The sequence below is a fragment of the Corynebacterium riegelii genome (assembly GCF_016728505.1).
Taxonomy (GTDB): Bacteria; Actinomycetota; Actinomycetes; order Mycobacteriales; family Mycobacteriaceae; genus Corynebacterium; species Corynebacterium riegelii.
On record NZ_CP068159.1, the window covers coordinates 2,167,243 to 2,282,091 of the forward strand.

The window sequence follows — 114,849 nt, forward strand, 5'->3', positions numbered from 1 at the left end:
TGGCCGCAGCAAGCGCACACTGTCCTACGACCAGCCGGATTTTCAAGGTCTTGCACACAAACTCAAAAGCAATAAGCATTTGACCAGGCACAAGCTGTAGATGGACTACCTGTCGCAGCCATGTCCAACTGACAAGACAAAGTACCAGTACACCCAGTTTTGTAGTGGGCTCAATGATTTTCTCCGCGCCAATGATCTCGTCGAGGTCATCACCCATGAACCGGGCCAAGAGCTCTACGTGGATTGGGCCGGTGACAATGTAGCGGTGCTCGATCAAGCCAGTGGGGATATTGCATTCAAGGCATCACTGTTTGTCGCGGTAAGCCCGTACTCGAGAGGTACTGGATGAATTTCAGCCTCATGGGGTCAGTGCAATTCTATGAACGAAAACGCAAAGAAGGCAAAAACACAACGTCGCAGTCGTCGCCCTCGCACGCCGACGTCTTAACGTTCTCTTCGCAATGATGCGTAGCGGCGAACTCTACCGAGACATCTCCACAGTCCAGGAGACCGCAGCAGCCTAGAGTCCACAGAACCTCGTCTTAAGCCGATTGCGCAGGAAGCCCAGTCGGCTCCTCAGCGTGCCCAAAGACAACATCGCCGAAGAGAGGCAAAAGCCCTTCACACCCCAACAATCTCACCTACGGAGTCAACAACCTATTTAGGAACAATTCACCGACGTTCACTTCAATTGGAACTGCTGACAATTGGATTTTACAAACCCGCTTAAGGCTACAGTCACAAACCCACAAATTCATATATTTCTGCTCCTGAAAAATTAGCAAAGCCGACTCCAAGAGCTGACGCCATTGAAAATATTGCAACTACGAATGACCGATCCTGGTCATCACCCTTTTCGTACTGAAACTGCCAGGCCATTATTGTTGCAAAGGTCTGGGCGGTATGAATCAAACAAAAAACCGCAATCAGCGCAATTGAAAAAGCAATCATCGATTGCAAGAAAATGGCGCTGGCAATCAAGAGAAATCCTCCGCAAATCCCCAAGGAAACTGCCAAAATGAGAAGGACCAAATTTGAGATCCTGTTCCCATTCTTGAAACGGGAATTCTTCTGGATCGCATAATTGATTGCAATTTCTATAAACACGGAGCAAAATAGCAACCAACTAAGATTGTTGCCCTTAGAGGCAAGAATGTACGGAAATAGAGCAGAACCGGTTGCGATAATTCCGAATGATATGATGACTTTAAGACAAGAAATCCAAACGTCAGATCCCAGTGAAAGCCTAAGGACAAATGAATTTCGTCTCACGACCTCAACTTGTTGCTTTTCCTTCAACGCTTGGGTCGAGAGAATACAAATCAAGTATCCAATGCCTCCAAGCATCGACGAAAAAATTCGAATAGATATACCAAAGAACAATACGCACGATACGGTGGCAGTACCGAGTAGGACAACAGTTAACGTTGACGTTCGTAGCGCAACCTTATAACTGACTAGCTCTTCTTTTTGCAAGTAGCGTGGAGGAAGGGCGCCCCTCAAAGGCGAAACAAACCTTCCAAGCAGAAAGATTCCAACCAGGGTTCCCAACATTGGAATATGACCGGGGACTATTCCAAGCGCAATATATGAGATAAATTGCAAGATCTGAACACCACCGAGGACAGTAGTTTCCCCCACAACATCTCCGAGTCGCGCAAGCGGCAATGACAGTACCGTCCCAATCACAATGCCAATGCCTACCGCACGCAATGCACCTTGACTCTCAAGACCGGATTGAATGGTCAAGTAACCCACGGATGCGCCAAGAAATGAAGTCACATACGCGTCCACAAGAACATTTATTCTAATTGCAGCCTCAGGCGAAAACTTTCGTCTTATAAGCATTTCGTGATACCTCCAACTGAGATTTCCACAAATGCCAATTCAATATTCTTGTCACCAGAGTAGTTGCCAACGAATCTATCCACCGAATCACGTAGCCCCTCAGAGTTCCACGGAAGTGATCGCTCTCGCCAATAGGACGATGACTTAACTAGATTCTCCAATTCAATAGGACTATAGAATTGATTCAATGTTCTGCAAATATGCCGGGGTGAATCCATATTCCCGTACGCTTTCCAAAGAACCTCATTGAAGCGTCCTGGGTTTGGTTCCGCTTCTTTTATGGCCCTGTGTTGATGGGCTCGGTGAGATAATACTCGGTTTCTACTTCTTGTGGGGTGGCGTAGTCCAAGGCTTCGTGAAGGCGCTTGGTGTTCCACCAATGCACCCACCGCAAGGTGGCAAGCTCTACTTCGCCGACCGACGTCCACGGGCCGTGAGCATGGATAAGTTCAGCCTTGTAGAGACCGTTGACCGTCTCCGCCAGCGCGTTGTCATAGGAATCGCCAACGGTGCCGACACTCGGCCGGATTCCGGCTTCAGCTAAAAAAGCGGCGGAGTATTTCAACTACACGTACTGACTTCCCCGATCACTGTGGTGTACCAGCTGATCGCCATGGACACGATCAACTGATGATCGCCTCGATTGACCGACTGGCCCGCTCCCTGACTGATCTGCAGGGACTAATCGACCAGATCACTGAGAAGGGTGCGAGTGTGCACTTCATCAAAGAAGGACTGACCTTTGCGACGGGTCGGGAGAACTCCTGAGACAACCTCATGCTGAGCATCCTCGGCTCGTTCGCTCAGTTTGAGTGATCGATTATCCGGGAGCGGCAGGCTGAGGGCATAGCCCTGGCGAAAAAGGCCGGCAAATATCAGGGCCGCAAACGTGCCCTGACCACAGAAAAGGCCGAAGTAGCACGGCAGCGAGCAGCAGCAGGTGAGCCCAAGGTAGCTATCGCCACAGACCTCGGTATCCGCAGAGCCACCCTCTACCGCACGCTGGCTGACAGCTGACCGGCCCTGACATAGAGATAACTACTGGCACGTTGCGGTCCTAGGGCGATACTTTTCCAAGCGGGACTGTCATTTTCAGAAGTCCTCTGCACGGGAGACATGTTGACTGGGACTGATAGATGGATGCTTTCCCAATTGTGCCGCCAGCTATTATTCTTGCCAACTCTTCATCAGTTCCTTGAGTCCTGATGCTTCCCATCCGAGCTCAACCTCCCAAAATGCGTGTTCCCAAAATTCGGGAGGCAAATTTCGGTCGAACCACCTCAGGTAGTTCACTGCGCTATCTCGATTCAGGTAGGCTCGAACATCAACCGGCTCGTTGTCGTCTGGGCTAGGCCCCTCCTCCATGCTGTAACCAGGGCTGAAAGCAACAATGACCGGTTCTCCATGGACCGGGCGCCAACTAGAGTTCTTGCCACAATCCACGGCACATTCACTCCAGTAGACATGAAACATGGAGTCATTATGACGTTTCGCAATAGCTCTTGCGTCTTCAAGAGTAGGAACGATCGCCAAGACCCTTTGTCTAAGCTGCAAATCCTGCAGATAACAGACATAGATTCTCTGAGGAAAATGCTTCAGCTCGTATGAGGTTGCCACTCTTACTCCTATACTCGGCAGGCAAGTCTTGCGATGTCCGGATAGACCCTAGCGTAATATTCTTTTCCGCCGTAGTGCTACCAGACGTCATCGACCACCGAGTCCGCGAATAACCCACAACCCACAACCAGCTGGATCCAGGCTGCGGGCACGTGATGCCCATACCCGCAGCCATCCATCTCCCCCCCGTCACAGTTCCCGGCTCGGGGCCGGGTTCTCCGCCGCGCGGAAAACAACGCCCGGAATTCCTGCCTTTGCCTCACAGCTAATCTGTGCCACTCCAGGTTTAAGCCAAGACTGGAGCAGCAACACTGTTCGGCAACACCCCGCACCAAGCGCGCATCAGTCGAAAGACTCGATGCGCGCTTCTAATTCACTGCGCGCCACCCGCATGGTCAGCTCGGAAGAATACCCGCGACGCGCAAGAACCCCAACGACGCGCCGCAAAGCTTTGTCATACTCCGCCCTATCAGCCGGCGGCTCCTTGACCTCTCGCACCTTCTTCTGCGCCAAAGCGCGTGCCTGACGTTCCTCGTCCTCGGCACTGATCTGTTCCAATGCTTCTGCACGCACATGCGCCGCGACCCCCTTTTCACGCAGCTCCAAATCAAGGGCCCGGGAAGACTTTCCCCGCGTTGCCGCGCGCTGGCGTACCCACTCGGAGGCAAACCGTGCGTCGTCTAAAAGCAAGTTCTGCTCAAGCGAATCCAGCACCTCATCAACAAGCTCAGGCGCAAACTCCAGCTTGAGCAAACGTTCACGCAGCTCGTGGCGTGAACGCTGCCGCTGATCCAGCAGTCCGAGGGCACGCTTGCGGATCGGCGCAAGCGCGTCTTCTTTGCAAGTGTCAAAGAGCTGCCCGCCCTCAAAGTGCTCAAGGGCCTGCTGTAGTTTCGCTACCTTGCTGGCAACATCGCGCTCCTGGCTATGCGTCATCGTCCTCATCGTCGAAGTCAACGTTTGGCACCATGTCAATCGCGTCGTCCGTCAGCGCGTCATCTTCGTCCGTTTTGCCCGCGTACTTGCCAACGCCCAAGGCCTTGAAAATCTTGTCCTCAATCTCATCGGCCAAATCAGGATTGTCCTTGAGGAACTGGCGGACTTTCTCCTTACCCTGGCCCAGCTGCTCACCTTCGTAGGTGAACCAAGAGCCGGACTTCTTCACAATGCCGTTGTCCACGCCCATGTCAATGATGGAGCTTTCGCGCGAAATGCCCTCGCCGTACATGATGTCGAACTCCGCGATCTTAAACGGCGGGGACACCTTGTTCTTGACCACCTTGAGCTTGGTGCGGTTACCAATGGAATCCTGGCCGTCCTTCAGCGTCTGGATTCGGCGCACGTCACAGCGCACGGAGGCGTAGAACTTCAGTGCCTTACCGCCCGTGGTGGTCTCCGGGGAGCCAAACATCACGCCAATCTTTTCACGCAGCTGGTTGATAAAGATGGCGGTAGTGCCGGAATTGTACAGCGCACCGGTCATCTTGCGCAGTGCCTGAGACATCAGGCGGGCCTGCAAACCAACGTGACTGTCACCCATCTCGCCTTCAATTTCCGCCTTCGGCGTCAGCGCCGCCACGGAGTCAATCACGATGATGTCAATGGCACCGGAGCGCACCAGCATGTCTGCAATTTCCAAGGCCTGTTCACCGGTATCTGGCTGGGAGACCAACAGATTATCCGTATCCACGCCCAGCTTTGCCGCGTAGTCCGGGTCAAGCGCGTGCTCCGCATCGATGAACGCCGCGATACCGCCTGCCTTTTGGGCCTGTGCGATGGCGTGCAGTGCAACCGTCGTCTTACCGGAAGACTCCGGGCCGTAGATCTCTACTACGCGCCCGCGTGGCCAGCCGCCAATGCCCAGAGCAACGTCGATGGCAGTGTTGCCAGAGGAGATGGACTGAATCGGCGGGCGCTTTTCCTCGCCCAGGCGCATGATGGCGCCCTTGCCAAAGTCCTTCTCAATCATTGCCATTGCCGCATCAAGTGCGTTTTGGCGGTCATTGCCCGCAGCAGCGGTCTTCTTCTTTGCAGCCATGTTTTCTCCTTAGGATTTTTATTGCTTATAGGTATTAGACGTTGGCTACCGGTGGTTCGGTTCCCTCGCAGCCGAAATTCATCCTAAATTTCTTCAGCACACACAAAACACCTTACACGCAAGGGTGTTCGATTAGAAGTAGAGGCGCGAAATATTATTTCCCGGGCCGGTCTACTCCCAAGCGCCGTTCCGCTGGCACGTCAAAGGCATTGCACAGCCCCTCCCACACCTCGCGCGGATCGACACCACTTTCGATGAGCTCACTTGCCGTCATATCGCTAGAGGCAAGCACCTGGGAACGAATGATCCATTCCGCACGCTCCGGGCCAAACTCATCACGAACAAGCTGATGAAATTCCGTCAATCGCATACGGCCAACCTACCTAAGCACCCCTCAATACCACGCATTGAACAGCGTTCAGGTAGGTTTTTCACATGACCAACTCTGAATCACCCCAGGCGAATGCCGCCTCAACGTCCCGCAGCTCTACCGCAACTGCAACTGATATCGCCTACATCGCCGTCTTCGCCGCCATCATCATGGTGCTTGGCTTTGTTGCCATCCCCGCCGGAGTATTCGGTGTGCCGATTGTCCTGCAGAATGCCGCAGTGATCCTGGCCGCCCTAGTGCTGGGCAGCCGCCGCGGTTTCCTCACCACGTTGCTCTTCTTGGCTGTCGGTCTTGCATTTCCCGTTCTTGCAGGTGGCCGCACCACGATTGCCGCGCTCGGCGGCCCCACCGCGGGTTACCTTGTTGGGTATCTCATTGCAGCGCTTGTCGCTGGCGCCATTGCATACCGCGCACCGTTTTCCGCAAACCGCACCGTCACCACCGGCATCTTCATCGTGGCTGGCTACCTCGGCCTATTCATGCAGTACCTCTTTGGCGTGTTCGGCATGATGCTTCGCCTGGACTTGACCTTCGGTGCCGCATGGGCAGCACAGGTGCCATTCCTTTTGCCGGATGCAATTAAGGTGGCCGTCATGATTGCTATCGCCCTTGCTGTCCACACCGCGTTTCCGGACCTTCGCGGCAAGCTCGGCAAACGCTAATGCCCACCATCGAGTTCCGCGGCGCAGCAGTCACCTATGACGACAAGCAGATCCTTGCGCCGCTCACCCTCAGGCTGACCGAGCAACGCATCGGCATCATTGGTTCAAACGGGTCCGGCAAATCCACCGCTGTGCGCCTGATTAACGGCCTTATTGAGCCGACTGAGGGTGACGTGCTTGTCAACGGTTTGTCTACCGCGAAGGACTCAAAGACTATCCGCAAACAGGTCGGTTTTGTCTTCTCCGATGCGGAGAACCAGATTGTGATGCCGAGGGTTGCCGATGATGTCGCATTCTCTTTGCGCCGCTTCAAGCTGCCCCGCACCGAGGTCCAGTCACGCGTTGCCGCAGTACTTGAGCGCTTCGATCTGGCCAACCACGCCGAGCACTCCCCGCACACCCTCTCCGGTGGTGAGAAGCAGATGCTGGCACTCGCATCGGTCCTGGTCACTGAACCGGACACCATTATTTGCGACGAGCCCACGACACTTCTAGATCTTCGCAACCGACGCCGCATCATCCGCGAGCTCATGGCCCTCGAACAGCAGCTCATAGTGGTCACGCACGATCTGGACATGCTGCGGGATTTCGAGCGTGTCCTGGTGCTCAACGATTCGCAGCTGATTTTCGACGGCACCCCGAACGCCGCCATCACTTTCTACACCGACCTGATGGAAGCGAAGCCGTGATCAGAGAACTCCCCCTAGGCGTCTACGTCCCTGGCAACACGTGGCTGCACCGCACGAACCCCGCTTGGAAGTTCGTGGCGCTTGTGGCATTCATCATTGTCGCAACGTTTGCTCCAAACGCCCCGTGGCAATCCATGACCGCTCTGACCTTGGTGATGGCGCTGTACATGTGGGCTCGTATCCCGATTGAGGTTGCCTGGCGTCAGCTGGTGCCATTGCTGCCAGTGTTGATTTTCCTCGGCGCGTTCTTGGTCTGGCAAAACGGCGTGGAAGCCGCATTGACCAGCATGATCTCGCTTTTGGCAACGATCGCTGCGGCAAATCTTCTGACGCTGACCACCACGGTGGAGGCGCTACTCGATTCCCTAGATAAGGCAATGCAGCCACTTGCTCGATTCGGCGTGCCGGTGGATCTGATCAGTTTGACCATTGCTCTGACGATCCGCCTCATCCCCCTGATGCTACAAACGGCCAACGAGGTGCTCGACGCACGCAAAGCGCGTGGCGCCGGCTTCTCGGTGGCCGCCTTTGGAACCCCCCTGGTTATCCGCGCCGTGCGACGTGCTCGCATGATTGCGGAAGCACTTGTCGCGCGCGGCGCGGTGGATTAACCCCGCGAGACGAAACGCTACTCGCCGCGCAGTTCGCGCATACGCTGCGCAACTGCGTCATCAGAAACCTCGGCGCCAGCGTTGTTGCCCTGCTCAATCGCCGGCTTCGCGCCAGAGGTCAGCTCACCAGCCATCTCGGCGCGGATCTGCTCCAGGCGGCCGTGGCCAGCCATCTGGATACCGGCCTGCTCAACCTCAGCCATGCGGCCCTGAATCGAGTTCTGGGCCAGCTCAGCCTGGCCAAGCGCGTTGGCGTAGCGGCGCTCAATCTTGTCACGCACCTGATCCAGGTTGGGGCCCGACGCAGTAATCGCGTTCATGGACTGCATGGTCTCGGAGACCTTCTCCTGCATCTTGGCCTGCTCAAGCTGGCTCAGCAGCTTGGTGCGCTCATTGACCTGCTGCTGCAGCTGTGCCGCGTTGCGCTCAACTGCCTGCTTCGCAGAAGCCGCCTGCTGCAGCGCCTGGTCGTGCAGCTGCTTGGTGTCCTCAACGCCCTGCTCCGCGGTGACCAGCTGTGCCGCAAACGCCTCAGCAGCGTTCTCGTACTCCTGTGCCTTCTGCGCGTTGCCCTCGCCGCGGGCCTTGTCGGCCAGCTGCAGTGCCTGGCGGGTATTCGCCTGCAGCTTCTCCACGTCCTCCAGGCGGCGGTTAAGCTGCATCTCCAGCTGACGCTGGTTGCCAATCACGGCAGCTGCCTGCTGGGACAGTGCCTGGTGCTGGCGCTGGGCCTCATTAATTGCCTGCTCAATCTGGACCTTCGGGTCAGCGTTTTCCTCGATCTTGCTGTCGAAAAGCGCCATCAGGTAGTTCCAGAACTTCTTGAACGGGTTCGCCATTGGTTACATAAACCTTTCGTGGAAAATTACATTTCTGCGTCCCCACTTTAGACGCGATGGGCGCGCCCCGCTTGCGCTACTCCCCCTGATAACCCACAGCGAAGGGCTTAAGCCTCTGCTGCCGCAGGAGTTGTCGTACGCAGTTCCTCCGCCAAAGACGGCAGGGAGAGGTTTGCCACAGCCTCAAGCAACACCTCAGACACCGTAGTATCCAGCGCCTGGCAAATGGAAGAAAGCACCTCAGAGGACACTTCCTTGCGGCCGCGCTCAAGCTCCGAGAGATATCCCGGGCTCACCAGCGCTTGGGTAGCTAGCTCACGAAGTGACACGCCCTTGTCCGCGCGAAATGCACGCAGCGACATCCCCAGTGCTTCACGCAGCAGGGGTTCCTTCACCGGCGCGGTTGGGATAAGGGGCGCGGTGGTTAACGGTTGGTCTAGAAGCAGAGTCGTTGTTGCCATCATGAGTTCTAACGGATCAGCCCTTCAGTTTGTTCCCCAAGTGCGTGCAACACCCCAATTAGCGCTGCGTCCACGGCTGAATTCCTAATGTCATTGCGGGTTCCTGCAATCACACGCTGCGGCTCAGCCGTATCTGGAACCAGCGCGAATCGGGTCTGGCTCGGCGGCAACAAATCCGCAGCCAAGCTGGATGCAGTCCAGTTCGGCCCTGCAAGGCCAATCCAGACCTCGCCCACCGGGTGGCCGTCTTGGAGGTCAGGGCCTGCCACGCCAGTCAGCGCAACCGCCCAGTCAGAACCACATGCTTGCCTGCAACCACGAGCCATCTCTCGTGCCACAGCCGCAGAGACCACACCTTCGCGTTCTACAACCTCGGCTTCTACCCCAGCGAGTGCAATCTTTAAGTCCGTGGCGTAGGTGATCAGTCCGCCGCGCAGCACGTCCGATGCTCCCGGGATGGCTGCAACACGGGCGCTAGCCAAACCAGCAGTCAGTGACTCACAAAAGGAGATGGTTTGGGAATGTTTCCGCAGTGCGTCTACAAGCAAAGGCTCAAGCATTGGCTTTCTCCGCATCAATCAAATACTGGATACCGGTCACCACCGTCACGGCAGCGGCAATAATCATCACCACGAGTGTAGGAATATCCATCCACGTTGGCAGCGGGCACAGGTAGAGCGCAATACCCACGGTTTGCAGGACGGTCTTGAGCTTGCCGCCTTTCGACGCCGGGACGACGCGACCACGCCGCAACATCCACATGCGCCAGAACGTAATGCCCAGCTCACGCACCACAATGACCACGGTGATCCACACGGGCAAGGTGGATGCGATGTTGAGCGTGACCATGGCGGTGATCATCAGCGCTTTATCTGCAATCGGGTCAGCGATCTTGCCAAAATCCGTGATCAGACCGCGGGCGCGGGCAATATCGCCATCCAGCTTGTCTGTAATCATCAGCGCGACGAACAGGCCGAAGGCCCACCACCAGCGCTGATCAAGCACCAACCAGGCAAACACCGGGATAAACAGGATGCGCAGGCTGGTCAACATGTTTGGCAGATTCCAATTGGACTGCTTGGCCGTAGCGTTACTCACGCCATCCACCCTAGACTGCCATTCATGAGATATTTCGCTTGCACCTATACCTACGGCCCTGACGTCCAGCTTGTGGACGAGACGAGGCCCCACCACCGCGAGTTCATCGCAGGCCTGCTTGAGGCCGGTCACATCGTCGGCTCCGGGCCGTACCTTGAGGGCGGACAGGCCCTGATCATCATTCAGCTGCCGGATACCGCAGGGATTGCGGAGGCCGAAGCGTTGATGAATCAGGACCCGTATGTAGCCGCTGGTGCGCTGGCAAACCGGGACATCCGCGAGTGGAACCCGGTCGCAAATATCTTCACCTAACTCTTCTTGCCGCGGGCGACATGCAAGTGATCGGTATCGCGTGAACCGGTCGCTGTGTGGTCGCCCTTTCCGGAGGTCGCCGGATCATCAATCCACGCAATGTGGTGGCCGAACTTGTCCACTTTGCGACGGTTACCGTGGTCATCAAAGTCAACGTGGTACTTCTTGTCGTCCGGTTGACGGCGCCCAGCCTTGAGATCTGCACGGTCCTTGATTACGGACGCAATTGCAGTCACTACGAGTACTCCGACAATCACGCCGAGGGAGGTGACCGTCCCGATTTCCGGCACGCCCAAGCCCTCTCCGCCGTTGATGAAGGACAGGTTGTTCTCGTGCAGTGCGTGCAGCAGCAGCTTCACACCGATGAAGCCGAGCACGACTGCCAGGCCGTATGGCAGGTAGACGAGTTTGTCCAGCAGACCGTTCAGCAGGAAGTAGAGCTGACGCAGCCCAAGCAGCGCAAACGCGTTGGCGGTAAACACCAGGAACGCTTCCTGGGTGATGCCGTAGATGGCCGGGATGGAATCGAATGCGAACATCACGTCGATAAATCCAATGGACAGCAGCGCGACGAACAGCGGGGTTACAGCCCGCTTGCCAGCCTGTGTGCGTGACACCAGTCGGTCACCGTGGTACGAGCTGGTCACCGGGATGACCTTGCGCAGGGTCTTGACCACAAACATGTCGTTCGGGTCCGGATCCTCCTGGTCGGTCGCTTCGTCATACACCAGCTTGATCGCGGTGTAGATGAGGAAGGCGGCGAAGATGTAGAACACATCCGACCAGGCCTCAATGATCACGGCGCCAAGCAGGATGAACAACAGACGGAAGATCAGCGCCATCACAATGCCGATCAGCAGCACCTTCTGCTGATACGCACGAGGGATCTTAAACGCGCCCATGATCAGCGCGAACACAAACAGGTTGTCCACGGACAGCGAAAGCTCCGTGATGTAACCAGTGAAGAACTGAATGCCGTGTTCTGCGTCCCACAGCCACCACACAATGCCACCAAAAATGCAGGCCATGGTCATGTAGAACGCCGCCCACCCACCGGACTCCTTCATGGAGGGCTCGTGCGGGGTGCGCACGTGGGAAACGAAATCAAAAATGAAAAAACCCAGGATCACTGCAGAAGTGATCAGCCAGATGGACAAAGGCACATGCATAAGCTTTCCTCCGGTCAGAAGTTACGTTGAAATGACCGGAGGTCTCCCCCACCTCAATGTTGCGGGGCGGCCCAGACCGGGGCGCGAGATGCGCTGCCGTGCTGACGATCCGGGCACTTACGGGGTACTCCCCTCCAAGCGCGTCTCACTCTACACCACATGTATTCGGAAGCGCGGTGACACTAGCCTGTGGAACCCAGGTGGCCTAAATGGCGAACGGGTCCTCATTCGGGTCAAGGTGTAGACGCAGCTCGATCGCGTCCGCCACCTCGCGTGCGACTGCCTCGCCGCATTCATCCGCAACGAATGCCGCCGCCATGTCTGTACCGGCCGAGACTCCTGAGGATGTCCACCGGTCGCGATCATGTACCCAACGCGCAGAGCGGCGCCAATCGATGTCCTGGCCGAAGCTCGTTGCCCACGCAAACGCGCGCTTGTTACTCGTCGCCGCATACCCTTCCAGAAGCCCGGCCGCGGCGAGTAATGCCGAGCCGGTACACACAGACATCACGACACTGGTGTCGCTCGCCAGAGATTTGAGAGCGTTGAGGAAGGACTCGTCGTGCGCAAGTTTGCGGGTGCCCCGACCTCCTGGAACGAACAGGACATCACTGCTTTGCGGCGCATAATCGCCACTTACTTCAAATCGAACACCCTGAGACGAGCCCACAGGTCGCCCATCCGGAGAGAGCAACGTGACTTCCCACCCGTCGACCTTGGAGAAGACTTCCAGCGGCCCCGCTACGTCTAGAAGCTCGAAGTCCTCAAACAGGACGAAGACAATGTGCTTGGACAAGCGCGGCTTCACTACCTGCTGCATCTAGAACGCGCCGCCGGTCGGGTTGTACGTCGCCTGCACGGTGCGGGTGTCATCATCCGTATCGGAGTCACCGCTTGCTTGCGCCTCATCCTGCTCCAGACCTGCTTCCTTCGGCGCTTCGGCAGGATCGGCTCCCTTGATCATCCAGATGATCGTCTCAAGCTCCTCAGGCTTGACCAGCACCTCGCGAGCCTTCGAGCCTTCGGAGGGGCCGACAACGCCACGCGATTCCATGAGGTCCATCAGGCGACCCGCCTTGGCAAAGCCGATGCGCAGCTTGCGCTGCAGCATGGAGGTCGACCCCAGCTGGGAGGTAACCACAAGCTCGACCGCTTCGAGGAGGTCGTCGAGGTCTTTACCAATGTCATCATCAATAACCTTGGCTTCGGCCTGCTTGTCCTCGGTCACACCTTCGACGTACTCGGGCTCATCCTGGGACTTCGCGGCGTCTACAACCGCCTGGATTTCCTCATCCGTCACAAACGCACCCTGCAAACGCTGCGGCTTGCCAGCGCCCTGCGGAATGAACAGGCCATCGCCCATACCGATGAGCTTTTCTGCACCCGCCTGGTCCAGAATGACTCGCGAGTCCGTCAGCGAGGAGGTAGCAAACGCCAGACGCGACGGCACGTTGGTCTTAATCAGACCGGTCACCACATCTACCGACGGACGCTGCGTTGCCAACACCAGGTGGATACCTGCCGCGCGGGCCTTCTGGGTGATGCGCACGATGGAGTCTTCGATCTCTTTCGGTGCCGTCATCATCAGATCCGCCAGCTCATCCACCACACACACGATGAACGGGTATGGGCGCATCTCACGCTCAGAGCCCGGAGGTGCCGTGATCTCGCCGCTGCGAACCTTGCGGTTGTAGTCCTTGATGTGGCGCACGCGCGCGGACTTCATGTCCATGTAGCGCTGCTCCATCTCCTCAACCAGCCACTGCAGTGCGGCTGCCGCCTTCTTCGGCTGCGTGATAATCGGCGTGATCAGGTGCGGGATGCCCTCATATGGCGTCAGCTCCACCATCTTCGGATCCACCAGAATCAGGCGCACTTCCTCCGGGGTCGCGCGGGTAAGCAGCGACACCAGCATAGAGTTCACAAACGCCGACTTACCGGAACCAGTAGAGCCCGCGACCAGCAGGTGTGGCATCTTCTGCACGCTGGCGGAAACGAAGTCGCCTTCGATGTCCTTACCAAGGCCGATGAGCATCGGGTCCGGGTCAGCGGCCACCTTCGGCGCGTCCAGCACGTCACGCAGGCGCACCATCTCACGGTCCTGGTTAGGCACCTCAATGCCCACAGCGGACTTGCCCGGGATCGGAGTCAGCAAACGCACATTGTCCGTAGCCACGGCATACGCCAGGTTGGACTGCAGGTTGGTGATCTTGGAAACCTTGACACCTGGGCCCAGCTCAACCTCGTAGCGGGTCACTGTCGGGCCACGGCTAAACCCGGTCACAGTCGCGTCAACGTTGAATTCTTCAAACACGTCCGTGATGGCCTCGATCATGCGGTCGTTGGCCTCAGTGCGCGTCTTCGGAGCATTGCCGGGAACCAGCAAGCTTGTCGACGGCAACGTGTAGTCCCCCGCCGCCACCTTCCGCGCCTCCTGCTGCGCAGGGTTCACCGGCGTTGTTGGTGCCTGTTGCTTTGCAACCTCAGACTTCGGCGTGCTTGCCGGCACCGCGGCAGCATCGACGCCGCTTCGCGCAATGATGGCCTGGCGCATCGCCTCACGCGAAGTCCCAACAGCATCGGGTGCGGGGACTGCCGGCTGCGGTTGTGTGACCGGCTCACGATCCAGCACGCGTGTCTCTTCGACAGCCGGCGCGGGCTTGGCCGCAGGCTTTCGTTCCGGCTCCGGGGAATCAGCTACGTCTTCAGCAAAGTCGTAGACCGTATCCCCGTCTGCCGGGTAGTTATCCATCGGCGTGCGGGCTTGTGCAGGAGCAGGTGTCGGCGCAGGTGTCGGTGCCGGCGTCGGTACCGGCGTCTGACGCACCCGTGGACGACGCGACGAGCGTGGGCGCTCCACCACCGTCGTCTCCTCAGGCTCACGTGGGCGGCGCTCGCGTCCCTCGGCTATGTCCTCAAGGTCTCGGTCAACGTGACTGTAGCGGTCATCGCTGTCAGCGTCTGCGTCTTCATCCTCGAAGAACTCTTCCTCGCCTTTCTCACGCACCCTGGCAAAGAGCCCAACAAGGTAGTCATAGGTCTGACGGGTAGTAATGCCGGTTGTCTTGAGTGCGCCGTACACAATGAGCAGCGCCAGCAGGGGTACCGCAACAAACGGAGTAAAGGCTACAGACAGGACACCGCCGACAAGTGTGCCAATAGCACCGCCGGCAATCTTGCGTGTCTCCCAATCCGCTGGAGTACCCGCAAATACGTGAATCATGCCCAGCATGCCCACAGCGATGATGCTGATTCCCAGTGCCACGCGGCCACGCACAGCGTTTGCCGTACGCACGTTGAGCATCAGCGCAATCGCAATACCTACCAGGACAATCGGCAGGATCAGCGCACCGGCACCAATAACCCAATGGCAGGCCTGAGCGATCACACTACCGACGGGTCCAGCAATGTCCATCCATACGGACGCACCAATAATTGCGGAAAGTCCGATAAGAACAAGGCCCCATGCATCGGCGTGAACATTGATATCTTCACTGTCACGTTCCCTCATGGGATCTTCCGATTCCTCCTGGACTTCAACCTTTGCGCGGGATTTTCTCCTACGCGGTACATCTTCTTGCTCAGCATCATCAAACGAGGAGTCAAACGGATCAAAGTCCGTTTCCTCTTCATCGCGCCGACGGCGACGCCCGCCGCCAAGACCAGCGCCGAGACCTGCGCCAAGACCTGCGACAGCGGATCCCACCCAACGGGTCGCAGACCCCAGCGTGCTGCCAACAACCTTGGTTGCAGAACCGACGCGCTCATTGGCAGTGTCCGCGGCGACCATAGATGAGGTCGGCGGATGTGTCATGGACGCGGGCGCACCATAATCACGGTCACGTGAGGCTGCGTATCGGCTGCTCGAATACCCTCTTGACGCGGGGTGCGAGCGCGGCGAACGTGGTGCCGGGTTTTTGACAGACATGGGTGTAACTCTAATACCTCAAGTCACACACGTCACAGTTGCCACACCGGCACGGTATTTTAAATCTGTCGCTTCAGCCCCTTGAGCGCCGATGTGTTGCCGCTAAAACTCACATCAACCGCATCGCGACCGCTCACCCACAACAGCAGTTCGCCTGGCGCTCCACTAACTCGGAGCACGTTGTCCCCACGCTCAGCCACCCCAGCCTTGCCACCGGCAGTAATAGGCGGCAGATCCTGCGGGGTAAGCACCACAGGTACTTCGCTGCCACGCAACGTCAACGCGGCAAAACGTTTCACGTAACGCATCAAATCAGCATTGACAGCCTTGCTGAATTCGCGCGGCTGAACTACTCCCCTACCCCGGCGCACGTCTTCATGGTGGATGAAATGCTCCGCACCATTCATCTTCGCGTCTACAGGCGCAAGCAGCGCCGGCGGTCCGGCCGCCCATTCACGCACAACATCCCCGTACGGCCGCGCCTTCTGCTTCTTCGTCTCGCGCTCCAGCAGCGGCTTGGCTGCCGGGATCAAAATCCCCGGTGCGGCCCATGGCTTGCGCTCACGGATCAACAAATGCACGGCCAAATCTTGGGTGGTCCATCCGTCGTTGAGGGTTGGGGCGTCCGGGCCAACGTCCAGAAGCAAAAGCCCAAGACGCTCACGCTCTCTTTGTGCGAAAGTCATGCCCCTTAGCCTAGCCGCACAGATGGAGCCGTTAGAACGGCAGCGAAGATCCGCTACCGCTAGACAGCTGCCTGCTCATATCGTTGTAGCCGCGGATAACTGGGGCGAACTGCACCACAGTTGGATCCACAGTCACCTGGATACCGCCCGTGCCCCAGCCGAGGTCAGTAGCTGGCTTGCCGTCAACGTAGCAGCCGCTAATGCCGCCCTTGGCGTTCATCAAACACATGATGGTGTCCTTGTCATAGTGACCAATCACGCGGATGCCCTGCACGCTTGGGTTGCGGAAGTTCGGATCGCCCGGACGAATCACGTCGTAGTTCCTCCAAGCCGACGCGTAGCCAGGCTCAAATGGAACCTCGGTTCCCGGTGGCAGCGGGCGACCACCCGTCCAATCCACATCCTCGTCCGCGTGTGCCGCGGGCGCAAACATCATCGTGGCTACAGTCGCAGCAGCCGCCAACATTCCGGCAGTCTTCTTTGCGGTTCTCTTTGCAGTCCTCATGCCCCAAAGTGTTGCACGCCCCGTCCAGGCGTGTCTACCCCCTTAGACACACGTCACCCGCGCGGGACAGTTCCCGCGACGTGCTCGGCTGCCCGGTCCGCCCCAGTCAACAGATATGCAGGTCTAAATATGCAGGAGTAATGGTCAGAGCACTTTTTCAATAAGGGGCCCGTTAATGAAAATTGGCCGTGACCTGCGAACCTGCATATCTTCCCCTGCATATTTGTTCCAAGGACTGCCTCCAGGCCCGGCTTCAACGACGCACCCCCGGCCCGCGTGAAGAAGTTGGGTTTGACCCCGAAAACGTATCTACCCCCTAGACCACAACATTGTGCGGCCCTAGGGGGTAGTACGTGCGATGGCTAACGGTTAGAGCGACTCGCGGGACGCTTCCACGTCCTCATCATCAATCGGGCCCAGATCAGCGGCCATTGGGACGATGGTCGGCAAAATCACCGGCTCACGCTTGTACTTCTGGGAAATGGCGCGGCCCACCTTGCGGCGCAGCTGCTGCACCATACGCATCGCATCATTTTCACCCTGGGCAGCCAAATCATCCATCACGGCCTCGACGGCTTCGATGAGCTTCTTGTTGAACTCACGGTCATCATCAGACCAGCCAGTGGTGGACACAGTCGGCGACTGCAGGAGGCGACCCGTACGGTCATCAATCACACACGTAATAGACAACGCACCACCGGCGGCCAGCGAAGTACGATCCGCCAGCACGTCCAGGTCCACATCACCCATGGTCTCGCCATCAACGTAGAGCTGACCCACCTGGTACTGGCCAACAACCTTGATCTTGCCCTTGGTCATATCCACAACCACGCCGTTTTGCGCAAGCGCGGTGTTCTCCGGGCGCACGCCCGTAGAGATAGCAAGCTCCTTGTTGGCGCGCATGTGGCGCCACTCGCCGTGCACCGGCATCGCGCACGTCGGACGTGCAGCGTTGTACAGCGCAAGCAGCTCTCCTGCATAACCGTGGCCAGAGGCGTGGACGTGAGCCTCCGCGTTGGTGATCACGTTGGCACCAATCTGGGCGAGGTTGTTGATCACGGCGAAGACTGCTTCCTCGTTGCCCGGGATGAGCGAGGAGGAGAAGATGATCGTGTCACCGTCACGAATCGTGATCTGGCGGTGCTCGCGACGTGACATACGGCTCAGCGCCGCCATCGGCTCACCCTGCGTACCAGTGGTGATCAGCACCGTCTTGTGCGGTGCCATCTTCGCGGCCTCTTCGATCGGGATGATCGTGCCCTTCGGAGCCTTAAGCAGGCTCATCTTCTCCGCAATCTCCATGTTGCGCATCATGGAACGACCGTTGAACGCCACCTTGCGGTTGTTCGCCACAGCAGCGTTAATGGCCATCTGGACACGCGCCACGTTGGAGGCGAAAGACGAGATCACCACCCGCTGGCGAGCCTGGCTGACCAGGCGGGTCAACGTCTCCTCAATGCCAGCCTCCGAGGAAGAAATGCCCGGGATGGTGGCGTTGGTGGAGTCACACATGAACAGGTCAATGCCCTCATCGCCGTAGCGGGACAGCGCCGGGACATCCGTTGGCTTGCCGTCGTACGGCGTTTGGTCCAGCTTCACGTCACCAGTCATGACAACGTGGCCAGCGCCAGTCTTGATAGACACACCCAGGCACTCCGGAATGGAGTGGTTCACATGCCAGAAACGCACGCGGAACGGACCGACGTTAATGTCAGAGTCCTTGTTTACCTCGTGCAGCTTCGGACGCTGGCGGTGCTCCTGCGTCTTCGCGGCGATCAGCGCGTTGGTGAAGCGGGATGCGTAAATCGGGATATCGTGACGCAGCTTCAACAGCCACGGAATCGCACCGATGTGGTCCTCGTGGCCGTGGGTGACAATCAGCGCCTCGACCTTATCCAGCTTGTTTTCAATCGGACCGAAGTCAGGCAGCACCAAGTCCACGCCCGGCTCACCGGAGTTCGGGAACAACACACCACAGTCCACAATGAGCAGGCGGCCGTTGTACTCGAAGACGGTCATGTTTCGACCAACCTCAGAAATACCACCAAGCGCGTAGATACGCAGCGTGTTGTTCGCCGGCTTCGGCGGTGCCGGCAGGCGCTTGGTCAGGTCAGCACCCTGCATGGACTTCATTGGGTTACGACGTTCACCGCGACCCTCGCCACCGTGATTGCCACCACGGCCGCGACCACGACGGCGGCGACCATTGCCGCCGCCCTGGTTGTTGCCATTGTTTCCACCACGGCCGCCGCCGTTGGCATTGCCCTTCGCACCGCCCTTGGTGTTGTTATCTACACCAAAATCGCCGCCCTCTTGGGCGGCTGGGTTTTCAGGTGCCTGGAATACGGGCTGCTGGTCTGCAGCCTCCGGCGGCCCGGCTTTGCGCGTAACTTTGCGTGCGCGGTTACGGGGTTCATTCATATTTAGAGGACTCCAACTTTCTCCATGTCATGTCGGAGCGCCGCAACCTGTGCCTCGGTCGCCGGTGCGACTGGCAGGCGGGGATCTCCGACCTCAATGCCCTGCAAACGCAAGGCTGCTTTCGCGAATGTGACACCACCCATTACAGCCTGATGGTGTGCTAGCACGTTAATGATGTTGGCGTTAATCTCCCTCGAACGGGCGAGGTCGCCAGCCTCAAAACTTGTGAGCAATTCCCGCAGAGCACGCGGCGCCGCGTGCCCCACCACGGAGATAAAGCCAGTCGCACCCATTGCCAACCACGGCAGGTTCAGCGGGTCATCGCCCGAGTACCAAGCAAGGTCAGTGTTTTGGATCAGTGCCGACGCCTCCGCGAAGTTACCCTTCGCGTCCTTGACTGCCTGAACGGTATCCAGCTCGGCGAGGCGTGCGATCACGCTTCCGTCAATAGGAATGCCAGAACGGCCCGGAATGTCATACAGGCAGATCGGCAGATCCGTCGCACCTGCAACTGCCGCGAAGTGGGCGTAGACGCCCTCCTGCGAAGGCTTGGAGTAATACGGGGTAACTACCAAAAGGCCGTCAGCACCAGCATCTGCAGATGCTTTCGCCAGCTCAATCGTGGTAGCAGTGCTGTTCGTACCCGCGCCAGCGATCAGCTTGGCACGGTCGCCTACTTCCTCCTTGACTGCCTGAAGTAAAGCGACCTTTTCTTCAGTGGTGGTGGTTGGGGATTCGCCGGTGGTGCCGGCAAGGACGAGTGCGTCCAGCCCATTGTCCACAAGGTGGGCAGCCAACCTACGCCCGGCCGCGAGATCAAGTTTGCCGTTTGCATCAAACGGAGTGACCATCGCGACACAGGCGGTGCCGAACGTCTCAGCGCCGCGGTTAGCTATCAATGATGTGCCCATGGGCAAATAGACTACCCTGTTTCACCCCCAAGTTTGCACAAGAGCACACCAATAGCGGACAAAACCCTCCGCAACCCGTAGGTAAATTACACGTAAGGACTGGTTGCCATACGCGTGCCATCAGCCAATTCACTAATCAGAAAATCACTAAACAGCACAGGCGAGGCCTCCCGCAACAGCTCTAAACACGCAATAGCCAGGGTGCGAATCTCCACGTCAGCATGCTCGGAGGCGCGTGCTGCGATAAATTCGCGCCACGCCCGGAAGTTACCGGTCACCACAAAACGGGTCTCAGTTGCGTTGGGCAGGATTGCGCGCGCAGCCTGGCGCGCCTTCTTGGCCCGAAGCAGTGCATTCGGTTCGCTCGCCAGGTTTTCCTCTAGGGCGTGCAGCAATTCGTCGTGAACAAAACGCGCCTCATCTACTGCGGCGAGGAACATGCGGTGCAGCGACTCATCTTCTGCAATCACATCCGGCACAATGACTTCCCCATCACCGGAATGGACGAAGCGCTGCGATAACTGCGAGAAGGACAAGTGCCTGTGGCGCAAAAGCTCATTGCCAGCGGCACGCGAAAGCCCACGGATGTAGACGGTTGCAGTTGCATGCTCTAACAGCGCGTCATGGCCAACATCAATGATGTGGCGAAGATACGCATCATTTGCGCGGGTGTGCGGGTTGGGCTTATCCCAGGTTTCATAGCAAGCCCTACCAGCGAACTCCACAATGGCTTCCGCGTCCGTGGCCTCTGCATCTACCTCCCAGTCCACGCCGGTAGGCATGTGAAACGTCGAGGCTGCAATGAGCTGCACATCAAGGGTTGATTCCACGGCCATTGATTACAGCCCCAGGTAGGTGTCTAGGCCGATAGTCAGGCCAGGGTGATCTGCCACCTGACGCACACCCGTGAGCACACCCGGCACAAAGGACTCTCGGCCGTAGGAATCCTGACGGATGGTCAGGGATTGATCGGTGGTGCCAAAAATCACTTCTTCGTGCGCCACCATGCCGGTCATGCGCACGGCATGAACCTGCACACCATCCACGCTTGCTCCGCGTGCGCCCTCAAGCGACTGTTCCGTAGCGTCCGGCATGGGGGCCATTCCTGCTTCACGACGCGCACGTGCAATCCCCTGTGCCGTCTTAATCGCAGTGCCACTCGGCGCATCAAGCTTGTTCGGGTGGTGGTACTCCACAACCTCAGCGGACTCAAAGAACGGCGCAGCCTGCTTAGCAAAGGCCATGGTCAACACTGCAGAGATGGCAAAGTTCGGCGCGATTAACACACCTACGCCGTCTGCCTCTGCGCACCACTTGCGCACCTGCTCATAGCGGGCCTCATCAAAACCGGTAGTACCCACCACGCAGTGAATGCCATTGGAAATGCAGAACTCCAAGTTGTCCATCACGGCATTCGGAGTTGTGAAATCCACAATTACTTCTGCCCCAGCGTCAATGAGCTGTTCAAGGCTATCCCCCTGGCCAATTTCGGCGACCAGCTCTAGATCTTCGGCCGCGTTGACACCTGCGACAACTGCCGAACCCACGCGACCTTTCGCACCAAGAACTCCAACTTTCACCGTCACGTTGCCTCCGCTTCTATATGGTTGGGGGTATGAACAGAGCGTCGATAAGCATAATGCTCCTCCTTCCGCTGGCGTTGAGCGCCTGCACACAGCCGGAAGCGCCGGAGCCGACCCCGCAGGCTGTGACGCAGGAAAGCGTCGCAACTTCGCAAGCCACAACGGCGCAACCGACCACTTCGGTTGAAACGAAGGAAGCAACTACGGTCCAGCCCGCGGATAACGCCCAGGCGCAGACACTGTTTGCGCAGGACCGCGTAATGCTGCCTTCCCAGGGCAACCCGGAACTTGTGATTCAGGATGTGCGCGCCGGCACCCACACCGATGTGGACCGAGTGGTGTTTGAATACTCCGGAACCGGCCTGCCAGGCGTGATCGCGGCCTACAACTCGGATCCTCGCCAGCAGGCCTCCGGTTTGCCGATGGAGGTTCCCGGCAACGCGTTTCTGGAAATCATGATCCAGGGCACCCCTATGGCAATGATGAGCCCGCGTGAAGACCTTCTTGCGGGTGGACCAGTTGGCGTTGGCGCAGGACACGTGGTGGACGTCGTCCACGGCGGTGTCTTTGAGGCCGATACGCAGTACATCATCGGCCTTGACCAGCAGCTGCCGTTCCACGTGTACGTGCTGGAAAACCCGACGCGTGTTGTAGTGGATTTTCAGCGTTAATTCACAACACACGATCACAAATGAGTGATACAGTTCACACATGGGAACTGATAGCAACAACACTCACTTAACTGAAACTGACAAGCGCGAGCTGAAGCGCGCACCACTCGGCCCCGATTCCCTGCTGTGGAAGTGGGGCGCCGACAACCGCATTCAGCTGCTGCGCGGCTACACCGGTGTGCTGCAGAATATGCACCCCGCCATTGGCCAGTCGCTGCTTGATCACTCGAAGTTTTTCGAGGAGCCGTTCTCCCGCCTGGAGCGCTCAACTCCGCAGATTATCTACTCGATTTATGACGACGGCACGCGCGCCAAGCAGGTCCGTGATTATCACCACGGCATTAAGGGCACGCTGCGTGACGGTACCCGTTACCACTCCCTGAACCCGGACGTGTACTGGTGGGCGCACGCCACCTTTGTGTGGCGCGTGATCTGGGCCCAGGAGCTCTTCGGCACCCCGTTTACTCGCGAGGAGAAAGAGCAGATCATCCAGGAGGGCGTGACCTGGTGGGACATGTACGGCATGTCCGAGCGCCCGGTGATTGACAACCTCGACGGCTACATCGAGTACTTCAAGAAGATGGAAGACACCGTCTTGGAACGCAACGAGACCGTGGACTTCGCACTGCGCACCGCACGCGTAGAGCCGGTGACCCCGCCGGATGGCGTTTCCCAAGCTGTGTGGAATGTGATCTGGAAGCCGATCATGCGCTCGATGATTTGGATGACCTACGGCACCTTGAACGACAAGCAGCGTGAGATCCTGGATCTGGAGTGGACCGCGAAGGACCAGAAGCGTTTTGACCGCATTGCGAAGTTTGTCCGCAAGGTCTTTGACAAGCTGCCGGAAGACAAGCGCTACATGGAGCCTGGTCGCAGCATGATGATCAAGAACGGCATGATCGAAGGCGAGTACAAGGAGCCGAAGCTTGCGGCACCGTACAGCCACGGCGAGGAATCCGCTGATAACGCTGACGGTAAGGCCAAGGACGCTCGTTCTGGCGGTTGCCCGGTCTAAACCATTCGCTGCCATCCCGCCCCGGCACCACTAACACGAACTCACTGTGACAGCGCTGCCTGGGGCGTTTTGCTCCCCAGCCCAAGATTCAACACTCGAGAGAAAAACACCAATGCTTCCAAAACGCCTCCAAGAACGCCCGCTGCCGGAAGAGTTTGCCCGCAAGCTCTTGGTCCACTCCACCAATGCCAAATCCGGTTCTTTGGCTACCGGTGAGCTGCATGAGGTCTACTCCCCCTACTTCAGCGCCCCGCTTGGGCATGTTGGTGTCGGCTCCATCGCAGACGTGGAGAAGGCATTCGAACTTGCCCGCCACGCCCAAAAGCAGTGGCAGGAACGCCCGATTGCTGCGCGTGCTCGCGTGATCAAGCGCTTCCATGACTTGGTGAAAAAGCACAGCGACCTTTTGGCGGATATCGTCCAGCTTGAGACCGGCAAGGACCGCACCGCGGCGTATGACGAAGTGTTGGACGTGATGAATAACGCCCGCTACTACGCCAACAACGCGGAGAAGTTCCTAGCTACCTCCAGCAAGGCTGGCGCATTTCCAGTGATCACCAGCACCACGCAGCAGCGCGTACCCAAGGGCATCGTTGGCCAGATCAGCCCGTGGAACTACCCCCTGGCCCTTGGCGTCTCCGATGCGATTGCGGCGTTGATCGCTGGTAACGGCATCGTAGCCAAGCCGGACTGGCAAACCCCATTTTCCAACCTGATCGCGCTGCACCTGCTGCTCAACGCCGGTTTGCCGCACAACCTATTCCAGATTGTCACCGGCTCAGGCACTGTTGTTGGCCAAGCCATCGCGCAGCGTTGTGATTACCTCATGTTCACCGGCTCCACAGCAACCGGAAAGCTCCTGGGCAAGGTTGTTGGCGAGAGGCTCGTGGGCTACTCCGCTGAGTTGGGCGGCAAGAATCCGATGATCATCTCACCCGATGCGGATGTAGCCAAGCACGCCGACACGATTGCCACCGCGTGCTTTTCCAACTCCGGCCAGCTGTGCGTGTCCATCGAGCGTATCTACGCACACACCGAGATTTACGACGAATTTCTGCGCGCATTCAAAGCCGCCACCGAAAAACTCACACTAGGCACGGGATTGAACTGGAACTACAGCATGGGCTCGCTCATCAACCAGGATCAGCTCGACCGCGTCACGGCTTTTGTGGAGGACGCGGTGGCGAAGGGCGCAACCGTGGTCACGGGCGGCAAAGCCCGACCGGACGTGGGACCGTATCACTTCGAGCCGACCATCCTGACCGATCTTGGGCCAGACACAGACCTGGAAACCGAGGAAGTATTTGGTCCTGTGGTCTACGTGCAACGCGTAGACAGCCTTGAAGAGGCCGTGGAATTGGCAAATGACACCAACTACGGGCTCAACGCCTCAGTATTTGGTGCCACAGAAACCGCCGAGCGCTTGGCGTGGCAGATTGAGTCCGGCAGCGTGACTATTAATGACGGCTACACGGCCACCTGGGCCTCCATCTCCACCCCACTAGGCGGTGTGAAGGAGTCCGGCATGGCCCGGCGCCACGGGCCAGAGGGCATGACCAAGTACACCGAGGTCAAAAACATCGCCCAGCAGCGCATCATGCCAATGCGTGGCCCGAAGCAGCTGCCGCGTAAGTACTACGGGCAGCTAATGACCACGGCACTTGACCTGGGCAAGAAACTGAAGTTCCTGCCCTAGTCCTCGACCGGCACCAGGGAGATCTTGCCGCGATTATCAATATCGCGGATCTCAACCTCAACCTTGTCGCCGACGTTGATGACGTCTTCCACATTCTCCACGCGGGTGTTGCCACCCAAGTTGGAGATGTGGATCAGGCCATCGGTACCCGGCAGGATGGAAACGAACGCACCGAACGCCACGGTCTTGACCACGGTGCCCAGGTAGCGCTCGCCCACCTTCGGCATCTGCGGGTTCGCAATGGCGTTGATCTTCTCAATCGCCGCGTCCGCTGCAGCACCCTGGGCGGCGGAGACGTAGATCGTGCCGTCGTCCTCAATCGTGATGTCCGCGCCGGTCTCCTCCGTAATGGAGTTGATGGTCTTGCCCTTCGGGCCAATGACCTCACCGATCTTGGACACCGGCACCTTCACGGTGGTGATCTTCGGTGCCAGCTCATTCATCTCATCCGGCTGGTCAATGACCTCAGCCATGGTGTCCAGGATGGTCTCACGTGCCTCGCGTGCCTGGTTCAGAGCACTTGCCAACACGTCAGACGGGATGCCGTCCAGCTTGGTGTCCAGCTGCAGCGCAGTAATGAACTCGCGGGTACCGGCAACCTTAAAGTCCATGTCACCGAACGCGTCCTCTGCGCCGAGGATATCGGTCAGTGCCACGTACTCGGTCTTGCCGCCCACCTCACCAGAGACAAGACCCATGGCAATACCAGCAACCGGAGCAGCCAGCGGCACACCAGCGTTGTACAGCGACAACGTGGAGGCGCACACAGAGCCCATGGAGGTCGAACCGTTGGAACCAAGCGCCTCAGAGACCTGGCGGATGGTGTACGGGAACTCCTCACGCGACGGGATCACCGGCAGCAGAGCGCGCTCTGCAAGCGCACCGTGGCCAATCTCGCGGCGCTTCGGGGAACCCACACGTCCGGTCTCACCAGTGGAGTACGGCGGGAAGTTGTAGTGGTGGATGTAGCGCTTGGAGGTCTCCGGGGTCAAAGAGTCAATGTGCTGCTCCATCTTCAGCATGTCCAGGGTGGTCACGCCAAGGATCTGGGTCTCGCCACGCTCAAACAGTGCAGAGCCGTGCGCACGCGGGATGAGCTCCACCTCTACCTCGAGGTCGCGGATGTCGGTGACCCCGCGGCCGTCGATACGGAAGCCCTCCGAGAGGATCTTGTCACGCACAATCTGCTTTTGCAGCGCGTTGTATGCGGCGCGGATCTCCTTGGAGGCGGCAGCCATCTCGTCTTTTTCGTCATCGTCGATGTCGAGCTTGTCAAAGAGGTACTCCTCGACCTCTTCCATGAACGCGTTGGATTCTTCCTCGCGCTCCTGCTTGCCCGCAATCGTCATGATCTTGGACAGACGCTTAGCGGCCTTCTTCTCCACTGCCTCAAACACCTTGTCCGAGTACGGCGGGAAGAGCGGGAACTCCTTGGCGTCCTTCGCCGCTTCCTTTGCCAGCGCGGTCTGCGCCTCGCACAGCGTCTTAATGTACGGCTTTGCAGCCTCCAGGCCCTGGGCCACGGTCTCCTCGGTCGGAGCCGGGAAGCCGTCCTTGACCAGCTTGACCACGTTAGCGCCAGCGCCGGCCTCCACCATCATGATGGCAACGTCCTGCTCGGTCCTGCGGCCACGCTTCTTTTCCACAATGCGGCCGGCAACAACCATCTCGAACAGCGCACGCTCGTGCTGTGCGTGGTTCGGGAATGCCACCCACTGGCCCTCCGGGTGCTTGTCATCAGCAATCAGCGCCATGCGCACACCACCAACCGCACCGGAGACCGGCAGGCCAGACAGCTGCGTTGCCGCAGAAGAACCGTTGATGGCTACAACGTCGTAGTACTCCTCCGGGTCCATGGACAGCACCGTGACCACAACCTGCACCTCGTTGCGCAGGCCCTTGACAAAGGTCGGGCGAAGCGGGCGGTCAATCAAGCGGCAGGCCAGGATCGCCTCAGTAGAGGGGCGTCCTTCACGACGGAAAAAGGAACCCGGAATCTTGCCTGCTGCGTACATACGCTCTTCCACGTCCACGGTCAGCGGGAAGAAATCAAAGCCCTCGCGCGGCTGGTTGGATGCGGTGACCGTGGTCAGCATCATCGTGTCATCATCCAGGTACGTGGTCACAGACCCGTCTGCCTGGCGTGCCAGCTGGCCGGTTTCAAAACGGATGGTGCGGGAACCGAAGTCACCGTTATCAATGGTGGCTACGGCCTCAGTGATGCCGTAGTCCTCATCCACAAAAACATCGAAGGAGTTTTTGGGCTTAAACATGCGAAGTAATCCTCTTTTCTGGCGATCATCGGTGCCGCCCTGGGGGTTTTCTTACAACAACAGGCCATCGTAGCAGGTCGCGCAGAAAAAGTAGAGGTCGCAGGTACAGGAAACGCAAAAGCCGGCACCCCGTAACGGGATACCGGTTGAAGCTATAAGGCCGAGATTTTTCAGGCCACGAGCCGAATTAGCGACGCAGGCCCAGGCGAGCGATGAGGTCACGGTAACGCTCAACGTTGTTCTCGCGCAGGTACTTCAGCAGGCCACGGCGGCGACCAACCAGAAGCAGCAGGCCACGACGGGAGTGGTGGTCGTGCTTGTGGAACTTCAGGTGCTCGGTCAGGTTGTTAATACGCTCGGTCAGCAGCGCAACCTGTGCCTCCGGGGAGCCAGTGTCGGTCTCGTGCAGGCCGTACTCCTTGAGGATGTCAGCCTTCTTCTCAGTGGACAGTGCCATGAGTGTTCTCCTTGGGTTTTTCAGTTCGCGCTCGAAATAAAGTCTGTTGTTGCGCCGTGACTGCCGCGAACCACAGTCAAATGACGCTAGACCGAAAAGAGACTACACCACCGGCGTGGACTGTGCCAAAACGGAAAGCCTGTTCATGAACTGCTCTAGGAAAGCGGCGGTGTCTACGCGCACGGCAACGGCGGCGTGCTTGTCTGGGTCGTTCAGCCGCGTCTCGTCTCCAATCGTGCGCCCACGGGTGGGCTCCTGGGTGTCAACCTTCATGTTGATACCCAGGGTGTCCACCAACCCGGGGTTGATCGCCACGGCAACCGCCAACGGGTCGTGCAGCCCGCAGCCGCCTAAGTGCGGCGAGGTCGTCTTGTAGGCGTTGATGTAGTAGTTCGTAATGTCTGCCAAGAAGTTGCCACCGACCGTGCCCAGCTTCGACCACTCGGCGGTTTCCTTGGTGGTCAGCAGCGTCTGCAAGGTGACGTCCAGGCCGATCATGGTGACGTTTCGCAGCTGACGAAACACCTTGTCCGCAGCCTCAGGGTCTTGGTAGATGTTGGCCTCGGACCAACCGTTGACATTGCCCGGCACGGTCAAAGCGCCACCCATCATGACAATATTGGCGTTTTCGCGGAACACGTTTGAGGCGTCAAGCGCCGCCGCAATAGTCGTGGACGGACCAGTTGGCACGATGACCAGCTCTTCACCAAAGCGCTCCACAGACTCCACAAGGAAGTCCACCGCGGAGAGCTGCTCTGCCTCACGCTGCGCATCCGGGATCTCCACCTCACCGATGCCGTTTTTGCCGTGGATAAACGCGGAGATCTCCTGGACCTCAAAAGACGATTGCGCCGAAGCGTGGCCCGGGCCTGCGAACACCGGCACGTCCGTGCGTCCAAACAGCTCCAGGATCGCAAGCGTGTTGCGCACCGAGTCCTCCACAAGCACATTGCCGTACGTGCAGGTCACGCCGATAAGTTCCGCCTCCGGGGAGGCCAGCGCATAGGCCAGCGCCAACGCATCATCAATGCCGGTGTCTAGGTCCAGGATCAGCTTCATCGTCATGAAGCCACATGTTACGCGCCTAAAATCTCCCGCACACGCGTTACGTCACGGCTCATGTTCTCCAAAAGCTCATCAACTGAATCGAACTTCACCATGTCACGCACCTTGGCCACAAACTCCACGCGCGCCAGTCGCTCGTACAAATCGGCCTCGCGGTCCAGTACGTAGGACTCCACGCTGCGCCGCTCATCACCAAACGTCGGATTCGTCCCCACCGAAATCGCCGCCGGGTACGCCACGCCGGGTTCCATGTCGCCTTCCAGCTCACCGTTGTCTATCACGGTGAACCAGCCGGCATACACCCCGTCACCAGGCAAGGCTGCTGATTCCGGTACGTACTGGTTCGCCGTCGGGTATCCCAGCTCGCGCCCGCCGCGGCCTGCGCCGCGCTCCACGGGCGCAACCACCGCGAAGTCGCGGCCCATGTATTCGCGCGCATCGGCAATCTTGCCTTGCGCTAGCTGATTGCGGATGGCGGTTGAGCAGATGTGCCCCTCATCGTCGCCAAGCAACTGCACCACTGTGACCGCAACCCCGCACTCGTCGCAAAGCTGCAGCATCGTCTGTGCAGTACCCGCCGCATCCGCACCGAAGGTGAAGTTCTCCCCCACCAACACGTGGCGCGCGTGCAAGGCACCAACGAGCACCTCCTCCACGTACGCCTGCGGGCTTAAGCCTGCGACCTCCTTACGGAAATCAATTACCAGCAGGTAATCCACGCCAAGACCGGCAATCTGCTCCGCACGCTGCGCAAACGGCATCAGCTGCGGCGGCGCGCTCTCGGGTGCGAAGATGGTGCGTGGGTGCGGGTCAAACGTCATCACGACACTGGGCACGCCCAGTTCACGGGCTTGCTGCACCGCCTGCGAAATCAACAGTTGGTGGCCGCGGTGCACACCATCGAACACGCCGATGGTGACCACGGTGCCGCCGGAGGACCTAAACTCCGCCGGAATGTCACTGAGGCCGCGCAAAACTTTCACTCGCAACACACTACGGCATACTTTGAAAGCATGACTGATCCCCTCGCAGCTTCCGGACTTGTCATTGTGGATAAGCCCGCCGGTCTCACTAGTCACGATGTGGTTGCTCGCCTGCGGCGCATCTTCCAAACCAGGAAGGTCGGCCACGCGGGCACGCTCGACCCCATGGCCACCGGCGTGCTGGTGGCCGGCATTGAACGTGGCACGAAGCTGCTCACCCACCTGGTTGGCGCGGACAAGGTCTACGAGACCACGATCCGCCTTGGCGCATCTACCACCACTGATGATGCGGAAGGCGAGATCATTGCCACCGCCGATACCAGCCACATCACCGATGAGCAGATTGCCCAGGGTATTGCCGCACTCACCGGCGACATCATGCAGAAACCATCTGCAGTTTCTGCCATCAAGATTGACGGCAAGCGCGCCCACGAGCGCGTTCGCGCAGGTGAAGAGGTGGACATCCCAGCGCGCCCGGTGACCGTACACAGTTTCACCCATACGGTTCGCCACGGTGAGCACCTGGATATTGATGCCCAGGTCCACTGCTCCTCCGGCACCTACATCCGCTCGCTCGCGCGCGACCTGGGTGCCTCCCTTGGGGTTGGAGGGCATTTGGTTGCTTTACGACGCTTAAACGTCGGCCCCTACCCCGCCACCCAAGCCAAAACGCTCGAAGAGCTTGAAGCGAATCCACAACTGACCTACTCCATGGATGAGGCGTTGAAGCTGGGCTGGCCCGTACTCGATGTCACCCAGGAGGAATACGACGCGCTCGCATTGGGCAAATGGCTTGCACCACGCGGCCTAGACGGCGTCCACGTGGCCGTCGGCCCAGATGGGCGCGCAGTGGCCTTGGTGCGCGAGAAAGGCAAGCGCCTGGCCACCACGTTTGTGGCACGTCCCGCAACACTGTAGCCGGGCCTTCACGGCCGCGGCTACAGGGCGTTTATTGAAGAAAGGCCGAGGCGATCACGTACCCACCGCGGACAACCCAACGCCCCTCAAAATATGCGGCGGGTGTTGGTCGGGCGAGCAGGTGGGAGGTAAATGAGCCGTCGATACGCAGCTCGATCTCTGCCTCCTCAAACCCCAGCCAACGGCGAGTCAGCGGGAACCAGCATTTGTAGGTGGCTTCCTTCGCACAGAACAACAAGCGATCCGCCCACATGTTGCCCTGGGCACGGAAGCGCTCAACAGTCTCAACCTCCGAAGGCAACGCAATCTGTGCCATCACGCCGTCTGGCAGCGGCTGCGCAGGCTCCGCGTCCAAGCCCATGGACCTCACCTCACGTATCGGCGCCGCGACCGCAGCACGCAAACCATCCGTGTGGGTCAGCGATCCGGTGAAGCCGGCAGGCCACAGAGGCATGCCCCGCTCCCCTCGCAGAATGGCTTGCTGGGTGGACACGCCAAGCTCCTTGAGGGCTTGGTGGGCGCACCAACGTGCGTCCCCAAACTCGCCCTTGCGCATATCCACCGCCTCTGAAACGGCAGCGCGCTCATCGGGCAAAAGATCCCGATAGTTGGTCAGATCCTTCGCATCATCATTGCGTAGGTACACCACCCGCGCTGCAGGCGGGAAAAGCGTCAGGTCCTGCATCACTGGCCCACCTCCATCACTGGGTATGGAAATGGCACAGGCGGGCGCTCAAGGCGAGGCTCCCACTCACGCGGATATCCCAGCGAGACCTCAATGTGCTTGATCCCATCTACCTGCATCACACCGGGCATGTGCAGGTGCCCGTACACCACGGCCTGGGCGTTATAGCGCTGCGGCCAGCTCCGAGTGTGGCGAGTGCCGCACCACAGCGCGATCTCAGACCAGCGCATCTTCAACGTAGGTTCCTGCACCAACGGCCAGTGGTTGATCAGGATCGTAGGACCGCTGATACGTGACAGGCGCTTCGTGGTGTAGGCCAAGCGATCCCAGCACCACGCACGCACGTCCACAAACGGGGCGATTGCAAACTCATCCGTCATCATGATGTTGCGTTTGCGGGCAGCTTCAACCGCATCCTCCACGCTCATGCCGGGGCCCCGAAATGAGTAGTCATACAGCGTGAACAGCGGACAGACCGTCACCCCACCAAACACGGGATACGGGTCTTCTGGGGTGATTACGCCCATCTCACGCATGGACTGCACAAGGGCCGTGTATTTGTCACGTCCACGGTGGCGGTCAGCTGAGCGTGAAAACAACTCATGGTTGCCGGGAACCCAAATGACCGTGTCAAAGCGCTGTGCGAGTTTGGCCATAGTGCGCACGATGAGGTCATGACGTTCCGCCACATCGCCTGCCACAATCAGCCAATCAGAGGGATCCTTTGGTTCAATTGCGTCGATTTGTGGCGTGTTGGCTTTCACCGCCGCATGCAAATCGCTCACTGCCCAAAGTGTGGTCATGGCGTCTAGGTTAGCGTGCCCACTTCATGGACCGGAAGCGAACGACCACGCCAATCAACCGGCAGACGACAGAGGCAAGCTGGCCAACCCAAATGCCAGTCAGTCCCCAGCCGAACGCGATGGACATCAGCGTAATGGGGAAAAACACGCCAAGTACTGAAGCGATAGTCAGGTTGCGTAAGAATGCGGCGTCCGATGCGCCAAGCAGCACCCCGTCCAGGGCGAAGACCACGCCACCCACAATGATCATGGCTACGAGGCAGATCCACGGCCCGCGCAGTTGGCTATGCACGCTTGGGTCCTGGGTAAACAGCGACCAGATTTGACCCGCAAACAGCGCGAATACCGCTGCAAGCAGCACACCAAACCCGGTAGAAAAGCGCGTGGTCTGGTTGCCTACTTCCTTTGCACGTTCCACGTCCCCAGTGCCCAGTGCAGAACCGGTAAGCGTCTGCGCTGCAATGGCAAGCGAGTCCAGCACCAGCGCAAGGAAGTTCCACAACTGCAGCAGGATCTGGTGGGCGGCCAGCGCTGCCACGCCAAAGCGCCCTGCAACTGCCGCAGCGGCAAGCAGAGAGATCTGAAACGACATGGAGCGCAAAATCAAGTCGCGTCCCAGCACCAGCTGCTTGCCAATCACATCAAACTGAGGCGCGAAATCTCCCGAGTAGCGCAGGTGTTCGCGCACCAGCACCACAACGAACAAACTGGCGGTAATGCCAATCCCGATCACGTTGGCAATTGCAGAGCCCACCAGGCCATAGCGATGCACCAGTATCGGTAGCAGGATCGCGCCGGGTATAAGCCCGCATAATGTCAGCCAGAACGGAAGGCGTGTGTTCTGCACTCCACGCATCCAGCCGTTGCCGGCCATGATGAGCAGGGTTAGCGGGATGGCAAAGGCCGCCACCCGCATCCATCGGGCGGACTCCAGGCTGGTTTCATAGTTGCCGGAAAGCGCCATTGCCAGTGGCTGGGCGAACACCCACACGATGGTGGCCAACGCTAGTCCGACTAAAAGCGCAACCCAGCTTGCTTGGACGCCTTCTGAGACAGCCTTGTCACGTTGGCCCGCCCCAAACATGCGCGAGCTGCGCGCCGTCGTGCCGTAGGACAAAAAGGTCAGCTGGGTTGTCACCGTTGACTGGATGGCTACGCCCGCAGCAAGTGCTGCCAATTCAGCCGTGCCAAGGCGTCCAACAACTGCTGTGTCTAAAAGCAGGTAGATCGGATTCGCCGCAAGCACACCAAGTGCCGGCAGCGCTAACGCAAGGATGCGACGCGTGCTCATAAACTCTTCGTGTCTACTCCGGAAGTGCCTGCAGCAGGTCGCGTGTGATCTGATCCAGGCTGCCTGTGGCCGAGTAGCCAGCTGCCGGGATATGACCACCGCCACCAAGTGCTGCTGCTACCTGGGATACGTCGATCTTGGTGGATCGCAGCGACACCGCCCAGTACCGGGGAGCCTGTTGTTTAAACACCACTCCAACGTCTGAGCCTTGCAGCGCTCGGGCGTAATCAATGATCGCCTCAACCGCTGACTGGCTCATGCGCGCCAGCGCCTCTGCCGGTACCGCGATTACGGAAACCGTCAGGCCCTTCTCACGGTAGGTGTGCAAGTCAGCCAAGACTGCACCCATAATTTTCAAGTCTTCTGCGCTGATGGAATCCATCAGGTCCATGGCAATTTGGCGGGTATCCAGACCGTGGTGCTGCAGTTGCGCAGCCAGCTCATGCATACGTGGGCTTCCCCACCGGAAGTTACCGGTATCCGTAACTAGGCCCGCGTACAGGCAGTACGCAATGTCATAGTCAATGGTCACTCCCATGTGACGGAAAAGCTCACTAATGATGGTAGTTGTGGACTCAGCATCCACAATCAAGTTCATCCCGCCAAAGCCAGGGTTCGTCTCGTGGTGATCAATCACCACCACGCGATCCGGGTTTTCCGCAATCGAATGCTGCAGCAAGCCGGTGCGGTCAAGCGAAGCACAGTCAACAGTGACTACCAAAGCGTCATCCGGCAGCCATGCTCCGTAGAGCACGTCATCAACACCGGGCACTGTATCCAGGTTCCCCGCATGCGGGTAGGTCTGGCCGATGTGCACGCTGGTTTCAATTCCAAGCTGGCGCAGGCCAGCAGCCAAACCGCAGGCAGACCCGACAGCGTCAGCGTCCGGCTTGACGTGCGCTACAACGGCAACCTTGTGCGCGTCACGCAGGCGCGCGGCCACCGCCGCAAACGCCTGCGCTTCTTCTGGAAACAGTGACTCCACCAGGCGTTACTCCTTGTACGGATTCACGTCGCCCGCCGGCTTCGCGCCTTGCCTCAAGCGTGCAAGTTCCGCATCGCGCTCTCGTGCGCGGTTCAGGAGCTCTTCCATGCTTGCCGACGCCCCCGGGATACTGTCGTACTCAAACGTCAGGGTGGGGGTGAAACGCACGTTCAACGCGTCACCGACGATCTTGCGGATCTGACCGCGTGCGCGGTGCAGGGCCTCAGCAGCCTGGTCCAGATCCGGCTCATCATCAATGTCGTGGCCACGCACCGTGTAGTACACGGTTGCGTCATGCAGGTCACCTGTCACGCGGGTGTCGGTGACCGTAATCAGCTCCATTCGCGGGTCTTTAATCTCCCGGTCAATCGCGGTAGCCACGATCTGCTGGATCTGCTTAGCCAAGCGCGCTGCGCGCGGATTCTCACCCATTGTGTTCCCTTTCGTTGAGCGCTAACTGTGCCTTCATTGTGCGCTAGTGGCGCACTAGTTGCGCGGCACTTCCACCATTTCGTAGGTCTGAATGATGTCGCCCACCTGGATATCCGGGTAGGACAGCACCATGCCGCACTCGTAGCCCTTGGCAACCTCGGTAGCGTCGTCCTTCTCGCGGCGCAGCGACTCAATCGTCGCGTCCGGAGTAATAACGTTGCCGTCGCGGACCAGGCGCAGCTTCGCACCGCGCTTGACCTTGCCCTCGGTAACCATGCAACCAGCGATGAGGCCGACAGCGGAAGCCTTGAAGATCTGGCGGATCTCCGCAGCACCCAGCTCGCGCTCCTCGTAGACCGGCTTGAGCATGCCCTTGAGCGCCTTCTCCACCTCCTCGATGACCTGGTAGATCACCGAGTAGTAGCGGATCTCAACGCCATCAGCATTGGCTTCCTCAGTTGCCTTGCCGTCAGCGCGAACGTTGAAGGCCACAATCACAGCATCGGATGCGGCTGCGAGCAGCACGTTGGTCTGGGTTACAGCGCCAACGCCGCGGTCGATGATGTTGACCTCGACCTCGTCGTCCACCTCGATCTTGAGCAGTGCCTCCTCCAGGGCTTCCACCGAACCGGCGTTGTCGCCCTTGAGGATGAGATTGAGGGTGCTGGTCTCCTTGAGCGCCTGGTCCAGGTTCTCCAGGGACACGCGCTTCTTGGAACGAGCCTGCATAGCGGCACGCTGGCGAGCATCACGCTGCGCAGCAATCTGACGCGCTACGCGGTCATCCTCAACCACAAGCAGGTTGTCGCCTGGGCCAGGAACGCCGTTGAGGCCCTGGACCTGTACTGGACGGGACGGACCAGCCTCTTCGACGTCATTTCCCCACTCATCAACCATGCGGCGCACGCGGCCAAAGTTGCCGCCGACCACGATGGAATCACCGACGCGCAGCGTACCGCGCTGGACAATCACGGTGGAGACCGGACCACGGCCACGGTCCAGGTGGGACTCAATAGCAACACCCTGGGCATCCATGTCCGGGTTAGCGGTCAGCTCAAGCGCAGCGTCTGCCGTCAACAGCACAGCTTCAAGCAGCTCATCAATACCAGTGCCCTGCTTTGCAGAGATGTTGATGAACATGGTGTCACCGCCATACTCTTCCGGCACCAGGCCGTACTCGGTGAGCTGGCCACGGATCTTGTCCGGCTGAGCTTCCTCTTTATCCACCTTGTTCACGGCCACCACGATCGGCAGGTCCGCAGCCTTGGCGTGGTTAATCGCCTCAACCGTCTGCGGCATCACGCCGTCATCAGCAGCCACAACCAGGATTGCCAAGTCCGTGGACTTCGCACCACGGGCACGCATGGCGGTAAACGCCTCGTGGCCCGGGGTATCCAGGAACGTGATCTTACGAGTCTCACCATCGAGGGTGACCTCTGTCTGGTACGCACCGATGCCCTGGGTGATGCCACCGGCTTCACCCTTGCCCACGTTCGCCTTACGGATCGAGTCCAACAGGCGGGTCTTACCGTGGTCAACGTGGCCCATGACAGACACCACTGGCGGACGCTGCTCAAGCGCCTCTTCGCCACCTTCATCCTCACCAAACTGCAGGTCGAAGGATTCAAGCAGCTCACGGTCCTCGTCCTCAGGAGAGACGATCTGCACTTCGTAGTTAATCTCAGCGCCAAGCAGCTGCAGCGTCTCTTCCGGGACAGACTGCGTTGCCGTCACCATCTCACCGAGGTTGAACAGCGCTTGGACCAGGTTCGATGCTTCGGTACCGATCTTGTCAGCGAAGTCCGACAGGGTGGCACCCTGGCGCAGACGCACGGTCTTGCCACCGCCGTCTGGCAGACGTACACCACCAATGACGTTTGGTGCGTGCATCTCCTCGTACTCGGTGCGCTTCTGACGCTTCGACTTACGTCCACGACCCGGTGCACCGCCTGGACGGCCGAATGCGCCTGCGGTACCGCCACGACGTCCGCCGCGGCCACCACGGTAACCATCACGCGGGCCACCTGGGCCACCCTGGCCACCACGTCCGCGGCCCGGGCCGCCCTGGCCGCCACGACCACCGCGTCCAACGTTTGCGGACTTGGACGGCATTTGGGTTGGCGACGGATGTGCCGCCATATCCGCCGGCGACGGACGGCGTCCCTGACCCTGACCAGCGCGCTCGCCGCCCTGGCCCGGTCCACGACCACGGCCGCCACCCTGCTGGTTGCCGCCACGGCCGCCACCTGGGCGCGGTGCGGGACGCTGCCCGCCCGTGTTTGAGGAGAACGGGTTGTTAGCTACACGCGGACGTCCGCCCGGCTTGGGCATAGGACGCGGCATAGCACCCGGAGTCGGGCCACCTGCGGCAGGCTTCGCTGCGCCAGGCTTCGGCGCGCCCGGCTTCGGTGCTGCCGGTTTTGCAGCGGCAGGCTTTCCAGGCTGCGCGGGCTTCGGTGCTGCCGGTTTTGCGGCAGCAGGTTTGGCCGGCTGGGCAGGCTTTGCTGCAGCCGGCTTCGCTGCGCCAGGCTTCGGTGCTGCCGGTTTTGCGGCAGCAGGCTTGGCCGGCTGGGCAGGCTTAGCTGCAGCAGGCTTGGCTGCACCGGGCTTGGGTGCAGCAGGTTTTGCGGCAGCAGGTTTCGCAGCCGCCGGCTTTGCAGCAGCAGGCTTTGCCGCAGGTTTCGCAGCAGCAGGCTTGCCCTCAGCTGCTTCCTCTTCGCCGCCACCGGACTGGGCCTCATAGTAGGCCTTCATCTTCTTCACCACCGGAGGTTCGATGGTGGACGAGGCGGTCTTTACAAATTCACCCTGCTCTTTGAGGGTTGCCAGTAGTTCCTTACTTGTTACGCCGAGCTGTTTAGCCAGTTCGTGAACGCGTAGCTTTCCGGGCACGTGTCTCCTTGGTTGTTCGCTAGGAGCACGTGCTTTCCAACGTCTTGCCGGAAAAGCTACATACCCCTAGATATGGTCAGTGACTTTCATCGCTGATGCTGCTTCATGGTCGCGTACTCATCAGTGTTCGGTCTTCCTATCTACGTGTGGGTCTTGGTGTGAATCGCTTGAAAGGTACTCACGTACATGACTCACGTCCACGAGTGTGGACAAGCGAAGCGCCCGAGCAAACGCACGGCGCTGCTCCGCCAGCTCTAACGCTTCCAGCGTTGGCGTAATCCACGCACCCCTACCCGGTAGGCACCGAGCAGGATCCGCAATCACGCGACCCGGGTCGTCCGGATCCGCAACGACTCGCAGCAACTGCGTGTCGGGCAACTGCTTGCGAGATGCGACGCAGGTCCGGATACGGATTGGCATACGTGACCTTTCGTCGCACGGAAACGGTTTTTAAGCCGTCCTCAAGGATACGCCACTAAACGACAAATTTGTAACTGCCTAGTTTTGCGCTTCGCCTGCGGCGGTTTCCTCGGCGACATCTGCATCCGAGTGGATGTCAATCTTCCAGCCGGTCAAGCGCGCTGCCAAACGGGCGTTCTGGCCTTCCTTACCAATGGCAAGGGAGAGCTGATAATCCGGAACAATCACACGCGCGGTCTGCGTGGCTGGGTCGGTGACCTCAACGCTGATGACCTTGGACGGCGCAAGCGCATTGCCAACGTACGCCGCCGGGTCATCCGAGTAATCAATGATGTCAATCTTCTCGCCAGCGAGTTCCTTCATAATGTTGGTGACGCGCGAGCCACGCGGGCCAATGCAGGCGCCCTTGGCGTTGACGCCCTTGACTGCGGAACGCACCGCAACCTTGGAGCGGTGACCAGCCTCGCGGGCAATGCCAACGATTTCAACGCTGCCGTCCGCAACCTCCGGCACCTCAAGCGCAAACAGGCCGCGTACCAGTTCCGGGTGGGTGCGCGACAGATTGACCATAACGTCACGGTCCCCCTTGTTCACGCCCACCACATACGCCTTGATGCGGTCACCATGAACGAGACGCTCCCCTGGAATCTTCTCCGCCGGCAACAGGATGCCGTCCTGGGGCGCAGCCTCAGTACCGATTGCAACGGCACTGACACCACGTGCTTCCTTCATCGCGTCGCGCTCCACAATGCCGGAGACCACAGTGCCCTCCAGCTCCGCGTACTCGGAGTAGACACGACCTGCCTCTACAGAGCGCAGCTTCTTCTTAATCGCGTCACGCACCGCAACTGCGCCGATGCGGGCGAAGTTCACCGGAGTGTCGTCGTACTCAGAGATGACCTCGCCGTCCTCATCACGTTCCGTGACCAAAACAGCAACATCGCCCGTAGCCACGTCGATGTCAATGCGCGGCTCAGAACGCTCTTCCAAGGGCACCTCGCGGTAGTCACGGTATGCCCACAGCAGTGCAGTTGCGATGGTCTCCAGCAGATCCCTAACCGCAATGCCCTGGTTCTTCTCAATCGCCCTGAGGGCGTTCATATCAATATTCACTTGTCACCTCTTCGAAGTCCTGCTCCGCCAACTCAACTTCAGCAGCTGGCGGTTTCTTAAACTCAATTTCTACCACTGCGCCCGCCAGCTCCGAAACTTGCCGCGCTTCAGCTACTGGTGTCTTCGCACCCGCCGGAATGACCACAACTTCAGTTTCGTCCTGGCTTAACGCACCAACACGGTAGTGCTGACCTGCGGCATTGACCAAACGCCCACGGTTGCGACGCCAGTGTCGCGGCAGCGTCAGTGGCATGTCGACACCCGGCGTGGTCAGTTCGAGTGTGTAGCCGGCACCGAAGTTGACTTCGCCGCGTTGCTCCAAAGCGTCGAAAAGCGTGGAAAGCTCATTGGACACTTCCTCCAATTCGTCCAACGTCGGGTGGGTATCCGAGTCGAGCGCGATAACAACCTGCGATTTCTTACCCGCCTTGACGGTACGGATGCTCTCAATGTCCATCGCGTACGCCTGCGCAACAGGGGTGACCAGTTGTTCAAGTTCGTTATTTGTGGGAAATGCCATGGCTTAAACCTAGCGTGTAACGTGCAGCGGGTGAAGAAGTTGCTTGTTTTGCCAGTTGTACTGCTCCTGACCAGTTGCACAGTGATGGATGTTGTCGGCCCGCGCGCCAACGGCGAAATCATGACATTGGCCAAGCAGGCCTCCGCTGATTGGGTGTTCGGGGAGCACCCCGAGTGGAGGGAGCTGCGCAAATTCCAAAGCGAGCAGCTTCAAGACGAAGCACTGCGCCTGTGCGGCACCGACGAAACTGGACAGACCCCGCAGTCCTGCAACGTCGGATATGGCGACACCGACCTTCCGGCCGCCGCGGACGGCGCAGCCCTTTTGGAACACACCGTTGCCGCCGCCGACAAGGTACCGGCAGATTCCGTCGACCTGGTGGTTGCCCAAGCCATCGATGCGCTGGCGCTGGCCCCGGTTGAGCTAGATATCGAGAGCCCCATTACTCACGACGCCTCACTGCAAGCAGCCGCCGACCTCCTCGCCGCAGAAAACGCAATGTACTACGGCCTCGGCATTGCCTTGGCATACGCCGACGGTGCGCTGCGCACGCGCGTTGCAGAGCTGCGCGAAGCATCCCACGAACGCACAGAGGTGCTGACTGGAATGCTGACTGAGGTGCTTAGCGAGGATCTGGTACCTGCGGCCGGCTACACGTTTGCGGAAGGGTACACAGAGCCCACGACAACGCAAGAGGCCACTGAGCTCGTCGAAACGATGCACAGTGACCTTGTTAAACAGTGGCGTTTAGCTGCCGCGGACGCGGAGTCGAAGCCCTGGCGCAAGGCGGCGATCCAACTCGCCGCCCACGCCCAGCGCGCTTAAAAGTGCCCAGCGCGCTTAAAAGTGCAGGGCGGAGTACCTAACCACGGACGAGCTCGACAACTTTCTCTACGACCTCGTTGGCTGGGACCTCAAGCGTCTCGCCGCCGCGGATGCGCAGCTCCACAATGCCATCTGCAAAAGAACGACCCAGGATCACCACGAACGGCATGCCGAGTAGTTCGGCATCCTTGAACTTTACGCCTGGGGAGACCTTCGGACGATCGTCGTAAAGTACTTCAAGCCCTGCAGCATCAAACTCACCAACTAGGCGCTCGCCTGCTTCAAGTGCTGCGGCGTCCTTATTCGCCACCGCAACGTGCACCTGGTACGGGGCGATCTCCACCGGCCAGACCAGACCCTTGTCGTCGTGGCGCTGCTCAGCCACAACCGCCATCATGCGGGAGACACCGATGCCGTAGGAGCCCATGGTGGGCACGGCGCGCTTGCCGTTTTCGTCCAGAATCTGCACGTCCATGGCCTCGGTGTACTTGCGGCCCAGCTGGAAGATGTGGCCCAGCTCGATGCCGCGGGCAAGCTCGACAGTGCCGTTGCCGGACGGCGACGGGTCGCCTTCCTTGATCTCGGCTGCCTCAATAAACCCGTCCACGCTGAAGTCACGGCCGGCCACCAAGCCAACGACGTGCTTCTGCGGAGCGTCCGCGCCGGTGATCCAGGCGGTGCCTTCCACCACGCGCGGGTCCGCGAGCACGCGCACACCGTTAGCGTTCAGCGCGCGCGGGCCGACGTAGCCCTTGACAAGGAAACCGCTCTTGGCAAAGTCCTCCTCGCTAGCCAGCTCAAAGGTGGCCGGCTCAAGCGATGCCTCCAGGCGCTTCTCGTCCAGCTCGCGATCACCCGGGATCAACACACCGACCAGCTGCGGGCCAACCGGCTTGCCGTCCTCATCCAGCGCACGTGGGTCGTTGACCTTGATCATCATGCACTTGAGCGTGTCGGCGGCTTGGGCCTCGCGGCCTTCTACAAGCACACCTGCGCTCTGCGCCCACTCAACCAGCGCAGCGATGGTCTCGGAGGCCGGAGTATCGTGCACCACAGCCTCTGGCAGCCCCTCGATCGGACGAGCCTCAGGCACAACCGTGGTCACAGCCTCCACGTTGGCCGCGTAATCGCCCGCGGTGGAGATAACAAAGGTGTCCTCGCCGTTTTCGGAGTACGCGAGGAACTCCTCGGATGCGGAGCCGCCCATAGCGCCAGAGGTGGCCTGGCAAATCTCGTAGCGGATGCCCACGCGATCAAAGATGCGCTGGTAGGCCGCACGGTGGTTCGCGTAGGACTGATCCAGGCCCTCGTCGCTCATGTCGAAGGAGTAGCTGTCCTTCATCACAAACTCGCGCCCACGCAAAATGCCAGCGCGCGGACGCGCCTCATCGCGGTACTTCGTCTGGATCTGGTACAGCGTGACCGGGAAGTCCTTGTAGGAGGAGTACAGGTCCTTGACCTGGAGCGTGAACATCTCCTCATGCGTAGGGCCCAGCAGCATGTCTGCGCCCTTGCGGTCCTTCAGGCGGAACAGGTCATCGCCGTATTCGGCCCAACGGTTGGTTGCCTCGTACGGCTCGCGCGGCAGCAGCGCCGGGAAGAGCAGCTCCTGGGCGCCCATCGCGTCCATCTCTTCGCGCACGATGCCTTCAATCTTGCGCAGCGTGCGCAGGCCAAGCGGCAGCCAGGAGTACACACCAGGTGCGGCGCGGCGCACGTAGCCGGCGCGGACTAAGAGTTTGTGGCTGGGTACCTCCGCATCGGCGGGGTCTTCGCGCAGCGTGCGCAGGAACAGTGTGGACAGGCGTGTGATCATGACCAGAAATTCTAGCGCTAGGGTTTTTGGCATGCTCATCGTGTTGCCCCCGTCTGAAACCAAAGCCCCTGGCGGCCAGTTAGGCCCCATGCGTGTGTCCTTCCCGGAGTTGGATCCGATACGCCAAGCGCTCATGGATCAGCTCGCCTCATCCGATGTTGAAACCATGATGGACCAGCTAAAAATCCCTGCCACCAAGCGTGCAGAGGCTGAGGAGAACCTCCGACTGCGCAACGCACCTGTCATGCCAGCCATCCAGCGCTATACGGGCGTGCTCTATGACGCACTTGATGCCTCTACCCTGCCCAGCTCCGCATTGAGCCACCTCGCCGTCGGCTCCGCATTGTTTGGGCTTTTGCTTAGCGACGACCTCGTGCCCCGCTACCGCGTCTCCGCCGGATCCAAAGTGGACAATAAAACCATGAAGGCGTGGTGGGGCAAGGCTGTAACTGAGCAGCTAGCGGAGCAGGATTTCGTGGTGGATATGCGCTCTGGCGCCTACCAACAGCTGGGCCCGCTAGCTTCCGCGATGACTGTGCGGGTGGAGCAAGCTGCAACCGGCAAGGTGGTCAGCCACTTTAATAAGCAGTACAAGGGTGAGCTTGCGCGCTCGCTTGCCATAGCGCCGAGTATTGCGGATGCCACAAGCATCAACGACGTGGCGGATCTGGCCTCAGCACGCGGATTCCAGGTGCGAATTAACGGCCAACAGCTCACACTGTTGGTATAACCGCAGGAATCTTTATCAATTTATCAATCTGCCCGAATTTATCAATTTATCAATCGGCAACGGTGTTAAGATGCGGGTCATGCACAACCCGTTTCGCCCCACATTCGGCGCCAGCCCTCGCGTCTGGGCTGGACGTGACGCCGTGCTGCAAGATTTCGCCCGCGCATTACAGGGTGGTCCCGGCAACCCGGATCGCTCACTGCTCATCTCGGGCTCTCGCGGCATTGGTAAAACAGTACTCTTAACGGAGCTGGAAGACATTGCCATCCAGCACGGGTGGGTGGTGTTGCGCGCATCTGCTCGCGAGAACATGCAGCAGGTGTTGGTGGAGTCCACCATCCCTGAGGCAATCGCTCGTCTAGAGGAGCGCCCCAAACGGCAGCTGACCGGGTTTTCCGTAGCTGGCATTGGGTCGGTCAGTACCCACATCACCGATAGTGAGCCAGCCCAACGGCTGGTTGCGCAACTTCGTCGGCTGATCGACCTGCTGCATGACACCGGCGTGCTGATCACCATCGATGAGGTCCAGGACGTTGACCCTGATGACCTCACCCAGATTGCCATTGCTTACCAGGATCTGGTGCGCGATGACCTTCCGGTGGCGGTAGCCATGGCGGGGCTGACCCGCGGCATCAACCAGTTGTTGGATCTGCCCGGCGCGACGTTTTTGCGCCGTGCTCGCCATTATGAGCTGGGCCCGCTGACGTTGGACGACGCCCGACGCGCCTTCGAGGAGACATCGCAAGAGGGCGGGATTGTGTTCGCGGCTGCGGATCAGGCGGCTGAGCTGAGTCAGGGGTATCCCTATCTGGTGCAGTTGCTTGGTTTCCTTGCCTGGGAGCGGGCAGTAGAGGATTCGCTTTCTACTATCGACGCCAACGTGATCACCCTCGCTACCCCAGACGCAGTTGAGCGTCTTGGCTTGCAGGTGCACCAGCCTGCGTTGCGGGATGTGCCGCCGAAGCAGCTGGAGTTCTTGCAGACGATGGCGCTGTTAGAGGAGCAAGCCGGCACACCTGAGGTGCCGGTTGCACATGTGGCGGAGTTGATGGGGACGACGACAACGTCGGTAAGTGACACGCGTCAGAAGCTGATTGACCGTGACTTGATTACGCCCGCGGGGTGGGGGTTGGTGGAGTTTGCGCAGCCGTACCTTGGGCAGTACTTGCGTGAGCGGCGCCGTCCGAAACGCGTGCAGTAGCACGTGCAGTAACGTTTACACCCATGCACATGCGCCGCTTCCTTCTTATTTCAGTTGGCATTTACCTTGCAACGTTTGCGTATCTCCTCCTGCGCTGGGATTCGATTCCGGAGCCGGTGCCGATCCATATCGGCCCTGGCGGTGTGGATGCTTGGGCGGATAAGACGTGGCTTAGTGTTGGCGGCGCGCTGTGGATCGGTCTAGCTATTTCGGCGATGATGGCGGCGTGTGCGCTGCCTGCGAACGCTGCCACAAGGCGTCGCGAGGTCCCGGAAGCTGATGCGCTTCCCTACTCCGAAACGGCAGCGCAGCGAGTCACTGCGCTGTTGAACAAGACGAACGATTTTCTGGGGCACATGGCGGTAGGTACGGCGTTAGTGCTGGCCTCGGCGCAGCTGATGATGTGTTTCCCGCGTTTGATGCCCACGCCACTGTGGATTGCGGGAATTGTGGTCTACTGCATGTACGCGATTGCGGCGTCGATACGCATTATGGGCAAGTCGGGTTCCTCCTGGGAGCAGCTACCACCCGATGAGCAGGAGCAGAAGCGCGTGGAGCGGCTGAAACTGAAGGCGTCGATGGGCTTTTACAAAGAGCCGCTGGACCCGATGCCTGTGAGCATCATGCCTGCTGAGCCCGGCAAGATCCAGATCAATACCGCACACCCGGTTGGCAAGCGCCTGATGCGCCGGATCATGTGGGCGATCGTCGCCTGCCTAATCGTGATTGTTGTGTTGGCGGTGCTGCTGTGATGCACGGAGTCCAGCAGCAAGCCCAGCCAAAGCCCCAGCGCAGCGCTCGCCGCAACACGCTGCGCCTTGTTATCGCACTTCTTATTGCCGTGGTTGGTATCGCAGGCATCGCGCTTGCCGTACGCATGCTCCAGGACGAAGACGCGGTGGTAGTGAGCAAGATTGTGGACGGTGACACCATCGTGGTTACCCACTCCGGCGAAGAGACGCGCGTACGCCTGCTCAACATTGACACTCCCGAAAAAGAGGAATGCCTCTACAAGGAGTCTACGAAGCACCTGGAATCCCTCATTGCTCCCGGGGAGAGCGTGAACCTGGTCTATGACGTTGAGCGGGTGGATCGCTACGGCCGGGACCTTGCGGGGGTGTACAAGCAGGACGGCACGTTTGTCAACGAGGTGATGGTGGCCGACGGTTTCGCGCGCGCCGTAGAGTTTCAGCCCAACACCAAGTTCACGTCCACGATGCGCGCCGCCGAAGCTCGTGCGAAAGATGCTGGCCTAGGTATCTACGGGGTGCCCACAGAGTGCTTGTTGCCTACCGACATCGCACGTGATGCCTTTGCCCGCTATCAATCAGACCCGGACCCCTTCTACCTTGATGTGATGCGTGACGCCGTGGAGGGCACAAAGAATTTCACGTACCGCGAGCAAGCACTGGATCTGATCAATAGCCTGTAGGCCATGAGCCAATCTGCCAACCTTGCCCAGAGTCTTGCCCAAGCACGCGAGATCCTCAGCCACGCCAAACACATCGAGGTGTTTACCGGCGCTGGCATGAGTGCGGATAGCGGCATTGCCACCTACCGCGACGCGCAGACCGGACTGTGGGAAAACGTGGACCCGCAGGCAATGGCCTCCATCGACGCTTGGCACCGAGACCCCGACACCATGTTCGCCTGGTACCTCTGGCGCGCACACTTGGCCCAGCAGGCGCAACCGAACGCGGGCCACTTGGCCATCGCGAACTGCCCAAAAACTACGGTGACCACCCAAAACATTGACAACCTGCACGAGCGCGCCGGGAGCAACAACGTGGTGCACCTGCACGGTTCGCTCTTTGATTTCCGCTGCACCGACTGTGACGAGCCCTATACCGCCGAAATTGCACTGCCCCACGAGCCGGTTCCAACGATCACCCCACCGACATGCCCCACGTGCGGTGGTCTGATTCGCCCAGGTGTCGTCTGGTTCGGCGAGGCCTTGCCGGAAGCCGAGTGGCATGAGGCGGAACGACGCATGCGCACGGCCGATGCCCTGCTGATTGTTGGTACCTCGGGCGTGGTCTACCCCGCAGCTGGTTTGCCGCTGATGGCTCATGCACGCGAGATCCCGATTATTGAGGTCACCCCAATGCGCACGGACCTTTCCCACCTGGCCACGGTGGTTGTTGAAGACACCGCAGCTAACGCCCTGCCCAAGCTCTTGGGCTAGTAGTGGTAACGCGCCTGCAAGACTACAAGATCCCCGTCAACAATCATGTAGACCAGTCGGTGTTCTTGCGTAATTCTTCGTGACCAAGCACCCTCAGCACCATATTTCAAAGGCTCAGGCTTGCCTATCCCCTCAAAAGGGTCACGCAGCGTATCACGCAGCAGCTGATTGACGCGTTTGAGCATCTTTTTGTCATTGGCCTGCCAATGCAAATAGTCTTCCCACGCGTGGCTAGTCCAAACCAGCCGCATTACGCATCTAGTTCAACATCTAAGTCAACGTCGTGCTCTGCTACGGCACCGTTGAGTGCGTCCTCATATGCCTGCGTCAATCGGCGAGCATTTTCTCGCGTTTTAAACAGGTACGCGGTTTCAAGCCATGCTTCGTAATCCTCGGCAGACATAAGTACTGCATTGCCATGACGGGAAACAATCTCCACTGCATCGCGATCGTTGTTCACTTGCTGAATAAGCGGGTACAAGGTACGCCGAGCTTCAGACGCACTGATAGACATAACGCCCTCCTTACTGTCGTACCGCAAAAGGGTACCACATTTATGGTGTCGCCCGAAGCACCGTAAAGGTATTATCCCGCGCCACTTGCTCCACTGAGTCGAAGCGGCGCTGAACTTCCGGCCGATAGCGCAGGTGCGAGTTGTGCACCATGTACAGGGCCCCTCCGGGGGCGAGCATGCGTTTCGACGCATCCAGCAACCGCTGCACCAACGTCGCGTCAACCGCATTACCGTCGTGAAACGGCGGGTTGAGCGCGATGGTGTCAAAGGAGCCATCGGCAAACCGCGAGCCGGCGTCGTCCCACGTGACCTCCAGGCCGATGGCGCGCGCGGAAAGCACGGCGTCCGCATCAGCATCGGTGGCCACCCCACCAAGACCACGGGAAACAGAGCCGTTGCCACAGCCGAAGTCCAGCAGACGTCCGGGATTAGCAGGCAAACAAGACCGCAGCAGCTCTCCGCCTCGGTCCGGCTTCGCCCCGGAAAACACACCACCGATGGCCACAAGCCCATCGCCCATCACTGGCTCGTAGGTCACATCGCGCGGGCCAGCAGCAACGAGGCAGCGGAACTTCCCGCGGCCACGGGAGGCTGCAACGGACGTAAAGGACTCTTCAAGCACCGCGTTCATGCCGCGCGACAGGTGCTTATTGTTGCCACCCAGCACCAAACGCACATCTGAGAAACCTGCGCCAGCAATAGAGCGCGCGAGATAGTCCAAGCGCGCAAGGGATTTCGGCATCTCTCCCAGAGCAACAACCTGTCCCGAAGACCCCGCCAGATAGGCATCTAGGCGCTGATCCCCCACCACCGCCGCACCCAGTGCGGCAGCCTCCTGGCAGCGCGCGTAGTCCGGATCCAGAAACGTCACCGACGCGCCAGCTTCAATCGCCGCGCGTGTGAGATCAAGCGTCGGATCCTGGCAGATCAGCGCATGCGATGGCGGGCGTGTGGCGTCGTCAAGCGAAAGCTCCCAAATCAAGCTATCCAGCGTGCGCAAGGCCAGCTACCTCCCCAAAGACGTAGACGGCGGGGTTGGTCACGGAGTGCTCCTCCATGACATCGGCAAGCGTGTCGGCGGTGGCGAAGAACACGCGTTGCGCTGCGGTCTCACCCTCCTGGATCACCGCTGCCGGGCACTGCGGTGCAAGGCCGGCTTCAAGCAATGCCGAGGCAATAGCGCGGACGTTGCGCACGCCCATCACCACCACAATCGTGCCCCCGACCTGAGCCAATGCTCCCCAGTCCACCAGGGACTTCGCGTGCCCCGGCGGCAAGTGCCCGGAGACCACCGTAAACGCGTGTGTGACTCCGCGCTGGGTCACCGGAACACCTGCCGCAGCCGGCACCGACACCGCAGAGGTCACCCCGGGCACCACCGAGCACTCCAAGCCGGCAGCCGCACAGGCCTGGAGCTCCTCAAACCCGCGGCCGAACACGTACGGATCACCGCCTTTGAGCCGCACCACCTGCTTGCCCTCGCGCGCGTACTGCACGAGCAGCTCATTGATGCGCTCTTGCGCCACCTGCCGGCCGTACGGCAGCTTGGCTACATCGACGACCTCTTTGCCTTCAAGGTCGAGAAACTGCGACAGCTCCGCGGCGGGCCCGAGGTGGTCTGCAAGAATCACGTCTGCCGCCTCCAGGGCGCGCAGGCCGCGAATAGTCAGCAGGTCCCAGGCACCGGGACCGCCGCCAACAAGGGTGATGTGACCGTTTCTCATAGGGCTCAAGTCTAGGGTGGTGGCATGAACCAACCGCAGCTTGCCCACACGCTCGCAGAAATGCTGCCCGAGATGGCACAACCTCAGCCCGGCACTACCTTTGCCAACGCGCAGCTAGTGGTGCTCAATGAGGCGCTCGCGCGAGAGCTTGGGTTGAACCCCGAATGGCTGCGCAGTCATGACGGAGTGCAGTGGCTTGCCGGTTCCCAGGGTGGTCATGCCATGGCTTACTCCGGCCATCAGTTCGGCCAGTTTGTGCCCTTGCTTGGCGACGGCCGCGCCACCCTCCTCGGCAACCTTCCCACCACCGGCGACCAGGGCGGCTACGAAATCCAGCTCAAGGGCTCGGGCCTGACTGGGTTTTCTCGCCCTGGCTCCGACGGCGCTGGTGCGATCGGGCCGATGCTGCGCGAGTACCTGGTTTCAGAGTTCATGCACGCCGTGGGTATTCCGACGACGCGTTCGCTGGCGGTGCTCAGCACCGGCCAGCATGTGATTCGTAGGCAGGGCGGGGTACCCGGCGGCATTGTGGTGCGTGTAGCCAAAAGTCACTTGCGTATCGGTTCGGTGCAATACGCCGCAACGCAGTCCACGGAGTTGGTGGAAAAGGTCATCCGCGCAGCTGGCTTCTACTCCCCTGTCGCGCTTTTGGAACACACGCTCAATTCCCAGCTTGCGTTGGTAGCCAAATGGATGCGCATTGGGTTTGTCCACGGGGTGATGAACACGGATAACGCGGCACTATCCGGTGAGACCATCGACTACGGCCCATGCGCCTTTACTGAGACGTATGACCCGGACGCGGTGTTTTCCTCCATCGACGCCCAGGGCCGCTACCGTTTTGGTCACCAGCCATCGATCGCGGTGTGGAACGTGGCCCGCCTAGCGGAGGCACTGCTTGGGGTGATGGATCAAGACACGGCCCAGTCGATTCTTGGTCAGGCGCAGCAGCGTTGGGACGCCGCCTGGAATGCCGAAGTGCCCAACCCCGAAGAGCTTGCTGCGGCAGAGGACCTCTTTGAGTTCAACGGCATCGTGTTTGGGCCACGCAACGGCATGCTGGAGCGCGCCATCGTGGAGGCGGAACGAAACAGCAACCTCGAACCGTTTCTGGAACTGGCGCGCGCAACCCAGGACCCGTTCAACCCGGAGGCTGGCCCGGAATGGATGAAGGCGCCCGAAGGCGCCTTCCCGTTTCGAACGTTCTGCGGTACCTAGCTTGCGCTGGGATCCCGCAGCTGCTTACTTCGAGCCGTCCAGGTGACGCTCCTGCTCCAGCTGCAGGGTCTTCTGGGTCCATGCCCACTGCTCGTCGTAGGCGGCCTTGTCGCGCTTCAGGGACTTGCCGTAGGTCGGGAACATCTGGTGGAGGGTATCGCCCCACTCGATCATGCGCTCACCGAAGCAACGCTCAAGCAGCTCCAGCATGGCAGCTGGGGTAATCGATGCACCCGGAGATGCGCCGAGGATACCGGCGATGCTGCCGCTCTGATCGTTGACCAGTGCGGTCCCGAATTCGAGTGAGCCAAAGCGCGGAGCAGCGGTCGGCTTGATCACCTGCACACGCTGGCCAGCAACAACCTCGGTCCAGTCCTTCGGATCTGCGTCCGGGTAGTACTCGCGCAGGACGTCCATCTTGCCGTCAAAGTTACGGAAGACCTCTTCAACCAGGTAGGTGACCAGGTTGAAGTTGGTGGCGGCAACACCCAGGTAGGATGGGATGTTGTCTGGGCGGATGGACTTGAACAGGTCCAGGTAGGAACCCTTCTTCATAAACTTCGGAGTCCAGCCACCGTACGGGCCGAACAGCAAGGACTGCTTGCCGTCAACCACGCGCAGGTCCAGGTGCGGGACAGACATCGGAGGGGCGCCAACCTTGGCCTTGCCGTAGACCTTCGCCTGGTGCTGCTCCACGAGTTCCTGGTTGGTGGTCTGCAGCCACATGCCGGAGATTGGGAAGCCCGCATAGCCGTGAACCTCTGGGACACCAGCCTTGCGCAGTAGGTCCAGTGCATAGCCGCCGGCTCCGACAAAGACGAAGCGTGCGCGAGTGACCTTCTTGTCGCCCGTGTGCACGTTCTTCACGGTGACTTTCCAGAAGTTGCCCTCGCGCTTGAGGTTGGTTACTTCGTGACCAAAGCGAACCTCGGTACCGGAAGCTTTCGCGGAGTCGATGAACTGTTGGGTCAGTGCGCCGTAGTTAATGTCGGTGCCGACATCGGTCCAGGAGACGGCAACCGGCTCAGCGTCGAAGTCGCGGCCCTTGGCCATCAACGGCAGCATCTCGGTGAACTTTGCGGGATCCTCGGTGAACTGCATCTCCGGGAACATGTGGTTGACGCTCAGCGCGTCGAAGCGGCGCTTCAGGTAGCCAATCTGGTCTTCGCCCTGTGCGAAGGACACGTGCGGGACAGGGTTGATGAACTCGCGCGGATCCTTCAGCACATTGTTTTCAATGCTGTAGGACCAGAACTGGCGTGCCAGCTGGAACTTCTCATTGATGTTCATCGCCTTGGATACATCAATGCGGCCGTTCTTCTCCGGGGTGTAGTTCAACTCGCACAGTGCCGAGTGGCCGGTACCTGCGTTGTTAAACGGATAGGAGGACTCTTGTGCCGCACCATCAAGACGTTCGTAGATTACCTGCGACCATTCCGGTTCCAGGGCGTGCAGCATTGCGCCCAGGGTGGCGCTCATGATGCCGGCTCCTACAAGAAGGACATCCACCTCATCGTCGTAGTTCTTGTTAGCCATACCAAGCCACCTTCTCATCTCTTGAAATTTTGTGCTTAATCAACACTAGCGCTTTTCCACTCTACGCTGTAGTTTGACGCTCGCGGCTAGTATTGGCCACATGAGTCAGACCACATCTTTTTGCCCAGATATTCTCGGCCCGGATTATGAACAGGCCACGCTTGATCTAGGCAAGGACCCGGACACTGGCAAAACGGTCCAGGCGGTAGTGGTCAAGGCAAGCGCCGGAAACAAGAAGGCAGATCCGAACAAGCCTGCACTGTTGTGGATTCACGGCATGAGCGATTACTTCTTCCAAACGCACGTGGCGGAATACTTTACCGAGCTTGGTTTCCCGTTTTATGCGGTTGATCTGCGCCGCTGCGGCCGCGCCCGGAAGGCTGGACAGCGTTGGCATTACACCCGGGATATCGCCAACTACTACCCGGAGCTCAACGCAGCGCTTGACATCATTGTCAGTGAGGTTGCATCACAAAAGGTCATTCCCTTCGCACATTCCACCGGCGGTTTGATTGCCCCACTGTGGCTGGATTATTTGCGCCGCGAAGATCCGAAACGTCACTCCCACATCGCCGGGATGGTGCTCAACAGCCCCTGGCTCGATCTGCAATATCACCCCGTTGTTGTAACCATTGCCCGTCCCATCATCAATACTTTGGGCCGCTACCTTCCGCTGTTGCCGCTACCGCAGGACAACTTAGGTACCTATGGCGAATCTATTCACCACAGCAAGCATGGTGAGTGGCACTTCGATACTGCAATGAAGCCGGTCTACGGTCATCGGAAATACTTTGGTTGGATCCGCGCTGTTAATAAGGGACAGCAACAGATTCACGCCGGCGATATTGATGCTGGTGTGCCTACGCTGACGCTTGTCTCAGCGCACTCTTATTTAGGTAAGGACTATTCCCCTGCCGCGGATACTGCAGACACGGTGTTGGACGTGGAGCAGATCCAAAGATGGGCTCCGACACTGTCTCACACCTCAACTGTTAAGACGATTGAGGGTGCACGGCATGACGTTTTTCTTTCTGAATCTTTTGCCCGAGAAGTAGCTTTTAAGACAACTGCAGAATGGTTGGAGACTTTGTGAATACGCACTATGACCTCATTATTATTGGCACTGGCTCCGGTAACACGATTTTGGACGAGCGCTTTGACAACAAGCGCGTTGCAATCGTGGAGAAGGGTGCCTTTGGCGGTACCTGCCTGAATGTCGGCTGCATCCCTACCAAGATGTACGTGCTGGCCGCCGATGCGGCCTACACGCCGCGCGAGTCTGATCGCCTTGGAATTAGCTTGGAATATAAAGGTGCTAATTGGGATGCAATCAAAGACCGCGTATTTGCCAACCGCATTGACCTGATCGCCGCTGGCGGCGAGGAGTACCGCCGTTCAGACGAATGCCCGAACGTGGATGTTTACGACCAGCCTGCCTATTTCACCGGCCTGCGCACCATCGCCACCGGCACCGCAGATGGCCCTGCGACTATTACGGCGGATCAGGTTCTAATTGCAGCCGGGTCGCGCCCCCGCATCCCCGAGTGGGCTGAGGGCGTGAACTATCACACCAATGAGGACATCATGCGCCTCGATGCGCTCCCAGAGTCCTTAATTATTGTCGGCGGCGGTTTCATCGCTATGGAGTTCGCCCACGTTTTTGATGCGCTGGGCACCAAGGTGACCATTGTGAGCCGCTCGCAGATGCTTCGCTCCTTGGATCCTACGATTCGGGACGCTTTCAATGAGCTCGCCTCCGAACGCTTCAACGTTGTTCACTCGAGCATTACCTCCGCCCGCAACACGGAAGACGGCATTGAGCTTTCGCTTGACGACGGCACGACGTTGCCCGCCCAACACCTCCTCCTTGCCACCGGTCGTATTCCCAACGGCGACGAGCTTCGCGCCGAAGATGGCGGCGTCGAGCTCCACCCGGATGGCCGTATCAAGGTTGATGAGTTTGGGCGCACCACCGCTGAAGGTGTGTGGGCGCTTGGCGATGTCTCCTCCCCGTATCAGCTCAAGCACGTAGCCAATGCGGAGGCCCGCGCGGTGGCTGCGAACATTGTGTCGCAGTTTGAGGGCAAGGCGCCGCAGCGCACGATGCCGCACGAGCATGTCCCCTACGCCGTATTTACTCACCCGCAGATTGCCACGGTTGGTCTCAACGAGGACCAGGCGCGCGAGCAGGGTTATGACGTGACGGTGAAGGTGCAACGCTACGGCGACGTTGCTTACGGCTGGGCACTGGAAGACACCACGGGCCTTGTGAAGCTGATCGCCGACAAGGCCACCGGCCGCCTACTTGGCGCGCACTACATGGGCCCCCAGGCGTCCTCGCTCATCCAGCAAGCGATCACGATCATGGCGTTTAATCTTGATCTGCGCGAGGTTGCCCGCAAACAGTACTGGATCCACCCTGCGTTGCCGGAGGTTACTGAGAACGCAATATTGGGTCTCGAACTCGATTTTGTGGATGCGTAAACAACATGAGCAAAACTTTCTAAGTTTGAATCACCCCCGAAATAGGGGCAGGTGATGTTGCTACTGAAGCATGAGTATCGCCAGCTAGAACACTGGCGTTACTAAGTCCAGCCCACAATTTTTAAGTCAGAGAACTCTGGCAAAATTTTAGGCGTTAGGTTGCGCCGCGCTCCAAGTTACTTGCTAACATGGTCCGCGACGCTCGGCACAAGGGAGCCGCCACTTCCTACCGAGAGCCTCCAGGGTGAAGCTCCTGCTTTACTGTGGACGTCCTACAAGTACTACGAGTAAGGATTTGTTTCATGCGCAAGTTCCAGAAGGCCGCCCTCGCAGGCGCCACCGCCGTTGCTGTGGCATTCGGCTCCACCGCAGTCGCAACCGCAGCTGACGAGAACCCCGGCAACTCCAGCGAAAACCAGAGCAGCAGCTCCAACTCCAACGGCAACGAGGAGTCCAAGGAGTGGAAGGCTCCGACCAAGCCGACCAACGGTGACAAGCCGGCGACCGGTTCCACCAAGGTTGGTGGCAAGCTGGGCGCCCACAAGGACGGCCAGGCAATCGGCACCGACTACGACGCATTCTTCGGTGGCGAGGGTTGGACCGAGCAGGCTCCGATCTACAAGCTGCTCTTCGTTGGTGGCATCGCTACCTTCGTTAGCGCGCTCGTCGGCCTCGTCTTCGGCCCGGCGTACAACTTCTTCGTCCACGGCCCGTCTTTCTAAGTCGTAGCCTCCAAACAACCTAGATATTCGAAAGAAGGATAAACATGCGTAACTTCCGCAACGCAGCCGTGGCATCCGCTACCGCAGCAGCTCTGGTTCTTGGTGGCGCAACCGTCGCTACCGCTGATGAGCAGAAAGAAACCAGCTCCTCCACAACCACCGAGGACAAGAGCACCGAGAAGAAGGACCTGATCTTCGCTGGCAAGCAGAAGGTTGAAGGCAAGGATGACGGCAACTGGCCGAACTCCGAGCACAAGGACAAGAACTACTTCGCTACCGACCACTTCGGCGAGAAGACCGACGTTAACGGTGTTCCGGACTGGGCTCGCTGGTGGGTTGACTCCTCCATCGTTGGCGCAATCGGTGCTGTTATCGGCCTGATCATCGCTGGCGTTAACTACGCTTCCTACAACGGCTGGATCAAGCTCTAAGCTTTCCCCGCTGTAAGCGATAACAAAGCTCCCACTCGATTGGGTGGGAGCTTTTCTGTTTGCTGAGGACTACTCCCCCAGCATGTGCTGGCCAGCAGCTACATCAGCGTCTGGGAGGGTGAGGATCTCATTGCCGTCCTCAGTAATCAGGATCGTGTGCTCAAACTGGGCTGTGTACTCACCGTCGCGGTTTTGGACGGTCCAGCCGTCATCCCACACGTCGTAAGGCAACGCGCCGAGATTAATCATCGGCTCAATTGTCAGTGTCATACCCGGCTTAAGGATGTCCGTGTACGCGTCTGAGTCATAGTGCAGCACCACAAGGCCGTTATGGAAGGTGGTGCCCACGCCGTGGCCGGTGAAATCCGTTACCACGTTGTAGCCGAAGCGCTTCGCGTACGACTCAATAACGCGACCAATCACATTCACCTGGCGTCCCGGCTTCGCAGCCTTGATGCCGCGCATCATGGCCTGATAGGTGCGGTCTACAAGATCACGGTGTTCCTGGGCCACCTCGCCGGCAAAGAACGTCGCGTTCGTATCGCCATGCACGCCGTTCTTGTACGCAGTGACGTCTATGTTGGCGATATCGCCCTCGTGGATCACCGTCGTATCCGGGATGCCATGGCAAACGATCTCATTGAGCGAAATGCAGCTGGACTTTGTGAAGCCGCGGTACCCCAGCGTAGACGGGTACGCGCCGTGATCAAGCAGGTACTCATGGATCACGCCATCAACGTAGTCCGTGGTCACACCTGGCTTGATCTCTGCACCGCCAATCGCCAACGCATTGGCCGCAATCTTGGACGTCTCGCGCATCGCCTCAATGGTCTCTGGGGTCTGCACAAACGGCTCCCCCACGTTCTCCTGGACTTCGTCCTTCCAGGCGTACTCCGGCCGCTCAATCGACGCGGGCACTTTCCTAATCGGGGTGGGCTTACCTGGGGTCAATTTTCCGCGTTGATTCATGCGATCAATGTTAGCCCCTTGCCGCATCCAGGTTTGCAAGCATGGTCTGCGTCAGCGCCACAGCAGTCTCAGAACCACCGCCCAACACAACAAGGGTGGCAAACGCAATGTCATCGTCAGACCGGTAGCCCGTAAACCACGAATGCGATCCGCCGGTGATTTCGGCCTCGCCGGTTTTACCACGGACGTCCCCAAGCGAGGTAAGCCCACTCGCCGTTCCTCCCGGCGAGGTCACCGCAAGCATCATCTGGCGCAGCTGCTCCATCGCCTCAGGGCGAGGCTTGTCCACATGCTCGTTGACTTTCGTCTCCTCCCCCGGCAGCAGGAATGGAACCGGCATCTCACCGCGCGCAGCCGTCGCAGAAACCAGAGCCATACCAAAAGGACTTGCCAAATCATAGCCCTGGCCGTAGCCGGCCTCAGTGCGCTCCAGCGGGGTCTCGCCCACCGGGATGGAGCCAGTGATGGTGTCCAAACCCGGGATCATCATGTCCAGGCCAAGTCCGAACTGCTTGCCCACCTCTTGGAGCTCGCCGGGTGCCAGTTTGGTGGAGATGTCCGCGAACGTGGTGTTGCAGGAACGCGCGAACGCTGTCTGTAACGGCACGCTGCCCATGCCAAAACCGGCGTAGTTGGTCACCGTGCGACCGTAAATGTTCATCGTGCCGGGACACGGGACGATGGAATCCGGAGTCAGCGATTGGCGCTCCAAGCCTGCTGCGGCGCTAATGATCTTGAACGTGGAGCCCGGCGGGTACTGGCCCATCGTGGCCAGGTTGCCCTTCTTGTCCGCCGCCGGAGTTTGGGCGACCGCCAAGATCCCACCAGTGGAGGGGCGGATTGCCACAATCATTGCCTCGCGGCCAGCGACCGGCTCTAGCGCTTGCTCCGCGGCGCGCTGCACGGCACGGTCCAGACTGACCTGGATTGCTGGCGAGGGCGCCGGATCCACACGCTCAACCTGTTCAAAGGCCACACCGTTTTCGTTGACTACGGATACGCTCCAGCCCGGGTCACCATCCAGATCATCACCCACCAACGTGGCAATACGCGCCATGATGTCCGGTGCGAAGCCGGGGTCAAGGTTAACCATTGCGGCTTCCTCGTTAAGCCGCACGCCCGCCTCGCCGCCGAGGGCTTGCTCGAAGGCGTCCTTAGCGGTGGCGGGAATCAGGGCTGCCGAATACGTGGATTGGGTGGAAGAAAGGGCTTGGGTGAGCGACGCAGCGCTATGAAGCGGAACGGCCCTATCAACCTCATGTGCTGCCGCAAGGGCTGTCGCGATGCGCTGGGCAGCCTGCGGCACGCTCTTGATGCCCTTGGGTTCCACCAACACTCGGTAGGCCACGCCGGGACGGAGCAGCTCTGCGCCATCGGAGGAGACCACACTGGCCGGGCGGGCCGGGATTGCGCGCAGCTCCAAATGCTGGTGGGCTCCCAGCTTCGGGTGGATCGCAGACGGCTGCCAGCGCACCTGCCATCCCTCTGCGGACTGGGTAAGCGTCATGTGCGCGTCATAGGCATACTCACGCTCACGCGGAAGCTGCCAGGCCATGCGGTAAGTCGCTGTGGCAATCGCCTCGCTTTGGCTTACCTCCGTCAGCGTTGTTTCAAGCGACTCCGCTTGCAAGCCCTCCCAGGTGGTTTCGGCGGCGGACTGGGCGGTCGACGGATCGTCGATAATCTTGCCAAACTCGGCGCGCTCTTCAAGCGCTTTCAAAAAAGCCTTCGCTACCGGCTCTGCCGAGTCGGGCCTCGGTGTGCATGCCGCAAGCACCACTGCGAGAAACAGACAGCTAAACAGGGCAATAAGGCGGCGCATGAGAAAAACGTAACAGCGCCGAGGGGATCCCCGGCGCTGCCACAAACATGTCGGAACGCGTCTAGCGCGTAACCTTGACCTCCGCCTTAGCGCCGGCCACTTCCTCCAGGCCCTGCTCCTCAGCAATACGCAGCGCGTGAGCGATCAGGGTCTCCACAATCTTGGACTCCGGCACGGTTTCCACAACCTCACCCTTGACAAAGATCTGGCCCTTGCCGTTACCGGAAGCCACGCCGAGATCCGCGTCCCGAGCCTCACCGGGACCGTTGACAACACAGCCCATCACGGCCACACGAAGCGGGAACTCCATGCCGTCAAGGCCTGCGGTGACCTCTTCAGCCAGCTTGTACACATCCACCTGGGCGCGGCCACAGGACGGGCAGGAGACAATCTCAAGCTTGCGCGGGCGCAGATTCAGCGACTGCAGAATCTGATCACCCACCTTGATCTCCTCCACCGGGTCTGCGGAGAGGGAGACACGGATCGTGTCACCGATACCCTGCGACAGCAGCGCACCGAACGCCACGGAAGACTTGATCGTGCCCATGAACTTCGGGCCTGCCTCCGTCACACCAAGGTGCAGCGGGTAGTCCGTCTTCTCTGCCAGCTGACGGTAGGCCTCCACCATCAGCACCGGGTCAGAGTGCTTCACAGAGATCGCAATATCGCCGTAGCCGTGTTCCTCGAACAAGCCGGCCTCCCAAATCGCGGACTCCACCAACGCCTCCGGGGTGGCCTTGCCGTACTTCTCCAGTAGACGCTTGTCCAGGGAGCCACCGTTGACGCCAATACGGATCGGGATACCTGCATCCCCCGCAGCCTTAGCCACTTCCTTGACGCGGCCGTCAAACTCCTTGATGTTGCCCGGGTTCACGCGAACTGCGGCGCAGCCCGCATCGATGGCGGCGAAGATGTACTTCGGCTGGAAGTGAATATCTGCAATCACCGGAATCGGCGACTTTGCAGCAATCGCCGGCAACGCTTCCGCGTCCACCGTCTTCGGGCAAGCGACACGAACAATGTCACAACCCGCGGTGGCCAGCTGCGCGATCTGCTGCAGCGTGGCGTTAATGTCATGCGTCTTTGTCGTGGTCATGGACTGCACCGTGATCGGGTGGTCCGACCCAACGCCTACCCCACCAACCATCAGCTGACGCGTCTTGCGGCGCGGCGCCAACGTCGGCGGCGGGCCTTCTGGAATACCTAAACCGATGGGGAGATTCATGCGGTTTACCTTAGCCCAAAAGCTTCACGGGGTTCACCACGTCCGCCGCCATAACAAGCACACCAACCACCAAAAGCAGCCCTGCGATTGTGTAGGTCAACGGCATGAGCTTTTCGTAGTTCGCCGGCGGGCCAGGTGGCAGGCCGCGCAGGCGCCGGAAGAAGTCCCGGATCTTCTCGTAGAAAATCACCGCGATATGCCCACCATCCAAAGGCGGCAGCGGCACCAGGTTAAACAGCGCGAGGAAGAAGTTCAGGCTGGCCAGCATCAGGAAGAACACCGGCCACAGGCTGTTTGCCGCAAGCTCGCCACCGGTACGCGACGCGCCGATGACACTGATTGGGCCCTCCACGTCACGCTCCGCACCGAATACGGATGCCACAACACCCGGGATCTTGCCCGGAAACGCAATCAAACCATCAACGGTGGCGCCCAACATCTCACCGGTGAACTTCGCGGTAGCCGGGACTGCCTCAACCGGTCCGAAGCGCTTCATCGCATCCGGCACCGGTGCCAGGCCCACACCGATTGCGCCAGCTTCTACCTCCTGGCCAGTCTGCGGGTTTAAGCGCTTGACCGCCTGGACCTCCACTGCGAAGTCCTTGTGCTCACCATTTCGCTCAACTGTGACGTCCACGGTCTCACCTGGGCGAGTCATCACGTAATCACGCAACTGCGCAAACGCAGTGATCGCTTCACCGTCTACCGCAACCAACGCATCGCCTGAGCGCAACCCCGCCTCGTACGCAGGGCCGCGCCCAGTACACGGCGCAAGCGTTTGCTCATCCACCTGATCGGATGTACACGTCAGCTCACCCACCCTTGGTGTGCGGTCCGCGTACGGGTTAGGAATCCCCGACATCGTGGCCACCATATAGATGATTACCACGCCGATCAGCAGGTTCATCACAATCCCGCCAATCATGACGATCACCCGCTGCCACCACGGCTTATTCACCATGGCGTGCGGCGCTTCATCCTCCGTCACCGGATCCAGCGCCGTCATACCCGCGATGTCACAAAAGCCACCAAACGGCAGTGCAGCAATGCCGTACTCAGTGTGCCCGCGTTTTGTCGACCACACCGTCGGGCCAAACCCAATGAAATACCGGCGCACCCGCATGCCAAACGCACGCGCCGTAAACATGTGCCCCGCCTCATGCAGCGCAATCGACACCGCAATACCCAGCGCGAACAGCACTATGCCAAGCGCGCCCACCTACGCATCCGCCTTCGCGCCAGCGGCGATTGTTGCAATCACCTCGGCAGCCAAACTGCGCGCACGCGCGTCCGCCTCCAAAACGGCTTCGACGGTGGTTGGGGGTCGGGGGTGGTTGCCGTCAGCGTCGAAAAGCGAAAGCACCTGCGCCACCACATCAACAATGTGCGGAAACGCGATGCGTCCGGCGAAGAACGCATCCACTGCAACCTCATTCGCCGCGTTGTACACCGCCGGGTACGGCTCGCCGCGCTTCACCGACTCACGCGCAAGCTCCACCGCCGGGAACGCCTCGGCATCCAAGGGTTCGAAGGTCCACGTGTGCGCCTGGGCGAAATCGAGTGCGGGCTGAGCTTTTGCTACACGACGCGGCCACGCCAACGCATGCGCAATCGGCATCTTCATCGACGGCGGGGAGGCCTGCGCGATCGATGCACCGTCCACAAACGTCACCATGGAGTGGATCACGGACTGGGGGTGCACGGTGACATCAATAATGTCCGGATCGATCCCGAACAACATCGCCGCCTCAATCAGCTCCAGGCCTTTGTTGACCATGGTTGCTGAGTTGATCGTGTTCATCGTGCCCATGGACCACGTCGGGTGTGTCACAGCCTCCTGCGGGGTCACCCCCATCATCTGCTCACGCGTGCGGCCACGGAAGGGCCCACCAGAAGCCGTAAGCACAAAGCGCGCGACATCCTCCGGGTGGCCTGCTCGCAGGCACTGCGCCATCGCCGAGTGCTCCGAATCCACCGGCACCAGCTGGCCCTCGCGTGCCTTGTCCAGCACCAGCGAGCCACCGGCAACGAGAGATTCCTTGTTAGCCAACGCCAGCACCGCGCCGGTCTCCAACGCCGCGAGCGTTGAGCTCAGCCCCGCCGCGCCCACAAGCGCGTTGAGCACCACGTCTGCTTCGTGCTTCTTAATAAGTTCGCGTGCAGCTTCCTTGCCCGAGATCACTTCCCCGCCAAGCGCCTCACTGACCTGTTGCGCAGCGTCTTCTCGCTGCACGGCAACCTGATCGGGTGCAAGGCCATGCGTACGTGCCTGGTCAATGACCGCCTGCGGTTGACTTCCCGCAGCCGCGATACCCGCGACTACGAAATCAGCAGGGTTAGCCTCAATAACCTCAAGCGCCTGCGTACCAATAGAGCCTGTTGAACCCAGAATCAGAATGCGTCTCACACCCGCCATTGTTCCAGTCTGCTCCACAAGCGGTAAAACTTTCGGACGTTTAGGGGGTATTCACTCGCAAACTGGCAAGCCCATGTGAAAGAATGGTGCCAATACTGTTGCAAATAGTTCCAATTGTTTTCCAATTGTTCAGCATGAAGGAGTTTGGCTGTGGCCAACCACGCTCTCGACAACGCACCTCAGGTGTACAACGGCGTATCTGAGGCAGATGTCCCATCCGCCCGCTTTGGCTGGAGCGAAGCCGGCAACGGCATCATCCAGGTCGCAGGCTGGATTTCCGTCATCGCCCTGGTTGGGTTCAACTTTGGTAACCACGAGGGTCACGTAGAGACCATCTGGCTTGTCACCCTCGCAGTGGTCATCGCACTTGGTTTGATTCTTCTGGCAACCCAGCCGAAGCTGAACCAGGTCCGCACCGTCACCGCGCACAACAAGCCGGTTGGCCACCAGGAGCCGGACTGGGCATACGACCAGAAGACGCTCTCCGGTGTCTACGCCGATCTTGGTGAGCGTGAGCTGCGCGCCCTCAACATCGACCCGGCTCGCGTTGCACACCTGCGTGCACCGCAGAACTAGTTCCCAGCACTAGTACGAAGCTAGATATAAAAAACCCGGCCTTACGTGGCCGGGTTTTGTCGTTGCTGGTGCTTAACCCGCCTTCTCGTCTGCCGCCAACTGGCCACAAGCCGCGGCAATCTCCTGACCCTTGGTGTCGCGCACCGTACACGTCACGCCCTGGGCAATCACGCGGCGCACAAACTCTTCTTGGCGGTCCTTCGGGGACGCATCCCACTTCGATCCCGGCGTCGGGTTCAACGGAATCAGGTTCACGTGCACCTTGGGGCCGAGGGCCTTGTGCAGCTTCTGCCCCAACATGTCAGCGCGGAAGTTGTGGTCATTGATGTCACGGATCAGCGCGTACTCAATGGAAACGCGGCGTCCCGACTTATCGGCGTAGTAACGCGCGGCGTCCAACACCTCGGACACAGGCCAGCGGTTGTTCATCGGCACCAACTCATCGCGCAGCTCATCATCCGGCGTGTGCAGGGAGACGGCGAGGGTGCAGGACAACCCTTCGTCTGCAAGCATGCGGATCTGCGGCGCCAACCCCACCGTGGATACCGTGACGTTGCGCTGCGAAATACCAAAGCCCTCAGGCGACGGCTGCGTGATCTGACGTACCGCAGACACCACACGCTTGTAGTTGGCCAGCGGCTCCCCCATCCCCATAAACACAATGTTGGACAGGCGCGAGCCTTCCTCCTGCATCATTGCTGCCGCAACGCGCACCTGATCCACAATTTCTGCGGTAGACAGGTTACGGTCCAAGCCACCCTGGCCCGTGGCACAGAACGGGCACGCCATGCCGCAGCCCGCCTGGGAAGAAATACACAGCGTGGCGCGGTCCGGGTAGCGCATAAGCACGGACTCCAGCAAGATGCCGTCGTGCAGGCGCCACAGTGTTTTCGTGGTGTCCCCGTTGTCGGTTTCCACCTTGCGCACTGGGGTTAGTAGCGTTGGAAACAGCGCGTCTTTCACCGCCTGGCGCTGCGCTTCCGGCAGGTCCGTCATAGTCAACGGATCAGCTTCGAACTTGCCGTAGTAGTGGCGCGCGATCTGATCGGCGCGGAACTTGGGCAGGCCAAGCTCCTTCAGCGCATCAATGCGCTCTTCTTTATTCAGGTCCGCGAAGTGCTTCGGCGGCATGCCGCGCTTGGGCGCCAGCAGGTTGATCTGGGGAACATCGCTCATAATGCGCCCCATTGTTGCACGTCAAGCCAACATCAGGCGAATTAGAGCGATTCCTTGCCCAGAACTCCTTGCCCAGAAAAGCTAGAACGGGTTGAGCAGTACCGCAGCGTTGAGCAAAGCGTAGGTGGCGCACGCGGCTGGCAGCATGCCGTCCAAACGGTCCATCAGGCCACCGTGGCCGGGCAGCAGGTTGGACATGTCTTTAATGCCAAGCTCACGCTTGAACTGGCTTTCCACCAAGTCACCCATGGTTGCGCACACCACCAGGGCCGCACCCATGACAAGACCCAGCCACCACGGGCCGTGGATCAAGAAATGCACAACTAGCAAGCCAGTGATCATGCCGAAGACCATGGAGCCGGCAAAGCCTTCCCAGCTCTTGTTCGGGCTGACCGCCGGGGCCATCGGGTGGGTGCCAAACATCACGCCGGCGGCGTAGCCACCAACGTCAGACGCCACCACGCACAACATGAACGCGATGATGAAGCGGGATCCCGGAATGCCGCCCTCATCAATCAACGAGATCATCGCAGCGAAAGAACCAAACAGCGGGATCCACGTCAGCACAAAAATGCCAACGGAAGTATCGCGCAGGTAGTTTTCCGGGTTGGCGCTGCGGCTCAAGCGCCCTGTGGCATCAGTGCTAGGCCCACTGGTGTGGAAAAACAGGCGCCAGAACATCAAAAACAGCACAGAGATGGCAAACGCCGCCACAAGGCCGCCACTGGCGTAGAACGCCGAGGACCACAGCATGATCTGGCCTAAAATGATCAGCAGCGTGCGCGGCTGCTGGTAGCCCGCCTCACGCAGCCGCGTAAGCACCTCCCACATGGCGAAGGCAACAGCCACCGCCACCAGTGGGTACCACGCCATAGGGCCAACCAACACCGCTGCAATGACCACCGCGCCTAGGATCACGCCTGTGGTGATCGCAGCGCCCAGGTTGCGCCCCGCCTTATTCTTCGGCTTGGGGGCGTGGATGTGCATAGACACTTGAGGTTTAGACCTCCAACAACTCGGTTTCCTTCTTGGAAACCAAATCATCAATCTGTGCAACGTAGCCCTGGGTGGTCTTGTCCAGCGCCTTCTCAGCGGTCTGCACGTCGTCCTCGCCCGCGTCGCCGTCCTTCTGAATCTTCTTCAGTGCTTCCATGCCCGTACGGCGCACGTTACGGATGGCAACCTTGCCCTCCTCGCCCTTCTGCTTAGCCTGCTTCACCAGGTCCTTACGGCGCTCCTCCGTCAGCTGCGGGATGGTCACGCGGATCACGTGGCCGTCATCCGTCGGATTGACGCCCAGGTCGGAGTTACGGATCGCGTCCTCAATCTCGCGCATAGTGGACGGGTCGAACGGCTTGATGATGAGCATGCGCGGCTCCGGCACCGAAACCGTTGCCATCTGGTTGATCGGCGTCGGCGCGCCGTAGAAGTCCGCCATAACGCCGTTGAACATGGCCGGGTTCGCACGTCCGGTGCGGATGGAAGCCAGCTCGCCGCGGGTGTGCTCCACCGAAGCGGTCATTTTCTCTTCGGCGTTTAGCAGCACGTCATCAATCATGGGTCAGTTCCTACCTTCATCGTCGTTTGAAAAACGTAACGCCCCCAAATCTACCAGCGCACCCCCGGCCTACACTTGCACACCATGCACCACCCAGCGTTTGCGTCCATCGCCAACACCCCAATCCGTGGCACCCACGGCGCTCGATTGGACGGATGGTCCATCCCCATCAAGTCATCCACCCCGGTTGTGGGGCTTCCTACTATCGACGGCTCACCGCACCGCACCTCCACCCCAACCGACCACGACCCGTTTGTTGCTTGGCTGTTGCGCCAGGGTGCGAGCGTGCCGGCAACCACACTGAGCTCAGAGTTAGGCGCAACGTGCTACGCGGAGCGTCCCGATATGCCCGTGTTGGAATCCCCGGCGTATCCCGGCTGCACCCCCGGTGGGTCTTCTACGGGTGCAGGTGTGGCGGTGGCGCTGGGTTTAAGCCGGGCAGCGCACGGCACGGATGCGGGTGGTTCGATTCGCGTTCCCGCCGCGGCATGCAACGTGGTCGGCTTCAAACTGGGTGGCAAATCGCTGTCGGCGCACGGGATGCTGACCACCACCGTCAAAGACCAGATGGAGATCTTCGGGTGGACGCCTCCCCCGCCACGGCGCTTACGCATCGGTGTGCTGACCCGCGGCGTCTTCGCTGACCCGCAGGTGCAATCCTGGCGTTTGGATGCCGTGGATGAGGCCGCAGGTGTGCTCGACCGCTACCACGAAGTGGTGGCAATTGATCCGTACCCCGAGTCACGCGAAACCTACAGGCATTTCGGCACCATCATTAAGTCCTCATTCACCAACGCCGAGCCACTAGACAGCGACTACATTAGCTGGCTGCACGAGGAAGCACTTGCCCTAAGCCCTGAAGCCCGCGCCAACGCCTCCACCCATGTAGGCGTATTGCCGGAGCTGCTCGCACGCACTTGGGACGTAGACGTCGTGCTCTGCCCCACCCTTGCATTCGACCCGCCAAAACTCGGCACGTTTTCCGACATGAGCCCTGAAGACAGCTTCGAAGCCCAAACCGACTGGTCCCCCTGGTGTTCGGTGTTCAACATGCTGAAAACCCCCGCGATCGCCTTGGGGCCCGTCCACTTGGGCGCCCTCAACGTCACGGGGGCTGAGCTGCTTGAGCTCGCGGCGTTATTACGCGACTAGCGTGCCTACCTGCTCACCGGCAACCGCACGTGCAATGTTGCCTTCCTGCAGCAGGTTGAACACCAGGATCGGCATGTTGTTGTCCATGCACAGGCTAAACGCCGTAGCGTCTGCAACCTTCAGACCCTGCTCAATGACCTCGCGCGGGGTGATCTCAGAAAACAACTGCGCGTTCGGGTTCTCCCGCGGATCAGCGTCATACACACCATCCACAGCCTTGGCCATCAGCAGCACCTCGCAGCCGATCTCCAGCGCGCGCTGTGCTGCAGTGGTGTCCGTGGAGAAGTACGGCATACCCATACCAGCGCCGAAGATGACCACGCGGCCCTTCTCCAGGTGGCGGGATGCACGCAGCGGCAGGTACGGCTCAGCCACCTGCGCCATGTTGATGGCAGTCTGCACACGGCAGTCCACGCCCTCCTGCTGCAAGAAGTCCTGCAACGCCAGGCAGTTCATCACCGTGCCCAGCATGCCCATGTAGTCCGAACGTGCACGGTCCATGCCACGCTGCTGCAGCTGCGCGCCGCGGAAGAAGTTACCGCCACCAATCACAACCGCAACCTCAGTGCCGCCACGGGCAACCTCTGCAATCTGCTTGGCCACACTTTCAACCACGTCAGGGTCAATACCAACCTTGCCGCCGCCGAACATTTCACCACCCAGCTTCAGCATCACTCGCTTGTAGCCTGTGCGCACAGGTGCCGTGGCTTCGGTCACGTTTGTCAACTCCTTTGAAAAGGGGGTCAGATACACTCGGCGACAATCTTACGCTGCCAGATCAAAAGGACCCAGATGCGCGCCAAACTCACCGCTACCGCACTCTCCTGTTTGCTGCTAACAGCCTGCGGCACACATGATTACCAACACGCGCTGCAGGACGCACTGTCAGAACACGGGGGTGACGCTTCTGTCACGCTGCACATCAGCGACGTTTATCCCAACGCAACGCAAGTCCTCCTTGTTTGCCCGTACGCGGGCCAGACGGCAAATGACATGCTTGGCCGTCACGTGTTTCGCAATTATGAGGACGCCAACGACGCCACCAATTGGGTGCTCGTCCAAAAACCCAACGGCAAAGTGTCAAAAATTGCCATGGAACGATCCCAGGTCGACTTGTGTGGAGGCGACGCCGAGGCAGTGTTAGCGCTGAACCCAGATACGCAGATGGTGTTTGAGGCCCGGGATGGGGTGTGGGCGCTGAGACGTCGATAAGCAAAAAGCCCCAAGCGAGCCTAGGACGCTTACGGCTGCAGCAATTCCCAAATTGCTGCATTCCAGACCCCATACCCCCAGGTGGCGACATCATCTCCCCGGATTGCCTCATTGCGCAACGCCCCCACACAAGCAAAAAGCCCCAGGCGAACCTGGGGCACATGCTGGGATGCTAAGGCTTAAGCCTGGCCAACCTCGAAGCGAACGAAGTCGGTGATCTCAATGCCAGCCTCATCAGCGATCTGCTTGACGGTCTTCTTGGAGTCAACCAGGGACGGCTGATCCAGCAGGACAACGTCCTTGAAGAAGCCACCCATGCGGCCCTCAACGATCTTGGCAATAGCAGCCTCCGGCTTGCCCTCGTTGCGGGTGATCTCCTCCTGAACCGCACGCTCCTTCTCAATCACGTCAGCCGGGACGGACTCCTGGTTGAGGTAACGAGCCTTCATAGCAGCGATCTGCAGCGCAACCTGGTGAGCAGCCTCAGCGTTGTCACCGGTGTAAGCAACCAGCACACCAACAGCCGGCGGCAGGTCCGCAGCCTTCTGGTGCAGGTACTTCGCAACATTGTCGCCCTCAACGGTGGCAGCGCGGCGCAGCTCCAGCTTCTCGCCGATCTTGGCGGACATGCGCTCGAGCACCTCGTGCGCAGTCTCACCGTTGACGTCAGCCTTAGCCAGCTCCTCCTGGGAGTTAGCCTTCACCGCAGCGGCAGCCTCAGCGATCTGATCAGCCAGGTCCTTGAACTCCTGGTTCTTAGCCACGAAGTCGGTCTCAGAGTTGATCTCAACGATGGTGTTGCCGGAAACAGCAACCAGGCCCTCGAGAGCGTTGCGCTCAGCGCGCTTGCCCACGTCCTTCGCACCCTTGATGCGCAGGGCCTCAACGGCCTTCTCAAAGTCGCCGCCAGCCTCTTCCAGGGCCTTCTTGCAGTCCAGCATGCCGGAGCCAGTGGTCTCACGAAGCTTCTTTACGTCTGCAGCAGTGTAGTTCGCCATGTGGCGATTCCTCCTCTAAATCGGGGAAAGGTGTTTAACGTTAGAAAGATTAGCCGAACTGTGTTTGTTCGGCAGCGAAGGGTCCGGAGGGGCAAGGCGCGCGCCGCACCCAACCGGAATTGACACCCGTCACTTACGCACGAAATCCCCGCGCACAATGCGTACGCGGGGATCCCTCATGCGGCACACGCGGTGTGCGTCACGGCAAATTTATGCCTTGTCAGCTTCAGCCTGCTCAGCAGCGCGGACAGCTGCCGGCTGCTCAACCTCTGCAACTTCCTGCGGAGCAGCGGTCTCTGCGGCAACAGCGGCCTTAGCGGCATCAGCTGCGGAAACCTCGTCGGATGCAGCAGCCTGTGCGGCAGCCTCAGCAGCCTCAGCCTGCATCTTCGCATCGGTGTCGCCTGCAGCATCACGTGCGGCAGCCAGCTGGCGCTCCTCGCGCTGCTTCTTGCCCTCGATGACAGCCTCGCCCACAACGTGGGTGAGCAGCTTCACAGCGCCGATAGCGTCGTCGTTGCCCGGGATCGGGAAGTCAACCTCATCCGGATCGCAGTTGGTGTCCAGGATGGCAACAACCGGGATGCGCAGCTTCTTCGCCTCGGAGATGGCGATGTGCTCCTTGTTGGTGTCCACAATCCACAGTGCGGACGGAGCCTTGGTCATCTCGGAGATGCCGCCGAGGACGCGCTCCAGCTTGGTGCGCTCACGATTAAGCATCAGGACTTCCTTCTTGCCGCGGCCTGCGTAGCCGTTCTCAGCTGCGTCCATTGCCTGCAGTTCCTTCATGCGGGCAATACGCTTGGACACGGTCTGGAAGTTGGTGAGCATGCCACCGAGCCAACGGTGGGTGACGTACGGCATGCCAACGCGCTCAGCCTCTTCGCGGATCGGCTCCTGCGCCTGCTTCTTGGTGCCAACGAACAGGATGGTGCCGCCGTGTGCGACGGTCTCCTTCACAAACTCGTAAGCCTCATCGATGTAGGTCAGCGACTGCTGCAGATCGATGATGTAGATGCCGTTGCGGTCGGTGAAGATGAAGCGACGCATCTTCGGGTTCCAGCGACGAGTCTGGTGGCCAAAGTGCACACCAGCGTCGAGGAGTTCGCGCATGGTTACAACTGCCATGGGAATGATCTCCTTCGGAGAAAAGTAGTTTCGGTTTACGTACGTGGTCAGCGTTGTGCGGGTTTTTATCCCGCACCCTGGCACCGGACTAACTCTGCACCCCTTGACGAGGGACCGTTGCTGAGCTGGCCTTATTCGGCGCGCGAAGTCAATCTTGTTACAGACTGCCCGCATAACAATACTCACGTGCTGCGCAATTACCTAATTGAGCTGCAGCATCCGGTGGCATCGACTCCCTCGCCGAGTGCCCCGTCCATAAAGTCTTAAGAAACCACTAGCGCGCCCGGCAGTTTTGTGGTGAGGTATCTGCATGGGGATTACGGGGATTTCTTTCAAGCTTTCTGGTCACATTTCTACGCGTGCAACACTCACCGCATGGGCGGTCGCACTCGCTTGCATATGCAGCCAGCCGTATGCCACAGCCTGGGTGGATCCGACAACCGGCAAGGACTACGCCACCCATGTGACGCGCCCAGCGGATATTCCGAAGCGCAATTGGCTGCCCGGCCACCGCGGTGTTGACCTGTACTTGCAGCCCGGCGCGCCGGTGTTGGCGGCGGAGGCTGGCACGGTGGCGTTTGTGGGCAATGTGGCGGGCACACCGATCGTGTCGGTGGATCATGCGCCGTCGGCGAGGTTTCCGGAGGGGATTCGCACGACGTATCAGCCGGTGCGTGCCAGTGTTACGGTTGGTGATGAGGTTGCTGAGGGCCAAGTCATTGGGGTTTTGGCGCGTGCAACGAGCCGCTTTGCCGGTGAGCACGACGGGTTGCATTGGGGTGCGAAGACGGGGCCGGATACCTACATTGATCCGTTGACGTTGTTGGAGCCGCCGAAGATTCGGCTCAAGCCGGTTGAGCGCGCAGCACGGGTTAGGCGTTAGGCGCGTGGGTGGGCTTGGTCGTAGACGTTTTTGAGCCGCTGTGCGGATACGTGTGTGTAGATCTGGGTGGTTTGCAGGCTGGCGTGCCCGAGGAGTTCTTGCACCACGCGTAGGTCTGCCCCGCCTTCAAGCAGGTGTGTGGCAGCGGAGTGGCGTAGGGAGTGCGGCGTAATGTCACTTGCACCTGCGTTGTCTGCGGCGCGTTCCACCACGCGACGTACCTGCCGCTGGTCGATGCGTTTGCCTCGGCTGCCCACAAACAAGGCGTCGCCGGCATCCTCATGTGCTAGTTCGGCGCGCCCGTGGTTGAGCCAGTCGCGCACCGCCCGGCTTGCTTGTTCCCCGAACGGCACCATGCGTTGCTTGTTGCCTTTGCCGGTGACTTTGGCCAGGCCCCTATTGAGGTCCACATCGCCTACGTCCAGCCCGGTGAGCTCGCCGACACGCATGCCAGTGGCATACAGCAGCTCCAGCATCGCCGCATCCCTCAACATTTCAGGAGCTTTTTGCTTATCGACGCCCCCGCCATCGCCCCCAACGCCCTCCCCCCGATCCTGCTGTTCCACCTGTTCCACCTGTTCCAGCATGCTCGCTGCTGTCTCTGCGCGCAGTACAGCCGGCAGCGGGCGTGTGATCTTCGGCGTGACCAGGCGCGCCGCCACATCCGTGTCAATATGGCCTTGTTTGTACGCCCACGTAGAGAACGCGCGTACGGCTGCAGTGCGCCGGGCCAGGGTGGAGCGGGCTTTGCCTTGCGCGACGGCGTCCGCAAGCCACAAGCGCAGATTGTCCAGCGTGAACTGCGCAAACGTGTCAATCCGGCCCTGCAGCAGCGCTAAGTCTGCGCGGTAGCCGCGGACGGTGTTTGCGGAGCGGCCCTGCACAAGCGTGGCGTATTCCGCGAAATCCTCTACCGCGGCTTGGAGTTGACTCATGTAACGGCAGTGTAGTCGCTTAGTGCCTCGTCACTTCTTGTCAAGCTCAACCCGGCGCCACAGGCGGCCTTCCCTGCGCACAAGGTTGCGGCTTTCCAGCTCCATGAGCAGGTGCACCGTCAGCCCCACCGCCATGCCGGCAACTTCGGCCACTTGCTCGGCGGTTCTCGCACCAACGGACGGCAACGGCAGCGAGTCATAGACCTGCAACTCATTGCGCGACAGGCGCTGGATGGGTGTTGGCTCATAGAGATCGTCCAACTTCAGCTGCATGTCTTCTTCACCAACCGTGCTGAGCAGCTCATGGATGTGGTCGGCGCTTAAGACCATGGTGGCTTGCTCCTTCGCAATGGCCAGGTTGGTGCCTAGGCAGGCTTTCTCCATGATGGAGCCCGGCACCGCCATCGCCTGCCGGTTAAAGGTGTGAAGCCAGTTCAAGGTGTTTAATGCCCCGGAGCGATAGCCCGCCTCCACCACCACGCTGCCTTGCGACAACGCTGCGATCAGCCGGTTTCGCGTCAGGAACCGATGCCTATCAGGGGTAACACCCGGCGGGTATTCGCTGATCATGGCGCCGCCCTGGCTGGTCACGCGCTGAAACAGGCGCTCGTTTGGCCGCGGGTAGGTCACCCCGGCGCCAAAGGCCGTAATCACCACGGTTGGCGTCGCATTCGCAAGGGCCGTGTCATGCGCCACCGTATCCACGCCTGCGGCCCCGCCAGAGACAATCGTGTACTGGTGTTTCGCAAGACCGGCTACCAGGTTCGCGGTTGCCTTTTGTCCCTCGTGGCTCGGCGCGCGCGTACCAACCACACCAACGGACTGCGCAAACAACGCTGGCAGGTTCTGCTGCCCTTTCACCCACAACGCGTGCGGCGGGCACGCGCCTTTCTCAAGCGCCGTCAGCGTGTCAAAGCTTGCTGAAATCGCCGCGCTTGGCCAGTTCGGCGAATCGGGCGTGATCAGGCTAAAGCCGAGATCCGCAGCCTTGGCCAGGTCCTCTTCGGGCACTGACCGCGCGTACCTGGCTTCCGTGGCGCCTGCCAAGCCTCCTAGCCAGCTCGCCCGTGTGCGCACACCGTTGGCAATTTCATCGGCATCCCGCCCGGCGCGCAACAGGGCCTGGAGGTGCTGGTTGGGCCCCTCAATTACGCGTGAGAGGTACGCCCATGAGGTCAACGCGCTCATGCCGCCACCTCCTCACGCTGGGTCTTGCGCAGCGCCACCGCCCGGTAGATGTGGTCGATGTGTGGGCACGGCTCGTGTTCAAGATCGGCCATGGTCCAGGCGAGCTTGAGCACCCGATCCACGCCTCGTTGGGTCAGCTCGTCGTTCCTGAGCATGTGCTCAATCGTTGCTGCGGAGGATTCATCTGGCGGGAAATGTCGGCGGATCACGGTAGCGTCCATCGCCGCGTTAGTCGTGGCTTCATAGCCCGCCTTTGCCCAGCGGTGCGCTGCACGTTCACGTGCTTCCATCACCCGCGCCAGGATTGCGGACGACGGCTCCGCCCCTTCCGGACTCAACACCGCCGACTGCGCTGTAGTGGTCAAGAAAATATCCAACCTGTCCCGCAACGGCCCCGAGATATTGGACAGGTGGTTCCTGCGCTGCAGCGGCGTGCACCCACATTTTTGAATATCCATCCCACACGGACACGGGTTGGCAGCCAGGATCAGCTGGAAATCCGCCGGATACTCCACGTTTCGGCGCTCACGCCTGTGCACCACCTTGCGTTTTTCCAGCGGGATGCGCAGCGAATCCAGCACGTGCGCCGAAATCTCCGACGCCTCATCCAAAAACAGCACCCCGTTATGCGCCTGGCTCACCGCCCCCGGCGCCGGCACACCCGATCCCCCACCGATGAGCCCAAATCTGCTTATCGACGGATGCGGTGCCACAAACGGCCGCCTCCCCACAATCTCCCCGCGACTGACCCCTGCCGCCGAATGCAGAGCCGTGGTCTCAATCTGCTCATCAATACTCAGCGGCGGCAAAATCGACGGCAGCCGCTCCGCCAGCATCGACTTGCCTGAACCCGGCGGACCAACCATCAGCATGTGGTGCCCGCCAGTAGCGGCGATCTCCATCGCTTCGCGCTCCAGAAGCTGACCCGCCACATCCGCAAAATCCGGCACGTGGGTGGTCTGTGGGTCAGCTGGCGCCGACGCTACGGCGCGATCGGCAGCGTCGATAGCGGTGTCTAAGAACTCCTCCGCGCACAGCCAACGCCACACCTGCGTGAGGTTGTCCGCCACCAACACATGCTTGCGTTTGAGCAGCGCCGCCTCTCGCGCATTGGCACGCGGCACCACCACAACGTCGAAGTCATTGCCGGTACCTTCCGCGCGCGAGCGCTGCGCGTGCAGCAACATCGGCAAGATGCCCTCCACCCGACGCAGCGTGCCGTCGAGCGCAAGCTCGCCCATAAACACCGTGCGCGCCAGCACCGGATGCAGCTCCGGCTCTCCACTTGCCGCAACCCCAAGCGCAATCGGCAAATCAAAATGGCTGCCCGCTTTACGCAAGTGCGCCGGCGACAGCGACACCATGATCTTTGAGCGTGGCCACGGCAACCCAGAATTCGCAATAGCCGTGCGGATACGGTCACGCGACTCACGCACCGCTGCATCCCCCAGACCCACCATGTACATCCCGGGCAGGCCCGGCCCCACATTGGCCTCCACCGTCACCATGTGCGCACGAAGACCCTCCACGGTAGCCGTCAGCGTTCTAGCAAGCGCCATCATCAACCCCCTCGAAGCGGCACACCACATAGGAGTTGCCGTTGAAAAGGACCTCGCAGACGTCGAAACGCACCTGCGAACCACCGCCATTCGGGGAACGATCCAGCCACTCGGCTGCGCACCTGCGCATCGTGGCCAGCTTTTTGGCAGTCACCGCCTCCGCCCCGCCGTACTCACCGCTACGCCGAGACTTCACCTCCAAAAACACAATCGTGCCGTCAGGCGCACGCAACACCGCGTCCAACTCCCCAGCACGACACCGCACCCGCTTGTTGTACAGCGAGTACCCATACTGCTCATATAGACCAACCGCCACATTCTCACCGGCGACACCCAGCGCGTAACGGTCGGCCACCTCGCTATCCGGGTGCCCCGTCACCTGCGTAGTCTCACCACGCAACGTCAACGGAAAATGCGAAAGCGTGGCGGATCGATGGTTAGACATAAACGTCCCCCCTTATGGTTTCAGTTCTGAAATAGGTATTCACACGAAGCAACGCGAAACGTTGCCCCTACCCACTTAGACTGACCAAACCCCCCTTCGGTTCCCTTAACGGTCCGGGAACGTCAAATCCGGCTTATCCAGCTCCTCAATATTGACATCCTTATACGTAATCACACGCACATAACGCACAAACCGCACCGCACGGTACATATCCCACACCCAGCAGTCAGACATACGCACCTCGTAGTAGACATCATTGCCCTCAGTGTGCGGGATCAGCTGCACGGCATTCGCAAGGTAAAAACGACGCTCCGTCTCCACCACATACGAAAACTGGCTCGCCACATCGCGGTACTCACGGTACAGCGACAGCTCCACCTCGGACTCATAATTGTCCAGCTCTTCGGCGCTCATCTACCGCACAACCCCTTTGTAAAACTCATCGGCTTCACGGACGTTGGCATAACTATAACGGTGCTGCGCACTCGCACCGTGGCGGCGCACCGCAGCCATATGCGCCGCAGTTGAATACCCCTTATGGCCAGCCAAGCCATACTCCGGAAACTGCTCCGCCATCTCCACAATCAACGCGTCCCGAGACACCTTCGCCAACACACTCGCCGCCGCAATACACCTCGCCGCAGCATCCCCTCCCACCACCGGCAACTGCGGCACGCCAAGACCCGGGATACGAAACCCGTCCATCAGCACATATTTGGGCGCAGGATCAAGCCCTGCCACCGCACGGCGAGCCCCATCCAAGTTCGCCGCCTGAATACCTCGACGGTCAATGTCCGCCGCTGGCACGTGCACGATGGAAAAGGCGGTGGCGGAGTTAACGATGGCGTCGAAAAGCAACCGGCGTCTACGCTCCGTCAACTTCTTCGAATCATCCAACCCCTCAAGCTCAGGCAACGGACGCGTCGGCAACATACACGCCGCAATAGTCACCGGGCCGAAACACGCACCGCGCCCCGCCTCATCAACACCAGCGACCGGGCCGAACCCAACCTTGTCCAGCGCCACCTCATAGGTGCGCAACTGCTTCAGGCGGCGCACCACACTAACGCTGGATATCCGGGTCGTCCACACCACCCAGACGACTCAACGGGAAGACCACCGCAGACACCTTGCCACGGAAATTCTCCCGCGGAATCGTCCCCTGCAGCTCATCACCCATATGCGCACGCGAATCCAGCGAATTCGTCCGGTTATCACCCATCATGAAGTAATGGCCCTCAGGCACCGTCAGCGGGCCGAAAAAATCACCGCCGCAAGCTTCCGAACCCGTCGTAGTGTCCACCGGATACGTCGGCGGATTAAGCACATACGACTGATCAATCGGCGAACCATCCACCATCACCGCCGGATCCCCCGCCTGGCAGCTCACCGTCTGACCACCCTCAGCAATAATGCGCTTCACCAGAGTGTTCTCATCCTTGGGCACCAGACCGACCCAGCTGCCAACCTCCTGCATACCGCGGATGAACGTGTTGTTGGAACGATTCGACACAAACCCGGTATTCCAACTGTCAGTGCCCTTAAACACCACCACATCCCCCGGCTCCGGGTCACTGAAGTAGTAGCTGACTTTCTGCACCAAAATGCGATCACCCGAACCGCTCTCACCGTGCAACGTCGGCTCCATCGACGCCGACGGAATCACATACAAACGCCCCAAAAACGTCTGGATCACAAACATCAATGACAACGTCAAGATCACAACCGCGGGGATCTCGATGTACCACGGGGTCTGCTTGGGCGCTTGGGTTTCTTCTTGGGTGGTTTCTTGGGTGGTTTCTTGGGTGGTTTCCGCCTGCGCTGGCTCCCCCGGCCAGTGGGTTTCATGCTCGGTGCGGACCGGATCATTCGGTGTAGTCACCCGCATCACCCTACACGCTGTCTGGCGCTTTTCGGATGTCGCTGAAAATGATCGCAAAATCTTTCAGCGGCCTGCGGTTTTTAAGTCACATCCGTAACAAATCAATTTGTTTGCAATGAGGCTGGTGTGGCGGGTGGGGTTAACGCAGGTCAGCATCCCAACCACCCCAGCACCCCACCAAACGAAAAACACCCCGCCGCCAACCAACGTTGACAACGGGGTGCAAGGAAAGGGGCCAGTAAGGGCCCTGCTGCCTAGCGGCGCTCCTTGATGCGGGCAGCCTTGCCACGCAGGTCGCGCATGTAGTACAGCTTCGCGCGGCGAACCTTGCCGCGGCGAACGACCTCGATCTTCTCAATGTTCGGGGAGTGAACCGGGAAGGTACGCTCAACGCCGATGCCGAAGGAAATCTTGCGGACGGTGAAGGTCTCGCGGATGCCGCCACCCTGGCGACGCACCACAAAACCGGTGAAGACCTGGGTACGGGTTACGTTGCCCTCGATAACCTTGACGTGCACGTCAAGGGTGTCGCCGGGGCGGAAGTTCGGGATGTCGTCGCGCAGCTGACCTGCGTCGACCAGATCGATGATGCCGTTGCTCATGGCAGCATTCCTTTACTTTTACGGACAGAGGAACCTAGCGGCCACGAAGGCTCGACCGGTTCGTATCGTGTACAACAACTCGAAACATGTTACATATCGCCCGGTCAGTTACCAAATCCGGCACGCTTGAGGGCATCGGCCATCGACCCGCCTTGAGCTCCCTTTGCTTGTCGACGCCCACGTCCCCCACCCCGACCGCCCTGACCACCATGACCGCCCTTGCCAGAGTTCTTACCTGCCTGCTGGCGCGGTTGCTTGCCGGGTTTGGCGGTGGAGGGGTTAGCGGGGTCGTCGTTAAGCCGAAGCGAAAGGCCGATGCGGTTGCGAGCAACGTCTACATCCATGACCTTGACTTTGACTACCTGACCGGAGCGGACAACGTCGTGCGGGTCGGAAACGAAGCGGTCGCTCATCGCGGAGACGTGCACGAGGCCGTCTTGGTGAACGCCGACATCCACAAACGCGCCGAAGGCAGCGACGTTGGTCACGGTGCCCTCTAGGATCATGCCGGGTTTGAGGTCTTTGACTTCGTTGACGCCTTCTTTGAAGGTGGCGGTCTTGAACTCCGGGCGTGGGTCGCGGCCGGGTTTGTCCAGCTCGGCGATGATGTCGGTCACCGTTGGCACGCCAAAGGTGTCATCGGCGAAGTCTGCCGGGGCAAGCTTGGTCAGCACTGCGGTGTTGCCAATCAGCTGTGTGGTGTCCAGGCCGGTTACAGACGCGATGCGCTCAACCACCGGGTAGGCCTCCGGGTGCACGGCGGAGGCGTCCAGAGGGTCCGTCCCGCCTTGGATGCGCAGGAAGCCCGCAGCCTGCTCAAACGCCTTCGGCCCCAGACGAGGCACCTTGCCCAGCTCCTTGCGGGTGGTGAAGCTGCCGTGCTCGTCGCGGTAGGCCACGATGTTCTTCGCCACCGTGCCCGAAAGACCTGCAACGCGCTCAAGCAGCGGCGCGGAGGCAGTGTTGACTTCCACACCGACGGAGTTCACCGCATCCTCCACCACCGCGTCCAGCGTTTGGGCCAGGGCGGTCTGGTTCACGTCGTGCTGGTACTGGCCAACGCCGATCGACTTCGGATCCACCTTCACCAGTTCCGCCAGCGGGTCCTGCAAGCGGCGCCCGATGGAGACCGCGGAGCGCAGCGAGACGTCCATCTCCGGGAACTCCTCTGCTGCGATCTCGCTTGCGGAGTAGACAGAGGCGCCAGACTCACTGACCACCACAGGCGTTGGGCGTGTGCCGCCGGCCTTGGCAATCATGTCCGCCACCTCGCCGGCAAGTTTCTCCGACTCACGCGAGGCGGTGCCGTTGCCCACGGCGATCAGCTCCACACCGTGCTCTGCGGCCAGGGACGCGAGCTCTGCGCGCGAAGCATCCCAACGGTTCTGCGGCTGGTGCGGGTAGACAATCGTGGTTGCCAGTACCTTGCCGGTGCCGTCCACAACCGCGCACTTCACGCCGTTGCGGTACCCCGGGTCCAGCGCCAAGGTGACGCGCTGGCCGGCAGGAGCCGCCAGCAGTACGTCACGCAGGTTCGTCTTGAACACCTCCAGTGCGCCCTCTTCGGCTTTTTCTTTGAGACGCATACGCGCATCCACATTCGCCGAAATCTGCAACTTGGTGCGCCACCCCCAACGCACGGCCTTGGCCAACCACTCGGAGTCCTCCACCGGCAGGTTGAAACGCTGCGCGATCATGCCCTCGTAGACGGACTCATCGCCGGGGTCGAGATCCAGGGTGAGCACGCCTTCGTTCTCCCCGCGCAACAGCGCCAGAATTCGGTGGCTAGGCAGCTTGGCAAAGTCTTCAGAAAAGTCGAAGTAGTCCGCAAACTTCGCGCCTTCCTGTTCTTTGCCTTCCACAACAGTTGCGCGCATGGTGCCCTCGGCGTAGACGCGGTCACGCACCGCACCTACCAGGTCAGCGTCGGTGGCGAAGCGGTCCACCAAGATCGCACGTGCGCCGTCAAGCGCGGACTTTGCATCCGGGAAGCCTTCGCAGAGGAACCCTTCGGAGGCGGTTTCGGGGTTGGTCGTTGGCTCGTCGATAAGTAGTTGTGCAAGCGGCTCAAGCCCTGCCTCGCGCGCGATGTCCGCTTTGGTCTTGCGGCGCTTCTTGTACGGCAGGTAGAGGTCCTCCACGCGCGCCTTCGTATCGGCCGCAAGGATGTCGCGCTTGAGCTCATCGGTCAGCTTGCCCTGCTCATCAATACTGGCCAGCACTGCCTCTTTGCGCTCGGCCAACTCCACCAGGTACGTGTTGCGCTCCTCGATGTGGCGCAACTGCGCATCATCCAAACCACCGGTGGCTTCCTTGCGGTAGCGCGAAATAAACGGAACCGTGTTGCCCTCTGCCAAAAGGCGAAGCGCCGCCTCCACTTGGGAGGGGCGCACGTGAATTTCTGTCGCGATTGTTGCTGCGATAGTCATTCGCCGAAGTCTAGCGCGGTGCCTCCTTAGAGCAACGCCTGGGCCAACAGGGAGCCGACAACACACGAGGTGAACACGGAGATTGCACCCGGAATGAGGAAGGAGTGGTTGATCACGTACTTGCCAATGCGGGTGGTACCCGTGCGGTCAAAGCCGATGCAGGCCAGGTCAGACGGGTAGGTCGGCAGAATCCAGTAGCCGTACGCAGCGCCGTAGAAGCCAACGATAATCTTCGGGTCAATGCCCAACGCCAAACCGATCGGGGCGATGGCCACCAGCGCGGCCCCCTGGGAGTTGACCAGCTTGGACACGATGAGCAGCACCAGTGCGTACGCCCACGGCGCCTGCTGCACCACCGCGCCCAGCGAGGACTCCAGTTGGTCGATGTGGGTGGCAAAGAACGTGTCTGCCATCCACGCAACACCGAAAACGGAGAACACTGCCGTCATGCCCGCCTTGAACACTGGCGTAGAGGCAATCTTTTTGTGGTCCGCCTTGCACAGCAGCAGAATCAACGCGCCGGCAAAGAGCATCACCATCTGAATGGCCAGGTTCATAGATAGCGGCTTCATATCGCCGGCATCGTTCGGCCACGCGGGGCGCAGCCTTTCGAACGCGCCGAGGACAACCACAAAGGCGATACCACCCAGGAAGATCCACACTGACTTGTACGCGGTTTTGGGGAACTTCTCCCCCAAAAGCGAGTGGCTGGACGCCTGAATGGATTCCGCGAACGCCGGATCCTTCATGCGCTCCTGGAACACCGGGTCTTTGTCCAAGTCCTTGCCGCGGCGCAGCGACCACAGGGAAGCCAAGAGTACACCGCTTAGGGACGCCGGAATGGCCACCATCAGAATCTGCGGAATTGAATACGCCTTCTCAATCGCCCCGGCGTGCTCCGCCAAAATCGAGGCGAGCGAGACCGTTGCCACCGACACCGGCGAAGCAGTAATACCCATCTGCGCCGAGGTGGACGCCACGGCCATCGGGCGCTCAGGGCGGATGCCTTTCTTCAGCGCGATGTCTTCAATAATCGGAAACATGGTGTAGACCACGTGTCCCGTGCCGCAGAGCACGGTGAGAAACCAGGTGGTCAGCGGGGCCAAAATGGTGATGCGCTCTGGGTGCGCACGCAGGATTCGCTCTGCTTGCTGCATCATCACTTCCAGGCCTCGTGCCTGTTGAAGCGTCGCCGCACAACCGATCACGGCGATGATGGTCAGCATCACTCCGACGGGAGGTTCACCTGGCGCAAGGCCGAAGATGAACACCATGATCATCAGGCCAATGCCTGAGATCAGTCCGAGGCCGATTCCGCCGTAGCGGGTGCCAAGGAGCAGGGCGCCGAGAATGATGAGGATCTGCAGCAAGATAGCGATCGTGGATGTTGGATCAAGTATCGATGCCAGCATGAGAATCCTTTCCCTTTAGGTAACACCTAAAAGTTACTTTGGTAATCCCATTGACACCGAATCCTGCGGCCGTGATCTACACCACGCTTTACACCACTCGCGTTGACCCGTACCAGTCAGCACCCCTCGGCAGCGCAGCTACCACCGCTTTTGTCGCCTCCGTCGGCGCCAGCGCCGTACGCCCCCGAACAGTCAGCTTCACCAACGGCTCCGTACACGGCCGCCCCTCACGCCGCTCATACTCGGTCTCCAGCATGGACGGACCGAAGCACACGTCGGCCCCGCGCTCCACAGCCTCGATGGATTCCACCCGGTAGCCAGCCTTCTTCAGCGCCCTTCGCATTTGCTTCTCGACGCCACGCCGCCACCCCAACACGTCCAACTCCGTCACCATGTCCTGGGCGTCCAACATAAAGCGATCTTCCGCACTCAGATCAGCCGCTTCAAGCAGTTCCGGGCGCACCGCACGGGTGCGCTTCAGCGACTGCTCACGGCGCCACTGCTCTACTTTGGCGTGATCGCCCGACGTCAACACCGCCGGTGCTTCGATGCCGCGCCACACGCGCGGCTTGGTGTAACTCGGCCCTTCCAACAAGCCGTCGGAAAAGCTGTCATCCTCATGGCTTTCGGTATTGCCCAACACGCCTGGGATGAGGCGCGTGACAGCCTCGGCGATGACCAGCACCGCCACTTCCCCACCGATGAGTACGTAATCCCCGATCGACACCTCGCGCACCCGGTAGCGCTGGGTTGCGTCTTCAAACACGCGCTGATCAATACCTTCATATCGGCCACAGGCGAAAACGATGTGGTTTTCCCGCGACCACGCTTGCGCATCCGCCTGGGTAAAGGGTTTGCCGGCAGGGGTGGGCACCAAGAGCAATGGCGCGTCCGGGTCCTCCCCTTTGCGCACATCACTGGGAACGGCATACGGGCGTGCGGCAACCTCAGCCACATCATCGTGGCGTGCCTTGTCATTTCGGTGTGCCGCCGCCGTCTCCAAATCAGCACCGACGCGGCCCTCCGCAACGCTGTCGAGAGCAGGCCCCCATACTTCCGGCTTCATCACCATGCCGGGACCGCCACCAAGCGGCGGCGAATCTACAGACTTGTGGTTGCCCGTGGCCCAGTCGCGCAGATCATGCACGCCCACTGCCAAGATCCCCTGTTCAATCGCCTTGCCCAAAAGTGCGTGACGCAAGGGTTCGAGGTACTCGGGAAAGATCGTGATGACGTCTAAACGCAGCCGCCTATCCTGACTAGACATCAAGCAAACCCTCTGGCGGGGTGATCTCTAGGTACCCCTCATCTAGGTCGATGTCTGGCACGAACTCCATCACAAACGGTACGAGTACTTCCTTGCCACCGTAATCAATCTCCAGAATCTTGCGATTCGGCGCGTCCATCACACCGGTAACTTCGCCGACCTCATTGCCACCGTGTCGCACCTTTAAACCGATGAGCTCATGGTTGTAGTACTCATCAGAGTCCTCGTCGCGCTCAAGCTGCTCGGCGAAAAACTTCATACCCCGCAAGCTATCTGCCACAGTACGGTCGGGGACCTCCTCGAAACTGACCAAGAGGCGCTGCTGATGCGGACGCACCGTCTTTACCGTAAGCTGCACCTCTTTGCCCGTCTGGCGACCCGTGAGCACTTCCCCAACCACAATGTGGTCAACGGATTCGTCTGCCAGCAACTCAACGGCAACCTCGCCACGAACCCCGTGGGATTTCACCACCCGACCGATAAGCATTTCCATGAGACATAAGGCTACAAGAGACGGATGCGGCTACTACCCCAGCCTGCGCCCAACTTCCAGGATGTCCACTTGACCAACTATCTGAGGGAACTCTCTCGCGGACCCGCCCTCTCCCACCATCATTTCGTCTACTGGGCGAGTGAGCGGTTCGTACCCCCTTGGTTCCAAGCTGCACACAAGCGGAAAGTTTTGCAACCGAACAAGCCCCGGAGCCTAGCGTCCGTTAACTACTCATCTCCACTCTTTTGGGCTCCGGTTTAACAGCAACTTTTGAAACACTTCACAGCCGTTTAATCCTTCTGGTCCTGACGCCTGCCATTAAATTAGTCAATGCACGCTAGATTGGCACACAAACCAGGTAAATAAATAATGTCTAACAAGCTAGTTTTCGCCGCTATCTTCATCGGCGTTTTCGTTTTAACCGGCTTGCTTCTAGTTGCGCTAATAGCTCTAACTGAAGCGAATGTAGGAGTTGTTGAATACCTAATCATCGCAACCGTATCAGGAGTTGTTGCATTTATCTCGGCTCGACGGGGTAGAAATGCCAAGGCGAGAAGATATACGCGCGATTAGTGAAGTAATAATGGCACTGTCCATGAGCCGAATTATCTTTCCAGGTTCCCGCAACTGACTGCTTCGAGGCCTTGGGGCAATTGGAAATGCGCGGCAGTTTTGCTCCAACTGCGAGCTACACCGCCGCGCATCAGCGCCTCGATGACGCTGCAGCAGGAGCTTCCGGGGCCGCAGGCGAAGAAGTTCATCCCGCTGCGCCCGTACGTGACCAAGCTGTCGGCTTACAGCGCCGACACTTCCGCGTTTGCACGCACCTGTTTCTGGTTTGCCAAGCACAAGGACACACGTGGCCCGTGCAAGCACGTGCTGGCCGCGCGGGCGTTTCGGGATAGCGTGCGGTAGGAGCCGTCGACAAGCAAAATGCCCAGCAAAAACCGCTGGGCATTGTGCATACGAGCTGAATGAAGCTTAGTTGTCCTCGGACTCGGCTGCGGCGTCATCCTCGGCGACAGCCTCAGCCTCTGCAGCCTCAGCGGCGGCAGCAGCCTCAGCCTCAGCAGCAGCCTTGGCCTCTGCGTCTTCCTTAGCCTTCTTGCGCTTCTCGGTGATTGCCTCAGCGGTCGGGCCGTTGTTGGCCTCCTCGAGAGCCTTGTTGAACAGGTCAAGCTTGGACGGCTTCTCCTCAGCAACCTTCAGGGAGCCCTCTGCACCCTCAAGGCCCTTGAACTTCTGCCAGTCACCGGTGACCTTCAGCAGCTGCAGCACCGGCTCGGTCGGCTGTGCGCCAACGCCCAGCCAGTACTGTGCACGCTCAGAGTCAATGCGGATGAGCGACGGCTCTTCCTTCGGGTGGTAGATGCCGATGTTCTCGATGTAACGGCCATCGCGGCGGGTACGTGCATCAGCGATAACAACACGGTACTGCGGGTTACGGATCTTACCCATACGCTGCAGCTTGATCTTTACAGCCATGATTCTTCCTTCAAGGTCACTGGGCAGTGCAGGCACTCGCCGCTTTTCGACGAGCCGGTTCAGCCCCTGGTTTTCCCTGCGCGTGACTGGCCGGGCGGACGTATCCGGATCACGGCTCTGACGCAGGACTTGAAAGATTGTAATAGCAGCACACCCACAATCCCAAACTGCACGTCACCCACGCGCCACCCGAGGGTTGGTTTCCGTTCACCCCGCGTGGCCGAGGTAGTGTTGCAGAAATGACCACACAAGGGCCAAACCGGGATACTACCAATCCCGGTACCTCCGGATCGCGCGCGTACCGCGTTGATCTCGACGGCCTGCGTGGCTACGCAATTGCTCTTGTTGTCCTCTTCCACGTCTTTGTTGGCAAGGTCTCCGGCGGCGTGGACGTCTTTTTGTTCCTGTCTGGGTATTTCTTCCTGGGCGGGCAGTTGCGTTACGCGCTGCGCCCCAACCCGAACCTGAACCCGTGGTGGCCATTCTGGCGCACAGTGCGAAGGCTTGTCCCGGCGCTTGTTGTCGTACTACTTGCATCCCTTGCGGGTGTGCTGCTGCTTGCACCGGAGCTGATGGGTGACGAGCTTGCCGCCCAATTCACCGCCTCCCTGCTCTACTACCAAAACTGGCAGCTCACAGCGCAAGATGCGGCATACGCTGCCGCCAGTGACACTACGTCTCCCCTGCAGCATCTGTGGTCCATGTCGGTGCAGGGCCAGTTCTATATCTTCGGCATCCTTTTCGGGACCCTGCTGGCATGGCTGGCTACAAAGACACAGTTCAACCGCGAGGCAGGCCAGCGCCTGGCCATCATCGTGTTGGCTGTAGTCACCATCGCCTCTTTTACGTATGCCAGCCGTTACGGCCTTTTCGGCACGCCAGCGAACTACTACTCCACCTTTTCCCGTGCGTGGGAGCTCTCCCTCGGCGCGCTGTTGTCTTTTGTGCCCGCCCGCTTCTTCGTCCCCGCGCCCGCGAGCACGTTCACAGCAGGACTTGGCGTAGTACTGATCACCATTACAGGCCTAGTCATTCCTAGCTCGCTTGCGTTCCCCGGCCCGCTAGCGCTGCTGCCGCTGGCAGGCGCCGCACTGATCATTGTCAGCGGCAATGCCAACCCGGTGTCCAACGTGCTTGCTTCAAAGCCGATGACGTGGCTGGGCAACATCGCCTACTCGCTGTATCTCTGGCACTGGCCACTGTTGATCATTGTGACTGCCTCCGGCGGCTTTGACAGCCCGCCGCCGCTGGTTGGCGTGGCTGTCATTGTGGCTTCGCTTGCGTTGGCACACGTCACGCACGCGCTGTTGGAGGCACCGCTTCGTCAGCATCGCAAGCGTCCATTAGCAGGCGAGCACCCTGTGGCGGATGCCCGCAAGACAATGCGCACCCGCGCCGGTGCAGGGCGTGCGGCTGGCGGTGTGCTGATCGCCGCGCTGTTCGTCGGGGCGCTGACCGTGCAGCCACTGTGGAACGCACGCGTGGATATGGAAGACCGACCGCTGGATCCCACCAGGTACCCGGGAGCGCTTGCGATCACGGGTGTGGACGTGCCCAGCATCGCCGCGAAGCCGGATCCATCCCTGGTTGCCGGTATCTACCCGCCGATTGGCCACCAGGACTGCATGATCTTCCTGCCGGCACCTGCCGACGAAATGCCAGGACCGGACTGCGTCTGGGGTGACACCGAGGCAGACGTCACCGTTGTCATGACGGGCGGCTCACACATCGAGCCATTCGTCATCCCACTGGACATCCTGGGCAAGGAGCACGGGTTTAAGGTCGTGCCTTACGTGCGCCAGGAATGCCCGCTGGTGATTGGCGGCGAGGATCGCTTCGACATCGTCTCTGAGGTCTGCGCCGAGTGGGGCGACCATGCTTTCGCGGAGATCGTGGCGCTGGACCCGGATCTTGTGATTTCCAACTCCACCCGCCCCGGCGGTCGTGCCGGTGCCGTGGATACCGCGGCAGATACTGTGCCGGACGCCTATGCCAACCTGTGGTACAACCTCGCGCAGAACGAGATCCCGTTCCTAGGGCTGCGCGATAATCCCTGGTTCTTCGACCAGTTTGGCAACCCCATGGACCCGAACTTCTGCATCGTCGCAGGCGGCACCGAGGCCGATTGCTCAATGCCTACGCGTGAGGTCTACCCAGAGCCCGACCCGGCCGCAGGCTACTTAGACGGCACGGATCACCTCTACAGCGTGGATACGTCTATCTGGTACTGCAACGAAACCACCTGCCCACCACAGATTGGCAACGTCTACATCTACCGCGACCAAAACCACATCTCGAACGCCTACGCGCGCTCACTGACCCCCCTGTTGTGGGAGGAGATGGCGCCAATCTTCGACGCCCTCAACATCCCCCACACCGGAAACTAGCCCGGGCAGTTAGCCCGCCCGGGCAGCTCAGGCAGTTAGAAGAACTTCCCCTTGCCCATACGCTTCATCGCTTCGTTGAAGTCAAGGTTGTTCAGGTCCATACCCTGCATCCCAGCCGGAAGCTGCTTCTGCAGTGCCTCAAGCTCCTTCGGGTCCGGCATACCGCCGCCCATACCCGGCATGCCCGGGAAGCCGCCTGGCATACCGCCGCCCATGCCCGGGAATCCACCCGGCATGCCACCACCGGAACGCTTCACCGGCTTGCGCTTGCCATTTTTACCCTTGCGGCCCTTCGGCTTCTTCTTCGTGGCGGAACGGCCCATGCCAGGCGCGCCCGGGAAGCCAAACTGACCGGCCATACGGCCCATCATCTTCTTCGCCTCAAAGAAGCGCTCTACAAGCTGATTCACGTCAGCGACGGTGACGCCGGAACCGGCGGCAATACGCTTCCGCCTTGAAGCATTAAGGATCTTCGGATCCTGACGCTCCTGCGGGGTCATGCCGCGAATGATGGCCTGGATGCGATCCAGCTGCTTCTCATCCACCATGTCCGCCATCTGGTTCATCTGCTTGCCGCCCGGCATCATCTTCAGCAAGTTGCCAATCGGGCCCATGCGGCGGATCATCAGCAGCTGATCCAGGAAGTCCTCCAGGGTTAGCTCACCGGAGGCAAGCTTGGTCGCTGCAGCTTCTGCGTCCTTCTCGTTGTAGGTCTGCTCTGCCTGCTCAATCAGGGAAAGCAGGTCACCCATGCCAAGGATTCGGCTGGACATGCGGTCCGGGTGGAAGACATCGAAGTCATCGAGCTTTTCGCCTGTCGACGCAAACAGGATCGGCTTACCCGTCACCTCACGGATAGACAGCGCAGCACCACCACGGGCGTCACCATCAAGCTTGGTCAGCACCACGCCGGTGAAGTCCACGCCGGCGGCAAACGCCTCGGCGGTGGAAACCGCGTCCTGACCGATCATCGCGTCAATGACAAAGAGAACCTCGTCCGGGTTCACCGCGTTACGAATGTTGCGGGCCTGGGTCATCAGCTCTTCATCAATACCGAGGCGACCCGCAGTATCGATGATGACCACGTCATTCTTATTCTGACGTGCGTACTCCACACCCTGGGTAGCCACCGCCACCGGGTCACCATGGGAAGTACCCATCTCGTGTGCATACGAGTCGGTGGAGGTACCCGGGTCCGGCGCGAAGGTAGGCACGCCTGCGCGCTCACCGACAATCTGCAGCTGCTGCACCGCGCCCGGGCGCTGCAGATCACACGCCACCAACAGCGGGGTGTGCCCCTGCTTGGACAGGTGCTTTGCCAGCTTTCCGGCGAGTGTGGTCTTACCAGCACCCTGCAGACCTGCAAGCATGATCACAGTCGGCGGGTTCTTCGCCAACTGCAGACGGCGAGTTTCGCCGCCGAGGATGTTCGTCAGCTCCTCATCAACAATCTTGATTACCTGCTGTGCAGGGTTCAGCGCCGCGGATACGTCTGCGCCGAGTGCACGTTCCTTGACGCGCTTAATAAAGGTCTTGACCACAGGCAGCGAGACATCCGCCTCCAGCAGCGCGATGCGGATCTCGCGCGCGGTGGCGTTGATGTCATCCTCGGTGAGCTTTCCTTTCCCGCGCAGGCCACCAAGGGCCGATTGCAAGCGATCGGACAATGACTCAAACACGTCGCGTACTCCTGTGAACTAATCGCGGATACGTAAAAATAACTCCAACCAGCCTAGCGCCTGCGCACGTTGAGGCCGAAACCCGTCTGTTGGCCGAGCAACTAACCCAAAAGCGCGTCGACGAAGCTTTCCACCTCAAACGGCGCCAAATCATCAGCGCCCTCGCCCAGGCCGACCAGCTTCACCGGTACACCGAGCTCCTCCTGTACCTGGAAGACGATGCCGCCCTTGGCGGTGCCATCCAGCTTGGTCAGCACCACACCGGTGATGTCTACAACCTCACGGAACACGCGCGCCTGCGCGATACCGTTTTGGCCAACCGTGGCATCCAGTACCAGCAGTACCTCGTCCACGTTGGACTTCTTTTCTACTACGCGCTTGACCTTGCCCAGCTGATCCATCAGACCAGTTGCGGTGTGCAGGCGTCCTGCGGTGTCCACCACCACAACGTCTGCGCCCTGGTCCACGCCCGTAGTCACAGCGTCGAAGGCAACGGAAGCCGGGTCCGCCCCCTCCTTGCCGCGCACGGTGGATGCACCAACACGGCGACCCCAGGTCTCAAGCTGGTCTGCCGCCGCTGCACGGAACGTATCTGCCGCGCCAAGGACCACGGTGTGACCCATGGACACCAGCACACGCGCAAGCTTGCCGGTGGTGGTGGTCTTGCCCGTCCCGTTGACACCCACAACCAGGATGACGGCAGGCTTGCCCTCGTTCGGCATGGCCTTAATCGAACGATCCATATCTGGACGCGCTGCCTCGATCAGGGTCTCGCGCAGCATCGCGCGGGCCTCAGCCTCGCTGGAGACACCGCGCTGTGCAATCTTCTCACGCAGCGAGTCCACAACCTTCATGGTCAGCTGCGCACCAAGATCCGCCATGATGAGCGTGTCTTCGATTTCCTCCCAGGCATCCTCATCCAAATCACCCGCGGTCAGAATGCCCAGCAGGCCCTGACCAATCGCGTTCTGGGAGCGCGACAGGCGCCCACGCAACTTGCCAATTCGGCCAGCCGCAGGCTCGATCTGGTCAATCTGCGCCTCAGCAGCCGGCGCCGGGGTGACTACTGCATCCTCGGACACCTCGACGTCCTCAGCCGCCAGTGCCTCCTCCGCACTGTCAGCCGCAACCGCCGCGGCAGCCGCAGCTTCAGCAGCGAGAGCCTCATGCTTTTCGACGTCCACCGGCTCCGATTCCACAACCGGATCTTCCTCAACAACCGGCTCGGGCTCGACAACCGCCTCAGGCTCGGAAACTGGCTCGGGCGCGACAACCGCCTGAGACTCCGGCTCCGGGAAGGGCTTCGGCTCTTCCTGCTCAACCGCAGCCTGTGCATCAACTACAGCCTCTTCTGGCTGATTAACCTGCTCGACCTGTTCAGCCTGCTTCTCCTGCTCGGCGGCGAGCTGCTCTTCTAGGTGCGGCGCAAGGCCCGACGCTTGGGGTTCTACCGGGGGTTCTACCGGCGCCACTGGCTCGGCAGGGGCAGCAGGCGCAGCTGCGGGCTCGCGCCGTACTGGCTCCGGCTGCTTCGGTGCGGCGTCGGCCTGCGCGAAGTTAAACCCGCCCTTGGCCTGGTAGTTGCCAGACTTCTCCTCGCGGGTGAGCTGCTTCGGCTCGGCAGATTCCACCTGCTTTTCAAAGGAGACGGTCTTCGCCTTCTTGCGCTGCTTTCCGGCAATGATGATGCCCAGAATGATCAGCAGTAGTACGACTACGCCAACGACTACCCACAGAACTGTCATGTTTGTCATGCACTCTATAGTGCCAGCCTTGGCCACACCCCTGCCAAGGCTGGGGGTTATTGTTTTACTAAGAGGGTTTCTCCGTGATCCCCAAGACGGATATCGCCTCCTGCAATCTGTTCAAAAGGAACAGCCGCTTCTGCGTTACCGGCAGAAAATACAAGCGCCCCGTCCTTCACCGAACATGTCTGCACCATCGCGTCCTGGGTGTCGGGCATGGTCTCAGCGCTCAGCTCGCAATTCTCACCGTCGATAGTCAACGTAGTTATCATCGACGAGGGGTCGTTAGCGGCTGGGTTTGTCTCGGCCTGAACATAGGTGCCATCAAGTGCACCGGCAGATGCGCAGGCAGTAAGCAACACGGACAGGGCCGAACCAGCAACCATAAGCTTTATCCATCGAAAGTTTGAATCCATAGTTGGCAATAGTAGCGGCTACTTCGGCGTGGGCTGCATGCGCTGGGAGATGACGCGGGTAACACCGTCGCCACGCATGGTCACGCCATAGAGCACGTTCGCCACATCCATGGTGGGCTTTTGGTGCGTGATCACAATCAGCTGGGAATCCTCACGCAGTTCTTCGAGCAGGGCGATGAGACGGCGTAAGTTGACGTCATCAAGGGCGGCCTCAACCTCATCGAGCACATAAAACGGGCTGGGGCGTGCGCGGAAGATAGCAACCAGAAACGCCAGTGCCGTCAAGGACTTCTCCCCGCCGGAGAGCAAAGATAGGCGCTTGACCTTCTTCCCCGGTGGGCGCGCCTCAATCTCAAGGCCCGTAGTGAGCATGTCGGTGGGATCAGTCAGGATCAGGCGCGCTTCGCCACCCGGGAACAGCGTGGCAAACACGCGCGGGAACTCCGCCTCCACATCGCGCCAGGCGTCGGTGAACAGGGTGAGGATCTGCGCGTCAACGTCCTCAATCACGCCCTCAAGGTCCTTGCGTGCCTGGATCACGTCCGACAGCTGCGTGGACAAGAACCCGTAGCGCTCTTCCAGTGCCTTGAACTCCTCCAGGGCCAGTGGGTTGACCTTGCCCAGCGCGCGCAGGTCCTTCTCCGCCTGGCGCAGACGCTGCTGCTCAGCATCCAGGTCAAAGTTGTCGTCTGGCGTGTAGCCCGCGACCAAGTCATCCACTGCGATGCCTAGTGAGGAGGTGGCTTGAGCCTCCGCTTCGTCCATACGCACCTGTGCCTGCGAGCGGGCAATCTCAGCCGCATGCGCCGATTCCTGGGCACGGGTTGCAGTTTGACGCGCTGCTGCGACTGCGTTTTTCGCCTCCTGCTGGCGTGCTCGAAGTGCGCTGACGTGAGCACCACGCTCGTCGCGTTGGGACGCTGCGCGGATAAGCGCTGCGTCGATACGCACAACAAGCTCCTCCGACATGGCTGCCACCGCACGGGCCAGCTCAGCCTCAGTCTGCCTGCGCTTTTGCGCCTCATCGTGGCGTGCTTTCGCCTGACGCTCGTGCTCCGCCTGCTTGCGCAGCGCGGCAGAGCGTCCCGCGTTCGCCTCCGCAGCCTGGCGCGCCGAGCGAAACGCCATGGTGGCTTCCATCTCAGCGGCTTTGACCTGGGTGAGTTTTGCCTGGGCTCGGTCACGCTCCGCCGTTGATGGTTCCTCAGTCTCCGGCTCCTCAACGCGGCTGAGGCGATCCCGCGTTTCCTCCAACGCCTGCTGTTGCTTACGGGCACGCAGCTCTGCCTCGTTGACGCGGCCTGCGGCCTTCGCGTGCGTCTCCTCGCTCGCGCTCGCCTGCTGCTGCAAACGAGACAGGTCGCGGCGCCACGAGGCGACGTGCGTGTCGTGCTCATTCAGCGCCGCTTTCGCCGCAGCCGCAGCGACGCGTGCGTCCTCCGCCGCAAGGGTTGCACCCTCCAAGGTGCCAGCGAGCTGTGCCAGGTTCTCACTCGCGGTTTCCAGCTCTTTCTGCGCAGCGTCAATCTGGGCGGTGACCTCAACCGTGGTGGTTTGTGCGCTGCCAGCGGCTACCCAGCCCTCGCCAACCAGCACGCCGTCAGGGGTAACTGCCCGCAGGCGCGGATCCGCATCCACAATCTCGCGTGCCTGCTCCACATTGTCCGCCAGCGCAACATCCACCAACAGACGCGTCACCGGTCCTTGTACCTCAGGAGTCAGAACCACGTGATCGAGCAACCAGTCCACCTGAACGTCCGTCTCCAAACGCCAGGACTGGCCACCAACAGGATCAATGATGATCCCGCGCGAGGCGCCACCCAAAGCCTCAATCGCACCCGGAGTCACCTCACCCACAAGAGCCTCTGCCGCCGCACCGAGGGCCGCAGCAAGCGCAACGTCATAGCCAGACTCCGCACTGACCTGCACCGCCAAGGGACCAAAGCCTTCAAGCACCTCGGCTGCTGGCGACTTCGGTGCTTGCTCATTAAGCGCCGCAATACGCGCCTCCAGCGCAAACACCGCGCGCTCACGCTCACGGCGCGCATCCTGCAACTGCGCCAACCTGGATTCGGCAGACTGGGCCTCAGCGCGAGCACGCTCATACGCCGCGTCCAACGGCCCACGCTCAGACTCAATGACCTGCAACCGCTGGGCTACCTCTGCCGCCTCATCTTGTGCGGCTCTCGCACGCGCGCGAGTTTCAGTGAGCGTTTCTTCTAAACGACGCACCTCATCTTCCGCCGACTCCACCGCCTGCACCAAGGATTCTTCCTGCGCTAGCAGGCGCACCACGCCTTCCCTACGGTCCGCGATCGCACGCAAGCGCGCCAAGTGCTCGCGCTCAGCGGCGTCAAACTCCTCCTGGGCCTCTTCGACCAGCTCGTGGACCTCAGCTAGACGCTCCGCAGCCTCCTCCGCTGCCTCAAGCGTCTCCGCCTCACGCTGGTCCGCAGCCTTCGCCCGGGCTTCAAGTTCCTCAGGATCCTGCCCCGCGTACGGCACCGGCATCGAGGCGCTTCGGGTGCGCTCTGCTGCAATACGCCCTGTGGCATTGGCTCGTTCCGCCAGCGTGGACAGGCTGAACCAAGTGCGCTGGGCAGCCTCGGCAGCAGGCTGGGCGTCCGCCTGCTCCGCCTCGATCGTCTCTTGGATGGCTACGGCTTCCTCTAGCGCTTCTGCAGCTGCCTCCGCGCCAGCTTTGCGGAGTTCCGCTTCCTCCACCGCCTGGTTATAGGCGGTGCGAAGGGTGACGATTTGGTGGCCGGCGATGCGCAGGCGTGCGTCGCGAAGCGTAGATTGCACCGTCGCCGCACGCTTGGCAGCCTCTGCCTGACGGGCCAAGGGCTTTAACTGCTTGCCCAACTCTTCCGTCAAGTCCGTCAGACGGTCCAGGTTGGCCTGCATGCCGTTAAGCTTGCGCTGCGCCTTTTCCTTCCTGCGACGGTGCTTGAGCACACCTGCGGCTTCTTCAATGAAGGCGCGGCGCTCCTCAGGGCGCGACTCCAGGATTTCCGCAAGCTTGCCCTGGCCCACGATGATGTGCATTTCACGGCCAATACCGGAGTCGCTCAACAGCTCCTGCACGTCCATCAGACGCGCTTTCGCCCCGTTGATCTCATATTCGCTGGCGCCATCGCGGAACATGCGCCGCGTAATCGCCACCTCGGTGAAATCAATCGGCAGGCGCTTGTCACTGTTATCAAACGTCAGCGTGACTTCCGCTCGCCCCAAAGGTTTACGCTCACCCGCGCCCGCGAAGATCACGTCCTGCATCTTGCCGCCGCGCAGATTCTTCGCGCCCTGCTCCCCCATCACCCAGGCAAGCGCGTCCACCACATTAGACTTGCCCGAACCATTCGGGCCCACCACGGCACAAATACCAGGCTCAAACTTCATTGTGGTCGCTGAAGCGAAGGACTTAAAGCCCTTCAGCGTCAGCGATTTCAAATGCATTCTGTGGATTTTACAGGCAGGCCACCACTCCCACCCTCATGCGGACCTTGTGCACCGAATCGGCCACCGATCCGCTAAACTCCATATCCAATTCAGGGGGTTTCACGTAGATGGCGGGGGGATTTATGTATAGAAACCAGATTCGATGGTACGCACCAGGGGGAGAAAGCGATCCTGTAAGCAAGCGTGAATTCAAAGCCTTGTCCAAAGAGGGCCAGGGTGCGCTAGGCGCCAAGCTCAAGCGCTTAGCCAAGGCAGAAATCGGTTTACAAGATCTGCGACACCTTCGCGGCGAACTCTATGAAGTCAGAGTCCAGGTTGGAGGCAACCATTACCGGGCGATGCTTATTCAGGACTCTCCAGTGCACTACATCATCCTGTCATGCTTTTTCAAAAACCAAAGAAAGACACCTAAGACCGAACTCCAGAAGGCTGAGCAGCGACTTAAAAACTGGCGGAATAGAAACTAATCACGGTCAGATATCGGCCCACGCCGATCATTACTGTAATATCGGCTATGACAGATACGCTGCAAGGGGGCGACTATGAACACCACTCAATACCGCGATTCCAACTCCGAAGAATTCGACTTCGAGGAATTATTCACTGACCCAGACATCACTGAGGCAGCGGAAGACGCAGAAACTCGGATGCGCCTTGCTGACGCATTGCGAGCTGGCAGAAAACAAGCCGGCATGTCCCAGCGCGACGTCGCCGAAGTTATGGGAACAACCCAGTCAGCTATCTCTGACCTGGAGCGCGGCGAAACTGACCCGCAGCTGTCAACGCTGCAGCGCTATGCCCGAGCTACCGGCGCACATCTAAAGGTCTTCCTAAGCTTTGCACAAGCCACTCCAGCAAACACCGCCACCCAGCACAACCAACAGGCCTAAAACCCGTAGCCAAGCAGTCGGTTACGGCTCCACCGCCTGGGCGCGCACCTCACCAGGTTCGATGGTGCCGTGCGTGCCAAACTCACGTTGCCAGTACAAAAGTGGCTGGTTCGAGTTCACCTCTGCGGCTTCCACGTCCACCACAACCAGCACGTGGTCCCCTACCGCGATCAGTTGGTCGACGTTGCCTGCGACCCAGGTGTGGTTGCAGGGAAGCTTCGGCGCACCGTCGACAAGCGAATAGCTCACTCCCTCAAACCTGTCCACACTCTTGTCCGCAAATCGGCGGGCCAGATCTCCCTGCTCTGTGGACAGCACGTTGATGCCAATCGGTGCACCCAGCGTCAGCTGCCCAAGCAGCGAGGAGCGTTGATCCAGGCTCACCAGCACCATCGGCGGATCCAGCGACAGCGACATAAACGCGCTGACCGTCGTACCATGCGGTGCTTCTTCGGTCCCGGTGGTCACAATGGTCACCGCCGCTGCAAGCTGGCTCATAGCGTCTTTGAACTGTTGTGCTTCCATCAGCGCTCCTCGAATCCGGTTGCCCCCTTCGGTTCACTGTACTGAGCCTGTACCCCATCTACGCGGCCTGGTCGGTTCGCCGAACTCGGTTGTTCCTCTAGCAGGGCTTTCAGCTTATCGACGCCCACCGCATCCCCCTCAGCCACAACCTCCACACGTCCGTCCACAAGATTCTTGGCGTAGCCGGCTAAGCCGAGCTCCAGCGCACGCGAGCGCGTCCACCAGCGAAAACCCACGCCTTGGACATGTCCGCGGACGTGGGCCGTCATGCGGGTCTTAGGCACTGTGGCCTTCCTTGCCTTCCTTGCGCAAGGCAACGCGGTCCTCGGCGCTACGGCGGGTCACCGGGTCAGAACCGTCCCAGTACTCAACATTTTTGATCTCCGGCAGCATGTCACGGTGGAATACCGGATCCACGCCCTTGGAGCGCTGCTCGTTGAAGTTCTTCAGCAGCTTGATGGCCACACCACCCAGCGGGATGATCGCGATGATGTTGAACAGCGCGAGCAGACCTGCCATGGTGTCGCCCAGCGCCCACACCAGCGGCACAGAGCCAAACGCACCGAAGATGACAAAGCCGATGACCACGAGACGAAACACCGTCATCGCAGTCTTGGAGGAGGTGAGGTACTCCAGGTTTGCCTGCGCAAGGTAGTAGTTACCAATCACGGAGTTAAACGCCAGGAAGAACAGAATGAACGTGATAGCGTGCGCGCCCCACGCGCCCACGGAGTCGGCGAGTGCGGACTGTGTCAGTGCAGCACCCTGGATATCGTCCATGCCGTAGTCCACGGCCGGGCCGAGCAGCACCACAAAAGCGGTAATGGAGCAGACCAGCAGGGTGTCAAAGTACACACCAAGGGTCTGCACCAAGCCCTGCTTTACCGGGTGGGACACGGTTGCCGTTGCCGCGGCGTTCGGGGCGGACCCCATACCGGCCTCGTTAGAGAACAAACCACGGCGCATACCCTGCGTAAACGCCAACCACACGCCAGCACCAGCAACCTGGCGGATCCCCAATGCGTGGCCGACGATCATGGCAAACATGTCGGGGATCTCAGTAATGTTGACCACAAGCACCCAAACACCCATCAAGATGTAGGCACCAGCCATGAACGGCACGATGACCTGCGTCCACGACGCAATACGGGTGACACCGCCGAAAATCACCAGCGCGGTCAAGACTGCGATCACGGCAGCAACGATTGCCTTCAGCTGCATCGAGTCACTGTTCAAGGAACCGCCGACAGCCTCCACGATGGAGTTGGTCTGAATCGCGTTGTAGACAAAGCCGTAGGTAAAGGCCAAGAAGACGGAGAACAGCACGGCCAGTGGGCGCCAGCCAAGCCCTCGCGTCATGTAATACGCCGGGCCACCGTGGTAGTTGCCGTCTGCATCCTTGGTCTTCCACAGCTGCGCCAGAGTCGACTCCACAAACGCGGTCGCGCCACCAAGCAACGCCAGCATCCACATCCAGAACACCGCACCTGGGCCACCGATCGAGATAGCCAGCGCCACACCTGCGATGTTGCCGGTGCCTACACGCGAGGCAGCAGAAATAGTGAATGCCTTGAACGCGGACAGGCCGCCGTATTCCTCATCCAGGTCACGACCTTCACGGTCTTTCCCCTTCGGGGTTTCTGCAACAGCCTTCAGCATTGCCGGGAACAGGCGGAACTGCACAAACAACGTGCGCAGACCGAAGTACACACCGGCCGCAACAAGGAACCATGGCACCAGGCTCCAGATGAAGCCGTTAAGTGTGCCGTCTACAAAAGAAAAGGCGGAATCCATAGGCGGCAGTTTAGCGAGTGATCTAGAGCACTTGGCAACTTGGGCAGAAAAAACTCGAGCGTTGCCCCACCATTACCCGCTCAATTGGGGTGCCGCAGCGCGCACACAGCTCACCTGCGCGCCCATAGGCGTGAAGGGACTGCATGAAGTTTCCGGACTCCCCGTTGACGTTGACATACAACGCATCAAAACTGGTCCCGCCACGGGCGAGCGACTGCGCCATCACTTCACGCGACGCTGCAAGTACTGCCTCCGCGTCACGCTGGCGCATGGTGCGCGCCGTGCGCCACGGTTTAATCCGCGCCGCCCACATCGCCTCATCCGCATAGATTGACCCGATACCGCTGACCACCTCTTGGTTAAGCAACACCGACTTCACTGGCGAGTTCTTCCGCCGCACCGCGCGCCCAGCCGAGCGCAGATCAAACTCGGGGTCAAACGGATCCGGCGCGACATGCAACGCAGGCTGCGGAATGCCGTCAACTAGTTCGGCGTACTGCCAGAACCCAAACGTGCGCTGATCCACAAACGCAAGCTCCAACGGCACCTCACCAGCCGCAAGCAGCTCTGCTCGAATGCGCACGTGTGGGTGTTGCGTAAAACCGGGAGCCCCCACCAGCATTTGTCCGCTCATGCGCAGGTGGGTGAGGAGCACGTGGGCGTCGCTAAGCAAGAGCCACAAAAACTTCCCCCGCCTGCCGGTGCCAGTGATGCTTAGCCCCGGCAGGACCTGGGTGAGATCCACGGTGTTGCCGCGCACCGCACGCGGGTGCAACACCTCAACGCGGCCAAAGGTGCGGCCAACCACCAGCTCATCTAAACCGCGGCGAACTACCTCAACCTCAGGCAACTCCGGCACGCTAGACCTCAAACACGTGATCGCGCAGGTACAGCACCGCCTGGTGAGCGGCCTCCTGCTCCGCCAGCTTCTTATTCGGCCCCTGGCCAGTTCCGCGCACCTCACCGTCCACAAGCACCTGCGCGGTAAACACCTGATCATGCTCAGGGCCCTCGGACTCTGCCGAGTACTCAGCTACCGGCAGCTTCAGCTCGGCCAAGCGCACCTGCAGCTCAGTCTTCCAGTCATGGTGGCGGCTGGTAGCCGTAGCTGTGCGCAGCTTCCTCTCAAACAGACGCAGCACCACATCGCGCGCAGGTTCAAAGCCATGCTCCAAGTACAGCGCGCCAAAGAGTGCCTCGGTGGTATCAGCCAGGATGGACTCCTTCTGCCTACCACCGGTGACCTCTTCGCCCTTGCCAATAATCACATGAGGGCCAAGGTTGATCTCACGAGCTACATCCGCAAGGCCGTAGCGCGACACAATCGCCGCACGCATCGGGGAAAGCTCAGACTCCGGACGGGTCGGGTACAGCTCAAAAAGCTTGGTGGCCACAGACAGGCCGAGAACCGCATCACCCAAAAACTCCAAACGCTCATTGTTTGGCAAGTGATCATTTTCATTAGCAAACGAACGGTGCGTCAGCGCCAGCTTCAGCGCCTCATCTGACAGCGGCAAGCCAAGCGCCTCGATCAGTGGGGTGTGATCCACCGCATCATAGGCCAGCTGCCACGCTTCCTCACCACTTACCCGCTTCTTGCGAGACCGGCTCACAGGAACTTCTCCAAACCAGCCCAGCGTGGATCCACTCGCTCCTGCTCCTCACCCGAAACACCATCCGGTGCAGGGACATCAGAGTCGTGGTCGCACTCCGGCTCACACGTCGGGTTAAACGGCCAGCTCAACCCGGCCTCATCGATAAAGGCCTGCTCCAGATCGACGTTGTCGTCCACAACAGACTTGATTTCATCGCCAGAGCCCGTGTCTTCATCCACCTCTGCGTCCCCGGTAATGAACGCATCGTTAGCAGAAAACACCTGCTCCACCCGGATGCTCTCAGTCGGGTGCAACGTATTCAAGCAGCGTACGCACTGCCCTGTCAGGGTGGCGGTCGCGGTGGCATCAACCATCACGCCCGAGCCGAGCGGAATTACCGTGGCCTCCACCGTGACGGTTTCCCCTTCGGGGATAGCAATCATTTCCGGACCAATACGCGACGGCGACGGCCCAGTCTGGGTCACCGTAACCGGCATGCCGTCGCCATACAAGGCGTCAGCAACATTAATGATGAAGGGATTTTCAGACATAACGCCTTACACACTAGTTGGTGCGCGGGCGACGCGTCCTCTCACGCGCTGGGTAACGCTCAGGCTGCTCGTGACCAGCATCAACTCGCTGCGCACCAGACACTCCAGCGCCGCGACGCAATGCGGAACGATCCGAGCTGACCGTTCGCAGTACCGAAGACAGGGACTCTTCAAACTCCGCCAACTTCGCATCCACGTAGCTGTCGCACTCGGAGCGCAGGCGGGAAGACTCGACATTGGCCTGCTCCACTAGGCGGCGAGCTTCCTCGTCCGCACGGTGCATCACCTCAGACTCAGAGACCAAACGCTGCTGCTGCGCCAAGCCCTCGTCCACGCTGCGCTGGTATTCCTGGTTACCGGACTCAACCAAGCGATCGGCTTCCTCGCGCGCACGGCCGACGGTGGTATCCGCCTCCTCACGAGCCCGCCCTACCAGCGCGTTAGCGTCATTTTCCGCGTTGGACACCAGCATAGTGGCCTGCGACTGTGCATCCGCAAGCATTGCGTCGGACTGCGCATGCGCATCGTCTACAAGCCTGCGCGCCTCATCTTCTGCCCCGTAGACCAGGTCATCAGCGCGCTCTTGAGCGCCGCGCAGGATCTCGTCCTGCTTGTCCAGTACGTCCTGAGCATCATCTAGCTCTTCCGGTAGCGCGTTGCGCAAATCATCCAGAAGTGCCAGCATCTCGTTGCGCGGCACCATGCAGTTCGACGTCATGGGCACGCCGTAGGCTTGCTCCACCGTTTGGACAAGTTCATCGAGAGCTTCAAAAACGCGGTACATGCCTCAAACACTACGGCGCAAACGGAGCATTTTGCTTTACGACGCTCCGTTGACCCCACAAACCGCCCTAGATCAGACGCTAGATCACGCCCTGCGCCAACATGGCGTCAGCCACCTTGGTAAAGCCCGCAATGTTGGCGCCCACAACGTAGTCGCCCTCACGGCCATATTCAGCAGCGGTGTTCTTTGTCACCTTGAAAATGTTGGACATGATCTTGTGCAGGCGCTCATCCGTGTAATCGAAGCTCCAGGAATCGCGCGATGCGTTCTGCTGCATCTCCAGTGCGGAGGTAGCCACACCACCGGCGTTGGCTGCCTTGCCTGGTCCGAAGCTGATCTTTGCCTCACGGAAGACCTCAACAGCATCCGCGGTGGACGGCATGTTTGCACCTTCCGCCACGTAGCGCACACCGTTGGCGATCAGGGTGCGTGCGTGATCAGCATTCAGCTCGTTCTGCGTCGCACACGGCAGTGCCACATCTGCCTTGAGATCCCAGATGGAACCGTCTGCGTGGAAGGTGGCTCCCGTTGCGCCTTCAACGTAGGCGGAAACGCGCTCACGGCGGCGCTCCTTGACATCACGCAACAGCTCAACGTCCACACCGTTGGGCGTTTCCACCCAACCGGAGGAGTCGGAAAAACCGACCACGGTTGCGCCCAGCTCCTGGGCCTTGGCAATGGCGTAGATAGCCACGTTGCCGGAGCCGGAAACGATCACGCGCGCGCCGTCGAGAGAATCCCCCTTGGCTTTGAGCATCTCGTTGGTGAAGTACACCGTGCCGTAGCCGGTTGCCTCCGTACGTGCCAGGGAACCACCCCAGGTCAAGCCCTTGCCGGTGAGCACACCAGACTCGTGCTGGTTTACCAGGCGACGGTACTGACCAAACAGGAAGCCGATCTCACGGCCGCCAACACCGATGTCGCCTGCCGGTACGTCGCGGTACTCACCGATGTGGCGCCACAACTCCGTCATAAAGGACTGGCAGAAACGCATGATCTCGCCCTCAGACTTACCCTTCGGGTCAAAGTCCGAGCCACCCTTGCCGCCACCAATTGGCAGGCCGGTCAGGGAGTTTTTAAAGATCTGCTCGAAGCCAAGGAATTTAATCACACCCAGGTTCACGCTCGGGTGGAAACGAAGCCCACCCTTGTACGGGCCCAGTGCGGAGTTGAACTGGACGCGGAAACCGCGGTTGACGCGAATGTTGTTGTTGTCATCCATCCACGGCACGCGGAAGATAATCTGGCGCTCTGGCTCACACAGGCGCTCGATCAGGCCATAATCTGCGTAGTGCGGGTCCTTCTCCAGGACAATCTTCAACGAGTCCAGCACCTCTGCAACAGCCTGGTGGAACTCCGGTTCACCTGCGTTGCGCTTCAGCAGTTTGTCGTAATAGCCAGCTACCTCTTGATCAATTGCACTCATTTCGGGCAACCTCCATAATCTCAGTTCTCAACTTTGCAGCAGGCTCATACGGCGGCGGGTTGTACCTCAAGCCGGGATGTCTTTACACCGTGCCGCGATAAACTTTAGCCCTATATTGTTCACTCACACACATTTTTTCATTTTTGAGGTTACAAGGAATATGAGCTTCACCACTTCTTCCCGCCCAAGCGCTCCTATTGAGGAGGAGCGCAGCGCCCGCGTTGTCATCGCTCCCGATGCGTTTAAAGGCACTGCAAGCGCGGAAGATGCCGCACAGTGGCTGGGCGAGGGTGTCCGCGAGATTATTCGGGACGCAGAGGTTTTGCTCGCCCCGATGGCAGACGGCGGTGAAGGCACTTCCACGTTGTTTGAAGGCGAACGCATTACCTTGCCCACCACGGATGCGGCTGGCCGCCTGACTGAGGCGTCCTACACGTACGATGCTGCAACGACTACCGCGTTTATTGATGTCGCTGCCGCCTCCGGACTGCCGGCTGTAGCGGATTCGCCGGTGGTGATGACTGGGGATACCTACGGCACCGGCGTGCTGATTGCAGACGCGCAGACGCGCGGCGCCACCCGCATCGTGCTGGGCCTGGGTGGTTCCGCCACTGTCGACGGTGGCACCGGCATCCTGGTCGCACTCGGAGCGAACCCGTTAAACGCCGCTGGCTACCAGCTCACCCCGGGTGGCGGGCACCTGCGTGAGATCGCTGACCTGGATACTGCCAAGGTGAATATCCCCGCTGGTGCGGTGGACTGGGTGCTGCTGACCGATACGTCGGCACCTGCGTGCGGTGCCGACGGCGCCGCAGCAGTGTTCGGCCCGCAGAAGGGAGCTTCGCCTGCAGACGTCGCCGTGTTGGACGAAGGTCTTGCCACCCTGTGTGACGTTGCGGGTATTGACCCCAACACCCCGGGCCTTGGTGCAGCTGGTGGCGTGGGCATTGGCATTACCTGGCTGTCCACGCTGCTGCACGGCAATACCGAGCACGTGAGCATCCAGCCCGGCGCGCGCGTAGTTGCGCAAGCCAATGGTGTGGTGGATGCGTTGCAGGACGCTTCGTTGGTGATTACGGGCGAGGGCGCGTTTGATTCCCAGACCGCCACTGGCAAGGTGGTTGGCACGCTGTGCGATTTGGTGGCGGAGCACAATCCGCAAGCGGTTGTTGCCATTGCTGCGGGAGCATTTAACGCCGAAGTGCCGAAGATGGCGGGCGTAGATCCGATCGCGGTCACACTGTCAGACAGCACTGATGTGCGCGAGCAGCTGATCCAGGCTGGCCGTGAGATCGCCGTGGCCTACCTCAATATCTCCACCATCCAGGGGTAGACGGACGGCACTTCGAACTGATCTTGCTGTTCGAGTGCTGCCGGGTCATCCGGCAGTGTGGCTTTGGGCGTCAGGATGCGTGATAGCCCCATGGCAAGGCGGTTGTAGCTGTCGGCGCCTTCCGCATCGATGAGGTAGCGGTGGACCTCGGCGCCGTCCTCTTCGGCGCTTACGCCACGGTCGGTTTCGTAGGTGGCGGCAAGTTGGGTGTGCAACGCGGCGTCGATAAGCACGATGCCCTCTTCAACCACTGTGGCGGCGGTGAGCATCTCCCGGCGCACCAGGATGTCGAGTGCTCGGCTGAATGCTGCTCCGATTTCGGGGGCGTATGCGGGCGGAACGAGGACATCGAAACGAATCTTCGGCATGGAGCCAAGGCTAGCGCGAGTAGTGTGCAAGGCATGCCTTTCCCTCTCTCTTCAGCCAGATCCGCGTTGTCCACCATGGCTGACGGCACGGTGAAACAGTTCAGCCCGTTTACCGGCACGCAGGTGTGGACAGTGCCTGGGCGCGGCAACCGGCCGCTGAGTGCGCGTAAGACGGACCCGGAGCCGTTGGGTCCGAACGCGCATGTGGATACCTGTAATTTCTGCCAGGCGCGTTTGCTAGCTACCCCGCCGGAGAAGTCACGGATGGTACGCACGGCAGGTGGTTGGGAGATTCTTCGGGATCAGTTCCCGGATCAGCTGGAGACAACGCAGGCGGAGTTTCGCCGTGTGCCCAACCTCTTTGAGATCGTCTCCTATGACTACTGGGCACAAAACTATGGCTACGAAATGGCCGCGGATCGCCGCGCGCACATGGAGGCCTACCTGGCGGACCATGCAGGCCGTGAGCACGTGTACGCCATCGCCCGCACTCGCCTAGCTGCCTCCGGCATGAGCACCGACCCAACTGAGGAGGAGCTACAGGCCATTGTTCCCGCCTACTTCGGCGGTGGCCATGACGTGATCATTGCCCGAAGGCACTTCATCGACGGCGCCAGCGATGACTCCCAACTCGCTAGCTCCGGCACCCTCACGCCTAAGGAGCACCACGCGTTTATCGCTTTTACTATCGACGCTTTGCGTAACCTCCTTGAATCCAACCCCTACAGCCCATACGTAGTGGTGTTCCAGAACTGGCTAGCCGCCGCCGGCGCAAGCTTTGAACACCTGCACAAGCAGCTGGTGGCAATCGATGAGCGCGGCGTGAACGCCGATCTGGAGATTGCGAAACTGCGCCAGAACCTGAACCTATACAACGAGGTTGGCGTGAACTTCGCCCAACAGCACAACTTGGTGATTGCGGAAAATGACTACGCCGTTGTTGTCGCCGGTATTGGCCACCGCTACCCCACCGCCAGCGTGTACTCCAAGTCCGCAACGTGCGAGCCGTGGCTGCAAAGCGACGAGGAAGTGCGTGGCTTTTCTGACCTTCTCCACGCAATCCACGCCGCAACCGGCCCGGATGTTGCCTGCAACGAGGAGTGGCACTACCGCCCAGTGGACCTAGATGTGCCCATGCCGTGGCGCGTGAATCTGAAATGGCGCCTGTCCACAGTGGCAGGTTTTGAGGGCGGGACAAAGATCTACGTCAACACGCTTTCCCCTTTTGACGTGCGCGACCGGCTGGTGACCAACCTGTATCGCCTGCGCGATGAAAACGCGATCGCGCCGGGTATTCGCATTGCCGCTGAGTGCGGGGTGGAGCGCAACGTGCTGAAATACAACCCAATGCTGAAAGGGAGTGAATAACAAGTGGCCGATTTTGCCCGTACCGTTTCCAACCTGATCCGTGAGTACCCCATAGACGCTGCCTGGCAGCGCGATGTCTACGAGTGGATGCACATGCACCCGGAACTTGCGATGCGGGAGGTGGAAACGCAACGTCGAATAGTAGAGGAGCTCACGCGCTTCGACTGCCGCGTGATCACTCCCATCGGCGGCACCGGCATTTGCGCCGTGTTTGAAAACGGGCCAGGCAAGGTGGTGTTGCACCGCGCGGATTTTGACGCGCTTCCGGTTGTGGAGGAAACCGGCGTGCCGTACGCCTCCACCAACGGCGCGATGCACGCCTGCGGCCACGACATTCACACCACTGCGCTTTTGAGCATGTGCGACGTGCTGGACCGGGCTCGGGAGCACTGGTCCGGCACATTTATCGCCCTGTTCCAGCCGGCGGAGGAAACCGGTGAGGGTGCCGCAGCGATGGTGGCTGACGGACTGCGCGAGAAAATCCCTGCCCCTGACATCTGCTTTGCCCAGCACGTCATGCCAGGGTTGGCCGGCGAGGTGATGAGCAAACCCGGCCCACAGTTCGCCGCGTGTGACTCCATCCGCATCACCATCCCTGGCCGCAGCGCGCACGGCTCCATGCCGCACGAGTCGATCGACCCGACGTTTACCGCCGCGATGATCATCACCCGCCTGCAGGCCATCGTTGGCCGGGAGGTAAACCCGGCTGATTTCGCCGTGGTCACCGTCGCATCCATGCACGCCGGCAGCACGAACAACATCATCCCGGGCTCCGCGGAGCTGGTGCTGAACTGCCGCTTCTATTCCGACGAGGTCAAGGCCCGCGTCTACGCCGCAATTGAGCGCGTGGTGCGCGCCGAAGTGATTGCCTCCGGTATTGATGCACAGCCGACGATCTCCTATTTCGCCCATGGGGAGCTGTTGACTAATGACGCCACGGTGTTCTCCTCCATTCGCCCCCTCCTAGATGCCCACTTCGGCCCGCGCTCTGTGACCGCGGACCCGAAGACCGTGTCGGAGGATTTCCCAGCGATCCCCGCCGCGTTTGATGTGCCTTACTTCTTCTGGCTGGTCGGCTGCACGCCTGAAGCAGACTTCCGCCGAGGCAACATTCCGGTCAATCACATGCCGACGTTTTTGCCGGATTACGAGCCAACAATCCGCTCCGCCACGGAGGCTGGTTTGGTCGCTGTGTTGAGCGTTCTGGGTACCGGCGCGGAGCAACGCTGAGTAAATCGTGTGACGCCGGTAGGCTTGGGAGCCATGAGCACTCAAGCGAATACGCACGCATCTCAGCCTGCGCTTCAAGATTCTCTCGCGGGCCACGTTAAGAGCTTCTCCGGCCGCGCGCCGGAGACGTCGACGGTGAAGAAGTTCTGGACTGGTCTTTCTGCCGCCGTGGTGGAGCAGATTGCAGAGAACTGGGAAGCCACGCGCGAAACCTACGCTGCGGGCCGCCAGGCATCGTATTTCTCTGCAGAGTTTCTGCAGGGCCGCGCACTGCTGAACAACCTGACCAACCTGGGTCTTGTTGAGGAAGCCCAGGAACTGACCCGTTCCATGGGCCACGAGCTTTCAGACGTGCTGGAGGCCGAGCACGACGCAGCGCTTGGTAACGGTGGCCTGGGACGATTGGCGGCCTGCTTCCTGGATTCCGCGGTGACGCAGGACTACCCGCTGACCGGCTACGGCCTGCTGTACCGCTACGGCCTGTTCCGCCAGGAGTTCGTGGACGGTTTCCAGAAGGAACACCCGGACGCCTGGAAGGAGTCCTTCTACCCCTTCATCATCCAGCGCGGCACGCAGCAGCGTTTTGTGAAGTTTGATGATATGCAGGTTCGCGCCATCCCCTATGACATGCCGATCACCGGCTACGGCACGGACAACGTGGGTACCTTGCGGCTTTGGGACGCTGCACCGATGCACGAGTTCGACTACGACGCGTTTTCCTCCCAGCGTTTCACCGACGCCATCTTGGAGCGCGAGGCTGTTCATGACATCACGCGTGTGCTGTACCCGAACGACTCCTCCTACGCGGGCAAGCTGCTGCGCGTGCGCCAGCAGTACTTCTTCTGCTCCGCATCCCTGCAGGAGCTGGTGGACAATTACGTTGCCCACCACGGTGATGACCTGCGTGACTTCCACAAGTACAACTCGATTCAGCTCAATGACACTCACCCGGTGTTGGCTATCCCTGAGCTGATGCGCCTGCTTTTGGACGAGCACGATATGTCTTGGGAGGACGCCTGGGAGGTCACCACCAAGACGTTCGCCTACACCAACCACACGGTGCTGCAGGAAGCGCTGGAGACCTGGGAAGAGTCCATCTTCAAGCAGCTGTTCTGGCGCATCTGGGAGATTGTGCAGGAGATTGACCGCCGCTACCGCCTCGACATGGAGGAAAAGGGCATCGGCCCGGAGCTGGCACACCGCTACTCCCCGGTGCACGACGGCATGGTGCACATGGCGTGGATTGCCTGCTACGCCTCCTACTCTGTCAACGGCGTGGCTGCGATCCACACCGAAATTATTAAGCGCGACACCCTGGGCTACTGGCACGACCTGTACCCGGAGCGCTTCAACAACAAGACCAACGGTGTCACCCCGCGTCGCTGGCTGCGCATGTGCAACCCGCGCCTGTCTGCCCTGCTTGATCGCCTGGCTGGTAATGATGACTGGGTAACCGACCTGTCCAAGCTCAAGGAGCTGCGCACTTACGCGGATGATCCGAAGGTGCTGCGCGAGCTTCGTGAGATCAAGGCTGCCAACAAGCAGAACTTCGCCGCCTGGATCATGGACCGCCAGGGTGTTGAGATTGATCCGGATTCCGTCTTTGACACCCAGATCAAGCGTCTGCACGAGTACAAGCGTCAGCTGATGAACGCTTTGTACGTGCTGGACCTGTACTTCCGCATCAAGGAAGACGGTGAGCGTGACATTCCGAAGCGCACCTTCATCTTCGGCGCGAAGGCCGCACCGGGCTACGTGCTGGCCAAGGGCATTATCAAGCTCATCAACACCATCGGTGAGCTGGTGAACAATGACCCTGAGGTGTCCAAGATCATTCGCGTGGTGTTCGTGGAAAACTACAACGTTTCCCCGGCAGAGCGCATCATCCCGGCCTCGGATGTTTCCGAGCAGATCTCCATGGCTGGCAAGGAAGCTTCCGGTACGTCCAACATGAAGTTCATGATGAACGGCGCGCTCACGCTTGGCACCATGGACGGCGCCAACGTTGAGATTGTGGATGCGGTTGGTCAGGAAAACGCCTACATCTTCGGCGCTCTGGAAGAAGAGCTGCCGGAGCTCAAGCGCACCTACGACCCGCGCCAGGCAGCACAGGAGACCCCGGGGCTTATGCGCGTGCTGGACGCACTGACCAACGGCACGTTGGATGACCAGGGCACCGGCTTGTTCCACGATCTGAAGCAGTCGCTTCTGGATGGCTTCGGTTTCGACGACCCGGATGTTTACTACGTCCTCGGTGACTACGCCTCCTACCGCAAGACCCGCGACCGCATGGCGGCGGACTACTACGCAGACCCTGAGGATTGGGCACGCAAGTGCTGGATCAACATTTGTGAATCCGGCCGCTTCTCCTCGGACCGCACCATCCGCGACTACGCGGAGGAAGTCTGGGACATCACACCCACCCCGATTGCTAAGTAACCAGGTTTCCTAACACGGGTTTCTGACCCCGGGCAGCACCACGGAGCACGACGCTTCCGGTGCTGTCCGGGGTTTGGTGTTTTGTGGGGGTAGCATTCCCTTGCGATGATTCTGCTGGTTGATAACTACGATTCCTACACGTTTAACCTCGCACACCTGATTGCGGAGGTAGCCGGGTTTGCGCCTGAGGTTGTGCCCGCTGGTGAGGCGCATGATCTGCCGGATCGTATCCGCGCGGGCGAGTTCAGCCATGTGGTTATCTCCCCGGGACCAGGTACTCCGAGCAAAGAGGAGGACTTCGGAGCTTCCCGGCGCGTCATCGAGGCCGCCGCGCACGCCAATGTCCCTCTGATCGGTGTCTGCTTGGGCCATCAGGGGTTGGCTCTGCTCGCTGGTTCTTCTGTGACCCGTGCGCCGGAGCCTCGTCATGGTTTCGTCTCCACGATTCACCACTCGGGCGAGGGCATTTTCAAAGGGATCCCGCAGGATTTCCAGGCGGTGCGGTACCACTCGCTGCATGTAGAAAACCCCCAGGGTGTCACTGTTCATGCGCGGAGTGAAGATGGCGTTGTGCAGGCGCTGAAGGTTGACGGTCTTGAGCATTGGGGCGTGCAGTTTCACCCGGAGTCGGTGTTGTCGCAGCATGGCCACCAGCTCATGCGAAACTTCCTTGGTGGTTGGCGCTTGGTGCACAAAACGGTGCCCGGAAAGATTGACTGTCAGCGGGTGTTTCGGGCTCTTCGTAACTGCGGCACCCATAACGCCTTCTTCCTCGACTCCGCCGACCCACGCGGACGCTACAGCATCATTGGAGACGCCAAAGGTCCGCTCTCGCGCACCTTTACCTACTCCGTAGGCGACGCCGAAGGCCCGGACATCCTGGAGACCCTGGAGCGTGAACTGGCCACGCCGATTGTCAACGCCCCAGACCTCCCGTTTACCGGCGGCATGATCGGCTACCTGGGGTACGAGTGTGCGCAGCTGACCATGCCGATCACGCTGCGTCACCGCTCCCCGTACCCGGATGCGTTCTTTGTACGGCCGCAGTCCTTCATTGTGTACGACCACCAGGAGGAAACCGCGCACCTGTGTAGCCTTGAGGGCCCCGAGACGGACAGCCTCCTCAGCCGCCTCCACAGCGCGCTCACTGCTACACCGTCTGCTACACCCCCGGAAGAACCCCCAGCCCACGTCAGTACCGGCACGTGGCGCACGGATGACTACAAAGCGCGCATCACCCGAGCTCAGGAGCTTCTCCACGCCGGCGAGAGCTACGAGGTGTGCCTGACGGACACCATCACGGCGCACGCCGAAGGCGATATCTACGCAGATTTGCGGGCGCACAACCCGGCGCCCTACGCCGCGCATCTGTGCTTCGACGGCGTGGAGGTTTGCAGCGCGTCGCCTGAGCGTTTCCTCACCGTGCGAGGTAACACCGTTGAGGCCAAACCGATCAAGGGCACGATTGCCGCCGACCAGGATCCGGCGGAGCTCACCAGGGACCCGAAGACGCGGGCTGAAAACCTCATGATCGTAGACTTGCTACGCAATGACCTCTCGCGCGTGTGCACGCCGGGCACCGTCACCGTGCCAAAACTCATGCAAGTGGAAAGCTACGCCACCGTGCACCAGCTAGTTTCCACCATCACCGGTCAGTTGCAGCCGGGTGCTTCGCTTATCAGCGCCATACGTGCCACCTTCCCACCCGGCTCCATGACCGGTGCGCCGAAGCTGCGCACATGCGAGATCATCGACCAACTGGAGGCGGGCCCGCGCGGCGTCTACTCGGGCGTGCTGGGTTACCTGGGATATGACGGCCAGGCGGATCTCTCAGTAGTTATCCGCACTGCAGTTCGTCAAGGAAACGAACTGACGGTGGGCGCCGGCGGGGCGATTGTGCTGGATTCAGACCCGAAAGCCGAGCTTGCAGAGCGCAACCTGAAAGCCCACGCTGTGTTGGGGGCGTGGAATGACTAGCTACCCTTCCAAGTACGCCTGGCACGGCGAGTTTATCCCCCGTGACTTCCCCGACGGCCCCATCGACGTTGCGGATTCCTGGCGGCACATCAACGGCCGCACCAACGGCCTGGACCTGCATCTCGCCCGTTTCAGCCAAGCCGCTGGCTCACTACCGGCAGGCTTTGTTGACGCGATGCTTCCGCTGCTCGCTCACGGCGAGCTCTTCCCCCGCATCGCCCTTTCTCAGGGGCTTTTGCTTCTGGACGTCCGCGTTGCCCCACCCCCACGCCCCACCACGAACCTTACGTATGTGCAAGCTCCCGACCCACGCACCCAGCCTGAAGTCAAAGGCCCCGACTTCAGTGCGTTTCGCACCCACCGCAGCCGCTTTGGGGTTGCGGGGACGGATGATGTGGTGATCGTGGATACGCACGGTGCTCTGCTTGAAACCACTACCGGCGCGTTGCTTTCCTTCGACGGAGATGCGCTGGTGGTGCCGGAGGGAACCAAACTTCCCAGCGTGACTCTGCATCAGATCACTACCCGTGCAAAGCAGCTTGGGAAGCGAGTGATCAGTCGGCCGTTGACGCTGGAGCACGCAACCACCCACCCCCTGTGGTTTTGTAATTCACTGCACGGAATCAGCCCGGTTGACCAACTATGCACCGAAACGACAACCACCACCCCACCGGCACACCCGGATGTGGCCGAGTGGCAGGCGTGGTGGTGGAATCAGTTCCGCTAAATATTCCTGATGGAAAGCATGTCCTGCTTCTTCGCAGCGACACACTGAATAGCAATGGCAACGACTGCAATGCCAAGGCCGATTGCGTCGGTCATCAGGTCGGGCGCCATCATCGTCAGCGCCGCCGCGGCGAACAAAACACGCACAATCGGGTTGGCGTTGACCATGAAATGGCCCTCAACGGCAACCGAAAGCAGAAGCACGCCAACGGTGCCGGTAATCGCAACCAGGATTGCCTGGCCAGCGGTGACGTCTTGCAGCAGCATCGCCGGGTTGAACACGAAGATGAACGGAATGATGTAGCCGGCAAGTGAAAGGCGCATGGACTGGAAACCAGTCTTGACCGGATCCGCACCCGACAGGCCTGCTGCGGCAAAGGATGCAAGCGCCACCGGCGGGGTGATGTTTGCAAACAGGCCGAAGTAGAACACGAACAGGTGCGCAACCAGCGGCTCCACACCCAGCTGCCCCAGAGCCGGTGCCGCCATGGTGGCGGTGATGATGTAGGTCGGAATGGACGGTAGGCCCATGCCGAGGATGATGCAGGCGATCATGGTCAGGATCAGAGAGAACAGCAGGTTGCCTGCACCAATGGTCACAATGGCGTTTGCCAGCTTCACGCCGAAGCCGGTGAGCGTCACCACACCCACGATCACGCCGACAGCCGCACAGGCGATGGACACAGACACGGAGGTCTTCGCGCCGTCTGCAAGTGCGTCAATCATGTCCTGGATGCTCATGCGGGTGGTCTTGCGCAGCTGCGCAACCACGGCCGTGACCAAGATGGTCAGCAGCGCGGACAGCAAGATAGTGCGGCCGGTGAAGAACAGCATGTAGATCAAAAACAGCAGCGGAATCATCAGGTGGCCGCGCTCTTTGAGCACCTCGCCAACGGCTGGCAGGTTCTCACGAGAAATACCTTTCAGGCCATCGCGGGTGGCGCGCAAGTGCACCTGGGCGATCACGCCGAGGTAGTACAACAGCGCCGGAATCAGTGCCGCGATAGCAATGTCGCGGTACGGCATGCCAAGGGTTTCCGCCATGATGAAGGCCGCCGCACCCATAATCGGCGGCAGGATCTGACCACCCACGGACGCAGAAGCCTCAACCGCACCGGCAAACACTGGCTTGTAGCCAACACGCTTCATCAGCGGAATGGTAAACGCGCCGGTGGTCACAACGTTTGCAACCGCAGCACCGTTGATGGAGCCAAGGAAGCCGGAGGCAACAACCGCCACCTTTGCCGGGCCGCCACGAGACTGGCCTGCCAGCGCTAGCGCGATGTCGTTGAAGAACTGGCCCATGCCCGACTTCTGCAGCACCGCACCGAACAGGACGAACAGGAAGATGTAGGACGCAGCCACACCGATAGCGGTGCCGTAAATGCCCTCGGTGGTCAGGTAGAGGAAGTTAAACGTGGCATCCCAGCTGTACCCGCGGTGGCGGAACATGCCGGGGATCTCGCGGCCGAACACCGCATAGAGCACGAACAGCACGCCCAGGATCGGTAGCGCCCACCCAGAGATACGCCGTGCTGCCTCAAGCACAAGCAGCACCAACACTGCCGCCATGATGACGTCCCACATGGTGGCAACACCCGCGCGGCGCACAATGTCGTCATAGTTCAAGTACACATACACCGCGGTGGAGATAGACAGCAGGATCAAGATCACGTCATAGAACGGGATCTTGGTTCGAGATGCCTTCTTCACCGGCGGGTACATTGCGAACGCAAGCGCCAGGATCATGGCAACGTGTATTGAGCGGTGGATCAGTACCGGAGGGGTGCCAAAGTATGCCGTGTACATGTGGTACAGCGACACAACCACTGCGAAGATGGTCAGCCCGATAGCTAGCGGGCGGGACGTGAAGCTGCGTTGGCGTGACTCACGGTCAAACTCTTCCAGAATCGCCTGAGCATCCGGCTTCACATCAACAGTGTCAGTATTTTTCCCATCGTTGGGATTAGTGATCTTCGTTGACATGGAATTGCCTTTTCATTGAATTGTTAGCGTCGCTCAACCGTTGCCTTGAGAAACACCCGCTCCGGGAGGTCATCTGTAAGAACAAACGGGGCTCGTGCATCTGTGTATGACACGGTCAAGGTGTGGTGCGTTGCCTGGGAGTGCACCCAGGTCACTTCCTTGTATTGGTGGTGAAGATCAGCAATGTGAACTTCGCCGTTTTCAACAGTGGTGGTTCCACCGATATCCGTCGGGGCGCCTGCGCCGTAAGACTTCAAATACACATCTGTCAGCTGCAGACCATCGCGGCCAATCTCGTAACGTTCCCGCCACGGCGTTTTCTCAATGGAGTGGATCCACGCCAGTTCCATTGAGGAAACCTCAGCAACGGGAGCGTCGAACAACGTCGCCCCACTTTTCTGGTCAGAGACAACCAAGTGGGGCTCACGCAGTTGCGTCCCAAGGAAAGCGAGCGCCGCAATCACCACAACGAGTGCGGTAACTGCGGCAAAAACGCTACGCCGAAAACTGGCCACGAGCAGGACACACTACTTAGAGTGCGCCAACCTCCTCGAAGTAACGGCGCGCACCCGGGTGCAGCTCAGTTGCCAGACCATCCTCGACAGAGTCAAGGGTGATCTTCTTGGCAGCGTTGTGCGCACCCTGAATCTCATCGAGATTCTCAAACAGTGCCTTGGTGATCGCGTACACCTCATCATCGGACAGGTGCGGGGACACCAGCAGCTGGTTGGTAATGGCCGCGGTCATGACATCCTCTTCTTGGTCGTAGGTGCCACCAGGAATCGGCGCATTGTCAAAGAACGGATACTTTGCCTGCAGCGCCTCAAAGCCCGCGCCCTCGATCGGGATAACAACCACGTCAGCGGTGGTTGCCAAGTCCATCACGGAGGAGTTCGGCAAACCGGAGGTAACAAACGCCGCGTCAATCTGGCCGTTCTTCATCTGGTCGATGGAGTCTGCGTAGGACAGGAAGTCCTCGCTGATGTCCTCGTAGCTCATGCCATAGGCCTCAAGGATCATCTGGGCGTTGAGCTCCACACCGGAGTTCTTGTCGCCCACGCCAACGCGCTTCCCCTTCAGGTCCTCCACCGACTGGATGCCAGAGCCAGCGGTGGTCACAATCTGCACGTAGTTCGGGTACAGGGCGGTAATGGCCTTCAGGTCAGATGCGCCGCCCTTGCCCTCGAACGGGCCCGTGCCCTCGATAGCCTGACGGGTTGCGTCGCCCATGGCGAAGGCAACCTCAGCGTTGCCGTCCAACAGCAGCTGCACATTCTCTACCGACGCGCCGGTGGCCTGAACGGAAGAGTCAGCGCCCAGCTCGCGGTTCAGAATCTGCGACATGGTCGCGCCGATCTGGTAGTACGGGCCGGAGGTGCCGCCGGTTGCGATGGTTACGAAGTCAACGTTGGCTTCGCCCGCTGCGGTCGAGTCTGCGGAACCGCCAGTGCTGCTGCCGGTGTCAGAGCAGCCAGTCAGAATGAGGGAAGCGGCCAGGAAGGTCGCGGCGAGAGTGCGAGTACGCATTCGAAGTTCCTTTGGTTGATGGGACAATAACAACTCGCACCGTACAGTGAGCTACGCAACATTTCACGTATTTCGCAGAATTTTTTACGCAACTACCCCATGCGCTGCGCAAGCACCCGCCCCGTCGCGGTGTCGCATAACGCAAGCTCAGCCGGCGTGCCGTCCGCAATCACTCGACCGCCTTCGGCACCCGCACCTGGGCCCATCTCAATGACGCGGTCTGCCTGCGCGATTACCGAAAGATCATGTTCAACCACGATCACGGTCTGCCCGGCATCAACAAGGCTGTTGAGCTCTGCCACCAGCAGTGCAACGTCGGCCGGGTGCAGGCCAGTTGTCGGCTCATCCAGCAGGTACACGGTGTGGCCGCGCCGCGAGTTTCGCGCGCGCTGCAGCTCGGTTGCCAGCTTGATGCGTTGCGCCTCGCCGCCGGAAAGCTCCGGCGCACCCTGACC

General features: G+C 60.1%; 113 protein-coding genes and 3 pseudogenes (2 of these 116 cut by a window edge). 36 read left to right on the forward strand and 80 right to left on the reverse strand.

Translation table 11 applies throughout. From position 1 onward, the window contains the following. Positions 1-277, reverse strand: partial view of a hypothetical protein gene (locus I6I71_RS10305; protein WP_201820835.1) — the 5' portion only. Its footprint begins 38 nt before the window's first position; 277 of the gene's 315 nt are visible here — the first part of the coding sequence; it begins with the start codon at positions 275-277; its stop codon lies beyond the left edge, outside the window. A gap of 98 nt (positions 278-375) precedes the next feature. On the opposite strand from I6I71_RS10305, the pseudogene I6I71_RS10310 reads away from it, so the two are divergent. Then, a pseudogene (locus I6I71_RS10310) lies at positions 376-524 on the forward strand (IS110 family transposase); the annotation flags it as partial. A gap of 214 nt (positions 525-738) precedes the next feature. On the opposite strand, the gene I6I71_RS10315 reads toward I6I71_RS10310, so the two are convergent. Together I6I71_RS10315 and I6I71_RS10320 are read right to left on the reverse strand one after the other, a co-directional pair. Further along, the gene (locus tag I6I71_RS10315) at positions 739-1,782 is read right to left on the reverse strand and encodes a hypothetical protein (protein ID WP_201820837.1); all 1,044 of its coding nucleotides are present in this window, start codon (positions 1,780-1,782) and stop codon (positions 739-741) included. Positions 1,783-2,125: 343 nt separating this feature from the next. After that, positions 2,126-2,458 (reverse strand): annotated as a pseudogene (locus I6I71_RS10320) (integrase core domain-containing protein); the annotation flags it as partial. Between the two features lie 20 nt (positions 2,459-2,478). On the opposite strand from I6I71_RS10320, the gene I6I71_RS12105 reads away from it, so the two are divergent. Continuing rightward, positions 2,479-2,616: a recombinase family protein gene (locus I6I71_RS12105; protein WP_083279093.1), complete on the forward strand. Its 138-nt coding sequence runs from the start codon at positions 2,479-2,481 to the stop codon at positions 2,614-2,616. A gap of 126 nt (positions 2,617-2,742) precedes the next feature. Further along, positions 2,743-2,865: a helix-turn-helix domain-containing protein gene (locus I6I71_RS12110; RefSeq protein ID WP_236587456.1), complete on the forward strand. Its 123-nt coding sequence runs from the start codon at positions 2,743-2,745 to the stop codon at positions 2,863-2,865. Between the two features lie 150 nt (positions 2,866-3,015). Here I6I71_RS12110 and I6I71_RS10330 read toward each other — a convergent pair whose 3' ends face one another. The 4 genes from I6I71_RS10330 to I6I71_RS10345 all read right to left on the reverse strand — a co-directional run bounded on the left by I6I71_RS10330 (position 3,016) and on the right by I6I71_RS10345 (position 5,873). Next, positions 3,016-3,465 carry a hypothetical protein gene (locus tag I6I71_RS10330; protein ID WP_070495906.1) on the reverse strand — a complete coding sequence of 150 codons (450 nt, stop codon included), beginning with the start codon at positions 3,463-3,465 and terminating at the stop codon, positions 3,016-3,018. Between the two features lie 342 nt (positions 3,466-3,807). Beyond that, positions 3,808-4,401: a recombination regulator RecX gene (recX, locus tag I6I71_RS10335; RefSeq protein ID WP_201820839.1), complete on the reverse strand. Its 594-nt coding sequence runs from the start codon at positions 4,399-4,401 to the stop codon at positions 3,808-3,810. After that, positions 4,391-5,503, reverse strand: a complete 1,113-nt coding sequence (gene recA / locus I6I71_RS10340) for a recombinase RecA (protein WP_052203927.1) — start codon at positions 5,501-5,503, stop codon at positions 4,391-4,393. Before recA ends, recX begins: the two co-directional genes overlap by 11 nt. 154 nt (positions 5,504-5,657) lie before the next feature. Further along, positions 5,658-5,873: a DUF3046 domain-containing protein gene (locus tag I6I71_RS10345; RefSeq protein WP_052203925.1), complete on the reverse strand. Its 216-nt coding sequence runs from the start codon at positions 5,871-5,873 to the stop codon at positions 5,658-5,660. A 65-nt stretch (positions 5,874-5,938) separates the two neighbouring features. Between I6I71_RS10345 and I6I71_RS10350 the strand changes: the two genes are divergently transcribed. From I6I71_RS10350 to I6I71_RS10360, 3 genes are read left to right on the forward strand one after another with little or no spacing between them, the layout of a single operon-like run. Further along, entirely contained in the window at positions 5,939-6,556 is a 618-nt protein-coding gene (locus I6I71_RS10350) for a biotin transporter BioY (RefSeq protein WP_201820841.1), read from the forward strand. Further along, positions 6,556-7,245, forward strand: a complete 690-nt coding sequence (locus I6I71_RS10355; protein ID WP_201820843.1) for an energy-coupling factor ABC transporter ATP-binding protein — start codon at positions 6,556-6,558, stop codon at positions 7,243-7,245. The genes I6I71_RS10350 and I6I71_RS10355 overlap by 1 nt, the downstream gene beginning before the upstream one ends. Then, the gene (locus I6I71_RS10360) at positions 7,242-7,856 is read left to right on the forward strand and encodes an energy-coupling factor transporter transmembrane component T family protein (RefSeq protein ID WP_070495898.1); all 615 of its coding nucleotides are present in this window, start codon (positions 7,242-7,244) and stop codon (positions 7,854-7,856) included. Before I6I71_RS10355 ends, I6I71_RS10360 begins: the two co-directional genes overlap by 4 nt. Positions 7,857-7,873: 17 nt before the next feature. On the opposite strand, the gene I6I71_RS10365 is transcribed toward I6I71_RS10360, so the two are convergent. The 4 genes from I6I71_RS10365 to pgsA form a co-directional block, all read right to left on the reverse strand. Beyond that, positions 7,874-8,695 carry a PspA/IM30 family protein gene (locus I6I71_RS10365; RefSeq protein WP_052203916.1) on the reverse strand — a complete coding sequence of 274 codons (822 nt, stop codon included), beginning with the start codon at positions 8,693-8,695 and terminating at the stop codon, positions 7,874-7,876. A gap of 107 nt (positions 8,696-8,802) precedes the next feature. Next, positions 8,803-9,156 (reverse strand): helix-turn-helix domain-containing protein, encoded by a 354-nt coding sequence (locus tag I6I71_RS10370; protein ID WP_201820845.1) that lies wholly within the window; start codon positions 9,154-9,156, stop codon positions 8,803-8,805. An 8-nt stretch (positions 9,157-9,164) separates the two neighbouring features. Beyond that, the gene (locus I6I71_RS10375; RefSeq protein ID WP_236587310.1) at positions 9,165-9,731 is read right to left on the reverse strand and encodes a CinA family protein; all 567 of its coding nucleotides are present in this window, start codon (positions 9,729-9,731) and stop codon (positions 9,165-9,167) included. Beyond that, a complete protein-coding gene (gene pgsA / locus I6I71_RS10380) occupies positions 9,709-10,263 on the reverse strand; it encodes a CDP-diacylglycerol--glycerol-3-phosphate 3-phosphatidyltransferase (RefSeq protein ID WP_414017437.1) in 555 nt (184 codons plus the stop codon). Before pgsA ends, I6I71_RS10375 begins: the two co-directional genes overlap by 23 nt. 15 nt (positions 10,264-10,278) lie before the next feature. Between pgsA and I6I71_RS10385 the strand changes: the two genes are divergently transcribed. Then, on the forward strand, positions 10,279-10,566 hold the full coding sequence (locus tag I6I71_RS10385; protein WP_201820847.1) for a YciI family protein: 288 nt from the start codon (positions 10,279-10,281) through the stop codon (positions 10,564-10,566). Here the strand turns inward: I6I71_RS10385 and I6I71_RS10390 are convergent. The 9 genes from I6I71_RS10390 to dapB form a co-directional block, all read right to left on the reverse strand. After that, entirely contained in the window at positions 10,563-11,735 is a 1,173-nt protein-coding gene (locus I6I71_RS10390) for a TerC family protein (RefSeq protein ID WP_201820849.1), read from the reverse strand. The two genes, I6I71_RS10385 and I6I71_RS10390, sit on opposite strands and share 4 nt — an antisense overlap. Before the next feature lie 205 nt (positions 11,736-11,940). Further along, positions 11,941-12,555 carry a DJ-1/PfpI family protein gene (locus I6I71_RS10395; protein ID WP_201820851.1) on the reverse strand — a complete coding sequence of 205 codons (615 nt, stop codon included), beginning with the start codon at positions 12,553-12,555 and terminating at the stop codon, positions 11,941-11,943. Next, a complete protein-coding gene (locus I6I71_RS10400) occupies positions 12,556-15,663 on the reverse strand; it encodes an FtsK/SpoIIIE family DNA translocase (RefSeq protein ID WP_201820858.1) in 3,108 nt (1,035 codons plus the stop codon). A 59-nt stretch (positions 15,664-15,722) separates the two neighbouring features. After that, entirely contained in the window at positions 15,723-16,349 is a 627-nt protein-coding gene (locus tag I6I71_RS10405; protein WP_201820861.1) for a TIGR03085 family metal-binding protein, read from the reverse strand. Positions 16,350-16,380: 31 nt separating this feature from the next. Further along, positions 16,381-16,854, reverse strand: a complete 474-nt coding sequence (locus tag I6I71_RS10410) for a hypothetical protein (protein WP_201820863.1) — start codon at positions 16,852-16,854, stop codon at positions 16,381-16,383. A gap of 369 nt (positions 16,855-17,223) precedes the next feature. Further along, entirely contained in the window at positions 17,224-19,275 is a 2,052-nt protein-coding gene (locus I6I71_RS10415; RefSeq protein WP_330910978.1) for a ribonuclease J, read from the reverse strand. A gap of 2 nt (positions 19,276-19,277) precedes the next feature. After that, entirely contained in the window at positions 19,278-20,186 is a 909-nt protein-coding gene (gene dapA, locus I6I71_RS10420) for a 4-hydroxy-tetrahydrodipicolinate synthase (RefSeq protein ID WP_201820865.1), read from the reverse strand. An 86-nt stretch (positions 20,187-20,272) separates the two neighbouring features. Further along, positions 20,273-21,022 carry an FAD-dependent thymidylate synthase gene (gene thyX, locus I6I71_RS10425; protein ID WP_052203894.1) on the reverse strand — a complete coding sequence of 250 codons (750 nt, stop codon included), beginning with the start codon at positions 21,020-21,022 and terminating at the stop codon, positions 20,273-20,275. A gap of 3 nt (positions 21,023-21,025) precedes the next feature. Next, entirely contained in the window at positions 21,026-21,772 is a 747-nt protein-coding gene (gene dapB / locus I6I71_RS10430; protein ID WP_070495880.1) for a 4-hydroxy-tetrahydrodipicolinate reductase, read from the reverse strand. 53 nt (positions 21,773-21,825) lie between these two features. Between dapB and I6I71_RS10435 the strand changes: the two genes are divergently transcribed. The 3 genes from I6I71_RS10435 to I6I71_RS10445 all read left to right on the forward strand — a co-directional run bounded on the left by I6I71_RS10435 (position 21,826) and on the right by I6I71_RS10445 (position 25,154). Further along, positions 21,826-22,440 (forward strand): AMIN-like domain-containing (lipo)protein, encoded by a 615-nt coding sequence (locus tag I6I71_RS10435; protein WP_201820867.1) that lies wholly within the window; start codon positions 21,826-21,828, stop codon positions 22,438-22,440. Between the two features lie 40 nt (positions 22,441-22,480). Next, positions 22,481-23,458 carry an oxygenase MpaB family protein gene (locus tag I6I71_RS10440; RefSeq protein ID WP_201820869.1) on the forward strand — a complete coding sequence of 326 codons (978 nt, stop codon included), beginning with the start codon at positions 22,481-22,483 and terminating at the stop codon, positions 23,456-23,458. Positions 23,459-23,570: 112 nt separating this feature from the next. After that, entirely contained in the window at positions 23,571-25,154 is a 1,584-nt protein-coding gene (locus tag I6I71_RS10445; RefSeq protein ID WP_201820871.1) for a succinic semialdehyde dehydrogenase, read from the forward strand. Here I6I71_RS10445 and I6I71_RS10450 read toward each other — a convergent pair. The 4 genes from I6I71_RS10450 to I6I71_RS10465 form a co-directional block, all read right to left on the reverse strand. Then, complete coding sequence (locus tag I6I71_RS10450) at positions 25,151-27,427, reverse strand: polyribonucleotide nucleotidyltransferase (RefSeq protein WP_201820873.1); 2,277 nt, start codon at positions 27,425-27,427, stop codon at positions 25,151-25,153. The genes I6I71_RS10445 and I6I71_RS10450 overlap by 4 nt on opposite strands. A 187-nt stretch (positions 27,428-27,614) precedes the next feature. Further along, entirely contained in the window at positions 27,615-27,884 is a 270-nt protein-coding gene (gene rpsO, locus I6I71_RS10455) for a 30S ribosomal protein S15 (RefSeq protein ID WP_052203884.1), read from the reverse strand. Positions 27,885-27,986: 102 nt separating this feature from the next. Further along, the gene (locus I6I71_RS10460; protein ID WP_201820875.1) at positions 27,987-28,949 is read right to left on the reverse strand and encodes a nucleoside hydrolase; all 963 of its coding nucleotides are present in this window, start codon (positions 28,947-28,949) and stop codon (positions 27,987-27,989) included. 11 nt (positions 28,950-28,960) lie between these two features. Then, positions 28,961-29,932: a bifunctional riboflavin kinase/FAD synthetase gene (locus I6I71_RS10465; RefSeq protein ID WP_236587312.1), complete on the reverse strand. Its 972-nt coding sequence runs from the start codon at positions 29,930-29,932 to the stop codon at positions 28,961-28,963. A gap of 30 nt (positions 29,933-29,962) precedes the next feature. On the opposite strand from I6I71_RS10465, the gene truB reads away from it, so the two are divergent. After that, positions 29,963-30,850: a tRNA pseudouridine(55) synthase TruB gene (gene truB, locus I6I71_RS12115; RefSeq protein WP_236587313.1), complete on the forward strand. Its 888-nt coding sequence runs from the start codon at positions 29,963-29,965 to the stop codon at positions 30,848-30,850. 31 nt (positions 30,851-30,881) lie between these two features. Here the strand turns inward: truB and I6I71_RS10475 are convergent, their stop codons facing one another. The 9 genes from I6I71_RS10475 to rimP form a co-directional block, all read right to left on the reverse strand. After that, positions 30,882-31,535: a 4'-phosphopantetheinyl transferase family protein gene (locus I6I71_RS10475; protein ID WP_201820886.1), complete on the reverse strand. Its 654-nt coding sequence runs from the start codon at positions 31,533-31,535 to the stop codon at positions 30,882-30,884. Beyond that, positions 31,535-32,338: a metallophosphoesterase family protein gene (locus tag I6I71_RS10480; RefSeq protein WP_201820888.1), complete on the reverse strand. Its 804-nt coding sequence runs from the start codon at positions 32,336-32,338 to the stop codon at positions 31,535-31,537. Before I6I71_RS10480 ends, I6I71_RS10475 begins: the two co-directional genes overlap by 1 nt. 10 nt (positions 32,339-32,348) lie before the next feature. After that, positions 32,349-33,629: an MATE family efflux transporter gene (locus I6I71_RS10485; RefSeq protein ID WP_201820890.1), complete on the reverse strand. Its 1,281-nt coding sequence runs from the start codon at positions 33,627-33,629 to the stop codon at positions 32,349-32,351. Between the two features lie 13 nt (positions 33,630-33,642). Further along, positions 33,643-34,614, reverse strand: a complete 972-nt coding sequence (locus I6I71_RS10490; RefSeq protein ID WP_201820892.1) for a DHH family phosphoesterase — start codon at positions 34,612-34,614, stop codon at positions 33,643-33,645. Positions 34,615-34,620: 6 nt separating this feature from the next. Then, positions 34,621-35,046 carry a 30S ribosome-binding factor RbfA gene (gene rbfA, locus I6I71_RS10495; protein WP_070463006.1) on the reverse strand — a complete coding sequence of 142 codons (426 nt, stop codon included), beginning with the start codon at positions 35,044-35,046 and terminating at the stop codon, positions 34,621-34,623. A gap of 54 nt (positions 35,047-35,100) precedes the next feature. Continuing rightward, positions 35,101-37,938, reverse strand: coding sequence for a translation initiation factor IF-2 (gene infB, locus I6I71_RS10500; protein WP_201820894.1), 2,838 nt, complete (start codon positions 37,936-37,938; stop codon positions 35,101-35,103). Between the two features lie 120 nt (positions 37,939-38,058). Continuing rightward, entirely contained in the window at positions 38,059-38,358 is a 300-nt protein-coding gene (locus tag I6I71_RS10505; RefSeq protein WP_083279087.1) for a YlxR family protein, read from the reverse strand. 78 nt (positions 38,359-38,436) lie between these two features. Continuing rightward, positions 38,437-39,471 (reverse strand): transcription termination factor NusA, encoded by a 1,035-nt coding sequence (gene nusA / locus I6I71_RS10510; RefSeq protein WP_201820896.1) that lies wholly within the window; start codon positions 39,469-39,471, stop codon positions 38,437-38,439. Next, positions 39,461-39,991, reverse strand: a complete 531-nt coding sequence (gene rimP / locus I6I71_RS10515) for a ribosome maturation factor RimP (protein ID WP_201820898.1) — start codon at positions 39,989-39,991, stop codon at positions 39,461-39,463. The genes nusA and rimP overlap by 11 nt, the downstream gene beginning before the upstream one ends. Positions 39,992-40,021: 30 nt before the next feature. Here rimP and I6I71_RS10520 point away from each other — a divergent pair, with 30 nt between their 5' ends. Continuing rightward, positions 40,022-40,816: a DUF4439 domain-containing protein gene (locus I6I71_RS10520; protein ID WP_236587314.1), complete on the forward strand. Its 795-nt coding sequence runs from the start codon at positions 40,022-40,024 to the stop codon at positions 40,814-40,816. 37 nt (positions 40,817-40,853) lie between these two features. Here the strand turns inward: I6I71_RS10520 and I6I71_RS10525 are convergent, their stop codons facing one another. Then, positions 40,854-42,632 (reverse strand): proline--tRNA ligase, encoded by a 1,779-nt coding sequence (locus I6I71_RS10525; RefSeq protein ID WP_201820900.1) that lies wholly within the window; start codon positions 42,630-42,632, stop codon positions 40,854-40,856. Positions 42,633-42,663: 31 nt separating this feature from the next. Between I6I71_RS10525 and I6I71_RS10530 the strand changes: the two genes are divergently transcribed. The 5 genes from I6I71_RS10530 (at position 42,664) to I6I71_RS10550 (ending at position 46,748) form a co-directional block, all read left to right on the forward strand. Next, positions 42,664-43,362, forward strand: a complete 699-nt coding sequence (locus I6I71_RS10530) for a YaaA family protein (protein WP_201820902.1) — start codon at positions 42,664-42,666, stop codon at positions 43,360-43,362. Positions 43,363-43,441: 79 nt separating this feature from the next. Continuing rightward, positions 43,442-44,563, forward strand: coding sequence for an ATP-binding protein (locus I6I71_RS10535; protein ID WP_070495853.1), 1,122 nt, complete (start codon positions 43,442-43,444; stop codon positions 44,561-44,563). Between the two features lie 29 nt (positions 44,564-44,592). Continuing rightward, on the forward strand, positions 44,593-45,315 hold the full coding sequence (locus tag I6I71_RS10540) for a DUF1648 domain-containing protein (protein WP_201820904.1): 723 nt from the start codon (positions 44,593-44,595) through the stop codon (positions 45,313-45,315). Continuing rightward, on the forward strand, positions 45,315-45,995 hold the full coding sequence (locus I6I71_RS10545) for a thermonuclease family protein (RefSeq protein ID WP_236587458.1): 681 nt from the start codon (positions 45,315-45,317) through the stop codon (positions 45,993-45,995). The genes I6I71_RS10540 and I6I71_RS10545 overlap by 1 nt, the downstream gene beginning before the upstream one ends. 3 nt (positions 45,996-45,998) lie before the next feature. Continuing rightward, a complete protein-coding gene (locus I6I71_RS10550) occupies positions 45,999-46,748 on the forward strand; it encodes an NAD-dependent deacylase (protein ID WP_101734421.1) in 750 nt (249 codons plus the stop codon). Here I6I71_RS10550 and I6I71_RS10555 read toward each other — a convergent pair. The 4 genes from I6I71_RS10555 to cobA are packed head-to-tail and all read right to left on the reverse strand — an operon-like array spanning position 46,745 to position 48,986. After that, the gene (locus I6I71_RS10555) at positions 46,745-46,999 is read right to left on the reverse strand and encodes a Txe/YoeB family addiction module toxin (protein WP_070495846.1); all 255 of its coding nucleotides are present in this window, start codon (positions 46,997-46,999) and stop codon (positions 46,745-46,747) included. The genes I6I71_RS10550 and I6I71_RS10555 overlap by 4 nt on opposite strands. After that, entirely contained in the window at positions 46,999-47,262 is a 264-nt protein-coding gene (locus I6I71_RS10560; RefSeq protein ID WP_052203851.1) for a type II toxin-antitoxin system Phd/YefM family antitoxin, read from the reverse strand. The genes I6I71_RS10555 and I6I71_RS10560 overlap by 1 nt, the downstream gene beginning before the upstream one ends. A 40-nt stretch (positions 47,263-47,302) precedes the next feature. Continuing rightward, positions 47,303-48,262 carry a class I SAM-dependent methyltransferase gene (locus I6I71_RS10565; protein ID WP_201820909.1) on the reverse strand — a complete coding sequence of 320 codons (960 nt, stop codon included), beginning with the start codon at positions 48,260-48,262 and terminating at the stop codon, positions 47,303-47,305. Then, positions 48,246-48,986, reverse strand: coding sequence for a uroporphyrinogen-III C-methyltransferase (gene cobA / locus I6I71_RS10570; protein WP_052203847.1), 741 nt, complete (start codon positions 48,984-48,986; stop codon positions 48,246-48,248). Before cobA ends, I6I71_RS10565 begins: the two co-directional genes overlap by 17 nt. Positions 48,987-49,010: 24 nt before the next feature. Between cobA and I6I71_RS10575 the strand changes: the two genes are divergently transcribed. Beyond that, a complete protein-coding gene (locus I6I71_RS10575) occupies positions 49,011-50,204 on the forward strand; it encodes a protein adenylyltransferase SelO family protein (protein ID WP_201820911.1) in 1,194 nt (397 codons plus the stop codon). Positions 50,205-50,228: 24 nt separating this feature from the next. Here the strand turns inward: I6I71_RS10575 and mqo are convergent, their stop codons facing one another. Next, a complete protein-coding gene (gene mqo / locus I6I71_RS10580) occupies positions 50,229-51,740 on the reverse strand; it encodes a malate dehydrogenase (quinone) (protein WP_201820913.1) in 1,512 nt (503 codons plus the stop codon). 100 nt (positions 51,741-51,840) lie between these two features. Here mqo and I6I71_RS10585 point away from each other — a divergent pair, with 100 nt between their 5' ends. The 4 genes from I6I71_RS10585 (at position 51,841) to I6I71_RS10600 (ending at position 55,377) form a co-directional block, all read left to right on the forward strand. Next, complete coding sequence (locus tag I6I71_RS10585) at positions 51,841-52,833, forward strand: alpha/beta hydrolase (RefSeq protein WP_201820915.1); 993 nt, start codon at positions 51,841-51,843, stop codon at positions 52,831-52,833. After that, a complete protein-coding gene (gene mtr, locus I6I71_RS10590; protein WP_201820917.1) occupies positions 52,815-54,224 on the forward strand; it encodes a mycothione reductase in 1,410 nt (469 codons plus the stop codon). Before I6I71_RS10585 ends, mtr begins: the two co-directional genes overlap by 19 nt. A 302-nt stretch (positions 54,225-54,526) precedes the next feature. After that, entirely contained in the window at positions 54,527-54,946 is a 420-nt protein-coding gene (locus I6I71_RS10595) for a hypothetical protein (RefSeq protein ID WP_201820919.1), read from the forward strand. Between the two features lie 44 nt (positions 54,947-54,990). Then, positions 54,991-55,377, forward strand: coding sequence for a hypothetical protein (locus I6I71_RS10600; protein WP_201820921.1), 387 nt, complete (start codon positions 54,991-54,993; stop codon positions 55,375-55,377). Positions 55,378-55,446: 69 nt separating this feature from the next. Here I6I71_RS10600 and map read toward each other — a convergent pair whose 3' ends face one another. From map to dxr, 5 genes are all read right to left on the reverse strand, one after another. Beyond that, positions 55,447-56,346, reverse strand: a complete 900-nt coding sequence (gene map, locus I6I71_RS10605) for a type I methionyl aminopeptidase (RefSeq protein ID WP_201820930.1) — start codon at positions 56,344-56,346, stop codon at positions 55,447-55,449. Positions 56,347-56,356: 10 nt separating this feature from the next. After that, positions 56,357-58,168 carry a penicillin-binding transpeptidase domain-containing protein gene (locus I6I71_RS10610; protein ID WP_201820932.1) on the reverse strand — a complete coding sequence of 604 codons (1,812 nt, stop codon included), beginning with the start codon at positions 58,166-58,168 and terminating at the stop codon, positions 56,357-56,359. A gap of 61 nt (positions 58,169-58,229) precedes the next feature. Continuing rightward, positions 58,230-59,393 carry a flavodoxin-dependent (E)-4-hydroxy-3-methylbut-2-enyl-diphosphate synthase gene (ispG, locus tag I6I71_RS10615; RefSeq protein ID WP_052203828.1) on the reverse strand — a complete coding sequence of 388 codons (1,164 nt, stop codon included), beginning with the start codon at positions 59,391-59,393 and terminating at the stop codon, positions 58,230-58,232. 10 nt (positions 59,394-59,403) lie between these two features. Then, positions 59,404-60,612, reverse strand: a complete 1,209-nt coding sequence (locus tag I6I71_RS10620) for a M50 family metallopeptidase (RefSeq protein WP_201820933.1) — start codon at positions 60,610-60,612, stop codon at positions 59,404-59,406. Continuing rightward, complete coding sequence (gene dxr / locus I6I71_RS10625) at positions 60,613-61,809, reverse strand: 1-deoxy-D-xylulose-5-phosphate reductoisomerase (protein WP_201820935.1); 1,197 nt, start codon at positions 61,807-61,809, stop codon at positions 60,613-60,615. It lies immediately after the preceding gene. Positions 61,810-61,959: 150 nt separating this feature from the next. On the opposite strand from dxr, the gene I6I71_RS10630 reads away from it, so the two are divergent. Then, positions 61,960-62,385, forward strand: a complete 426-nt coding sequence (locus I6I71_RS10630; protein ID WP_070495821.1) for a DUF2631 domain-containing protein — start codon at positions 61,960-61,962, stop codon at positions 62,383-62,385. Positions 62,386-62,457: 72 nt separating this feature from the next. Here the strand turns inward: I6I71_RS10630 and rlmN are convergent, their stop codons facing one another. The 3 genes from rlmN to frr form a co-directional block, all read right to left on the reverse strand. Then, on the reverse strand, positions 62,458-63,561 hold the full coding sequence (gene rlmN, locus I6I71_RS10635; protein ID WP_101734432.1) for a dual-specificity RNA methyltransferase RlmN: 1,104 nt from the start codon (positions 63,559-63,561) through the stop codon (positions 62,458-62,460). An 81-nt stretch (positions 63,562-63,642) separates the two neighbouring features. Then, positions 63,643-64,548, reverse strand: coding sequence for a phosphatidate cytidylyltransferase (locus tag I6I71_RS10640; protein WP_052203818.1), 906 nt, complete (start codon positions 64,546-64,548; stop codon positions 63,643-63,645). Positions 64,549-64,561: 13 nt separating this feature from the next. Further along, a complete protein-coding gene (gene frr, locus I6I71_RS10645) occupies positions 64,562-65,119 on the reverse strand; it encodes a ribosome recycling factor (RefSeq protein ID WP_201820937.1) in 558 nt (185 codons plus the stop codon). 84 nt (positions 65,120-65,203) lie between these two features. Here frr and I6I71_RS10650 point away from each other — a divergent pair, with 84 nt between their 5' ends. Next, positions 65,204-66,271, forward strand: coding sequence for an amidase family protein (locus tag I6I71_RS10650; RefSeq protein WP_201820939.1), 1,068 nt, complete (start codon positions 65,204-65,206; stop codon positions 66,269-66,271). Here the strand turns inward: I6I71_RS10650 and pyrH are convergent. Continuing rightward, positions 66,260-66,943, reverse strand: coding sequence for a UMP kinase (pyrH, locus tag I6I71_RS10655; protein WP_052206331.1), 684 nt, complete (start codon positions 66,941-66,943; stop codon positions 66,260-66,262). The genes I6I71_RS10650 and pyrH overlap by 12 nt on opposite strands. Before the next feature lie 120 nt (positions 66,944-67,063). Between pyrH and I6I71_RS10660 the strand changes: the two genes are divergently transcribed. Continuing rightward, positions 67,064-67,483, forward strand: coding sequence for a hypothetical protein (locus I6I71_RS10660; protein WP_201820941.1), 420 nt, complete (start codon positions 67,064-67,066; stop codon positions 67,481-67,483). Positions 67,484-67,662: 179 nt separating this feature from the next. Here I6I71_RS10660 and tsf read toward each other — a convergent pair whose 3' ends face one another. Together tsf and rpsB are read right to left on the reverse strand one after the other, a co-directional pair. After that, a complete protein-coding gene (gene tsf, locus I6I71_RS10665) occupies positions 67,663-68,481 on the reverse strand; it encodes a translation elongation factor Ts (RefSeq protein WP_052203809.1) in 819 nt (272 codons plus the stop codon). Between the two features lie 210 nt (positions 68,482-68,691). Next, a complete protein-coding gene (rpsB, locus tag I6I71_RS10670) occupies positions 68,692-69,609 on the reverse strand; it encodes a 30S ribosomal protein S2 (protein WP_070495813.1) in 918 nt (305 codons plus the stop codon). Between the two features lie 427 nt (positions 69,610-70,036). Between rpsB and I6I71_RS10675 the strand changes: the two genes are divergently transcribed. Next, positions 70,037-70,492: a M23 family metallopeptidase gene (locus tag I6I71_RS10675; RefSeq protein ID WP_330910979.1), complete on the forward strand. Its 456-nt coding sequence runs from the start codon at positions 70,037-70,039 to the stop codon at positions 70,490-70,492. On the opposite strand, the gene I6I71_RS10680 is transcribed toward I6I71_RS10675, so the two are convergent. The 12 genes and pseudogenes from I6I71_RS10680 to rimM all read right to left on the reverse strand — a co-directional run bounded on the left by I6I71_RS10680 (position 70,489) and on the right by rimM (position 82,704). Next, positions 70,489-71,427, reverse strand: a complete 939-nt coding sequence (locus I6I71_RS10680; RefSeq protein WP_201820945.1) for a tyrosine recombinase XerC — start codon at positions 71,425-71,427, stop codon at positions 70,489-70,491. The two genes, I6I71_RS10675 and I6I71_RS10680, sit on opposite strands and share 4 nt — an antisense overlap. A 30-nt stretch (positions 71,428-71,457) precedes the next feature. Continuing rightward, positions 71,458-72,615, reverse strand: coding sequence for a DNA-processing protein DprA (locus I6I71_RS10685; protein WP_201820947.1), 1,158 nt, complete (start codon positions 72,613-72,615; stop codon positions 71,458-71,460). Then, a complete protein-coding gene (locus I6I71_RS10690) occupies positions 72,612-74,174 on the reverse strand; it encodes a YifB family Mg chelatase-like AAA ATPase (RefSeq protein WP_201820949.1) in 1,563 nt (520 codons plus the stop codon). Before I6I71_RS10690 ends, I6I71_RS10685 begins: the two co-directional genes overlap by 4 nt. After that, positions 74,161-74,619: a YraN family protein gene (locus I6I71_RS10695; protein ID WP_083279082.1), complete on the reverse strand. Its 459-nt coding sequence runs from the start codon at positions 74,617-74,619 to the stop codon at positions 74,161-74,163. Before I6I71_RS10695 ends, I6I71_RS10690 begins: the two co-directional genes overlap by 14 nt. Before the next feature lie 105 nt (positions 74,620-74,724). Further along, on the reverse strand, positions 74,725-75,033 hold the full coding sequence (locus tag I6I71_RS10700) for a DUF2469 domain-containing protein (RefSeq protein WP_052203799.1): 309 nt from the start codon (positions 75,031-75,033) through the stop codon (positions 74,725-74,727). Further along, positions 75,034-75,678, reverse strand: coding sequence for a ribonuclease HII (locus I6I71_RS10705; protein WP_052206328.1), 645 nt, complete (start codon positions 75,676-75,678; stop codon positions 75,034-75,036). Between the two features lie 4 nt (positions 75,679-75,682). After that, positions 75,683-76,507, reverse strand: a complete 825-nt coding sequence (lepB, locus tag I6I71_RS10710; RefSeq protein WP_083279081.1) for a signal peptidase I — start codon at positions 76,505-76,507, stop codon at positions 75,683-75,685. A 248-nt stretch (positions 76,508-76,755) separates the two neighbouring features. After that, the gene (rplS, locus tag I6I71_RS10715) at positions 76,756-77,103 is read right to left on the reverse strand and encodes a 50S ribosomal protein L19 (RefSeq protein WP_052203798.1); all 348 of its coding nucleotides are present in this window, start codon (positions 77,101-77,103) and stop codon (positions 76,756-76,758) included. Positions 77,104-77,207: 104 nt separating this feature from the next. After that, positions 77,208-79,532: a Tex family protein gene (locus I6I71_RS10720; RefSeq protein ID WP_201820950.1), complete on the reverse strand. Its 2,325-nt coding sequence runs from the start codon at positions 79,530-79,532 to the stop codon at positions 77,208-77,210. 26 nt (positions 79,533-79,558) lie between these two features. Further along, entirely contained in the window at positions 79,559-80,944 is a 1,386-nt protein-coding gene (locus I6I71_RS10725; RefSeq protein WP_201820953.1) for an anaerobic C4-dicarboxylate transporter, read from the reverse strand. A 406-nt stretch (positions 80,945-81,350) separates the two neighbouring features. Further along, a pseudogene (gene trmD / locus I6I71_RS10730) lies at positions 81,351-82,211 on the reverse strand (tRNA (guanosine(37)-N1)-methyltransferase TrmD); the annotation flags it as partial. Next, complete coding sequence (gene rimM / locus I6I71_RS10735) at positions 82,204-82,704, reverse strand: ribosome maturation factor RimM (RefSeq protein ID WP_201820957.1); 501 nt, start codon at positions 82,702-82,704, stop codon at positions 82,204-82,206. The pseudogene trmD and the gene rimM, both read right to left, overlap by 8 nt. Before the next feature lie 672 nt (positions 82,705-83,376). Here rimM and I6I71_RS10740 point away from each other — a divergent pair. Next, positions 83,377-83,619, forward strand: a complete 243-nt coding sequence (locus I6I71_RS10740) for a hypothetical protein (protein ID WP_201820959.1) — start codon at positions 83,377-83,379, stop codon at positions 83,617-83,619. Positions 83,620-83,685: 66 nt separating this feature from the next. Here the strand turns inward: I6I71_RS10740 and rpsP are convergent, their stop codons facing one another. Then, positions 83,686-84,189, reverse strand: coding sequence for a 30S ribosomal protein S16 (gene rpsP, locus I6I71_RS10745; RefSeq protein ID WP_201820961.1), 504 nt, complete (start codon positions 84,187-84,189; stop codon positions 83,686-83,688). 239 nt (positions 84,190-84,428) lie between these two features. Here rpsP and I6I71_RS10750 point away from each other — a divergent pair, with 239 nt between their 5' ends. Continuing rightward, the gene (locus I6I71_RS10750) at positions 84,429-86,576 is read left to right on the forward strand and encodes an acyltransferase family protein (protein ID WP_201820963.1); all 2,148 of its coding nucleotides are present in this window, start codon (positions 84,429-84,431) and stop codon (positions 86,574-86,576) included. A gap of 35 nt (positions 86,577-86,611) precedes the next feature. Here the strand turns inward: I6I71_RS10750 and ffh are convergent, their stop codons facing one another. The 4 genes from ffh to smc form a co-directional block, all read right to left on the reverse strand. Continuing rightward, positions 86,612-88,255, reverse strand: a complete 1,644-nt coding sequence (ffh, locus tag I6I71_RS10755; RefSeq protein WP_201820966.1) for a signal recognition particle protein — start codon at positions 88,253-88,255, stop codon at positions 86,612-86,614. Between the two features lie 101 nt (positions 88,256-88,356). Then, a complete protein-coding gene (gene ftsY, locus I6I71_RS10760; protein ID WP_083439709.1) occupies positions 88,357-90,009 on the reverse strand; it encodes a signal recognition particle-docking protein FtsY in 1,653 nt (550 codons plus the stop codon). A gap of 47 nt (positions 90,010-90,056) precedes the next feature. Next, positions 90,057-90,416 (reverse strand): hypothetical protein, encoded by a 360-nt coding sequence (locus tag I6I71_RS10765; RefSeq protein ID WP_141738231.1) that lies wholly within the window; start codon positions 90,414-90,416, stop codon positions 90,057-90,059. A gap of 18 nt (positions 90,417-90,434) precedes the next feature. Continuing rightward, entirely contained in the window at positions 90,435-93,872 is a 3,438-nt protein-coding gene (gene smc, locus I6I71_RS10770) for a chromosome segregation protein SMC (RefSeq protein ID WP_201820974.1), read from the reverse strand. 125 nt (positions 93,873-93,997) lie between these two features. On the opposite strand from smc, the gene I6I71_RS10775 reads away from it, so the two are divergent. Both I6I71_RS10775 and I6I71_RS10780 read left to right on the forward strand, forming a co-directional pair. Beyond that, complete coding sequence (locus I6I71_RS10775) at positions 93,998-94,342, forward strand: type II toxin-antitoxin system RelE/ParE family toxin (RefSeq protein WP_201820976.1); 345 nt, start codon at positions 93,998-94,000, stop codon at positions 94,340-94,342. Between the two features lie 75 nt (positions 94,343-94,417). Beyond that, positions 94,418-94,765 (forward strand): helix-turn-helix domain-containing protein, encoded by a 348-nt coding sequence (locus tag I6I71_RS10780; RefSeq protein ID WP_052203780.1) that lies wholly within the window; start codon positions 94,418-94,420, stop codon positions 94,763-94,765. A gap of 21 nt (positions 94,766-94,786) precedes the next feature. Here I6I71_RS10780 and I6I71_RS10785 read toward each other — a convergent pair whose 3' ends face one another. From I6I71_RS10785 to gdhA, 8 genes are all read right to left on the reverse strand, one after another. Then, positions 94,787-95,290, reverse strand: a complete 504-nt coding sequence (locus tag I6I71_RS10785) for a flavin reductase family protein (RefSeq protein WP_201820978.1) — start codon at positions 95,288-95,290, stop codon at positions 94,787-94,789. Next, entirely contained in the window at positions 95,290-95,559 is a 270-nt protein-coding gene (locus I6I71_RS10790) for an acylphosphatase (protein WP_070465882.1), read from the reverse strand. Before I6I71_RS10790 ends, I6I71_RS10785 begins: the two co-directional genes overlap by 1 nt. Positions 95,560-95,566: 7 nt before the next feature. Next, positions 95,567-97,084 (reverse strand): alanine/glycine:cation symporter family protein, encoded by a 1,518-nt coding sequence (locus I6I71_RS10795; protein WP_201820980.1) that lies wholly within the window; start codon positions 97,082-97,084, stop codon positions 95,567-95,569. 22 nt (positions 97,085-97,106) lie between these two features. Continuing rightward, a complete protein-coding gene (gene mutM, locus I6I71_RS10800; protein WP_201820982.1) occupies positions 97,107-97,943 on the reverse strand; it encodes a bifunctional DNA-formamidopyrimidine glycosylase/DNA-(apurinic or apyrimidinic site) lyase in 837 nt (278 codons plus the stop codon). A 1-nt stretch (position 97,944) separates the two neighbouring features. Then, positions 97,945-98,697 carry a ribonuclease III gene (rnc, locus tag I6I71_RS10805; RefSeq protein WP_201820984.1) on the reverse strand — a complete coding sequence of 251 codons (753 nt, stop codon included), beginning with the start codon at positions 98,695-98,697 and terminating at the stop codon, positions 97,945-97,947. Beyond that, complete coding sequence (locus I6I71_RS10810) at positions 98,694-99,230, reverse strand: YceD family protein (protein ID WP_201820986.1); 537 nt, start codon at positions 99,228-99,230, stop codon at positions 98,694-98,696. The genes rnc and I6I71_RS10810 overlap by 4 nt, the downstream gene beginning before the upstream one ends. Positions 99,231-99,243: 13 nt before the next feature. Next, positions 99,244-100,014, reverse strand: coding sequence for a DivIVA domain-containing protein (locus I6I71_RS10815; RefSeq protein ID WP_101734452.1), 771 nt, complete (start codon positions 100,012-100,014; stop codon positions 99,244-99,246). 79 nt (positions 100,015-100,093) lie between these two features. Continuing rightward, entirely contained in the window at positions 100,094-101,440 is a 1,347-nt protein-coding gene (gene gdhA, locus I6I71_RS10820) for an NADP-specific glutamate dehydrogenase (RefSeq protein ID WP_101734453.1), read from the reverse strand. Positions 101,441-101,600: 160 nt separating this feature from the next. Here gdhA and I6I71_RS10825 point away from each other — a divergent pair, with 160 nt between their 5' ends. Next, positions 101,601-102,773, forward strand: coding sequence for a glycerate kinase family protein (locus I6I71_RS10825; RefSeq protein WP_201820988.1), 1,173 nt, complete (start codon positions 101,601-101,603; stop codon positions 102,771-102,773). Here the strand turns inward: I6I71_RS10825 and I6I71_RS10830 are convergent. After that, on the reverse strand, positions 102,743-103,141 hold the full coding sequence (locus I6I71_RS10830) for a hypothetical protein (protein ID WP_201820990.1): 399 nt from the start codon (positions 103,139-103,141) through the stop codon (positions 102,743-102,745). The genes I6I71_RS10825 and I6I71_RS10830 overlap by 31 nt on opposite strands. 33 nt (positions 103,142-103,174) lie before the next feature. Here I6I71_RS10830 and I6I71_RS10835 point away from each other — a divergent pair, with 33 nt between their 5' ends. The 5 genes from I6I71_RS10835 to I6I71_RS10855 all read left to right on the forward strand — a co-directional run bounded on the left by I6I71_RS10835 (position 103,175) and on the right by I6I71_RS10855 (position 110,882). Continuing rightward, positions 103,175-104,509, forward strand: a complete 1,335-nt coding sequence (locus tag I6I71_RS10835; RefSeq protein ID WP_201820992.1) for a DUF4921 family protein — start codon at positions 103,175-103,177, stop codon at positions 104,507-104,509. A gap of 3 nt (positions 104,510-104,512) precedes the next feature. Further along, complete coding sequence (locus tag I6I71_RS10840) at positions 104,513-105,739, forward strand: amidohydrolase (protein WP_052203755.1); 1,227 nt, start codon at positions 104,513-104,515, stop codon at positions 105,737-105,739. A gap of 33 nt (positions 105,740-105,772) precedes the next feature. Beyond that, positions 105,773-108,178: a glycogen/starch/alpha-glucan phosphorylase gene (locus I6I71_RS10845; RefSeq protein ID WP_201820994.1), complete on the forward strand. Its 2,406-nt coding sequence runs from the start codon at positions 105,773-105,775 to the stop codon at positions 108,176-108,178. A 105-nt stretch (positions 108,179-108,283) separates the two neighbouring features. Further along, positions 108,284-110,155, forward strand: a complete 1,872-nt coding sequence (locus I6I71_RS10850; protein WP_201820996.1) for a chorismate-binding protein — start codon at positions 108,284-108,286, stop codon at positions 110,153-110,155. Next, positions 110,148-110,882, forward strand: coding sequence for an aminotransferase class IV (locus I6I71_RS10855; RefSeq protein WP_201820999.1), 735 nt, complete (start codon positions 110,148-110,150; stop codon positions 110,880-110,882). The genes I6I71_RS10850 and I6I71_RS10855 overlap by 8 nt, the downstream gene beginning before the upstream one ends. Here I6I71_RS10855 and I6I71_RS10860 read toward each other — a convergent pair. The 4 genes from I6I71_RS10860 to I6I71_RS10875 all read right to left on the reverse strand — a co-directional run. After that, the gene (locus I6I71_RS10860) at positions 110,879-112,867 is read right to left on the reverse strand and encodes a TRAP transporter permease (protein ID WP_052203747.1); all 1,989 of its coding nucleotides are present in this window, start codon (positions 112,865-112,867) and stop codon (positions 110,879-110,881) included. The genes I6I71_RS10855 and I6I71_RS10860 overlap by 4 nt on opposite strands. A gap of 23 nt (positions 112,868-112,890) precedes the next feature. After that, positions 112,891-113,382 carry a DUF1850 domain-containing protein gene (locus I6I71_RS10865; RefSeq protein ID WP_052203745.1) on the reverse strand — a complete coding sequence of 164 codons (492 nt, stop codon included), beginning with the start codon at positions 113,380-113,382 and terminating at the stop codon, positions 112,891-112,893. Between the two features lie 16 nt (positions 113,383-113,398). Then, the gene (locus I6I71_RS10870) at positions 113,399-114,394 is read right to left on the reverse strand and encodes a TAXI family TRAP transporter solute-binding subunit (protein ID WP_201821001.1); all 996 of its coding nucleotides are present in this window, start codon (positions 114,392-114,394) and stop codon (positions 113,399-113,401) included. A gap of 92 nt (positions 114,395-114,486) precedes the next feature. Continuing rightward, a protein-coding gene (locus I6I71_RS10875) for an excinuclease ABC subunit UvrA (protein ID WP_201821003.1) crosses the window boundary here: on the reverse strand, positions 114,487-114,849 show its 3' portion. 2,061 nt of this gene lie beyond the right edge of the window; 363 of the gene's 2,424 nt are visible here — the last part of the coding sequence; its start codon lies beyond the right edge, outside the window — the gene reads right to left on this strand; it ends in the stop codon at positions 114,487-114,489.

Bases quoted from the DNA above. Each gene is read 5' to 3' on its own strand.
- I6I71_RS12105 (WP_083279093.1), top strand. From the start codon at position 2,479: ATGATCGCCTCGATTGACCGACTGGCCCGCTCCCTGACTGATCTGCAG.
- recX (WP_201820839.1), bottom strand. From the start codon at position 4,401: ATGACGCATAGCCAGGAGCGCGATGTTGCCAGCAAGGTAGCGAAACTA.
- recA (WP_052203927.1), bottom strand. From the start codon at position 5,503: ATGGCTGCAAAGAAGAAGACCGCTGCTGCGGGCAATGACCGCCAAAAC.
- I6I71_RS10345 (WP_052203925.1), bottom strand. From the start codon at position 5,873: ATGCGATTGACGGAATTTCATCAGCTTGTTCGTGATGAGTTTGGCCCG.
- I6I71_RS10350 (WP_201820841.1), top strand. From the start codon at position 5,939: ATGACCAACTCTGAATCACCCCAGGCGAATGCCGCCTCAACGTCCCGC.
- I6I71_RS10355 (WP_201820843.1), top strand. From the start codon at position 6,556: ATGCCCACCATCGAGTTCCGCGGCGCAGCAGTCACCTATGACGACAAG.
- I6I71_RS10365 (WP_052203916.1), bottom strand. From the start codon at position 8,695: ATGGCGAACCCGTTCAAGAAGTTCTGGAACTACCTGATGGCGCTTTTC.
- I6I71_RS10370 (WP_201820845.1), bottom strand. From the start codon at position 9,156: ATGGCAACAACGACTCTGCTTCTAGACCAACCGTTAACCACCGCGCCC.
- I6I71_RS10375 (WP_236587310.1), bottom strand. From the start codon at position 9,731: ATGCGGAGAAAGCCAATGCTTGAGCCTTTGCTTGTAGACGCACTGCGG.
- I6I71_RS10385 (WP_201820847.1), top strand. From the start codon at position 10,279: ATGAGATATTTCGCTTGCACCTATACCTACGGCCCTGACGTCCAGCTT.
- I6I71_RS10390 (WP_201820849.1), bottom strand. From the start codon at position 11,735: ATGCATGTGCCTTTGTCCATCTGGCTGATCACTTCTGCAGTGATCCTG.
- I6I71_RS10395 (WP_201820851.1), bottom strand. From the start codon at position 12,555: ATGCAGCAGGTAGTGAAGCCGCGCTTGTCCAAGCACATTGTCTTCGTC.
- I6I71_RS10400 (WP_201820858.1), bottom strand. From the start codon at position 15,663: ATGTCTGTCAAAAACCCGGCACCACGTTCGCCGCGCTCGCACCCCGCG.
- I6I71_RS10405 (WP_201820861.1), bottom strand. From the start codon at position 16,349: ATGACTTTCGCACAAAGAGAGCGTGAGCGTCTTGGGCTTTTGCTTCTG.
- I6I71_RS10410 (WP_201820863.1), bottom strand. From the start codon at position 16,854: ATGAGGACTGCAAAGAGAACCGCAAAGAAGACTGCCGGAATGTTGGCG.
- I6I71_RS10415 (WP_330910978.1), bottom strand. From the start codon at position 19,275: ATGAATGAACCCCGTAACCGCGCACGCAAAGTTACGCGCAAAGCCGGG.
- dapA (WP_201820865.1), bottom strand. From the start codon at position 20,186: ATGGGCACATCATTGATAGCTAACCGCGGCGCTGAGACGTTCGGCACC.
- thyX (WP_052203894.1), bottom strand. From the start codon at position 21,022: ATGGCCGTGGAATCAACCCTTGATGTGCAGCTCATTGCAGCCTCGACG.
- I6I71_RS10435 (WP_201820867.1), top strand. From the start codon at position 21,826: ATGCTCCTCCTTCCGCTGGCGTTGAGCGCCTGCACACAGCCGGAAGCG.
- I6I71_RS10440 (WP_201820869.1), top strand. From the start codon at position 22,481: ATGGGAACTGATAGCAACAACACTCACTTAACTGAAACTGACAAGCGC.
- I6I71_RS10445 (WP_201820871.1), top strand. From the start codon at position 23,571: ATGCTTCCAAAACGCCTCCAAGAACGCCCGCTGCCGGAAGAGTTTGCC.
- I6I71_RS10450 (WP_201820873.1), bottom strand. From the start codon at position 27,427: ATGTTTAAGCCCAAAAACTCCTTCGATGTTTTTGTGGATGAGGACTAC.
- rpsO (WP_052203884.1), bottom strand. From the start codon at position 27,884: ATGGCACTGTCCACTGAGAAGAAGGCTGACATCCTCAAGGAGTACGGC.
- I6I71_RS10460 (WP_201820875.1), bottom strand. From the start codon at position 28,949: ATGACGATGAAGCTGATCCTGGACCTAGACACCGGCATTGATGATGCG.
- truB (WP_236587313.1), top strand. From the start codon at position 29,963: ATGACTGATCCCCTCGCAGCTTCCGGACTTGTCATTGTGGATAAGCCC.
- I6I71_RS10475 (WP_201820886.1), bottom strand. From the start codon at position 31,535: ATGCAGGACCTGACGCTTTTCCCGCCTGCAGCGCGGGTGGTGTACCTA.
- I6I71_RS10480 (WP_201820888.1), bottom strand. From the start codon at position 32,338: ATGACCACACTTTGGGCAGTGAGCGATTTGCATGCGGCGGTGAAAGCC.
- I6I71_RS10485 (WP_201820890.1), bottom strand. From the start codon at position 33,629: ATGAGCACGCGTCGCATCCTTGCGTTAGCGCTGCCGGCACTTGGTGTG.
- rbfA (WP_070463006.1), bottom strand. From the start codon at position 35,046: ATGGGTGAGAATCCGCGCGCAGCGCGCTTGGCTAAGCAGATCCAGCAG.
- I6I71_RS10505 (WP_083279087.1), bottom strand. From the start codon at position 38,358: ATGCCAATCCGTATCCGGACCTGCGTCGCATCTCGCAAGCAGTTGCCC.
- rimP (WP_201820898.1), bottom strand. From the start codon at position 39,991: ATGGCATTTCCCACAAATAACGAACTTGAACAACTGGTCACCCCTGTT.
- I6I71_RS10525 (WP_201820900.1), bottom strand. From the start codon at position 42,632: ATGATCACACGCCTGTCCACACTGTTCCTGCGCACGCTGCGCGAAGAC.
- I6I71_RS10530 (WP_201820902.1), top strand. From the start codon at position 42,664: ATGCTCATCGTGTTGCCCCCGTCTGAAACCAAAGCCCCTGGCGGCCAG.
- I6I71_RS10535 (WP_070495853.1), top strand. From the start codon at position 43,442: ATGCACAACCCGTTTCGCCCCACATTCGGCGCCAGCCCTCGCGTCTGG.
- I6I71_RS10540 (WP_201820904.1), top strand. From the start codon at position 44,593: ATGCGCCGCTTCCTTCTTATTTCAGTTGGCATTTACCTTGCAACGTTT.
- I6I71_RS10545 (WP_236587458.1), top strand. From the start codon at position 45,315: ATGCACGGAGTCCAGCAGCAAGCCCAGCCAAAGCCCCAGCGCAGCGCT.
- I6I71_RS10550 (WP_101734421.1), top strand. From the start codon at position 45,999: ATGAGCCAATCTGCCAACCTTGCCCAGAGTCTTGCCCAAGCACGCGAG.
- I6I71_RS10555 (WP_070495846.1), bottom strand. From the start codon at position 46,999: ATGCGGCTGGTTTGGACTAGCCACGCGTGGGAAGACTATTTGCATTGG.
- I6I71_RS10560 (WP_052203851.1), bottom strand. From the start codon at position 47,262: ATGTCTATCAGTGCGTCTGAAGCTCGGCGTACCTTGTACCCGCTTATT.
- cobA (WP_052203847.1), bottom strand. From the start codon at position 48,986: ATGAGAAACGGTCACATCACCCTTGTTGGCGGCGGTCCCGGTGCCTGG.
- I6I71_RS10575 (WP_201820911.1), top strand. From the start codon at position 49,011: ATGAACCAACCGCAGCTTGCCCACACGCTCGCAGAAATGCTGCCCGAG.
- mqo (WP_201820913.1), bottom strand. From the start codon at position 51,740: ATGGCTAACAAGAACTACGACGATGAGGTGGATGTCCTTCTTGTAGGA.
- I6I71_RS10585 (WP_201820915.1), top strand. From the start codon at position 51,841: ATGAGTCAGACCACATCTTTTTGCCCAGATATTCTCGGCCCGGATTAT.
- mtr (WP_201820917.1), top strand. From the start codon at position 52,815: ATGGTTGGAGACTTTGTGAATACGCACTATGACCTCATTATTATTGGC.
- I6I71_RS10595 (WP_201820919.1), top strand. From the start codon at position 54,527: ATGCGCAAGTTCCAGAAGGCCGCCCTCGCAGGCGCCACCGCCGTTGCT.
- I6I71_RS10600 (WP_201820921.1), top strand. From the start codon at position 54,991: ATGCGTAACTTCCGCAACGCAGCCGTGGCATCCGCTACCGCAGCAGCT.
- map (WP_201820930.1), bottom strand. From the start codon at position 56,346: ATGAATCAACGCGGAAAATTGACCCCAGGTAAGCCCACCCCGATTAGG.
- I6I71_RS10610 (WP_201820932.1), bottom strand. From the start codon at position 58,168: ATGCGCCGCCTTATTGCCCTGTTTAGCTGTCTGTTTCTCGCAGTGGTG.
- ispG (WP_052203828.1), bottom strand. From the start codon at position 59,393: ATGAATCTCCCCATCGGTTTAGGTATTCCAGAAGGCCCGCCGCCGACG.
- dxr (WP_201820935.1), bottom strand. From the start codon at position 61,809: ATGGCGGGTGTGAGACGCATTCTGATTCTGGGTTCAACAGGCTCTATT.
- rlmN (WP_101734432.1), bottom strand. From the start codon at position 63,561: ATGAGCGATGTTCCCCAGATCAACCTGCTGGCGCCCAAGCGCGGCATG.
- I6I71_RS10640 (WP_052203818.1), bottom strand. From the start codon at position 64,548: ATGCACATCCACGCCCCCAAGCCGAAGAATAAGGCGGGGCGCAACCTG.
- frr (WP_201820937.1), bottom strand. From the start codon at position 65,119: ATGATTGATGACGTGCTGCTAAACGCCGAAGAGAAAATGACCGCTTCG.
- I6I71_RS10650 (WP_201820939.1), top strand. From the start codon at position 65,204: ATGCACCACCCAGCGTTTGCGTCCATCGCCAACACCCCAATCCGTGGC.
- pyrH (WP_052206331.1), bottom strand. From the start codon at position 66,943: ATGCTGAAGCTGGGTGGTGAAATGTTCGGCGGCGGCAAGGTTGGTATT.
- I6I71_RS10660 (WP_201820941.1), top strand. From the start codon at position 67,064: ATGCGCGCCAAACTCACCGCTACCGCACTCTCCTGTTTGCTGCTAACA.
- tsf (WP_052203809.1), bottom strand. From the start codon at position 68,481: ATGGCGAACTACACTGCTGCAGACGTAAAGAAGCTTCGTGAGACCACT.
- rpsB (WP_070495813.1), bottom strand. From the start codon at position 69,609: ATGGCAGTTGTAACCATGCGCGAACTCCTCGACGCTGGTGTGCACTTT.
- I6I71_RS10680 (WP_201820945.1), bottom strand. From the start codon at position 71,427: ATGAGTCAACTCCAAGCCGCGGTAGAGGATTTCGCGGAATACGCCACG.
- I6I71_RS10685 (WP_201820947.1), bottom strand. From the start codon at position 72,615: ATGAGCGCGTTGACCTCATGGGCGTACCTCTCACGCGTAATTGAGGGG.
- I6I71_RS10690 (WP_201820949.1), bottom strand. From the start codon at position 74,174: ATGGCGCTTGCTAGAACGCTGACGGCTACCGTGGAGGGTCTTCGTGCG.
- I6I71_RS10695 (WP_083279082.1), bottom strand. From the start codon at position 74,619: ATGTCTAACCATCGATCCGCCACGCTTTCGCATTTTCCGTTGACGTTG.
- I6I71_RS10700 (WP_052203799.1), bottom strand. From the start codon at position 75,033: ATGAGCGCCGAAGAGCTGGACAATTATGAGTCCGAGGTGGAGCTGTCG.
- lepB (WP_083279081.1), bottom strand. From the start codon at position 76,507: ATGCGGGTGACTACACCGAATGATCCGGTCCGCACCGAGCATGAAACC.
- rplS (WP_052203798.1), bottom strand. From the start codon at position 77,103: ATGAGCAACGGCATCATCGATCTGGTCGACGCAGGTCAGCTGCGCGAC.
- I6I71_RS10720 (WP_201820950.1), bottom strand. From the start codon at position 79,532: ATGACTATCGCAGCAACAATCGCGACAGAAATTCACGTGCGCCCCTCC.
- I6I71_RS10725 (WP_201820953.1), bottom strand. From the start codon at position 80,944: ATGCTGGCATCGATACTTGATCCAACATCCACGATCGCTATCTTGCTG.
- rimM (WP_201820957.1), bottom strand. From the start codon at position 82,704: ATGGAAATGCTTATCGGTCGGGTGGTGAAATCCCACGGGGTTCGTGGC.
- rpsP (WP_201820961.1), bottom strand. From the start codon at position 84,189: ATGGCTGTAAAGATCAAGCTGCAGCGTATGGGTAAGATCCGTAACCCG.
- I6I71_RS10750 (WP_201820963.1), top strand. From the start codon at position 84,429: ATGACCACACAAGGGCCAAACCGGGATACTACCAATCCCGGTACCTCC.
- ftsY (WP_083439709.1), bottom strand. From the start codon at position 90,009: ATGACAAACATGACAGTTCTGTGGGTAGTCGTTGGCGTAGTCGTACTA.
- I6I71_RS10765 (WP_141738231.1), bottom strand. From the start codon at position 90,416: ATGGATTCAAACTTTCGATGGATAAAGCTTATGGTTGCTGGTTCGGCC.
- smc (WP_201820974.1), bottom strand. From the start codon at position 93,872: ATGCATTTGAAATCGCTGACGCTGAAGGGCTTTAAGTCCTTCGCTTCA.
- I6I71_RS10775 (WP_201820976.1), top strand. From the start codon at position 93,998: ATGTATAGAAACCAGATTCGATGGTACGCACCAGGGGGAGAAAGCGAT.
- I6I71_RS10780 (WP_052203780.1), top strand. From the start codon at position 94,418: ATGAACACCACTCAATACCGCGATTCCAACTCCGAAGAATTCGACTTC.
- I6I71_RS10785 (WP_201820978.1), bottom strand. From the start codon at position 95,290: ATGGAAGCACAACAGTTCAAAGACGCTATGAGCCAGCTTGCAGCGGCG.
- I6I71_RS10790 (WP_070465882.1), bottom strand. From the start codon at position 95,559: ATGACGGCCCACGTCCGCGGACATGTCCAAGGCGTGGGTTTTCGCTGG.
- I6I71_RS10795 (WP_201820980.1), bottom strand. From the start codon at position 97,084: ATGGATTCCGCCTTTTCTTTTGTAGACGGCACACTTAACGGCTTCATC.
- I6I71_RS10810 (WP_201820986.1), bottom strand. From the start codon at position 99,230: ATGTCTGAAAATCCCTTCATCATTAATGTTGCTGACGCCTTGTATGGC.
- I6I71_RS10815 (WP_101734452.1), bottom strand. From the start codon at position 100,014: ATGTACCGCGTTTTTGAAGCTCTCGATGAACTTGTCCAAACGGTGGAG.
- gdhA (WP_101734453.1), bottom strand. From the start codon at position 101,440: ATGAGTGCAATTGATCAAGAGGTAGCTGGCTATTACGACAAACTGCTG.
- I6I71_RS10825 (WP_201820988.1), top strand. From the start codon at position 101,601: ATGAGCTTCACCACTTCTTCCCGCCCAAGCGCTCCTATTGAGGAGGAG.
- I6I71_RS10830 (WP_201820990.1), bottom strand. From the start codon at position 103,141: ATGCCGAAGATTCGTTTCGATGTCCTCGTTCCGCCCGCATACGCCCCC.
- I6I71_RS10835 (WP_201820992.1), top strand. From the start codon at position 103,175: ATGCCTTTCCCTCTCTCTTCAGCCAGATCCGCGTTGTCCACCATGGCT.
- I6I71_RS10845 (WP_201820994.1), top strand. From the start codon at position 105,773: ATGAGCACTCAAGCGAATACGCACGCATCTCAGCCTGCGCTTCAAGAT.
- I6I71_RS10850 (WP_201820996.1), top strand. From the start codon at position 108,284: ATGATTCTGCTGGTTGATAACTACGATTCCTACACGTTTAACCTCGCA.
- I6I71_RS10855 (WP_201820999.1), top strand. From the start codon at position 110,148: ATGACTAGCTACCCTTCCAAGTACGCCTGGCACGGCGAGTTTATCCCC.
- I6I71_RS10860 (WP_052203747.1), bottom strand. From the start codon at position 112,867: ATGTCAACGAAGATCACTAATCCCAACGATGGGAAAAATACTGACACT.
- I6I71_RS10870 (WP_201821001.1), bottom strand. From the start codon at position 114,394: ATGCGTACTCGCACTCTCGCCGCGACCTTCCTGGCCGCTTCCCTCATT.